Origin of the sequence: Acinetobacter sp. YH12108, from assembly GCF_013419055.1 — a bacterium.
In the GTDB taxonomy this organism is placed as follows: Bacteria; Pseudomonadota; Gammaproteobacteria; order Pseudomonadales; family Moraxellaceae; genus Acinetobacter.
Genome location: NZ_VPAW01000005.1, coordinates 55,820 through 171,162, shown reverse-complemented (window position 1 = coordinate 171,162; position 115,343 = coordinate 55,820). Strand labels below are relative to the sequence as shown.

Annotated in this window: 99 protein-coding genes and 2 tRNA genes (1 of these 101 cut by a window edge); 52 read left to right on the top strand and 49 right to left on the bottom strand. The window is 42.8% G+C overall.

Annotated features, from left to right (window positions below; genetic code table 11):
• Positions 1-130 precede the first annotated feature (130 nt).
• The 5 genes from dapD to FTU46_RS04600 all read left to right on the top strand — a co-directional run bounded on the left by dapD (position 131) and on the right by FTU46_RS04600 (position 3,524).
• Positions 131-952: a 2,3,4,5-tetrahydropyridine-2,6-dicarboxylate N-succinyltransferase gene (dapD, locus tag FTU46_RS04620; RefSeq protein WP_004784553.1), complete on the top strand. Its 822-nt coding sequence runs from the start codon at positions 131-133 to the stop codon at positions 950-952.
• Between the two features lie 131 nt (positions 953-1,083).
• Positions 1,084-1,794: a 7-carboxy-7-deazaguanine synthase QueE gene (gene queE, locus FTU46_RS04615; RefSeq protein ID WP_180104438.1), complete on the top strand. Its 711-nt coding sequence runs from the start codon at positions 1,084-1,086 to the stop codon at positions 1,792-1,794.
• Positions 1,795-1,827: 33 nt separating this feature from the next.
• Positions 1,828-2,496: a 7-cyano-7-deazaguanine synthase QueC gene (gene queC / locus FTU46_RS04610; protein ID WP_034704975.1), complete on the top strand. Its 669-nt coding sequence runs from the start codon at positions 1,828-1,830 to the stop codon at positions 2,494-2,496.
• Between the two features lie 27 nt (positions 2,497-2,523).
• Positions 2,524-2,985, top strand: a complete 462-nt coding sequence (locus FTU46_RS04605; protein WP_034171206.1) for a hypothetical protein — start codon at positions 2,524-2,526, stop codon at positions 2,983-2,985.
• Between the two features lie 80 nt (positions 2,986-3,065).
• Entirely contained in the window at positions 3,066-3,524 is a 459-nt protein-coding gene (locus FTU46_RS04600; RefSeq protein WP_180104437.1) for a peroxiredoxin, read from the top strand.
• Positions 3,525-3,598: 74 nt separating this feature from the next.
• On the opposite strand, the gene FTU46_RS04595 is transcribed toward FTU46_RS04600, so the two are convergent.
• Positions 3,599-4,198: a LysE/ArgO family amino acid transporter gene (locus FTU46_RS04595; protein WP_180104436.1), complete on the bottom strand. Its 600-nt coding sequence runs from the start codon at positions 4,196-4,198 to the stop codon at positions 3,599-3,601.
• Positions 4,199-4,305: 107 nt separating this feature from the next.
• Between FTU46_RS04595 and FTU46_RS04590 the strand changes: the two genes are divergently transcribed.
• A complete protein-coding gene (locus FTU46_RS04590) occupies positions 4,306-5,208 on the top strand; it encodes a LysR family transcriptional regulator ArgP (protein WP_180104435.1) in 903 nt (300 codons plus the stop codon).
• A 46-nt stretch (positions 5,209-5,254) separates the two neighbouring features.
• On the opposite strand, the gene FTU46_RS04585 is transcribed toward FTU46_RS04590, so the two are convergent.
• Together FTU46_RS04585 and FTU46_RS04580 are read right to left on the bottom strand one after the other, a co-directional pair.
• Positions 5,255-5,818, bottom strand: coding sequence for a YceI family protein (locus tag FTU46_RS04585; protein WP_180104457.1), 564 nt, complete (start codon positions 5,816-5,818; stop codon positions 5,255-5,257).
• 47 nt (positions 5,819-5,865) lie between these two features.
• Entirely contained in the window at positions 5,866-6,435 is a 570-nt protein-coding gene (locus FTU46_RS04580) for a nicotinate-nicotinamide nucleotide adenylyltransferase (RefSeq protein ID WP_004784571.1), read from the bottom strand.
• A 101-nt stretch (positions 6,436-6,536) separates the two neighbouring features.
• On the opposite strand from FTU46_RS04580, the gene FTU46_RS04575 reads away from it, so the two are divergent.
• Positions 6,537-7,337: an enoyl-CoA hydratase gene (locus FTU46_RS04575; RefSeq protein ID WP_180104434.1), complete on the top strand. Its 801-nt coding sequence runs from the start codon at positions 6,537-6,539 to the stop codon at positions 7,335-7,337.
• A 73-nt stretch (positions 7,338-7,410) separates the two neighbouring features.
• The gene (locus FTU46_RS04570) at positions 7,411-8,205 is read left to right on the top strand and encodes a nitroreductase family protein (protein ID WP_166138362.1); all 795 of its coding nucleotides are present in this window, start codon (positions 7,411-7,413) and stop codon (positions 8,203-8,205) included.
• Positions 8,206-8,316: 111 nt separating this feature from the next.
• Here FTU46_RS04570 and FTU46_RS04565 read toward each other — a convergent pair whose 3' ends face one another.
• Complete coding sequence (locus tag FTU46_RS04565) at positions 8,317-9,186, bottom strand: IS982 family transposase (RefSeq protein ID WP_180104456.1); 870 nt, start codon at positions 9,184-9,186, stop codon at positions 8,317-8,319.
• 271 nt (positions 9,187-9,457) lie between these two features.
• On the opposite strand from FTU46_RS04565, the gene FTU46_RS04560 reads away from it, so the two are divergent.
• Positions 9,458-10,060 carry a hypothetical protein gene (locus tag FTU46_RS04560; protein WP_180068915.1) on the top strand — a complete coding sequence of 201 codons (603 nt, stop codon included), beginning with the start codon at positions 9,458-9,460 and terminating at the stop codon, positions 10,058-10,060.
• Positions 10,061-10,139: 79 nt separating this feature from the next.
• Here the strand turns inward: FTU46_RS04560 and FTU46_RS04555 are convergent, their stop codons facing one another.
• The 5 genes from FTU46_RS04555 to purL form a co-directional block, all read right to left on the bottom strand.
• Positions 10,140-11,606, bottom strand: coding sequence for a carotenoid oxygenase family protein (locus tag FTU46_RS04555; protein WP_180104433.1), 1,467 nt, complete (start codon positions 11,604-11,606; stop codon positions 10,140-10,142).
• A 139-nt stretch (positions 11,607-11,745) separates the two neighbouring features.
• Positions 11,746-12,063, bottom strand: coding sequence for an NGG1p interacting factor NIF3 (locus FTU46_RS04550; protein ID WP_180104432.1), 318 nt, complete (start codon positions 12,061-12,063; stop codon positions 11,746-11,748).
• Positions 12,064-12,080: 17 nt separating this feature from the next.
• Positions 12,081-12,962, bottom strand: coding sequence for a LysR substrate-binding domain-containing protein (locus FTU46_RS04545; protein WP_180104431.1), 882 nt, complete (start codon positions 12,960-12,962; stop codon positions 12,081-12,083).
• A 480-nt stretch (positions 12,963-13,442) separates the two neighbouring features.
• Complete coding sequence (locus FTU46_RS16675; protein WP_253144109.1) at positions 13,443-13,568, bottom strand: KGW motif small protein; 126 nt, start codon at positions 13,566-13,568, stop codon at positions 13,443-13,445.
• A 314-nt stretch (positions 13,569-13,882) separates the two neighbouring features.
• Entirely contained in the window at positions 13,883-17,716 is a 3,834-nt protein-coding gene (purL, locus tag FTU46_RS04540; RefSeq protein WP_180104455.1) for a phosphoribosylformylglycinamidine synthase, read from the bottom strand.
• A 1,300-nt stretch (positions 17,717-19,016) separates the two neighbouring features.
• Between purL and FTU46_RS04535 the strand changes: the two genes are divergently transcribed.
• The 12 genes from FTU46_RS04535 (at position 19,017) to pal (ending at position 31,435) form a co-directional block, all read left to right on the top strand.
• Positions 19,017-20,654: a sodium:proline symporter gene (locus FTU46_RS04535; protein ID WP_180104430.1), complete on the top strand. Its 1,638-nt coding sequence runs from the start codon at positions 19,017-19,019 to the stop codon at positions 20,652-20,654.
• Between the two features lie 11 nt (positions 20,655-20,665).
• A complete protein-coding gene (locus tag FTU46_RS16635) occupies positions 20,666-20,797 on the top strand; it encodes a putative transporter small subunit (RefSeq protein WP_004645659.1) in 132 nt (43 codons plus the stop codon).
• Positions 20,798-20,993: 196 nt separating this feature from the next.
• Positions 20,994-22,334 carry a deoxyguanosinetriphosphate triphosphohydrolase gene (locus FTU46_RS04530; RefSeq protein WP_166138742.1) on the top strand — a complete coding sequence of 447 codons (1,341 nt, stop codon included), beginning with the start codon at positions 20,994-20,996 and terminating at the stop codon, positions 22,332-22,334.
• A gap of 120 nt (positions 22,335-22,454) precedes the next feature.
• Entirely contained in the window at positions 22,455-23,057 is a 603-nt protein-coding gene (ruvA, locus tag FTU46_RS04525) for a Holliday junction branch migration protein RuvA (protein ID WP_159124027.1), read from the top strand.
• Between the two features lie 235 nt (positions 23,058-23,292).
• Positions 23,293-24,294: a Holliday junction branch migration DNA helicase RuvB gene (gene ruvB, locus FTU46_RS04520; RefSeq protein WP_034170977.1), complete on the top strand. Its 1,002-nt coding sequence runs from the start codon at positions 23,293-23,295 to the stop codon at positions 24,292-24,294.
• Between the two features lie 523 nt (positions 24,295-24,817).
• Positions 24,818-26,167 carry an amidohydrolase gene (locus tag FTU46_RS04515; RefSeq protein WP_180104429.1) on the top strand — a complete coding sequence of 450 codons (1,350 nt, stop codon included), beginning with the start codon at positions 24,818-24,820 and terminating at the stop codon, positions 26,165-26,167.
• Between the two features lie 260 nt (positions 26,168-26,427).
• On the top strand, positions 26,428-26,835 hold the full coding sequence (ybgC, locus tag FTU46_RS04510; protein WP_034170923.1) for a tol-pal system-associated acyl-CoA thioesterase: 408 nt from the start codon (positions 26,428-26,430) through the stop codon (positions 26,833-26,835).
• Between the two features lie 27 nt (positions 26,836-26,862).
• A complete protein-coding gene (gene tolQ / locus FTU46_RS04505; protein ID WP_179992679.1) occupies positions 26,863-27,561 on the top strand; it encodes a protein TolQ in 699 nt (232 codons plus the stop codon).
• Positions 27,561-28,010, top strand: a complete 450-nt coding sequence (gene tolR, locus FTU46_RS04500; protein WP_159124030.1) for a protein TolR — start codon at positions 27,561-27,563, stop codon at positions 28,008-28,010. The genes tolQ and tolR overlap by 1 nt, the downstream gene beginning before the upstream one ends.
• 3 nt (positions 28,011-28,013) lie before the next feature.
• The gene (tolA, locus tag FTU46_RS04495; protein ID WP_180104428.1) at positions 28,014-29,321 is read left to right on the top strand and encodes a cell envelope integrity protein TolA; all 1,308 of its coding nucleotides are present in this window, start codon (positions 28,014-28,016) and stop codon (positions 29,319-29,321) included.
• A gap of 202 nt (positions 29,322-29,523) precedes the next feature.
• Positions 29,524-30,807, top strand: coding sequence for a Tol-Pal system beta propeller repeat protein TolB (gene tolB / locus FTU46_RS04490; protein WP_175968221.1), 1,284 nt, complete (start codon positions 29,524-29,526; stop codon positions 30,805-30,807).
• A gap of 55 nt (positions 30,808-30,862) precedes the next feature.
• Complete coding sequence (pal, locus tag FTU46_RS04485) at positions 30,863-31,435, top strand: peptidoglycan-associated lipoprotein Pal (RefSeq protein WP_180104427.1); 573 nt, start codon at positions 30,863-30,865, stop codon at positions 31,433-31,435.
• 90 nt (positions 31,436-31,525) lie between these two features.
• Here pal and FTU46_RS04480 read toward each other — a convergent pair whose 3' ends face one another.
• Positions 31,526-31,711, bottom strand: coding sequence for an NF038105 family protein (locus tag FTU46_RS04480; RefSeq protein WP_159124034.1), 186 nt, complete (start codon positions 31,709-31,711; stop codon positions 31,526-31,528).
• Between the two features lie 183 nt (positions 31,712-31,894).
• Between FTU46_RS04480 and FTU46_RS04475 the strand changes: the two genes are divergently transcribed.
• The 5 genes from FTU46_RS04475 to FTU46_RS04455 all read left to right on the top strand — a co-directional run bounded on the left by FTU46_RS04475 (position 31,895) and on the right by FTU46_RS04455 (position 35,188).
• Complete coding sequence (locus FTU46_RS04475) at positions 31,895-32,869, top strand: class 1 fructose-bisphosphatase (RefSeq protein WP_159124035.1); 975 nt, start codon at positions 31,895-31,897, stop codon at positions 32,867-32,869.
• Between the two features lie 49 nt (positions 32,870-32,918).
• Positions 32,919-33,695: an RNA methyltransferase gene (locus FTU46_RS04470; RefSeq protein WP_159124036.1), complete on the top strand. Its 777-nt coding sequence runs from the start codon at positions 32,919-32,921 to the stop codon at positions 33,693-33,695.
• A gap of 167 nt (positions 33,696-33,862) precedes the next feature.
• On the top strand, positions 33,863-34,477 hold the full coding sequence (locus FTU46_RS04465; RefSeq protein ID WP_159124054.1) for an RNA polymerase sigma factor: 615 nt from the start codon (positions 33,863-33,865) through the stop codon (positions 34,475-34,477).
• Positions 34,474-34,791 carry a hypothetical protein gene (locus tag FTU46_RS04460; RefSeq protein ID WP_004784617.1) on the top strand — a complete coding sequence of 106 codons (318 nt, stop codon included), beginning with the start codon at positions 34,474-34,476 and terminating at the stop codon, positions 34,789-34,791. The genes FTU46_RS04465 and FTU46_RS04460 overlap by 4 nt, the downstream gene beginning before the upstream one ends.
• Positions 34,781-35,188, top strand: a complete 408-nt coding sequence (locus tag FTU46_RS04455) for a DUF3106 domain-containing protein (RefSeq protein ID WP_180104426.1) — start codon at positions 34,781-34,783, stop codon at positions 35,186-35,188. The genes FTU46_RS04460 and FTU46_RS04455 overlap by 11 nt, the downstream gene beginning before the upstream one ends.
• Before the next feature lie 50 nt (positions 35,189-35,238).
• Here FTU46_RS04455 and FTU46_RS04450 read toward each other — a convergent pair whose 3' ends face one another.
• The 4 genes from FTU46_RS04450 to cxpE form a co-directional block, all read right to left on the bottom strand.
• Positions 35,239-37,650 (bottom strand): CSLREA domain-containing protein, encoded by a 2,412-nt coding sequence (locus tag FTU46_RS04450; protein ID WP_159124040.1) that lies wholly within the window; start codon positions 37,648-37,650, stop codon positions 35,239-35,241.
• A gap of 9 nt (positions 37,651-37,659) precedes the next feature.
• Positions 37,660-39,459: a rhombotarget A gene (gene rbtA / locus FTU46_RS04445; protein ID WP_159124041.1), complete on the bottom strand. Its 1,800-nt coding sequence runs from the start codon at positions 39,457-39,459 to the stop codon at positions 37,660-37,662.
• Between the two features lie 121 nt (positions 39,460-39,580).
• Positions 39,581-40,285, bottom strand: coding sequence for a DnaA regulatory inactivator Hda (gene hda, locus FTU46_RS04440; RefSeq protein ID WP_159124042.1), 705 nt, complete (start codon positions 40,283-40,285; stop codon positions 39,581-39,583).
• A 15-nt stretch (positions 40,286-40,300) separates the two neighbouring features.
• Positions 40,301-41,521 (bottom strand): chloramphenicol efflux transporter CxpE, encoded by a 1,221-nt coding sequence (cxpE, locus tag FTU46_RS04435; RefSeq protein ID WP_180104425.1) that lies wholly within the window; start codon positions 41,519-41,521, stop codon positions 40,301-40,303.
• 135 nt (positions 41,522-41,656) lie between these two features.
• Between cxpE and purM the strand changes: the two genes are divergently transcribed.
• Positions 41,657-42,727: a phosphoribosylformylglycinamidine cyclo-ligase gene (gene purM, locus FTU46_RS04430; protein ID WP_034170936.1), complete on the top strand. Its 1,071-nt coding sequence runs from the start codon at positions 41,657-41,659 to the stop codon at positions 42,725-42,727.
• Between the two features lie 5 nt (positions 42,728-42,732).
• On the top strand, positions 42,733-43,362 hold the full coding sequence (purN, locus tag FTU46_RS04425; RefSeq protein WP_180104424.1) for a phosphoribosylglycinamide formyltransferase: 630 nt from the start codon (positions 42,733-42,735) through the stop codon (positions 43,360-43,362).
• A gap of 64 nt (positions 43,363-43,426) precedes the next feature.
• On the opposite strand, the gene FTU46_RS04420 is transcribed toward purN, so the two are convergent.
• Both FTU46_RS04420 and sppA read right to left on the bottom strand, forming a co-directional pair.
• Positions 43,427-44,230 carry an alpha/beta fold hydrolase gene (locus FTU46_RS04420; RefSeq protein WP_180033447.1) on the bottom strand — a complete coding sequence of 268 codons (804 nt, stop codon included), beginning with the start codon at positions 44,228-44,230 and terminating at the stop codon, positions 43,427-43,429.
• Complete coding sequence (sppA, locus tag FTU46_RS04415; RefSeq protein WP_004784634.1) at positions 44,227-45,249, bottom strand: signal peptide peptidase SppA; 1,023 nt, start codon at positions 45,247-45,249, stop codon at positions 44,227-44,229. Before sppA ends, FTU46_RS04420 begins: the two co-directional genes overlap by 4 nt.
• A gap of 127 nt (positions 45,250-45,376) precedes the next feature.
• Here sppA and FTU46_RS04410 point away from each other — a divergent pair, with 127 nt between their 5' ends.
• Positions 45,377-46,351, top strand: coding sequence for a lysophospholipid acyltransferase family protein (locus FTU46_RS04410; protein ID WP_180104423.1), 975 nt, complete (start codon positions 45,377-45,379; stop codon positions 46,349-46,351).
• Here the strand turns inward: FTU46_RS04410 and FTU46_RS04405 are convergent.
• The 3 genes from FTU46_RS04405 to FTU46_RS04395 all read right to left on the bottom strand — a co-directional run bounded on the left by FTU46_RS04405 (position 46,340) and on the right by FTU46_RS04395 (position 50,798).
• Positions 46,340-48,802 carry a DNA internalization-related competence protein ComEC/Rec2 gene (locus tag FTU46_RS04405; protein ID WP_180104422.1) on the bottom strand — a complete coding sequence of 821 codons (2,463 nt, stop codon included), beginning with the start codon at positions 48,800-48,802 and terminating at the stop codon, positions 46,340-46,342. The genes FTU46_RS04410 and FTU46_RS04405 overlap by 12 nt on opposite strands.
• An 84-nt stretch (positions 48,803-48,886) precedes the next feature.
• Positions 48,887-49,570: a lipoprotein-releasing ABC transporter ATP-binding protein LolD gene (gene lolD / locus FTU46_RS04400; protein ID WP_159124049.1), complete on the bottom strand. Its 684-nt coding sequence runs from the start codon at positions 49,568-49,570 to the stop codon at positions 48,887-48,889.
• Entirely contained in the window at positions 49,563-50,798 is a 1,236-nt protein-coding gene (locus FTU46_RS04395; protein WP_034170943.1) for a lipoprotein-releasing ABC transporter permease subunit, read from the bottom strand. Before FTU46_RS04395 ends, lolD begins: the two co-directional genes overlap by 8 nt.
• Before the next feature lie 26 nt (positions 50,799-50,824).
• Here FTU46_RS04395 and FTU46_RS04390 point away from each other — a divergent pair, with 26 nt between their 5' ends.
• Positions 50,825-51,388: a PilZ domain-containing protein gene (locus tag FTU46_RS04390; RefSeq protein ID WP_180004111.1), complete on the top strand. Its 564-nt coding sequence runs from the start codon at positions 50,825-50,827 to the stop codon at positions 51,386-51,388.
• A 20-nt stretch (positions 51,389-51,408) separates the two neighbouring features.
• Here FTU46_RS04390 and FTU46_RS04385 read toward each other — a convergent pair whose 3' ends face one another.
• The gene (locus FTU46_RS04385) at positions 51,409-52,302 is read right to left on the bottom strand and encodes a DMT family transporter (RefSeq protein WP_180104421.1); all 894 of its coding nucleotides are present in this window, start codon (positions 52,300-52,302) and stop codon (positions 51,409-51,411) included.
• A 15-nt stretch (positions 52,303-52,317) separates the two neighbouring features.
• On the bottom strand, positions 52,318-52,803 hold the full coding sequence (locus FTU46_RS04380) for a YaiI/YqxD family protein (protein WP_159124052.1): 486 nt from the start codon (positions 52,801-52,803) through the stop codon (positions 52,318-52,320).
• Between the two features lie 249 nt (positions 52,804-53,052).
• Between FTU46_RS04380 and FTU46_RS04375 the strand changes: the two genes are divergently transcribed.
• Complete coding sequence (locus FTU46_RS04375) at positions 53,053-53,985, top strand: hypothetical protein (protein ID WP_159124053.1); 933 nt, start codon at positions 53,053-53,055, stop codon at positions 53,983-53,985.
• A gap of 599 nt (positions 53,986-54,584) precedes the next feature.
• Here the strand turns inward: FTU46_RS04375 and serC are convergent.
• Positions 54,585-55,667 carry a 3-phosphoserine/phosphohydroxythreonine transaminase gene (gene serC / locus FTU46_RS04370; protein ID WP_166137710.1) on the bottom strand — a complete coding sequence of 361 codons (1,083 nt, stop codon included), beginning with the start codon at positions 55,665-55,667 and terminating at the stop codon, positions 54,585-54,587.
• A 436-nt stretch (positions 55,668-56,103) separates the two neighbouring features.
• On the opposite strand from serC, the gene FTU46_RS04365 reads away from it, so the two are divergent.
• The 4 genes from FTU46_RS04365 to FTU46_RS04350 are packed head-to-tail and all read left to right on the top strand — an operon-like array spanning position 56,104 to position 60,907.
• The gene (locus FTU46_RS04365) at positions 56,104-57,585 is read left to right on the top strand and encodes a TolC family protein (protein ID WP_166137713.1); all 1,482 of its coding nucleotides are present in this window, start codon (positions 56,104-56,106) and stop codon (positions 57,583-57,585) included.
• An 11-nt stretch (positions 57,586-57,596) separates the two neighbouring features.
• Positions 57,597-58,676, top strand: a complete 1,080-nt coding sequence (locus tag FTU46_RS04360; protein ID WP_166137716.1) for an HlyD family secretion protein — start codon at positions 57,597-57,599, stop codon at positions 58,674-58,676.
• Positions 58,677-59,819: an ABC transporter permease gene (locus FTU46_RS04355; protein WP_125278445.1), complete on the top strand. Its 1,143-nt coding sequence runs from the start codon at positions 58,677-58,679 to the stop codon at positions 59,817-59,819.
• Positions 59,816-60,907, top strand: a complete 1,092-nt coding sequence (locus FTU46_RS04350) for an ABC transporter permease (RefSeq protein WP_180104420.1) — start codon at positions 59,816-59,818, stop codon at positions 60,905-60,907. The genes FTU46_RS04355 and FTU46_RS04350 overlap by 4 nt, the downstream gene beginning before the upstream one ends.
• 33 nt (positions 60,908-60,940) lie before the next feature.
• Here FTU46_RS04350 and FTU46_RS04345 read toward each other — a convergent pair whose 3' ends face one another.
• From FTU46_RS04345 to FTU46_RS04320, 6 genes are all read right to left on the bottom strand, one after another.
• Positions 60,941-61,360: a DUF3887 domain-containing protein gene (locus tag FTU46_RS04345; protein WP_125278447.1), complete on the bottom strand. Its 420-nt coding sequence runs from the start codon at positions 61,358-61,360 to the stop codon at positions 60,941-60,943.
• A gap of 69 nt (positions 61,361-61,429) precedes the next feature.
• Positions 61,430-64,402, bottom strand: coding sequence for a DNA gyrase subunit A (gyrA, locus tag FTU46_RS04340; protein ID WP_180104419.1), 2,973 nt, complete (start codon positions 64,400-64,402; stop codon positions 61,430-61,432).
• 295 nt (positions 64,403-64,697) lie between these two features.
• On the bottom strand, positions 64,698-65,315 hold the full coding sequence (locus FTU46_RS04335) for a hypothetical protein (RefSeq protein WP_257224596.1): 618 nt from the start codon (positions 65,313-65,315) through the stop codon (positions 64,698-64,700).
• 838 nt (positions 65,316-66,153) lie between these two features.
• Entirely contained in the window at positions 66,154-67,086 is a 933-nt protein-coding gene (locus tag FTU46_RS04330; RefSeq protein WP_125278450.1) for an electron transfer flavoprotein subunit alpha/FixB family protein, read from the bottom strand.
• Positions 67,087-67,104: 18 nt separating this feature from the next.
• Positions 67,105-67,857 (bottom strand): electron transfer flavoprotein subunit beta/FixA family protein, encoded by a 753-nt coding sequence (locus tag FTU46_RS04325; RefSeq protein WP_159124425.1) that lies wholly within the window; start codon positions 67,855-67,857, stop codon positions 67,105-67,107.
• 513 nt (positions 67,858-68,370) lie between these two features.
• Positions 68,371-68,976, bottom strand: coding sequence for a LysE family translocator (locus FTU46_RS04320; RefSeq protein WP_180104417.1), 606 nt, complete (start codon positions 68,974-68,976; stop codon positions 68,371-68,373).
• A gap of 113 nt (positions 68,977-69,089) precedes the next feature.
• Here FTU46_RS04320 and FTU46_RS04315 point away from each other — a divergent pair, with 113 nt between their 5' ends.
• The gene (locus FTU46_RS04315; protein ID WP_005236726.1) at positions 69,090-69,584 is read left to right on the top strand and encodes an Lrp/AsnC family transcriptional regulator; all 495 of its coding nucleotides are present in this window, start codon (positions 69,090-69,092) and stop codon (positions 69,582-69,584) included.
• Between the two features lie 48 nt (positions 69,585-69,632).
• Here FTU46_RS04315 and FTU46_RS04310 read toward each other — a convergent pair whose 3' ends face one another.
• The 7 genes from FTU46_RS04310 to FTU46_RS04280 all read right to left on the bottom strand — a co-directional run bounded on the left by FTU46_RS04310 (position 69,633) and on the right by FTU46_RS04280 (position 75,740).
• Positions 69,633-70,007: a hypothetical protein gene (locus FTU46_RS04310; RefSeq protein ID WP_180002083.1), complete on the bottom strand. Its 375-nt coding sequence runs from the start codon at positions 70,005-70,007 to the stop codon at positions 69,633-69,635.
• Between the two features lie 207 nt (positions 70,008-70,214).
• Positions 70,215-71,105 carry a site-specific tyrosine recombinase/integron integrase gene (gene xerA, locus FTU46_RS04305; protein ID WP_171069894.1) on the bottom strand — a complete coding sequence of 297 codons (891 nt, stop codon included), beginning with the start codon at positions 71,103-71,105 and terminating at the stop codon, positions 70,215-70,217.
• Positions 71,106-71,131: 26 nt separating this feature from the next.
• Positions 71,132-71,749, bottom strand: a complete 618-nt coding sequence (locus FTU46_RS04300) for an alpha/beta fold hydrolase (RefSeq protein WP_180002084.1) — start codon at positions 71,747-71,749, stop codon at positions 71,132-71,134.
• Positions 71,750-71,844: 95 nt separating this feature from the next.
• On the bottom strand, positions 71,845-72,690 hold the full coding sequence (gene dapF / locus FTU46_RS04295) for a diaminopimelate epimerase (protein WP_004784684.1): 846 nt from the start codon (positions 72,688-72,690) through the stop codon (positions 71,845-71,847).
• A 12-nt stretch (positions 72,691-72,702) separates the two neighbouring features.
• Entirely contained in the window at positions 72,703-73,947 is a 1,245-nt protein-coding gene (gene lysA, locus FTU46_RS04290; RefSeq protein WP_180104416.1) for a diaminopimelate decarboxylase, read from the bottom strand.
• A gap of 24 nt (positions 73,948-73,971) precedes the next feature.
• Positions 73,972-74,205, bottom strand: a complete 234-nt coding sequence (locus FTU46_RS04285; RefSeq protein ID WP_005236736.1) for a lipoprotein — start codon at positions 74,203-74,205, stop codon at positions 73,972-73,974.
• Positions 74,206-74,336: 131 nt separating this feature from the next.
• On the bottom strand, positions 74,337-75,740 hold the full coding sequence (locus FTU46_RS04280) for an amino acid permease (RefSeq protein ID WP_159124419.1): 1,404 nt from the start codon (positions 75,738-75,740) through the stop codon (positions 74,337-74,339).
• Positions 75,741-76,061: 321 nt separating this feature from the next.
• On the opposite strand from FTU46_RS04280, the gene FTU46_RS04275 reads away from it, so the two are divergent.
• Positions 76,062-77,408 (top strand): sodium:alanine symporter family protein, encoded by a 1,347-nt coding sequence (locus FTU46_RS04275; RefSeq protein WP_180104415.1) that lies wholly within the window; start codon positions 76,062-76,064, stop codon positions 77,406-77,408.
• Positions 77,409-77,480: 72 nt separating this feature from the next.
• On the opposite strand, the gene FTU46_RS04270 is transcribed toward FTU46_RS04275, so the two are convergent.
• A complete protein-coding gene (locus FTU46_RS04270; RefSeq protein WP_179992791.1) occupies positions 77,481-77,912 on the bottom strand; it encodes a hypothetical protein in 432 nt (143 codons plus the stop codon).
• 188 nt (positions 77,913-78,100) lie between these two features.
• Between FTU46_RS04270 and radA the strand changes: the two genes are divergently transcribed.
• The 10 genes from radA (at position 78,101) to FTU46_RS04220 (ending at position 92,231) form a co-directional block, all read left to right on the top strand.
• Complete coding sequence (gene radA, locus FTU46_RS04265; RefSeq protein WP_180053137.1) at positions 78,101-79,489, top strand: DNA repair protein RadA; 1,389 nt, start codon at positions 78,101-78,103, stop codon at positions 79,487-79,489.
• 117 nt (positions 79,490-79,606) lie between these two features.
• Positions 79,607-80,611 (top strand): Tim44 domain-containing protein, encoded by a 1,005-nt coding sequence (locus FTU46_RS04260; RefSeq protein ID WP_180104414.1) that lies wholly within the window; start codon positions 79,607-79,609, stop codon positions 80,609-80,611.
• 249 nt (positions 80,612-80,860) lie between these two features.
• Entirely contained in the window at positions 80,861-81,385 is a 525-nt protein-coding gene (locus tag FTU46_RS04255) for a tetratricopeptide repeat protein (RefSeq protein WP_179992793.1), read from the top strand.
• Positions 81,386-81,691: 306 nt separating this feature from the next.
• Complete coding sequence (gene ahcY, locus FTU46_RS04250) at positions 81,692-83,074, top strand: adenosylhomocysteinase (protein WP_180002089.1); 1,383 nt, start codon at positions 81,692-81,694, stop codon at positions 83,072-83,074.
• A gap of 184 nt (positions 83,075-83,258) precedes the next feature.
• Entirely contained in the window at positions 83,259-84,095 is an 837-nt protein-coding gene (metF, locus tag FTU46_RS04245) for a methylenetetrahydrofolate reductase [NAD(P)H] (protein WP_005236747.1), read from the top strand.
• Positions 84,096-84,126: 31 nt separating this feature from the next.
• Positions 84,127-84,837, top strand: coding sequence for a 16S rRNA (uracil(1498)-N(3))-methyltransferase (locus FTU46_RS04240; RefSeq protein WP_180010634.1), 711 nt, complete (start codon positions 84,127-84,129; stop codon positions 84,835-84,837).
• 177 nt (positions 84,838-85,014) lie between these two features.
• Positions 85,015-87,891 carry a bifunctional diguanylate cyclase/phosphodiesterase gene (locus FTU46_RS04235; protein WP_180104413.1) on the top strand — a complete coding sequence of 959 codons (2,877 nt, stop codon included), beginning with the start codon at positions 85,015-85,017 and terminating at the stop codon, positions 87,889-87,891.
• A gap of 141 nt (positions 87,892-88,032) precedes the next feature.
• Positions 88,033-90,312 (top strand): NADP-dependent malic enzyme, encoded by a 2,280-nt coding sequence (locus FTU46_RS04230; RefSeq protein WP_005236761.1) that lies wholly within the window; start codon positions 88,033-88,035, stop codon positions 90,310-90,312.
• An 83-nt stretch (positions 90,313-90,395) separates the two neighbouring features.
• A complete protein-coding gene (locus FTU46_RS04225) occupies positions 90,396-91,628 on the top strand; it encodes a multifunctional CCA addition/repair protein (RefSeq protein WP_180104412.1) in 1,233 nt (410 codons plus the stop codon).
• Positions 91,629-91,790: 162 nt separating this feature from the next.
• A complete protein-coding gene (locus tag FTU46_RS04220) occupies positions 91,791-92,231 on the top strand; it encodes a GNAT family N-acetyltransferase (RefSeq protein WP_180104411.1) in 441 nt (146 codons plus the stop codon).
• 39 nt (positions 92,232-92,270) lie between these two features.
• Here FTU46_RS04220 and epmA read toward each other — a convergent pair whose 3' ends face one another.
• The 3 genes from epmA to FTU46_RS04205 form a co-directional block, all read right to left on the bottom strand.
• Positions 92,271-93,251: an EF-P lysine aminoacylase EpmA gene (gene epmA, locus FTU46_RS04215; protein WP_180104410.1), complete on the bottom strand. Its 981-nt coding sequence runs from the start codon at positions 93,249-93,251 to the stop codon at positions 92,271-92,273.
• A complete protein-coding gene (locus FTU46_RS04210; RefSeq protein ID WP_180104409.1) occupies positions 93,248-94,315 on the bottom strand; it encodes a 4-phosphoerythronate dehydrogenase in 1,068 nt (355 codons plus the stop codon). The genes epmA and FTU46_RS04210 overlap by 4 nt, the downstream gene beginning before the upstream one ends.
• Positions 94,316-94,526: 211 nt before the next feature.
• Positions 94,527-95,750, bottom strand: coding sequence for an acyl-CoA dehydrogenase (locus FTU46_RS04205; RefSeq protein ID WP_180104408.1), 1,224 nt, complete (start codon positions 95,748-95,750; stop codon positions 94,527-94,529).
• 261 nt (positions 95,751-96,011) lie between these two features.
• Here FTU46_RS04205 and FTU46_RS04200 point away from each other — a divergent pair, with 261 nt between their 5' ends.
• Positions 96,012-96,965 carry a LysR substrate-binding domain-containing protein gene (locus tag FTU46_RS04200; protein WP_179992801.1) on the top strand — a complete coding sequence of 318 codons (954 nt, stop codon included), beginning with the start codon at positions 96,012-96,014 and terminating at the stop codon, positions 96,963-96,965.
• 55 nt (positions 96,966-97,020) lie between these two features.
• On the opposite strand, the gene FTU46_RS04195 is transcribed toward FTU46_RS04200, so the two are convergent.
• The 3 genes from FTU46_RS04195 to greB all read right to left on the bottom strand — a co-directional run bounded on the left by FTU46_RS04195 (position 97,021) and on the right by greB (position 98,045).
• A tRNA-Ser gene (locus FTU46_RS04195) sits at positions 97,021-97,111 on the bottom strand.
• 260 nt (positions 97,112-97,371) lie between these two features.
• Positions 97,372-97,462: transfer RNA gene (locus tag FTU46_RS04190), tRNA-Ser, on the bottom strand.
• An 88-nt stretch (positions 97,463-97,550) separates the two neighbouring features.
• Positions 97,551-98,045 carry a transcription elongation factor GreB gene (gene greB / locus FTU46_RS04185; protein WP_159123487.1) on the bottom strand — a complete coding sequence of 165 codons (495 nt, stop codon included), beginning with the start codon at positions 98,043-98,045 and terminating at the stop codon, positions 97,551-97,553.
• A gap of 364 nt (positions 98,046-98,409) precedes the next feature.
• Here greB and FTU46_RS04180 point away from each other — a divergent pair, with 364 nt between their 5' ends.
• The gene (locus FTU46_RS04180; protein ID WP_179992802.1) at positions 98,410-99,525 is read left to right on the top strand and encodes a transglycosylase SLT domain-containing protein; all 1,116 of its coding nucleotides are present in this window, start codon (positions 98,410-98,412) and stop codon (positions 99,523-99,525) included.
• Between the two features lie 93 nt (positions 99,526-99,618).
• Here FTU46_RS04180 and FTU46_RS04175 read toward each other — a convergent pair whose 3' ends face one another.
• Both FTU46_RS04175 and ttcA read right to left on the bottom strand, forming a co-directional pair.
• Positions 99,619-100,005 (bottom strand): SCP2 sterol-binding domain-containing protein, encoded by a 387-nt coding sequence (locus FTU46_RS04175; RefSeq protein WP_004784757.1) that lies wholly within the window; start codon positions 100,003-100,005, stop codon positions 99,619-99,621.
• Between the two features lie 218 nt (positions 100,006-100,223).
• Complete coding sequence (gene ttcA, locus FTU46_RS04170) at positions 100,224-101,150, bottom strand: tRNA 2-thiocytidine(32) synthetase TtcA (protein ID WP_005236792.1); 927 nt, start codon at positions 101,148-101,150, stop codon at positions 100,224-100,226.
• A 501-nt stretch (positions 101,151-101,651) separates the two neighbouring features.
• Between ttcA and FTU46_RS04165 the strand changes: the two genes are divergently transcribed.
• Both FTU46_RS04165 and htpX read left to right on the top strand, forming a co-directional pair.
• Entirely contained in the window at positions 101,652-102,524 is an 873-nt protein-coding gene (locus FTU46_RS04165; protein ID WP_218945528.1) for a lytic transglycosylase domain-containing protein, read from the top strand.
• Positions 102,525-102,702: 178 nt separating this feature from the next.
• A complete protein-coding gene (htpX, locus tag FTU46_RS04160) occupies positions 102,703-103,608 on the top strand; it encodes a protease HtpX (RefSeq protein ID WP_005236795.1) in 906 nt (301 codons plus the stop codon).
• 74 nt (positions 103,609-103,682) lie between these two features.
• Here the strand turns inward: htpX and FTU46_RS04155 are convergent, their stop codons facing one another.
• From FTU46_RS04155 to FTU46_RS04135, 5 genes are all read right to left on the bottom strand, one after another.
• Positions 103,683-104,264, bottom strand: a complete 582-nt coding sequence (locus tag FTU46_RS04155; protein WP_180104407.1) for a DUF4112 domain-containing protein — start codon at positions 104,262-104,264, stop codon at positions 103,683-103,685.
• Between the two features lie 75 nt (positions 104,265-104,339).
• Positions 104,340-105,674, bottom strand: coding sequence for a magnesium transporter (gene mgtE / locus FTU46_RS04150; protein ID WP_180104406.1), 1,335 nt, complete (start codon positions 105,672-105,674; stop codon positions 104,340-104,342).
• Positions 105,675-105,715: 41 nt separating this feature from the next.
• Positions 105,716-108,841, bottom strand: a complete 3,126-nt coding sequence (locus FTU46_RS04145) for an efflux RND transporter permease subunit (RefSeq protein WP_180104405.1) — start codon at positions 108,839-108,841, stop codon at positions 105,716-105,718.
• Positions 108,842-109,013: 172 nt separating this feature from the next.
• Positions 109,014-112,109: a multidrug efflux RND transporter permease subunit gene (locus FTU46_RS04140; RefSeq protein ID WP_180104404.1), complete on the bottom strand. Its 3,096-nt coding sequence runs from the start codon at positions 112,107-112,109 to the stop codon at positions 109,014-109,016.
• Positions 112,110-112,365: 256 nt separating this feature from the next.
• Complete coding sequence (locus tag FTU46_RS04135) at positions 112,366-113,967, bottom strand: isocitrate lyase (RefSeq protein ID WP_180104403.1); 1,602 nt, start codon at positions 113,965-113,967, stop codon at positions 112,366-112,368.
• A gap of 680 nt (positions 113,968-114,647) precedes the next feature.
• On the opposite strand from FTU46_RS04135, the gene FTU46_RS04130 reads away from it, so the two are divergent.
• On the top strand, positions 114,648-115,343 hold the 5' portion of the coding sequence (locus FTU46_RS04130; RefSeq protein ID WP_004784775.1) for a LysR family transcriptional regulator. 294 nt of this gene lie beyond the right edge of the window; only the first 696 of its 990 coding nucleotides appear in the window; its start codon is at positions 114,648-114,650; its stop codon lies off the right edge, out of view.

Genomic DNA, 115,343 nt, shown 5'->3' with positions numbered 1-115,343 from the left:
ACATATCTAAAATACGAAAAGGATACTAATCACTTTACTTGCGAATTTAATTCAGCACCCTTCCTAGTTTTCCATCTTTTTAGAGCAATATAGTGTAAAATATCGGAAATTTTTTTCTGGAAGGAAGATCATGTCTCAGCTTTCAACAATCATTGAACAAGCGTTTGAAGACCGTGCGAATTTCACAGCAGCAGACTGTCCTGCTGAAATCCGTCAAGCAGTTGAGGAAGTAATTGCTGGCCTGGACAATGGTACTTTACGTGTTGCTGAAAAAATCGAAGGTGAATGGGTTGTTCATCAATGGATTAAGAAAGCGGTATTGTTATCATTTAAATTAAACGATAACAAACCAATGGAAGCTTGTGATCTTCGCTTCTACGACAAAGTAGATACTAAATTCTCTGACTGGACTGACGAGCAGTTTAAAGCTGCTGGCGTACGTGTTGTTCCTCCGGCGGTAGCACGTAAAGGTTCTTTCCAGGCGAAAAACGTGGTACTGATGCCTTCTTATGTGAACATCGGTGCTTATGTAGATGAAGGTACGATGGTTGATACTTGGGCAACTGTAGGTTCATGTGCTCAAATTGGTAAAAATGTTCACTTGTCTGGTGGTGTAGGGATCGGTGGTGTTCTTGAACCGCTTCAAGCTAATCCAACTATTATTGAAGACAACTGTTTCATCGGTGCACGTTCTGAAATCGTTGAAGGCGTAATCGTTGAAGAAGGCTCTGTCATTTCTATGGGCGTATTCATTGGTCAATCTACCAAGATTTATGACCGTGAGACTGGCGAAATTCATTATGGCCGCGTACCTGCTGGTTCTGTTGTGGTATCAGGCAGCCTGCCATCTAAATGCGGTAAATACAGCTTATATGCAGCTGTAATCGTGAAAAAAGTAGATGCGAAAACTCGTGCTAAAACTAGCCTGAACGATTTGCTACGCGAAGACTAAGATGTCTTAACTTAGAGGACACATTTGTGTTCCTCGGAGCTTCAACCGCTCCTCGTCTCTACGGTCAGCAATGATCGTAGGGATTTTTATTTTTATACATTGTTATTTATTTTTCAGTGGTTAATGTTGTTATGAATACGCTTCGATCTTCCGCAATTCCAGTTTCTGATCCGTCTGCGGGCTTACGCATTACGGAGATCTTCTATTCATTACAAGGTGAAGCCAATACTGCAGGTTTACCGACCGTATTTATCCGCTTAACCGGATGTCCACTGCGCTGTACGTATTGTGATACTACCTATTCTTTTGAAGGTGGCGAGCGTAAATCTTTAGATGACATCATCCAGACCACGCTTGATTTTAAAACGCCTTATGTCTGTGTGACCGGTGGTGAACCATTAGCGCAACCGAACACCCTACCTCTGATACAGCGACTTGCAGATTTAGGCTGTGAAGTCTCTTTAGAAACCAGTGGTGCATTAGATGTTTCTAAAGTGGATGCACGGGTATCCAAAGTTCTGGATTTAAAAACGCCAACTTCAGGTGAAGTTGCACGAAATTTGCTTACAAATCTGGATCATTTGACTCAGCATGACCAGATTAAGTTTGTGATCTGTAATCGTGAAGATTATGAATGGTCAAAACAGCAGGTAGAACAGTACCAGTTGAATGAAAAAGTCAGTACAGTCTGGTTCTCCCCTGCATTTGCAGTTGAAAAAGGAGCTGCACGCTTGCCACAATTGGCACGTGATCTGGCTCAATGGATTTTAGAAGACCATCTCCCTGTTCGTTTCCAGCTGCAGCTGCACAAGTTGTTATGGAATGATGAAACTGGTCGTTAATTTTTGTAAATTTACTATATTGGAGTATTTGTTATGCGCCCTCGTGCCATTGTATTGTTATCTGGCGGATTAGATTCAACAACCTGTCTGGCTTGGGCGCAGGCACGCTATGAATGTATTGCACTGAGTTTTATGTATGGCCAACGCTCTACTACAGAACTTGATGCAGCTCGTGCACTGGCTCAACGCTCGGGTGTAGAACATCGTGTCATCAATATTGATTTAGGTAACCTAGGCGGCTCAGCCCTTACTGATCATAGCATTGAGGTACCAGACCAATTGCAGGAAGGTATTCCGGTAACCTATGTACCTGCACGAAATACCATCTTCTTATCTTATGCTTTGGCTGCTGCAGAAGTGTTCGGTGCTGAGGCAATTGTGATCGGGATTAATGCGGTGGATTATTCAGGTTATCCAGACTGCCGCCCGGAATTTATTGAAGCTTTTGCCAACATGGCACGCCTTGCAACCAAGGTCGGTGTTGAAGGTCAAGCCCTGAAATTTGAAACACCTTTGTTACATTTATCCAAAGCAAATATCATTCGCTTAGGCCTAGAACATGGCGTAGACTACAGTCAAACGGTATCTTGCTACCAAGCAGATGACCAAGGACGTGCGTGTGGAACATGTGACAGTTGTCGTTTACGCAAGCAAGGTTTTGCTGATGCAGGTGTTGAAGACCCGACACGTTATTACCTTTAAAATCGATCAAGGTTATAAATCCATATTATGAATATTAAAGCCAAATTACTTGCGACTAGCCTACTCTCTTTGTCTGCCCTATTTTCAACTGCATCTTTTGCAAATAATGATCAAGCTAAGGCAAAAGCAGAATTTGAGGCAATGAAAAAAGAATACACAACTGCCATGAAAAATGCTGGAAGCAGTTCAAATGTACGTGACGGTTTAATTAAAGCCTGTGCTATTCCATACAAACAGGCAGTGAAGTACAAAAAACTGACTCAGTCTGATGTGAATAAGCTTTGTACATGTGAAGTAGATGCAGAAGGTAAATTGACTCAAGCTCAGAAATGGCAGATTCAAAGCACCATTAACCAGAAGAAAAACCCTGCAACTTTAGACTTTGTTAAAAAACAAAGCCAGAATGTGCAGTCTTGTGTAGGCCCACAGCTCGCAGGTAAATTAAATTCACTTGCTGCAGAAGCCAATAAAGCCGCTCAAAAGAAATAATCCTGACGGATGTTTTTCTAGAATAAGCCACTATAATGTGGCTTATTTTTTTGAAAAAATTTAGAAAAATTGGAGAGACCATGTCTGAGATCAGCTTACCTGAGCACACTTTTTCAACCACTACAGGTGAAATTAATCTGGCCCAATTAAATGCAGAATGGTTAATTATCTATTTTTATCCTAAAGATTCTACACCGGGCTGTACCACTCAGGCAGTCGGTTTCTCTTGTTTAAAAGATCAGTTCGATGCACTCAATACGACTATTCTGGGCGTATCACGTGATTCGGTTAAAGCGCACCAGAACTTTACTGAAAAACAGAATCTGACTATCAATCTGATCAGTGATAAAGAGGAAGTGTTATGCAAACACTTTGATGTCATTAAAGAAAAGAATATGTATGGCAAGAAAGTCATGGGCATTGAACGCTCTACCTTCATTTTCCATAATGGCAAGCTGGTCAAAGAATACCGTAAAGTAAAAGCTGCTGGCCATGCTGAACAGGTTTTAGAAGATTTGAAAGCATTACAAGCAGCTTAAGATCTTTCATAAAATGAAAAAGGCATGAATAGAAATATCATGCCTTTTTCTTTAGAGTTACTGCAAAGAATAATTCAGTTCACTAAAGAAACTGCAATTGACCACATTACACAGCCAATGAGTACATCCAGTATTTTCCAGGCTTCTGGACGCTGAAAAATAGGTTGCAAATAACGTGCTGCATAGCCCAGTCCAAAAAAGAATACAAAGGATGCACTAATCGCTCCTAAGGCAAATTGTATCTGTGCATTGGAATATTGGGTGGAGATAGAACCAATCAAGACCAAAGCATCCAGATAGACATGCGGATTGAGCCAGGTCAGCATCAAACAAATCAGCAAAACCTTATATAAAGAAGGCACATCTTTTTGATCTGTGTCCAGACGCTGCTCATTCTTCCAGGCCTGATAAAAATGCTGAGCGCCATAGATCGCCAGAAAAGTCGCGCCCAGATATTTCGCCATATTGATCCAGTGTGGATTGACCAGCATCAATTGTGAAAATCCCAGAACACCGGCAAAAATCAATATCGCATCAGATAAGGCACAACACATACAGATCGCAAAGACATACTGCTGTTTCAAGCCCTGTTTCAATACAAAAGCATTTTGTGCACCAATGGCAATAATCAGGCTAAAGCCTACCGCCAGACCTTGTATATATGCATTTAACATTGGAATATCATGGAATTATAAAGATGGAGATCATTATCTATGTTATTCTTTTCAATTAAATATAATTAAGAAAATATCATTCAGACTAAATTTTATTTAGGTAAGCTATGCCACTTAATTCTAAAAACTGTGATGCTTTTCTGGCTGTTGCAGAAACCCAAAGCTTTGATGCTGCCGCAAAAGTATTAAATATAACGGCTTCGGCAGTCACTTTAAGAGTGCAAAATCTGGAAAGAGATTTGGGGCAAGTTCTGGTGCTACGTGAGCGTCCTTGTAAAGTGACCAATGCCGGTCAAACCTTACTGAATTATTTGCAGCATCAACGCCTGTTACAGCAGCAATTGATCCAGCAATTAAATGGTCAAAATAAAGCAGAATTTAGCTCGATTCATATTGCGGTAAATGCGGATTCACTCGCGACCTGGTTATTTCCCTGTCTGAATACTACCCTGCTTGCAGAGAAAATCACTTTGAATCTTCAGGTCGCTGTTCAAAGTGAAACTCATAAGCTTCTAGAGCAGGGTCAAGTCAATGCCTGTATTAGCAGTGAGAGTAAAGCCATGCCAGGCTGTAAGGCTCATTTTATCGGGCAGATGCATTATAGAATGGTTGCAACACCTGCCTTTGTGCATTCATGGTTTAGACAAGGCATTCACCGGGAATCACTGCGTAAGGCACCCGCTGTAATTTATAATGATCAGGATCATCTACATAGCCATCTACTGTTAACTCAATTTGGCTTAAACCAGCAATGTTTTCCTTTTCACTATATCCCTTCCTCGACCGCCTTTGCGGATGCCATTTTTTCAGGATTGGGATACGGTTTGGTGCCAGACTATCAAATTGCGGACCGGATTCAAAATGGGACACTGATCGAAATACTGCCTGAATGCTGTTGTGATGTACCTTTATATTGGCATCACTGGAAACAGCAGTCTCCCGCTCTAAAACAGTTAACCAAAGTCATTCTGGAACAGGCAGAACAATGTATGAATAATCCAATTCAATAAGCAGTTCTATGATGTCCTGCCGAATTCACAGAAATTGAATATCAGATTATTGGGTTTTCCACTGTCCCATTAGGTGAATATTAACTTTTTCACCCACGCCTGCAGTGGCTTTCTTCATCCCAAAATCTGAGCGATTAATTACCGTAGTGGATTTCACATCGAGTAAATTAGGATTAGCCTTGTTCGATGTCAGAGTGGTATCGAATACCACTGGTCGAGTAACACCTCTTAGAGTGAGTTGCCCCATAACCTGATAACGATTCGTACCATTTGGCTTAAACTGGGTACTTTTGAAATTGACTGTTTTATAGCGCGATGCATGAAACAGGTCCTCACCCATAATCATATTTTTAAGGCTGGGCTTGGAAACCTCCAGGCTATCCACCTGCATAGTGAACTCAGTAGATGACTGTTGTGGCCGATCGGGATCAAAATGCATGGTTGCCTTGAACTCTTGAAAATTTCCCTTTACCACATTCAAACCCAAGGAGTTAATGCTAAAGCCGACACTACTTTGAGGCGTCAATGTCCAGCTTTTAGCATACGCAGCCGATATACACATAGCAGATAGAGCACCCGCATAAGCTATATTTTTCAGGAATAGATTCATTGTGTTCATCCTTAACAATCAAATGAACTCACTACCTTAAAACGGTTTTAGCCCAGATTTGTTTTATCATTTAGTTCAAACTTGTTGACCAATTGTTGATAAATCTCATTATTTTTAAATTTATGTAAAAACTCACTGGTGCCTAAAGGAAAAGCCGATTCCACCACTTCACCGCGATAATACGCTTCACGTAAAGGAGTGGCGGATATAGCGCCGACCAAGCTATCGAGTTCCACCATTTCCCATTCCGGGAACAAACTTAAATAATAAGAAGATTCATCTTTAAAGTGTCCAATTAGACCAACTTTTGCTTCTGCTTCAACTACTTCAGACACCAACGATTTCACCAGTTTTTGCCATTTTTCATCATTATAGACATCAATGACATGGACAAATTTAATGCGCTTCTGATCTGCTTCAGAAAAATTCGACAGGATCATTTCTTCACGTTCAGTGGCCAGAAATGGATTTTTAATATTGCGTTCTTGCTGTGCTGAGCCTAATGCCAGAATCACCTGCTGGCTCTGCTGCAAGGCAATTTTAATCGTTTGCATATGGGCCAGATGGAAAGGTTGAAAACGACCAATAAACACCAGGTAATCAAATTTATACTTCATAGCACATCTTACTTTTATGAACGCATCAGTTATGCCGCAGGGAATTTTTTGCGACATAATAAGCGCCAATAAATTCATATTAATAAAGCAAGGATAGTACGATGACACTGAGCTGTATTCAACAACCGCATCAGCATTTAAATGCGAATTTAGACCATGGCGTATTGACCTTAGCCATTCACCGTCCTGAAGCAAAAAATGCGCTTTACGGCGAACTATATCTATGGATCGCACAGGCCTTGGATGAGGCAGATCAGAATAGTAGCGTGCGTGTCGTGATTCTACGTGGTCAGGATGCAGACTTTAGTGCCGGCAATGACATGCAGGACTTCATGAAGTTTATTCAGACACCTCTGCAAGGTAAGGCTGGCGATACCCCTCCTTTTGTGCTGTTGAAGTCCGCTGCAAAATTTTCCAAGCCTTTAATTGCTGCCGTTCGTGGTGTGGCGATTGGGATCGGGGTAACGATTCTGCTGCATGCTGATCTGGTTTATAGTGACAATACTGCCCTGTTCCAGATTCCATTTGTTAGCCTTGGCCTGTCGCCTGAAGGCGCTTCAAGTAAGCTGTTAGTACAACAAGCTGGCTATCATAAAGCGGCTGAGTTACTGCTTACTGCACAGCGATTTAATAGTGAAAAAGCATTGGGTGCAGGTCTGGTAAATAGCATTGAGGAAGATGTCTATGCCGCTGCTGAAAAACAGGCAAAAACTCTTGCCGCTTTACCCCTGGCTTCTATTAAACAAACCAAAGCACTGATGAAGCATAATCTGGCTGAAATTATCGAGTGTATTGATGATGAAGCGGAGATCTTTATGAAACGTGTGGGTTCACCTGAAATGACGGAAGCCGTTCAGGCGTTTATGCAAAAACGGAAACCTGATTTCACACAATTCAACTAATTCTGAAACTTATCTTTTAATTGAGGCAGTTTAGACTGCCTCAATCTTTTATTTTTTTGAAAGAATCTAGCTTATGACTAATGAAAACTCCCAAACGACTTCTCAAACAACCGATAGTTCAAATCCTGAAAAGAAACGTTACTACGAACCTGCACCTCAGGATATTGATGTAGACAATTTCCGAAAGGTCATCGAAAGCCGACGTTCTGTACGTAAATTCACTAAAAAGCCAATTCCTGCCGAGGTCCTCGATGCCTGTCTGGACCTGGCCTTGCTGGCACCGAACTCCTCAAACCTGCAGCCATGGACATTTTATGTGGTGCAGAACCCATCCAAGAAAAAACGTCTGGTTAAAGCATGTATGAGCCAGCTTGCTGCTAAAACAGCTTCAGAACTGATTGTCTGTGTGGCACGTACTGACCGTGTAGATGAAATGGCAAAACTGAATATCAGCGAGTTTCCATTTCCTGAGGCTCCACCAGCCATTAAAAAGTACTATAAGTACATTCCATACAACTACAAAACCGGTTATTTAAATGCCTTTGGTAACTTTAAGAAAGTTGCTTTCAAAGTAGCACGTACACTCGATAAACAAATGCCAGTGTCTGCATTTAGCCCTGCTGATGCGAAACTTTGGGCAAGTAAAACCACAGCATTAGCCTGTGAAAACCTGGTACTGGCTTTACGTGCTTATGGTTTTGATAGCTGTATGATGGAAGGTTTCGATGAACCAATGGTTCGTGAAATTCTGGACCTGAATGATCAGCAATATCCGGTGATGGTGATTGGTGCTGGTGAACGTGCCAAAGATGGCGTGTTCTTCCCGCAGTATCGTTTTGATCGAGAGCTGTTTATTCAGAAGGTTTGAGTTTAAAAATAGTATTTAAAGGATTTAATAATATTAATTTACTTAATATTTGATGACATGGATGTCGCTTAATTAAGTATATTAGAAAAATCTAAATAACCCGAATCCTGCTTAAGCCGATGACTTCATAATTTGAATTGTTGGCTTATTTTTATGGATCAGTTGATATGCACACAAGGACGCGTAAATCCCTCCTAGAAATCCATGAACACTATGTGCTTTGCTTGTCACTAAATTGTACTGACCTTTCAATAAACTGAATAAAGTCTCTATCTTATTGCGCTGTTTTAAGTGATATTTATCTGACTCAGAAAGTTGTATAGCCTGCATATTTTTTCGATGATAGGTAATTAAATCAATACCTTGCTCTTTCAACCTACTCTTCAGTTCTTGACTAATATAGCCACGATCTCCATACAACTTTGCTTCCATCTCTTTAACGAGTCTCTCAACCATTTTGATATCAGCCAAATGTCCATTGGATAAAGCAGAACAAGCAATTTCACCAAATTGATTCATCACAATATGTAATTTACATCCATAGAACCACCCCATTGAGCTTTTAGCTCGTGTGGCAATCTTTTTTAAAGATTTATGACGTTGGATACGCTGATTCTTACATACGGGTAAAGTTGTAGAATCAACCCAGGCACAAGCTGTTTGAGCGCTAGAAGTTAGAGAAATATGCAATGCTTGAAGTGCGAGTTGATGTTGATTGATTAAATGAACCATCCGCTGATAGGATGGGAGGACCTTGAAAAGCTTATAATAAAAGCGCTGTATCATGCCATAAAAGGCTTTGAAATGATGAAGTTGAGAGTTCTTATACCAGACCGCGATAAAAATGATTTCTGAGATACTCAAGTGAGCGGTTCGGACTCTGGAGAAACGACGACTTTGTTTAAGGAAATTCCAGTAGGTTGCTTCAAATTTAAGAAAGAAATCATCAATTACGCAAAATAATTCGGTACTATTAAACATCGGGACTAGAGTTTTAAGTTTTGTGTGGTAACTCAACTGATGGCTCTAGTCCTCTTATTTTTCAAGTCAATTTTTTATCCGCGATTCGGGTATATTAGAAAAATCTAAATAATAATTTTATAGTTTCCTCATACAAGTATTTCATAATGATTTTATTCTTATAAAGAAGCATTTAAAACAAAAAATTTTAAATCATAAATTATCTTAACTGGATCAAAGCCAATTACGGGACAACACTTACTTTTAATGCAGGAAGTGGAGTTAAAGCAAAATGAAAATAAAATTTTTAACAATTAGTAGTTTATTTCTTTTAAATGGTTGCCAAGCAACAGCACCAACTATGAAAAATAGAATTAGTTTTGAAATGGATAATAAATATTGGCCGATCCATAGCATAGTATACAAAAACAATTGGCCTGAATGTGGCAACTTATCAGGAACACCAGATGCGATAAAAAAGCAAAGATATATTACAACCTATAGTAGCTGTAAAGTATCTCCTGAAGGTTATGTCCCTCAACAAATTATTATTGAATACGTGCCTTGGTTGACTTATGAAGAGCAGATAAAAAAAGGATATGGTGTTCCTGAAGAATTACGTTACGCTCAAGGAGAAGCAGCAGCAAAAAAAAGACTAGCTATAATGGCAGCACAACAGGAGAGTATATCAAAACTCCCAATCACAGCATGGAAAAAAATTGTACTTACTCCCCCTAAAGAGGTAGAAAAATACAAATATCAAATTCCCGAAGGAAAAGGCAATCGAAGTCGAGGTAAAAATATCCACTACATCATTTCCCTTAATCCCGATGGTAGCTATGATATAGAAACCAAATTGTACTGGGTCTCAAAATATCAAGAAAAGTGGAATTGAAGATTTATTTAAGCATCTAGTAAAGTCCGTTTGATTTCACACGGACTTAAATAAACTAAAATTTTTCCTAAATATAATTTTATATTACTTTCAACTTTCGATAATCAATCCAATTACAATGAAACCCAACCGCCACTCGGACGGGTAAATAAATTGTGGCAATTGGCCCATCCTTAATATGCTGTGCATCCAAAATCACAACTTTCGAAGGGCTACAATCTAAAGCATGCACATAAGACATGAGCCAACCATCATTTTCAGCTTGTGCACCCTCTCTTTCGACGAAAATAGCCTCACCTGTGACCCAATTTTCTCCGAATGAATAACTTTCTATGGTCGTAGTTTCTAAATCATGACCCAATAAGCTATTACTGCTGACATGGTAAGGATCATCAAATTCGCCAAAGGAAATGCTATAAGCATAACGATATGGCCGCCCGGTATAAGCTTCATTAATGCGTGGGAATTCCTGTTTAACATCCGATAAGATTGTCCGCTTCACTTTCCCTGTTTTTTTTTCGAAGACAAATCGTTCTAATCGAAGATTCTGATCTTCAATTGGGCCCTGAATCGAATGCACCATCGCTTTGGAATGTACCACTGCATCCATGACGACATCCCCTGTATCCAGATCATAAGCATTCATGGTATGGAAAATAAAACAGGGATCAATGTTGTACCAGCGTATATCCTGAGCACTTCCACCAAAAGGTAATAAACCAATACGTGCCTGATGTTCCGGGTTCCATTGATATGGCAGCAATGAACCTTTTAAGGCACTCTGCATCGAGAAATTTACATTTAAGTCCAGAATTAAAACCTGAGATTCAGTAATAGCACAGTCATGTACCATCGGACCATGTTTTACCGGAATTTCCACATGATTTTTCAGTTTGCCCTTGGCATCGATATGCAGATAAAAGACTTTATTATGGGTTAGCCCATCATAACAAACCGCATGAATATCGCCGGTATCCGGATCAATATGTGGATGTGCAGTAAATGGTAAATCTGGATCATCATTCTCAAACAGATGATGGCGTTTAGATTCTAATTCACTATTTACTTCGATTGGATAAGCACCCGCTTCGACCAATGCCCAGATTTTCCCAGCAAAATTGATGATATTGGTATTTACTGGATCAGCTACACCACGACTTTTCCCCGGAATCACTGAGCGATGTAATTTCTTCTGTACACTATCCGCACCGACATATTGGCTTTTGTACCAGTGTGCTTCACCTTCTTTAAGCCGTAACGCATGAATCATCCCATCACCAGTAAACCATTGATAAATTTTTGGATTTTTCACTGTAATGGGGTTCGGGCCAATTCGCATCAAGGCGCCATCTAATTCTTTCGGGATTTGCCCTTCTACCTTCAATTGAGTTGAAAAATGCTCCTGCCGCTGCGGTGCAAAAATACCATCCAGATAAGGATTATCATGGGAATATGGAATACGGTTATGTAGGATTTCTGCGCCGTATTGAATAGATTTATTCAGCGTATTTTTGAACATGCTGCTCAGCGGTTTTGGCAACTGCATTGTTATATTCCTTGTTTTATTCTTTTATTTGAGTTGTTCTGACGAATTTTATAATAATAAAAGCAGATTGGGTGTTTTTATATATAGATAGACGGCACATTAACACTAATGCACCGTCGGTTTATATCACTTCTAAAATTTAAACTTTTATATCTAAAAGCTGGATAAATTCAAATGCCGGTTCTTCATAAGGATGACTTTCTTTTAGAGCCTTAGCCACTTCAACCGCCTTTTCATCAGGCACAAGAATTTCGACCCGCCATTCTTCCACTTTTTCTAGCTGGCCAATTTCCCCAATATGAGGATCTGCGCCTTGCTGTGGCTTAAATTGTCCAGTTCCCAGAATTTGCCAGGCACAATCGGTATACTCCCCAATACCACCCGCACCTGCTGCAAAGACGGCTTTCTTGGTTTCCTCTAGGTTTTCATCTGGTACGTAATAAATCAGTTTAAGCATATATCCCTACAAGTTTTTCAATCATTTACCGTATTGTTAAGGGCTTCGGTAATAATATTCAATGCTGGATTTTGAGAGTTCTTGTTAAATGTTGCATATAGTTCGACTTGAGGTAAAGGTCGATCTGTCTGGATCACTTTCACTTCATCATTCAGGAAACGTAATAAATAATCGGGAGCAAAACTAAAACCCATACCCATATTGATCAGGTTAATATGCTGTAGCACATTGGTCGCCCACAGCACTTGATCGTGCTTTAGCTGATCAAAGGACATCAAGGTATTGAGTCTTTCATAAAATATGGGTGATGCATTATGATCACACATAATAATTGTATGATTTTTCAGTTCCTGTAATTTCAGTATCCGATCGGTTGGGTGCAAATGCTTGGCTGCAACCAAATGAATTTGCTCCGTCAATAAATGGATATTGTCAAAATCCGGATGATCCAGCTGAAAACGGGTAATACTTAGATCCAGTTCGGCATTTTTTAGACGTTGAAGCTGTTCCAGACAGAATAGACTATGCAGATGAATTTTCAGATCTGGCATGGTCTTTTTCAGCTTGGCCAAAATATGTGGCATGACTTTTAGTTCGGCAACATTCAGAAAACCAATATGAATCTGGTTATTTTTCTGCTGGGCCACCTGTCGTGCTGATGCAACAGCCAATTTGGCATTTTCCAGAGCTTTTTCTGCATAGATTAAAAAGGCTTGGCCTTCATCGGTTAACTGTATTTTCCCTGAAGAACGCTCAAACAGGTTAACGCCAACTTCCTGCTCCAAATCTTTAATCTGCTGGCTTAAAGAAGGTTGAGCCGTAAACAGCTTTTCAGCAGCCCTAGTGAAACTCTGCTCCTGCGCCACGGTAATAAAATAGCGTAAATGTCGAAGTTCCATAGATTGCTCACTTCAAAAAATAGGTGCTTATCTTACGATTTAGGCCAACGTATTGAAAATATTAATAGATCAATAGCTTATACGAATACTCATATAACTACCTTCTATGCATGGCTCGACTTTGCCCCCTCATACATTTATGCCTGTATCAGATTTACACATGGTGTCTTGCATGATGCAGTATTCGACATTGAGGTTCGGGTGAAGGCTGGAAATAGGCAGCTAAATCTTTGAACTTACCATATCTGGATGTGATTCAGATTGCTTCTCATGATGTTATAAACCCTAGAATGGCAAGTCTGAAATTCATGAATCTGTGTAATTCTGTTTAGGCCGGTTGGTTATATCGCTTGGCGTTATCAGGACAGTATTAATAATGCTTTTGATTTTGTGAATACGTAGAAGGTAACACTAAAGCAGATTCAGCTCACTGTTTGGCGATAAAAAGCCACCTCTCGGTGGCTTTTTTAAATCTGTTGATCAAGAACCCTGTAGCAAATAACTACCTACCAAGAACAACACCTGTAGGCCAACAACAAAACCAAATAACCACCAACCTTTCTGACGTAATTCTGTTCTATCCATTATTCTGAGCGTCTTAGCCATGTCATCACCTCATTCTTGAGTGTTGATACTGAACTGATCTATACCATCTTTCCTTTAAAGTGCATAAATATTGTGCATTATTTACACAATATCACTTCTATACAGATATAAAAGCAAAATCTAAACCAGTTCAGCGGGAGAAAATTAAATAAATGTTTCAAACTGCTTAAAAAGCAAAAAGCCACCCACTGGTGGCAATTGATGAAGCTAGTCTAAACAAAAGTAAATGATTTTTCTAGTTTTACTAATTTCCCATAAGTTCAAATTATAAAAAAGGGTCGCTACTGCGACCCATTTTTTGAAGCTAAATCAGATTAGCCAATGAACTTACGCGCATTACGGAACATGCGTAACCATGCACCGTCCTGATCCCAGTCTTCAGGTTTCCAAGAGTGCTGGATCGCACGGAAGTTACGCTCAGGGTGTGGCATCAAGATAGTCGCACGACCATCTTTCGAAGTGACACCAGAGATCCCTTCAGGCGAACCATTCGGGTTCAATGGATATTGCTCAGTCGCATTACCTTGGCTATCGACATAACGCATGATCACCTGGTTATTGGCATTCAATGCAGCAATGCTTTCAGCTGATGCAACCACACGACCTTCACCATGTGCCACAGCGATTGGAAGAATTGAACCTTCCATACCTTCTAGCAATACAGAATGAGATTTCTCTACACGAACATTGACGCTACGTGCTTCAAATACTTCTGATTTGTTGCGATGGAAACGTGGCCAAGCATCTGCACCTGGAATCAGTGGAGCCAATTGAGACAACATTTGACAACCGTTACAGATACCTAAAGAGAAGGTTTCTTGACGGTTAAAGAATTTCTCGAACTGGTCACGGAGTTGCTGGTTAAACAATACTGATTTTGCCCAGCCACCGCCTGCGCCTAATACGTCACCGTAAGAGAAACCACCACATGTCACCAGACCTTCGAAGTCATCCAAGCTGATACGACCAGCAAGCAAGTCACTCATGTGTACGTCAACTGTATTGAAGCCGACTTTGTCGAATGCTGCTGCCATTTCTACATGACCATTCACACCCTGTTCACGCAAAATCGCCATATTTGGACGACGTGAATTGATGTACGGCGCTTCGATTTGCTCGTTCAGATCAAATGTCGGTTGAGCAATCAAACCTTTGTGTGATTTATCAGTAACCAACGCAAATTCTTGATCTGCAGTTTCTACGTTGTCACGCAGACGCTGGATTTGATGAGAAACTTCTGTCCAAGCTACTTGCAGGTCAGCACGTTCCAGTACCAGACCATTTACAAATAACTGATCAGAGTTATTCACTGTACCCACTACAGAGATCGCATCTTTCAGAGTAGAAGCAGCGATTTCTGCTTGCAATGCTTCCCAATCCGCTTTCGCGATTTGCAGAACTGCACCAATTTCTTCAGCGAATAATGCTTCGACTGATTGGTCTTCTAGAGCTACGCCTAGACGTGCAGCAAACATCATTTCTGCAACAGTTGCCAGTAAACCACCATCACCGATGTCATGGTAAGCCTTGATCAGACCACGGTTGTTCCAGTCTTGAATCAGTGCAAAGAATGCTTTGAAATCTTCGAAGCTATCGACATCTGGAGTTACAGTACCGATGGCTTTGTATACCTGAGCCAGGATTGAACCACCGAGACGGAACTGGCCTTTAGACAGATCAATACGAACCAGTACAGATTCAATATTTTTCAGCTCAGGGGTTAATGTCTTACGAACATCAGTTACAGGTGCAAATGCAGTGATCACGCCTGACATCGGAGAAGTTACGGACTTGTCTTCACCTTCGTCATTCCAGGTGGTACGCATTGACAATGAGTCTTTACCAACTGGAATTGCAATGCCCAGTGCTGGACACATTTCCATACCAATGGCTTTTACGCCTTCAAACAAGGCTTGGTCTTCGCCCGGTTGACCAGCCGCCGCCATCCAGTTTGCAGACAGTTTGATGTCGCTGATCTGATCAATCTTCGCAGACATGATGTTCGAGATCGATTCAGCAACTGATAAACGTGCAGAAGCCGCTGGGTTTAACAATGCAACTGGTGGACGTTCCCCCATTGCCATTGCTTCGCCCGTGTAACCGACAAGGCTGGTAGTCGTTACCGCAGCATCTGCTACAGGAACCTGCCATGGGCCGACCATTTGATCACGTGCCACCATACCGGTGATCGAACGGTCACCAATGGTGATCAGGAATGATTTAGAAGCCACAGTCGGGTTCTTGATCACGCGATAAATCGCATCTTTCAGATCAGTCACTTTAGACGCATCAAAGTCATCGCCTTTACGCGGAGCAGTTTCATATGAACGGCTCATACGTGGTGTACCACCAAGCATCACTTGCATTGGCATATCCACTGGCTTGTTGCCGAACAATGGATCTTCAACGGTTAAGTGACGCGCTTCAGTCGCTTCACCGAGTACTGCAAACGGACAACGTTCACGCGCACAGATCGATTCGAATAACGGTAGAGATTCTGGACGGATCGCAAGCACATAACGCTCTTGCGCTTCGTTTGACCAGATTTCCATTGGTGACATGCCTGGCTCAAGCGATGGGATCTTACGCAGATCAAGCACCGCACCAAGCTCGTGGTCATTAACTAGTTCAGGCATAGCATTCGAGATACCGCCCGCACCGACGTCATGTACAGAAACGATCGGGTTCTCATCTTCCATGCGCCAGCAAGTATCAATCACTTCCTGACAACGACGTTCCATTTCCGGGTTTTCACGTTGTACAGAAGCGAAGTCCAGGTTTTCACCCAGTTTACCGCTGTCTACAGAAGATGCTGCACCGCCACCAAGACCGATCAGCATGGCTGGACCACCAAGCACGATCAGTAAGTCACCTGGTTGAATCGCATCTTTTTCAACGTGGTCCGGACGAATGTTACCGTAACCACCCGCGATCATGATTGGCTTATGGAAGCCTTTCACTTCGCCATTGACGTTTTGTTCGAAGGTACGGAAATAACCCGTCAGCGCTGGACGACCAAATTCGTTGTTAAACGCTGCGCCGCCTAATGGACCTTCAATCATGATTTGAAGTGGAGATGCCATACGTGAAGGTTTGCCATAGTTTTCTTCCCAAGGCTGTTCGAAGCCAGGAATATTCAGGTTAGATACGGTGAAACCCGTTAAACCAGCTTTCGGTTTACCACCACGACCAGTCGCGCCTTCGTCACGAATCTCACCGCCTGAACCTGTCGCAGCACCGGCAAATGGTGCAATCGCTGTTGGGTGGTTGTGAGTTTCCACTTTCATCAAGATGTGAGCGGCCTGGCTTTTGTATTTATAAACGTGTTGACCGTTATCTTCTTGAGTTGGATAGAAACGTTGCGTATCAAAACCAACAATCACCGATGCGTTGTCTTTATAAGCCGACAATACGTCTGTTGGTGATTCTTTATAGGTATTTTTGATCATCTGGAACAATGACAATGGTTGAACTTCACCATCAATCGTCCATTCAGAACCGAAGATTTTATGACGGCAGTGCTCTGAGTTTGCCTGAGCAAACATCATCAGTTCGATGTCGTTCGGGTTACGACCCAGTTTGGTAAATGCTTCTGTCAGGTAATCAATTTCCTGTTCAGACAGCGCAAAACCGAATTCATTATTGGCTTTTACCAGTGCTTCTTTACCTTGACCCAGGATATCAATCGAGTTCAAAGGTTTTGGTGCAGTTTCAGTAAACAACACTGCAGCATCTTCAATCGCATTGAAAACACTTTCAGTCATGCGGTCATGCAAGATCTGTAATGCTTCTTTAGAAAGTTCTTTTTCGCCCTTCAAAGTAAACAAAACACCGCGTTCTAAACGATGAACCGGTGTATTACAGTTGGCAAAAATATCAGTTGCCTTTGATGACCACGGTGAAATCGTGCCGACACGCGGTGTCACCAGAATCTGGATTTCATCACTTGCAGCCTGGTGCAGTTCAAATGATTGACCATCGTTGAGAAGCTGTAAAGCGGATTGCTGTTGTTGCTCGTTGAGCGCTTGGTCAAAAAGATAAACAAATTGACTTTCTAGTGATTGAACAGAACTAATTGACGATAAACGTGTGAGTAGTTGAGCTTTCTTAAAAGAAGAATGTGCAGGTGCACCGGCAACGATAAACATGCTGATTTTGGCTCCACGGGATGATCGAGCGACCATGCCACAATGTGACTTGAGAGAGCGCATATTCTACTGTGAAATAAGGAAATCGGCTAGATGCCAAATCAGAAAACTACGCCTGAAATATCCTGGACTTTTAAAATATTCCGTTCATTTTCAGTTAGGAAAATTGAATGTAGTCGCACAGGTTAACACATTTTTTTCAAGAAAAATCAAAACCGCTTCAGAATAATTTTCTGCATAAAAATTGTATTATTTTTCAACAACAATCGGGACAAAATCAAATTCAGGTTTTATTGTCATGACCTGCCAAAACTCCTATTTAGGCCAAAATGAAATACTTGATTACAAGATTTAATGAAGTCGTATTTTTTGCAGACTGTTTTTGATTCTTTTGATTGACTCTTAACTTTGACTTCTAAGATTAGAAAACTGGTTAAAGGTCTTCTGCCGTTTTCTGTACTACAAGGAACAGTTCTCCGCTGATCTCCGCCATTACAGTAACAGAGGCAAATTACTCCCCTCTATGAAAGAATAATTAATACTGAGTGGTATTTTAATCTGACATCATCTGCGGGGGAAAAACTGGACATCTATTCTCACCTTCTAAAAGAATAAAAATAAAGTTTCTTATTTGGGCCTTTTATTTTTTTATATTTGATTTTTATCTTCTCAGATCATAATTAAGCGAAATTTACTCATCTAAAAGACCAAAAAATATATCGACAAAATCCCCACCATATCCAATATTTTGAAATTTCATCATTTATTCATGAGCTCTATTATGTGTAAAAAACACAATATAAATAGCAAAATACCACTCATATTTATGAGGAAATTTACCAGGAATTATGAGGTTTATATAAAAAAATAATGAAGAAATGATTAATAATAAAATTTTGTTACCTTTTTTATTTAAGCCGTATTCTCAGGTTTTATTTAACTCGAAAAGTTTAAAATAAATATTTGTAATTGCTGAAAAATATAGAAAATTTCTTTTTTATTCAACTAATAGAATAACAGGCCCACACGTCTATATCAGCTAAGAATCTTACCAAATAGACACTTCATCAGTAAATTTGATGATTTTATGTTAAGCTCTAGCCGAATTGCTGAGAAATTGTCTAAATTCTGGGCCTGGCAATGGTTTTTCCTTTCTGCTGTAGAGATGAATATAAATTCTATATTCGGACACTAATTTTTGATGTTCTATAGCTTCACTGCTCTGTCTATTTTAGAGCCTTAATCTGTCACCAATGATTTAATTTTCAAAAACAAAAGGTGACCCGCTTAAGGAGTATGTATGTTTCAATTCACTAGTACAGCAACTGTACTATTGATGGTGCTTTTCTATGGCATCACTTTTTTACTATCGTTACGTATTAAACAGAAAAATGAAAATGTTGATGGCTACATGGTCTCGAATGGCTCCATCGGATTTGGAATGTCTGCGGCCAGTATGACCGCCACCTGGATTTGGGCCGCATCATTTTATGCAGCAGCTTCATCCGGATATACATACGGCGTTTCCGGTGCCCTCCACTATGGTTTATGGGGTGCGCTGATGATTTTATTTATCTATCCCTTTGGCAAGCGCTTTCGTGAACTGGCGCCTAATGCACATACTCTGGCAGAAATCATGCATGCCCGGCATGGCAATCAAAGCCAGATGATTCTGGCAGGTTCCAATATTGTGGGTAGCGTAATCAGCCTGATGGTGAACTTTACCGCCGCTGGGGCACTGGTTGAGATTTTATCTCCTTTAAGCTTTATCCATGGCGTGCTGATTACCGGCATCGGTGTGCTGTCCTATACCCTTTGGTCGGGGTTCCGTTCCTCGGTCTTTACCGATTTCGGTCAGCTGGTGGCAATGATTGTCGCGGCTGTGATCATTATTCCAACCTTGTTCTTTACCTTAGGCGGATCCTCCCTGTTTCAAAGCGGGATTCATAACCTGCAACCAGAACAGCTGGATTTTTTCTCTAAAACAGCCTTTCTGGAACAAGGTGCACCGTTTTTTGTTGCCGTATTGGCCTACGCGATTGGTAATCAGACCATTGCCCAGCGCCTGTTTGCAGTCCGTGAAGACCTGATCAAACCAAGTTTTATCACTGCAACCATTGGTTATGCTGCAATTGTCATTGGTCTAGGCATGCTGGGGTTATTGGCACTATTTGCAGGTATTCAACCTATTGATGACAACCTGAATAACCTGATTCCGCAAATGGCAGCGACTTATCTTTCTCCATTTATGGTCGCGCTGTTATTCATCATGGTGATTGGAGCCCTGTCTTCTACCGCTGACTCGGATCTGTCTGCCCTGTCTGCGATTGTCATGACAGACATTTATGGCAAACAGATTGCGAAAAACCGTCCTGATCCAAAGAAAATGCTATTTATTGGCCGTATGACCATGATCGTTGCCACCATGCTGGGAATTGTGATTGCCACCTTGAAGTTTGACATTTTGTCGATGCTGATTTTTGTGGGTGCGCTTTGGGGTTCTATTGTATTCCCGGTGATTGTCAGCCTGTATTGGGACAAGGTGAATGCCCGGGCCTTTAACTGGTCAGTGGGCCTCGCATTTTTAAGCTTTCTGATTGTACGTTTTGAATGGCTTCCGATTCAGGGATTGATCGCACTTGGCTTTGAACTCGTTGCGACCTTGGGTATTGGTGTGGTGCTGGGTCTGATGACCTTTGGTTTCTTCGGTAAAAAAGTGGGCTTGGTCGTTGGCATATTGGCTAGTATTGGTTTCATGCCATGGACCATCGGCTTCCTGCGTGAATACGGCACCTTGTTAAGCTCACTGACAGCTTATGGCAGTAGTGCGTTGGTATGTACTGTGTTGACGCTACTCTACAGCAAAGAAAAATTTGATTTTAAGCAAATCAACAAGATGGTGATTGAATTTCACCAGCTATCTGAGAAAAGTAAATAAGGAGATTTCAGATGACAAGTCAATTATTGACCCTATATGTACTTTTTTGGCCATTGGTGGCAAGCCTGGTCTTGTTCACGATTTGCCTGAATGTCTATAAAGACACACAACAGGCCAAGAAAAATGGCGAAGAGCTAATCTGATTCTTCGCTTTAAACAAAAAGCAGGCCATTGAGCCTGCTTTTTTATCGTTCATTTAATGATTTTGATTTTTAATTTTCAGTCTTTTCCAGCTGACTGAAATAACAATATGCAGCATGACAATTCATGTCGCACTGCCCTAGTGCATGAGCTAGTTTTTTGGCATGATGCAGAAAGTAGAGAACTGAATAATGATAAATGACTCAAATGCGTTGGTTGGAACTGCTTTCGACAGTTCGGATTGGTAGTAAAAAGCAGAGTACAGAACTGGCCCGTAGCCCGTTCCACAAAGATTATGACCGTATTATTTTTTCCCAGAGCTTCCGGCAGCTCAACCGTAAAACCCAGGTGCATCCTTTAACCCAGCACGATGGTATTCATACGCGCCTGACGCATTCACTGGAAGTCTCCTGTATTGGCCGCTCGCTAGGGATGTTGGCCGCAGAGAAAATTAAAGACCAGCTTCCACCCTGGGTGTCTCCAGCGGATGTGGGCGCCATCATTCAAGCCGCTTGTCTGGCCCATGATATTGGCAACCCGCCTTTTGGCCATGCCGGTGAATATGCGATCCGCGAATGGTTTGATGATGTATCACATACTGACTTCTTAAAAGATTTAAGTCCTGAACAGGAAGCAGATGTACGTCAGTTTGAAGGCAATGCCCAAGGCCTGCGGCTTCTAACCAAGATTGACTATCATCCAAATGATGGCGGCATGCGCCTGACCTATGCCACTTTGGGTGCTTATTTAAAATATCCGTGGCTGTCAAAAACCATGGCATCACAAGTAGATTTACCTGCCAGTAGCCGTGCCAAATTTGGCTGCTATCAGGCAGAAAAAGAGATTTTAAAGCAAATTGCGGAAGAGCTTGGACTAATCCAGCTCGGCGAGTATCGATATTGTCGTCATCCACTGACTTACTTACTCGAAGCAGCCGATGATATTTGTTATGCCCTGATTGACCTAGAAGATGGCATCAGCTTGAACATGCTCAGCTATGCTGAAGTGGAACCGGTATTTTTAAATCTGCTCGGAGATTATGGAACGCCTTCTGAAATCGGCATGCCTGATACGACCTGGCAACAGAAAATTGCTGCACTGCGTGGCCGTGTGATGAAACGTCTGGTGAATGAAGTCACCACTGCTTTTGCACGCCACCATGACCAGATTCTATCTGGTCAGTTACAAGGCACTTTATTGCAATATTGTTCGTCAGATATTGAAAGTGGTATTAACCGCGCCAAAGAACTGGCACGTGACAAGATTTTTGAACATCCACAGAAAGCGGGCCTAGAGATCATTGCCCATCAAAGTCTGCAAAATATTCTGGATGCCTTTATTCCGCTGACCACACCACATAAAAACCTGAGCTTTAAGGAACAGCGGTTAATGTCGATTCTGCAACGTTCAGGTGCAAACTTTAAAGACAGCCATTATGACAATATTATGCAGGTATTAGATATTATCTCGAAATTTTCGGATCATCAGGCTTATAACCTGTCACAGGAATTGCAGGGTAATAAGGCCGGATTGTTATAAAACATCTGACTGGATTAGATGCCTATTGTAGCAAAATTACCTGTTTTGCAGAAGGAGATTTTGCCTTTCTTGAAAATGCTGACTACTATGCTGCAAAACTGAATTGAGTAATGATAAAAGATGATTGGATGTCTGATTGGTGAAGTGCTGGCGCTGGAAGCACCGACTGTATTATTAAATGTGAATGGTGTGGGTTATGAAATTGATACACCACTCACCACTTTTTGCCAGTTGCAAAAAGGCCAGAAAATTACCCTATGGACACATCTGGCTGTACGTGAAGATGCACAATTACTGTATGGTTTTTTAAATGCTCAGGAAAAAACCATTTTCCGCACTTTATTAAAAGTGAACGGCGTTGGCCCGAAAATGGCACTTGGCATTCTTTCAACTTTAAGTGTGGAGATGCTGATCCATACTGTTGAAAATGAAGATATAAATACCTTGGTTAAAGTCCCAGGTGTCGGCAAGAAAACGGCTGAACGTTTGATGATTGAACTGCGCGACCGCTTTAAAGCCATGTCTGCGGGCACTGCTCCAAGCAATTCGACAGCTCCACAAATTCAGTTTATGGGCAATTCAGCCGTGGCTGAAGCGGAAGCTGCATTACAGTCCTTAGGTTACAAACCGGCTGAGGCACAAAAACTGGTGAATGCAGCCAAAGGTGAATTTACCGAAGCCAGCGACATCATCCGTGCTGCATTAAAGTCGATGAATAAATAAGCAATTTACCTATGAGCAAATTTTCAATCCAAAATTTGCTTGAGCTTTGGCGACATGGATGTCGCCGGGTGAGTTGAGGTACAGGAAGTACCTTCAACTCAACAAAAGATTTTTGTTACTTTTGATCTTTCAAAAGTAAGACAACGCCTACACAATGGCAGCTAAACACAAATCATTATTTGAGGCTGTTTCCGCAGCATCAAACAGCTTCGATAAAGAGATTAAGTTAATAGATATGCAAGACCGTCTCATCAGTGGTTCTGAAAAACCCGAAGATCATTTTGATCGTGCCATCCGCCCGACTTCCCTCGATGACTATATCGGTCAGCCCGTGGTGCGTGAGCAAATGGAAATCTTTATTGGTGCAGCCCGTGGCCGTGCTGAAGCTCTCGATCATACTTTGATCTTTGGACCTCCAGGTCTGGGTAAAACGACGTTAGCGAATATTATTGCCCGTGAAATGGGTGGCAATCTCAAATCGACTTCTGGCCCAGTACTAGAACGTGCGGGCGATCTGGCAGCAATGCTGACCAATCTTGAGGAAGGTGATGTTCTGTTTATTGACGAGATTCACCGCCTGTCACCCGTGATTGAAGAAATCCTTTATCCAGCCATGGAAGACTACCAGCTGGATATCATGATTGGTGAAGGCCCTGCTGCCCGTTCGATTAAATTGGACTTACCACCATTTACTTTGGTCGCTGCAACCACACGTGCTGGTCTACTCACCTCTCCACTACGCGACCGTTTCGGGATTGTGCAGCGTCTGGAATTCTATTCGGTTGATGATCTGACCCATATCGTGAAACGTTCTGCGAGTCTGATGGATGTGCCAATGACCGAAGATGGCGCAAAAGAAATTGCACGTCGTTCACGTGGTACGCCGCGTATTGCCAATCGTTTATTACGTCGTGTACGTGACTATGCTCAAGTCAAAGGCACAGGTGAAGTCACTCAGGAAATGGCTCAACGTGCATTAGATATGTTGAACGTGGATAAAGATGGCCTGGATACTCTCGACCGCCGTTACCTGTCGATGTTGCTAGAACGCTTTGATGGTGGCCCGGCGGGTGTAGAAGCTTTGGCAGCAGCAATGGCAGAAGATTCAGGTACTCTGGAAGATGTGATTGAGCCTTATCTGATTCAGCAAGGTTATGTGATGCGTACTGCGCGCGGTCGTATTGCGACCAATATGGCTTATTTACAATTTGGCATGACGCCGCCTGAGCCAAAGTAAAGATAAAATTCTTTTGGCTTAGCCATTTTTTATCGCAAAGAAAAAGAGCTAATTGACTACTGCAATCAATTAGCTCCAAAAGCACAAACTCAAATCTTTATTATTAAGTAGTTTATTTAGCTATTATAGTTATTGCTCTTTAAGCAAATACTTAGGCTATTTCTTTTAAATTTTATCAATAATAATTATGAAATAATCAAAGCAACTTTAATGCCAAAATAGTATTTAACTTAGAGAAATAGTTGAAACTTAATAATGAAAGATTTTTAAATCAGATACAAATTCCTTTTAATAATTCCCTATTAGTTTGAATTTTTTAAATAAAATAGACCGTTAAATTTTTATAATTACATAATTTTACAATATCTACCTCTGTAAAATTCCCTTTATCAGCAAGTACTAAAAATGAATATACCGAAAAGGTATGAAATCCATATTCAGAGGGTTTTGGTCAAATGTAGTGCATTATGTAATGCTCAGGCATCTCTTTAACTCTATTCAGATTTTTAAGGTTCTCCCTGATATGAACATGCATAAGACGCTTTCATTTTGTCTCCCTCTTTTATTTTGCAGTCAACTGGCTTTAGCAGATTGGGTAGATGATTCTGTTAAAGCAGCCGAAGCGCATACCATCAAACTACGCCAGCATATTCACCAATATCCTGAACTGGGCAATATGGAATTCAAAACCTCGGAATTAGTACAAAAAGAATTAAAGTCCTATGGTATTGAAGTACGTAAAGGCTATGCCAAAACAGGTGTGATCGGCGTTCTAAAAGGTTCAAAACCTGGCCCCGTCATGGCATTACGTGCAGATATGGATGCCTTGCCGATTCAGGAAACGGCAGCTGTACCTTTTGCCAGCAAGCAGAAAGGTATTTATCAAGGCAAGGAAACTTATGTGATGCATGCCTGCGGTCATGATGCGCATACTGCAATGCTATTAGGTGCAGCCAAAGTGCTCGCTACCAATAAAGATAAGATTGCCGGAACCGTAGTTTTTGTATTCCAGCCAGCAGAAGAAGGCGGTGCAGATATTGATAACTTTAGTCAAGGTGATCAGATCGGCTCACGTAAAATGCTGGCTGATGGCGCACTCAAGAATCCTCAGCCTGAAGTGATTTTTGGAATGCATGTGATGGCGGGTATGCCAAGCGGCAATATTTTCTATAAAGATGGTGCAATTCTCAATAGCGCGGATCATTTACGTATACAGGTAGATGGCCATCAGGTACATGGTTCAATGCCTTGGGCAGGTCGCGATCCAATTTATGCTTCTGCACAGATGATTAATAATTTACAAAGTCTGGTGAGCCGCAAAGCAGATCTGATCAAAGGCATGGGCGTGGTCAGTATTGGAAGTATTCAGGGTGGTACCACAGGAAACGTAATTCCTAATCAGGTGAATATGGTCGGTACGATTCGTTCTAATAGTGAAGATGTGCGTCAAGGCATTTTAAAAGACTTGCCGAAAATGCTGGAACACAATGCCGCAGCCAATGATGTCAAAGTCAAAGTAGAAATTACGCCCTATGCACCTGTTACTACCAATGATAAAACCTTGACCGAGTTGATGCGTCCGTCTCTGGCTAAGGTGAACGGTGAAGATAAACTGCATCTGCTCGATAACAATGCCAGCGCCAGTGAAGACTTTGCTTATTATGGCAAGCTGATGCCCTCATTGTTTGTCTTCGTCGGTGCAACGCCAGCAGATCAGGACCCAGCCAAAGCAGCACCGAACCATAACCCGAATTTTATAGTCGATGATGCGACTTTAAGAACCGGCGTAGAAAGTCATGTCCGTTTTATACTGGATTATCCGAAAGTAGCCAATCAGGTACAAATGAGCTGGAAGCAAAATAACAAAAGCTGATTCTTAGTTCCTCCAGCATGAATGACTGGTCTCATTCATGCTTTTACTTCGCCGTATTAATAAGCAATTGGTCGTTCCGTACTGGCTTAGCCCCTACTCCATCCAGATTTGACATCTTGTGCCATTGGTCTCAAAGCTCACAGTGCTAAACTTTGACGCGCTAAATTGCTTGACTTTTGGAATGAAAAAGGCAAATTCTAAGCCTGCTCCAGCCTCCAAAAACAAGCAATAATTTCGTAAAATCTGCATGGAACAAAACTATGGCGAATCACTTTGAATTCAATATCCGCGTCTATATTGAAGATACTGATGCGGGTGGCATTGTCTACCACGCTAACCATATTCGCTATATGGAACGTACCCGTACTGAATGGTTACGTGCTTCCGGAGTGAGTCACTACTGGCATCAATCCGACTATAACTTTGTTGTGCACAAAATTAACGTCAAATATATGCGCCCAATCCTCATGGATGACCTGATTACCGTGACTGCACGTGTCATTTCATGTAAAGCTTCATCATTTGTATTGCAACAAAATATTTATCGTGGTGAAATCATGCTTGCATCTGGTGAGGTCGAGTTGGCATGTATTAGTGCAGACATGAAACCACGTCGACTTCCTGATGAAATCCGCGAACTGATTCATAAAGAATTGGAACAAGACTAAAAAAATTATTTGGCACACGTAACAGCTATGGCAACTCAGTTAGAATCATCTCTTCAAGTCTCAGATCTTATTTTACAAGCAAGCCCTGTCGTACAACTGGTGATGCTTTCTCTCCTGTTAGCCTCGTTGTACAGCTGGTATCTGATTGCCAAGTTAACCATGAGCTATAAAAAGGCTCAGGCTGATGACAATCATTTCCAGAAAATTTTCTGGTCAGGTGCCGAACTCAAGACGCTTTATAACAATGCCCAGCTCAATTCCAAACGTACTGGTCTGGAAGATATCTTCTATCAGGGTCTGGGCGAGTTCCTTAAACTTAAAAAACGCCATGCTCCAACTGCCCAGTCAATTGAAGGTACTGAGCGTATTCTGCGTGTAGGTTTAAGTCGTGATCAGGGGCATCTGGAACAAGGCTTGGGTGCGCTGGCCAGTATTGGTTCAGTCGCTCCTTATGTCGGTCTGTTTGGTACCGTCTGGGGCATCATGAATGCCTTTATTGGTCTGGCAGATGTCGATCAGGTTACTTTGGCCACTGTCGCACCTGGTATTGCAGAGGCCCTGATTGCAACGGCGATTGGTTTATTTGCTGCAATTCCTGCGGTTTTAGCCTTTAACCATTTCACATCTAAAGGTGAAGCACTGTACTCTGACCGCGCCCTGTTTGCTGAAGAAATGGTAGCTCTGCTGCAACGTCAATCTGTGGGCGCTACACAGGACAATGACTAATGGCCATTCAACGTTCAGGACGCTTCGAGCGCATTAAAAAACCACTGAAAAGTGACATGAATGTGGTGCCTTACATCGATGTGATGCTGGTACTTCTGGTCATCTTCATGGTAACTGCTCCAATGATTACCAGTGGCATCAAGGTCGATTTGCCGCAGGCCAATGGCTTGCCAATCGAATCCAAAGATGCGCCTACGATCGTCACTTTAAAAGAAGATGGTACTTATTTTCTGGAATATAAAAATCAGACCACAGGTCCTGTCACCCTAGAGGCTTTGACGCAGACTTTGATAGAAGCACAAAGCACTGCTGAAAGTGAAAACAAGGTCCTCAATGTCGTGATCAATGGTCATACCACCCGCCCTTATGGCGATGTGATGGCCTTGATGTCAAGCCTGCAGGATGCCGGTTTGTCCCAAGTGGGTTTACTGACCAAGCCATTAGAATAAAGTATGAAAAATTATCAGAAACCACCGTTTCAGAAGAAAGCAATTGCGATTGGGTTTACGCTAGGAATCCATGCAGTTGCTTTGGTGGGCCTGCTTTTTCTGGGCATGAGTAAGCCACCTGAACCGCCAAAACAGATTAAAACGGTCTTAATTAAACCTGAAGACCTCAAGCCGGTGACTCGTGAAGAAACTGAGTTTGAAGAAACTGCACATGAAAATATTGCAGAAGAAATTACCCAAACTGCTGAACCGAGTGTAGAGCCTGCACCTGTAGTGCCAACGGCAGCTGCACCGACACCTCCGGCACCGCAGCCTGCACCAGCACCCCCACAGATCGATATTCAAAAAGCTCAGCAAGAAGCCAAAGCGGCAGAGCTTGCTCAAGCCAAAGCCGCTCAGCAAGCAGCCGAAGCAGCAAAACGTGCTGAAGCCGCCGAACAGGCAAAACAGGCTGCTGCCAAAGCCAAAGCAGAGGCTGCACAAAAATCTAAAGCCGAAGCTGAAGCAGCGCGTAAGGCGGAAGTAGAAGCACAGCGTAAAGCCGATGCTGCGCAAAAAGCCAAACTTGAAGCGCAGAAAAAGGCTGATTTAGCCGCCAAGCAAAAAGCAGAGGCTCAAGCCAAGGCAAAAGCGGATGCTGCGGCAAAAGCCAAGGCAGATGCCGAAGCTAAACGTAAAGCCGATGCGGCTGCAAAAGCTAAAGCAGAGGCGGATGCTAAACATAAAGCTGACGCTGCGGCAAAAGCCAAAGCAGAGGCTGAAGCTAAACGTAAAGCTGACGCGGCTGCGAAGGCTAAAGCGGAAGCAGATGCCAAGCACAAAGCTGACGCTGCGGCGAAAGCTAAAGCAGAGGCCGAAGCTAAACGTAAAGCTGATGCCGCTGCAAAAGCTAAAGCAGAGGCGGATGCTAAACATAAAGCTGAGGCTGCGGCAAAGGCTAAAGCAGATGCAGATGCGAAAGCCAAAGCAGAAGCTGATGCCAAAGCCTCTGCAGCCAAACAGGCTGCTGAAGAAGCTGCACAGAAAAAAGCGGAATCTAAGCGAATTGCCTCTACTGCAAAACGTGATTTCGAAAATAAAATCAGACGTGCATGGGATACCCCAGTGGGCTCCTCAGGCCAGAAAGCGACTGCTCGGGTCACTTTGAGCGATAGTGGTTCTGTGGTTTCTGTGGTGGTGAGTGCCAGTGATCCAGATATGAAAGCCAGTGTAGAAGCGGCAGTACGTGCTGCTGCACCTTATCCAATGCCTTCAGATCCGGATGCACGCCGTGAAGCACGAAGTTTTACTTCAACCTTTACAGCTCATTAATGAAAAACAGCCATAATAAAGAAAAAGTGTTATGGCTGTTTTTTTGAGTTAAACTTCAATTGAAACAGATTAAATAATAATCACTCCCCATAGTGATATAACAGTTTGATGATAAATTCGTGGTCTATTTCGCATAAATCCATGCGATGATGTAGCCCAATCACTTATAAATAACTCCGTTGATTTGAGTAAATAACGAATGATGGAAAAGACACGCAAACACCTACTCTGCCTTGCAATCATGACCACTTTGGGTGCGGTCACTGCGACCCAGTCTCAGGCCCAACTGCATCTGGAAATTACCAAAGCTCCTGAAGCTGCTCCTAAAATTGCCATTGTGCCTTTTAGCCAGGATCAGAGTATTTATCCGGTGGTGGAAAATGACCTGAATCGTTCTGGTAAATTTGCCAGTGCCTCGAAGAATTTACCTGCTACAGCACAATTAAATTCGCCAAATGCTGAAGCATGGGCAGCTGCAGGCGTACCCTATGTGGTGACCGGTTCATCCAAGACCAATCCGGATGGTTCTTATAGCATTCAGTATCAATTGTATGATGTCGAAAAACGTCAATACTTACTGAATGAGTTGCTGACTGTTCCTGCTTCACGTACCCGTCAGGCAGCCCATATGATCAGCGATGCCATCTATCAGGCATTAACCGGTATTCCAGGAGATTTCACTGGCCGTATTGCTTATGTCTTACGTAACCCGGCAACGCCTGATCAGCGTTATACCTTACAGATTGCCGATACGGATGGTGAACAGCCAAAGACCATTTTGACTTCGCGTGATCCAATCCTGTCACCTGCCTGGACACCGGACGCGAAAAAAATTGCATATGTATCTTTTGAAACCAAACGTCCGGCCATTTATGTACAGGATCTGGCGACTGGTCAACGTGAAAAGCTGGCCAGCTTCCGTGGATTAAACGGTGCACCAAGCTTCTCTCCAGATGGCAAGAGCATGCTGTTCACTGCATCTATGCACGGCAACCCGGAAATCTATCAGATGAATCTGGAAACACGCCAGTTAAAACGCATGACTAACGATAGCGCAATTGATACAGAAGCACGTTATGCACCAGATGGAAAATCATTTATCTTTACTTCAGATCGTGGTGGTTCTCCGCAGATTTACCGCTATGATTTCAATAATGAAAGTACTAAACGTCTGACTTTCCGTGGCGCATTTAATGCCCGCGCGACCTTAAGTGCAGATGGTAAGAAACTTGCATTGGTTCATCGTCCAAGTGGCAGTAACTATAAAGTGGCTGTACAAGATATTAGCTCAGGTGTGACCAATATCCTGACGCCAACCAGCCTGGATGAATCACCTAGCTTCTCGCCAAATGGTCAGATGGTGGTCTATGCCACTCGCGAAGGTAACCGTGGATTGTTATCCATTATGTCTCTCGATGGCCGGTTCCGCATGAATTTGCCAAGTGAAACAGGTGAAGTCCGCGAACCTGCTTGGGCACCAAAATAATAGTTCAATATTTATAAATGCTTTACCCCATAATCAACCTTCATGGAGATGAAGAATGAACAAAGTAAAATTATTTGCACTTCCTTTACTTGCAGCTGCAGTCGTAATGACTGGTTGTGCCAGCCGTAAACCAGCAGCTGAAGTCCAAACTGGCAACCTGGATACCAGTGGCACCACCACTGTAAACACTGAAGGTCTAAGTGAAGATGCAGCTTTAAGTACTCAAAATATGGCCGGTGCATCTGCTAAAGGTGTAACTGCGGAAAATAAGGCTTATTTAGCTAAACGTGTAGTTCACTTTGACTATGACAGCAGTGAACTGAGCAATGACGATATCCGTACTCTGCAAGCACATGCCCAGTTCCTGATGGCAAATGCCAATTCTCGTGTAGCTCTGACAGGCCATACAGATGAACGCGGTACACGTGAATACAACATGGCGCTTGGTGAACGTCGTGCCAAAGCAGTAGAAAGTTTCCTGATCACTTCTGGTGTAAATGCAGGCCAACTTGAAGCAGTGAGCTATGGTAAAGAAATGCCAGTTAATCCTGGCCATGATGAAAGTGCGTGGAAAGAAAACCGCCGTGTAGAAATCAACTACGAAGCTGTTCCACCACTACTAAAATAAGTGATCATTTAAATAATACATCATTCATAAAAAAGCACTCAATCGAGTGCTTTTTAATTAGAGGGATATTTGAAAGATCAAAGAATAAAATTACTCTTTGCCTTCACCTTCTTCTGCAGTTTGCATGGATTCAATCATGTCGTGTTTATTGAATTTTTTATATTCAGGTTTTGCTTCGTAATCCTTCCACGCTTCTTTCATCTTGTCTTCAGAAATTTCATCGAGATTAATCGCTTCGCTCGGCGTTGGAGTCGCATCAAACTTTAATGTTGTCATCTCTGTGCTCCTATGATCATTTTTTCCTTTGATTCAACATAGCACTTTCCACAGGAGTTGCAAGGGCAAAATCACAACAAATAATTCAGTTTAATTGTCCTTTTCGGACGTTCTCCTCTAAAATATAGCCGTATATCGTTTTGATCTTTTTTCCCCGATTATAAGTCTTGGAGTTTTTCCCTTATGTCATACCGCACCTTATCCCAATTCCTACAACAACAAAGCGGGAACCTCACACCTGAACTTGCACAAGTAATTGAAACAATTGGAAATACCTGCAAGCGTATTGACCAACTCCTGCAAAAAGGTGCTCTAGCGGGTGTATTAGGTAGTGCTCAGCATGAAAATGTTCAAGGCGAAGAGCAAAAGAAACTGGACGTGATTTCTAATGATTATCTGATTGATGCATTAAAAGTACATCCACATGTAGGCGGTTTAGCATCTGAAGAACTGGATGAATTCACTTCAGCACAGGAAAATGGTCAATATCTAGTATTGTTCGATCCACTTGATGGCTCAAGCAATATTGATATCAACATGTGTGTGGGTACCATCTTTTCAATTCTTCCTGCAAAAAATAGTGTAACTCAGGCAGAAGACTTCATGCAGGCTGGTGTCAATCAGGTTGCTGCTGGTTATGTGCTGTATGGCCCATCAACCATGATGGCACTGACTGTGGGTGCCGGTGTGGTATTCTTCACTTTCGATCCTGAAACTCAAGAGTTCCTGTTGACTTCTGAAGCGATTCAGGTAGCTGCTGATACTAAAGAATATGCAATCAATGCATCAAACCAACGTCACTGGGAAGCGCCTGTACAGCGTTATATCGATGAATTGCTGGCAGGTAAAACAGGTCCTCGCGCCAAAGATTTCAATATGCGCTGGGTTGCTTGTATGGTCGGCGATATTCACCGTATTCTGTGCCGTAGCGGAATCTTCATGTACCCATACGACTTAAAAGACCCAACGAAAGCAGGTCGTTTACGTTTAATGTATGAAGCCAATCCAATGAGTATGCTGATGGAACAGGCTGGCGGTGCATCAACGACTGGTCGTGTCCGCATTCTTGAAATCGAACCTACAAATCTGCATCAACGTGTTCCTGTCATCATTGGCTCAAAAAATGAAGTTGAGCTTGTGACCAGCTACCACCACTAATTTTTAAACGGCAGTTGATCTCTGATTGACTGCCGTGGACTTTCTTCTTATGCCAACCATCTTCCTTGAATCCAAAGACAATCCTAAAATTAAACACTTACGCGGTTTAATTGAACAGAATTCTTATCGAAAAAAACAAGGACAGACTGTGCTTGAAGGCACGCACCTGTGTCTTGCATGGTTACATGAAAACAAGAAAATCAATTCGATCTTCACGACTGAACATGCTTTAGCGCATCCTGATTTCGACATTATTTTAAACAAATATACCGGTGTGGTCTTTGTCATTGGTGAATCGCTTTATAAGGACCTGAGTACCTTAGGCACTTCGATTGCATGTATGGCGATTGTCGATATTCCAAGCTCAAGCCAGGCACTTGATTTTACGGCTGACACTCTAATCCTTGAAAATGTGCAGGATCCCGGTAATGTTGGCACCCTGCTACGTTCAGCAGCAGCTGCCGGTATTGATCAGGTCATTTGTACTAAGGGTTCAGCATCTCTTTGGTCACCACGGGTATTACGTGCAGGTATGGGCGCGCATTTTTCTTTGCAAACTTTTGAAAATATCGCACTGGAAGACCTTTTACCGCAATTCAAGATTCCGGTATATGTCACCAGCTCACATCGTTCTAGCAGCCTGTACAGTAAAGACTTGCGTAAAGCCTGCGTCTGGATTCTGGGCAATGAAGGTCAAGGCGTATCTGACTATGCCCTGCAACATGCCGAAGCGGTGACTATTCCACAGCCAGGTGGACAGGAATCCCTGAATGTTGCCATTGCAGGCTCTATCTGTTTCTTTGAGATGGTGCGTCAACGTATCTAATACGGTATTTAGGTTACATTGTTTTAATTCCAGTCAGTGTATTTATAAAATAGATTACACTACAAAAATAATAAGTTTTATTGTCAACCAAATCGTTATTCCCAACGTTATATGCACATGAACTTGGGAATAATGGTGGGTATCCAATGACAGGATTTTCCATCTCTATGGATTTAGCACCGAAACCGTTGCAGTCACAAGATGCGAGTATTCTAAAGAGTACGGCAGAGTCTCGCCTGAAAAATTTCATGCAGGACGTGACTGGGCGTGCTTTGGTGATGATGGAAAGTGCGACTCAGGGACAACATGGGATCGCAATGGATCTGGTTCAGGAAGCTTTTATTGCTTTGCATAAATCTTATGCAGAGAAAAGCACTGAAGAGTGGTATCCCCTGTTCTATACGATTCTGAATAACAAATTACAGGATTGGCGTCGTAAAGAAGCACGTCGCAACCAGCCCTTTTCCTTTTTCAAAAAAGTCAGCCTTGATGACGACGAAGTCGAATTTGACAATCTGGTAGATGAATCTACGCCCTCACCTTTAGAATTTCTGGATCAGGCAGTAACTGCTGAAGAAATTCAGGAGGCGATTGCCAAATTACCTGTGCGTCAGCAGCAAGCATTTATGCTCAGAGCCTGGGAAGGCTTTGATACTCAAACTACAGCGCAAATTATGAACTGTACAGAAGGCAGTGTGAAAACCCATTATCACCGTGCTATTCAAGGTCTACGTGCCTCTCTAGCACACTTAAATCCATATCTGGGAGGATCATCCGAATGAAGCAAGATGATTTCTTAAAGCAAGTAACTTCCAAACTTGATGGACTGGCACAGCACCACAAGGATAAACCGGTGGTGATGAATCATGTGCTGGAGCATATTCAGGACGCACAACATTCACGCTTTGCATTTCTAAAAATGTCTGGCTTTGCTCTGGCTGCTGCGATTGCTGGCGTGGTAGTGCTACCGAATATTGTCAGCCATAACGAACCTCAGACTCAGGCAGTATCTACCCCCAAACTCTCTCCACAGATGCTTGAAGATCTGGAAATGTTAATGGTTTTAGGTGAGGACAAAGTTCCACATGGCAGCTAAAAGATTAGCAATTGCATTTTGTGCATTCAGCTTCCTGCAAACCAGCTTTGCGGGATTTGAACGTTTTTGGATTTTTTCCAAAGATGCCAATACGCAGGTCAACGAAACCTGGGAGACACTTTCTGATTCCGAGCAACTGGCATTAATTAAACGTTATCAGTCCTTAAAAGAAATGCCTGAACAGCAACGTATTAATTTACAGCAACGCATGGATTGGTTCACCCAGCTTCCTGAAGCTGAAAAGCAGCGTATGCGTGAAACCTGGCAAATGATGAGCAGCCAGGAACGTAAGGAGTTAGGGGCACGGATGCAAAAAGCAACACCAGAAGAACGACTGGCGATCCGTGAAGAATATATCCAGAAATACCAGCAACTCACTCAACCTAAAACTCATTAATTTAAGTTAAATAAAAAAGCCTCCATCTGGAGGCTTTTTTCATGCTGCAATTATTTTCTAACTCGGCGATATCCTGCCAGACCTAATAATCCGAACAATCCCCAAATTCCAAATGGACCACCACCACTTGATGATGTATTGGTATTTTTAGCCGTATTTTTTAAGTTAATTCTAGCTGTATCTGACATCAACTCATCTGCATCAAAAACATGATACTGCATATCATAATCTGACTGACTAAAAGTATTTTTCACACTAAAGGTTAATTTTCCACCATAGCAGGTTTCACCTGCAAAATTTCCTGGGCATGGTCCTTCTCGCTCTGCGGAAAGGTTTACTCCGGCAGGAAGCTTGACAATGCGAATTGGAATCTCACGACCATCTTTATCACGATAGAAAGCAGCCTTGCCATTCATCCGTGGACCATCACCATCATCGCTGTCATTCTCTAATGGATTCACAGTTACGGTCAGATTGTTCTCTGCGCTAATTCTATATTCATCATTTTTTACAATCGGTTTAATATTTACAAATGCGCCCTGCAAAATACCTGTACTGCTGGCACCTGTCTGCTTGTCTTTAATTGTATAACGGCAATACTCCGTATCCGAGAGACTGGTTACTTTGCCATCAGTACGATACATCATGATACGGTTTAAGTCAGGCTTCCATTCACATTTTAAATTTGGGTCATTCGGCGCACCTTGAACAATTAATGAACTGCCTGATCCAGATAAAGACCCTACACCTAAAGATTGCACTGTAATTTCATAATTTTGTGAATTTAATGCTTTAGCTTGTACTTGAGTATTATTTAAAGTTTCTTGAGGCATGACCAAACTAAATGGATTAACGTATATGGCACGATATTTCTGGTATTGCTTGGTATATTTTAAAAGATCCTCATATTCTTTTAGCTCTTCCTTTAAGCCCTGTATTTCCTCAGGTTTTGTATTCTTATCGGCCAGAATAGAATTAATATCATCAATATTTTCCTGATAATAATCCAGCAACTCTGTTAAAGAACTATTTTTTAGGCCAGAAATATCTGCTGCAGTTAAGCGCCGGATTTCTACTGACCCAATTTCACAGGAATTTTTTGCGTCCGGATTAAATAATAAGGTTGCCTTAGTCAACCGCTCAATTCCACGCTGATCAGTTTCTTCACAACTTTCTGTACCGATATTGACCAGATCCGTATTCGATTGTCGATCAATAGGATAATACATCCCTAAATAACGGTTATTTACAGAAGGTTCGATATAAGCAGTTAATAGATCTGTGATCTGATTACTGGATACATCAATATTCGTTGAAACACTGTTTTCTGCCAGTTCAGGTAATATACAGCGTGAGGAACCACTTGTATGAATCGCATTATAAGCAGTAAATAAATCTACACCTTGTTCTTTACTTGGATTCCCACCATTCAAGGCATATTCACAAGACAAGCCCTGGTTAAAGGCCAACACGTTATAAGCCAGACTCGAATTACCAGTATTGTCATAAAAGATGGTAGAGCGAGCAGTATTTTCGACAATCGTGTTATTAATGGCACTAAAAGTGAAGAAAGAACTTAATGGACGGCTGATTTCATTAGCCATTCGGAAAATATGACCTGTAGTACTGGTCGTATTTTTTGCAATCGTAGAGTTACTAATATCAGCTTTGGCATAACCACAGAAGTCCAGAATACTGGCCGTATCAGTAGAACCATTTTTGACAATGCTGCTTGCGCTAATTTCTAGCTTGGTCTCTGTACTGCCCAAATTCCCCACACAATCCATAGCCAAGACACTGCCATATGTAGCTGCTTTATTCTGATGAATTAAGGAATCCTGAATCCTGATAACTTTTTCATTATTCATCGCCACTGCATAAATTGCTCCCCCTTCTGCAGCCGCTCGTGAATTTACAATTTCACTATTCACGAGGCTTAGAGGACCGGCGACATAAAATGTTCCACCATTACCTTTATCCAGACTGGTTTTTGCAGCATAACCATCTTTCAGGATGACACCATTTACCACCATGCTGGCTTGGCTAGCGACCGTATTAAATAAGCGGGTTTTCCCTTGGCCTGAAATGGTGGTTGTTAAAGCCTCACGTGTTGGATATAAAAAGGTAATAGGACTTCTTTGAGTATAATTGAAGGGTGATTTTCCAAAAATATTGACATGGGATTCAACAATAATTTCACTATTGAGTTTGTATTCCCCAGCTTCGAGTTGGATGACATCTGGAGCGGAACCATCATTACGCAATGTACGGCCAACATTGCATCCTCCATAGGATTTATCCAGCTTGGCTGTCTTAATGGCTTCACGCAAGGAACAGGCACTGGTATTTTCCCCGTCCTCGTCAGCAAATGTAGTGACATATATGGTTTTATCTTCGGCTGCCATTAAACTCATGGCAGATAAAATCATGGCTGCAAGCAGTCCTTTTTTATAATTTTTCATGATTTTTCCTTAATCTTTTAATCTGCGACGTAGGCCGATCAACCCTATCAAGCCCATTAAGCCAGCAATCCCCCATGCCCCACCCGAGGTCTTCACAGACTTGTCTTTCATTTCATTTTTAGGTTCCTGTACAATCTGGGTACTTAAAACCAGATAAGGTTTGGACTTATTAAATCGTGTAGAGGAAGTAACTACCTGAATTTCAAAAATGTCAGCACCATGCCATTGTGAATCTGGGGTATAAACAACATTCCCATCAATATCAATGACTGTTTTGCCCTTGGAAACAGTTTTGGTTTGGATAACCTGTAAGCAGCCATCTTGCCAAGGCTCACCCTTTGGATTCTCTCCAATAATGTTATTGCATTGCTCTTTAGGAATTAAATCACTATCTCCTAAAGCAGATTCAATTGAAAACTTTGCAGTCTCTCCTTTTAGAAGATCCTGTCCAACCAGACTGGTAGATGTTGGAACTGTAATTTCAATCGCACCACGGTCACAAAATAAGTTATCTAGTAAACGGTCTACACCGCGTTGGTCTGACGCCTCACAGCTGACTGAAGGATTGCTGCTATTGTAGCTAGTCCCTCTATTTACAATCGGTGAATCACTAACCTGATTATAATTCAACAGGATACGAGGACGTAGATAGCCCAAGAACTGATCTTTAGGAACGCTATAAGGACATAGAATAGCATCGCTATTTTGTTTTAAATTTAGACAAACACCTTCACTTTGATCTGAAGCCTCTGCAAACAAGCGAGTACCTGTCCAGATCTGGTTTGGATACGCAGCATCACCTGTACCACAAGATGCTGTTACCAGGTTATTGTGAATCGTACTTTTATCCGTAGTTTCAATCTGACAATCCTGCGTACCATTTCTTAAAATAATACTGTTCGCCACATAGGCTTTACCATTCGGGGCACTAATACGTAGTGCTGTACCTGTATTGTCCACTATTGTCAGGTTATTGATTCCCACTCCATCAATCACATTGATCAGTGCTCCCTTATTTTTTAACAGGGTACTGCTTAGGACTTCAGCATTAATGGATTGAATATCGGCAGGATTATCGACTTGGCCCGCTGTATAAATATTGGTAGCATTATTATTCAGCGTCTGGTTATTCTTTAAAACGCTTTGATAAACCAGAAAGTATGGAAGCTGGCTATAGAGTATGCCACCCTGTTGCGCCTGATTATTTTCAATCAGGCTGGTTTTTATTTCGGCAAAAGCAATCAGATTCTGGCCAAATTTCCCCACATTATAAATGGCACCACCTTGACTCGCAGCTCCCTTGTATAAGCGGCTGTAATCAATCACCAATTTACCTTTATTATGAATTAGGCCACCTTGTTCGGCACAGCTGCTTTTACCGCAACCTTCAAGGTCGAGTTCTTTTAAATTGACTTGAATCAGCTCTTCATCATTGCTAATACGGAAGAGATTATCTGTCCCTTTCATTTGAATATGAGCGTTATATAACCCCATTACCTTATCGGTACTACTAAATTCACCATCTACTTCTGCGATAGATTTAATCGTTACTGATTTCTTGATCGGGATATGCTTATTCAGTACATAGGTCGTTTTTTCTTTTAAGATAATGGTGCCAATAGCATTTTCGCCACCACAGCCCATATAACCTTCTTTAGCCAGGCCACGATTCACATATTCAACAGCTTCTCGAAGTGAACATTCCTTGTCATCTTTTTCAATATCTTCTGTGGTAGTTACAATAATTTCTGCACTATATGCCTGCCCCGCCATACATAGCAAAGCCATGCCTATGCTCTTCTTGAGCATACCCTTCTCCTTAATTTTTTATTTCTTTCTTTTTCTTCTAAAGTTGCATCTTCCTTGCAACAGCGAATTATTTTGCCTTACTTTCGCATAGACTGAGTAATTACTCAAGATGTTTTATAATTTAACGATATTCATCAATTAATGCATAAATCTGCCGCAGGTTAGCATTGCTGACCTTCAGCTTTTCGCCTTTAAGTAATTGAATAATCTGTTCTAATGTTTGTAGAAGCACGGAAGTTTGATGTGGTCCGTGATTTAGCAAATAATCAAAAATCTGTGGATCAAGATGAATACCGCGTCGGTCCAATACCGAGGATACCAAGGCAAATCGGTCCGCATAAAGACTGCCATTTGGGACACGGACACTGACTGCCTGCGTGAGTCGGGACTGCAAATCGGGCAATTCAAGCTTTAACTCAATGGGTGCAAAACGGGAAGAAAATACCAGCTGACCACCGCCTTCATCATTATAATTAATCAAGTGAAAAACGGCGCGTTGCCAGTGTGGAACCCCACTAATGGCTTCAATATCATCCAGTGCGATCAGGTCAAACCGGTCCAGCGAAGTAATGGCTTCAGTAGGCGCATCCAGAAGCTCCAGCAAAGACACCTGTATAGCAGTCTTACCGATTTCCAGATAAGAATCACAAATGGCAGAGAGTAAGTGACTTTTCCCTGTTCCAGCTCCGCCATACACATAAAAGCGGCTGATTAGGCCTGCATGCAGCTGTCGGACTGCGTCAATTACATGACCCCATCCCGGGCCCGAAAAATCACTAATTCGAGCATCGAGTTGAGGTTCTATATCTAGCTGCAATTGACGCATATGATTCTGATGGCCTTATGAGTCTTTATGAAGAGGTACATCCATCTTACTTGATTTCTTTCCCTCATGCAGTGGTTTTGCTTCTGACTTTTTCATTTCAATATCAACATCTAAGTCTGAAGTTTCTACGCTTATGGAACCTGTAGCCGGATCATTCATAATGACAGCCTGATTTCCATAAAAGTGTGTATGTTCGTAATATTCACGTGCATGTCGCAATAGAACCACAATGACGGCTGCAACCGGCAATGCAATTAGCATCCCCATGAAACCCGCCAGTTGAGCACCCGCCAGTACCGCAAATACAACTGCTACTGGTGATAAGCCAATTTTATCGCCAAGCAGGAATGGTTGCAGTACATAACCTTCTACAGCCTGACCGACCATAAAGACCACACCAACCAGAACCAGTTGCCACCAGTCAATCCCAAACTGCAGGAAAGTTGCAATCACAGCCGCAATAATACCGACAGCAAAGCCCAGATAAGGAATAATACTGGCCAGGCCTGCCACCATGCCAATAATCAAACCGACTTCAAGACCAATCAGTTGTAAGCCCACTGCATAAACAATTCCCAGCAGAATCATCACCAGAAACTGTCCTTTGACAAAGGCGCCCAGCACACTGTGGCATTCACCTACAATTCTTAAGGTGCTTTCTTCATAAGGGCGTGGAATCAGGCGACGCAAGCTTTCCAGCATACGATCCCAATCCAGCAGGAAATAGAATGCAATAATTGGAATCAGGACAATCGTACCGCCAATCTGCAAGAAGTTAATTCCAGATTGTGCAAGGCGTAGCAGGAAGGCCTGAATACTGTCAGCACTATAATTGGTTTGCACATAGTCCATGACCACATCAGAAATCTGTGTGGTATCAATTTCCATTTCAACGACATTGAAGGTATTCGACAACCATGGCAAAAAGGTTGAATTAATCCAGCCAATGACCGCAGGTATATTGTCACGCGCATAAATCAGCTGCTGCCAGATCAACGGCACCAGATACCAGATCGCCAGGATCATAACAATCCCGATTCCAGTAAAAACGATACTAATAGAGAGCCAACGTGGCAGACCGATATCGTGCAGTTTATCTACCAGCGGACTAAACAGATAAGCCATCAAAAACGCTGCAACAAATGGAATTACAACGGGTTTTAGTAAATATAGAATCCACAACAACAAAGCTATCCCAGCTAGGATAAACACGCGACGCAATGTGCGATCTACCATAAAGTTTCGCCTTCTCTCTATTAATCGTTATAAAAAGTAAAATATTTTAATAAAGATAGCATTTTAGGGCATAAATACCATAAGAGTTTTGCATATTCAGGTTATAATCCCCCGCGCGAATGCGGAGACTTCATTATGAGCAACTCAACTTCTACCCCAAACACTGGTTTAAGCTATAAAGATGCAGGTGTCGATATTGAAGCGGGAGACGCGTTAGTCGACCGAATCAAGTCCGTCGCTAAGCGTACTAAACGTCCTGAAGTAATGGGCGGATTAGGCGGTTTCGGCGCCCTTTGTAAAATCCCTAAAGGTTATGAAGAACCTGTTCTCGTATCAGGCACAGATGGTGTTGGTACAAAATTACGTCTGGCACTGAATTTGAACCGTCATGACACCATTGGTCAAGATCTGGTTGCAATGTGTGTGAACGACCTTCTCGTTTGTGGTGCTGAACCACTGTTCTTCCTGGACTATTATGCGACTGGTCACCTAAATGTGGACGTGGCTGCAAATGTCGTAACAGGAATCGGTGCTGGCTGTGAACTTGCAGGCTGTGCACTGGTTGGTGGTGAAACTGCTGAAATGCCAGGCATGTATGAAGGTGAAGATTACGATCTTGCAGGCTTCTGTGTCGGTGTAGTTGAGCAAAGCAAAATTATTGATGGCTCTAAAGTAAAAGCGGGTGATGTACTCATTGGTGTTGCATCTTCTGGTGCACATTCAAACGGTTATTCGTTGCTTCGTAAAATTCTTGAAGTTAAAAATGTTGACCTGAATCAAATCGTTGATGGTCGTCCACTTGCTGATGTTGCAATGGAACCAACACGTATTTATGTGAAATCGATTCTTGAACTGCTAAAACAGGTTGATGTACATGCAATGGCACACATCACGGGTGGCGGTTTACCAGGCAACCTGCCTCGCGTATTACCAAACGGTGCTCAAGCAGTCGTAAATGAATCTTCTTGGGAATGGCCTGAGCTGTTCAAACTCCTTCAACGCGAAGGTGGTGTAGAACAGTTTGAAATGTATCGTACCTTTAACTGTGGCGTAGGTATGGTTCTTGTTGTTGATGCAGCCGAAGCAGACAAAACTGTAGAGTTACTCAACGGTTTGGGCGAGAAAGCATGGGCAATGGGTCACATTGCAGATAATGCTGAATCTGTTGAAGGTGCAGACGAAAAAATTCGTGTGATCTTCGCGTAATTCGCATGATTAAAATTGCTGTACTTGTTTCAGGCAGTGGATCGAACCTGCAAGCCCTGATAGATGCCCATCTGTCAGGGGAAATTGTCGGAGTGCTTTCCAACAAGCCTGAAGCATTTGCTTTAGAGCGCGCTCATAAAGCAGGAATTCCGACCGCAGTCATTGAACATAAGCAGTATCCAAGCCGGGAAGCTTTTGATGATGTCATGCATCAGCAGCTTCTGGAGTGGGATGTCGATCTGGTCGTACTTGCGGGCTTTATGCGAATTTTAAGTGAAAAATTTGTGAAAGCTTGGGAAGGGAAAATGCTGAATATTCACCCTTCTCTTTTGCCACATTACAAAGGCATGCATACCCATCAGCGCGTCCTGAATACTGGTGATGTTTTGCATGGTTGTACAGTGCATTATGTCACCCCCGAACTGGATGCCGGCCAAGCCTTAGCACAGGGTGTATTAAAAGTATCGCATCAAGATACGACTCACACTTTAGCGCAGCGGGTACATGTACTGGAACATCTGATTTACCCACAAGTGGTAGAATGGATTTGTAATGGGACAATTCAGCATACTGAACAAGGTGTGTTGTACCGTAATGCAAAAATGCAAGAACCTGTTCAATTCTGCAAATTCTAAAAGTCCAAATATAAAAAAACGCATCTTCGGACGCGTTTTTTTATTTCTTTAGATGAGATGAGCTTTAAGCAGACTGTTGCTGAATCAGTTGTTTGACCAGACTCGCTACTTGCTCAGGCTGCTCCAATGGGAACATATGCCCACCATCTACCACTGTAAATGGAATGCCAAATTTCTTTTGCACTCGCTGCGGAAATTTGCGCGCCAAAAATGGACCTTTCTTGGCAACCACCAGATGCACTGGTACTTTTGGTTTAGCCTGAGGTAACCACCATAGCGATGGATTGGTTCTAAAGATATTCACTTCATCCATTTTAGGAATGGTGAGTTCAACTCCACCTCGAACCGGATCATCCTTTAAGGCATAGTCAATGTAAGCCTGGAAGCAATCTGCATCAAAATCCTGATAAAAGCCTTTCGGTCGTAGCAGTTCAGCTGCCTGTTCCCGAGACTCCCAATGATCACGACGGCGTTTCGACAAACCTGCAGGTGACATCTGGTCCAGTGCTTTTAAGCGAAAAGTTTTTGCAATATGCAACGCAAAGGCTTCTTTGCCCATGATCATCGGCGGATCAAGCATAATCATTTGCGAAAAAAGTTCCGGACGCTGTAAGGAGGCCTGAAAACTCAGGACTGAACCTAATGAATGCCCCAAACCAATTACCGGACGTCCATGAGATTGGCGCACAATACTGTCAATCACCTGCTGAGTCAGACTTTTCCAGTGATTATCAATCGGATAACGCTTATCAGGCCCTAATAACGGCACATAGATAATATCGTAATCATCTTGTAGTCCTTCAAACAGCTTTTGATAGACTTTAGATGGCACGCCATTGGCGTGCGCAAAATGAATCAATGGTTTCATTGTAAGGTCGTTTTATTTTCTGACTGAAGTTTCTGTGCCACTGAAGTTGCAATTCCTTCACCAATCGATGAACCCATACGACCCAGTACTGACTCAAATGGACTATATTCAATAGTGTAGTTCAGTGCTTTTTCAGTTTTTAGTTCACGCTTCAAAGTATTTAAACTGCCAATACGGTCTGCAATACCCAATTTCACCGCCTGTTCACCGGTCCAGAACAGACCTGAGAAAATAGCAGGATCAGTCGATTTTAATTTAGCTCCACGTCCCTGCTTTACAGCATTAATAAAGTGACCATGCACATTATCCAGCACACCTTGTACATGCGCTTTTTGCGCAGGATCAACCGGCTGTGTCATGGACAGCAAAGCTTTATTTTCACCTGAAGTCATGGTGCGGTCTTCAACTCCAAGTTTTTGCAGCAGGTTATTCACACCATAGTTCGGCATGATCACACCAATTGAACCGACCAGACTCGATGGATTGACAATGATTTCATCTGCAGCGGATGCAATATAGTAAGCACCAGAAGCTCCGGTATCACCAATCACGGCATAGAGTTTTTTCTCAGGATACTGTTTTTTCAGATACTGGATTTCCTGCCAGATTTCATCTGACTGGACTGGTGAACCACCCGGTGAATTAATATTTAAAACGACAGCCTTACTTTGCTTGTTTTCAAAGGCTTTTTTGAGTGATTTGATGGTATTGCTACTGTTTACGCTTTGCTTGTCTGCGGCAATCGTGCCAATAATATCAACCACAGCAATGTGTGCACCTGCGCCTGCACTTGGATCAGAAGCACTCATGCTACAGCCTTTACCCAGCGCAAGAATGACAACCAGCAGATAAGCGAAGGTCAGAAATTTAAAGAAGATCCCCCAGCGACGTGCCCGTCGTTGCTCTTCTACTGAAGCTAAAACTGCTTTTTCCAGCAGTTTCCATTCTGGGCCAGTCGGTTGAACTGGTTGTTGCGTATTTTGTATTTGATTTTCAGGTTTTGGTGGCCAATCGGACATAAATAATCCAATAAATTAATTTATATTGAACCCATTATATACACCGAAAAGGGTAATTCTGTCTAAAGAAACCGTTTTCGCCTATAATAAGTGCTATTCTTTTTTATTTTATCAATATTACAACTCAATGACTGAACGCAGCTCAAAGAATTCAGCTTACGGTTTACTCAAATATATTAGCCGCCAACCGCTTTCAGTTTCCCGATGGATTGCGCGTATTCTTGCCTTAATCGTTAATATTTTTAAAGTTTCTAAAACTTCTGATGTAATTCGCCTGAACCTTGAGATCAGTTTGTCTGAACTGTCGACACAGGAAAGAGAACGGATTACCCGTGCCGCGATTCGCAATGAACTGATGTCTTATTTTGAATTTTTTAGTATTTGGGGTTCGAGTAATCAGAAAAATATTGAGAGAGTGCATAAAGTTATAGGCGAAGATTTACTGCATGATGCCTTGGCACAAAATAAAGGTCTGGTACTGATTGTGCCGCACTTTGGCACTTGGGAAATCATGAATGCCTATGTTGCGCAATTCACTTCAATGACCATCATGTATAAGCCTGTAAAAAATCAGGCAGCGGATCAATTTGTTCGTGCAGCACGCAGCCGCGAACAGGCCAATCTGGTGCCGACAGATGAGTCTGGTGTACGACAGATTTTCAAAGCCTTGAAGCAAGGTGGCACCACTGTCATTCTGCCGGATCATACACCCAACGTTGGCGGTGAATATATTCCTTACTTTGGCGTTCCTTTGGCCACCAGCAACCTGAGTGCCAAGCTGATCCAGAAAACCAAAGCCCGTGCGCTGTTCCTTTATGCCATGCGTAATGAGAATGCTGGCTTTGATATTCATATCGAGGCCATAGATGAAAAAATTTATCAGGGAGATGCTAATCAAGGTACAGGCATCATCATCAACACGATTGAAAACCTGATTCAGCGTCATCCTGAACATTATCACTGGAGCTATAAACGCTTTAGAGCTCACGAAGATCTGGGAAATATTTATAAGCTTGATCATAACCAAGCTTTGTCCAAAGTGAACCAGTTAAGAACTTCTAATCTGGCTGCTGTTGAACCATCTCTAGAATCAGTCAGTTAGATTTTGTTTTTGTAACCATTTCCAGCGACTTCTTTCAGTTTCTAGAATGATTTGAGTTCCTTGCTGATGAAAATGCAGGCTGCCATGCTCTGCTGTAGTCAATAGAGGAATATCCAATTCTTTGAGACGCTGTTGAGTCAACTGACTTGGATGCCCGTAACGATTAAATTTTCCAGCAGACGCAATCGCCAGTTTAGGACGATAGTGCTGCAAGAATTGATAAGCTGAACTGTGCTGACTGCCATGATGGCCTAAGACCAAGACATCCACTTTTAAATCGGGGTAGTCTTTGAGTAACTGATATTCAGTCTGCCAACCTGCATCTCCCATCAGCAGAAAATTCTGATAAGGCCAGACATCTTTGAGCTGCAAATACACTACACAAGACAGGTCATTTTTATTGAAATTAGCAGTATTTAATTGTTCTAGTTTGGGTGCAATGACCTTAATCTGCACATCATTCTGCCATTGCCACCGCTGTCCCTGATAACATAATTGAAAGTTTGAAGAGGCTGCAGTTTCGGTCACTTCATTGGCATAGATATTCTTAATCTTGAGCTGGTCTTTAATGCTGTGATAAGCACCACTATGGTCCTGATCCAGATGCGTTAAAATCAGTTGATCCAGTTGAGAAACACCTTGTACCGACAGAAATGGTATGATCACCTGCTTCCCAATACTAAATTTTTCCTCATCATAATAACCGCCCATATCGATCATCATGTTATGGATTCCATGACGAAGGAATATCGCCTGTCCTTGACCGACGTCCAGCACTGAAAGCTGAAATGGTGGATGATAGAATTGAGGAATACAAATTGGTACCGCCGCGACAGCTATCCAGGATTTTGGTAATACTCCACGTGGTAAGAATAAAATCAGCAAAGACAGGATGCATAGGCCAATCATCCAGAGATTCATCGCAACTGGTATTAACTGCGGTTTAAACCAGTGATTCAGCAGATTTAAGAATCCCAATAGGATATTCAGCAACAGATCATTCAGCTGAAATAGCATGCTTGAGACCGGTTCAGCGATAAAAAAGAGAATTGCTGCTAGAATATCGATCGGTACAATCAAAAGACCGATCCAGGGAATTGCGACCAGATTGCTGAATGGCGTGATCCAGGCAATTTGCTTAAAAAACAGCATCATTAAGGGAAATAAAGCGAGAAAGATTTTCCACTGTGATTCCACTAGCACTTTAGCTGCAAAATACAGTTTTTGTATTGCTGTCTGATTTTGCTCGGATGGTTGCTGTTGAATGGTCTGATAAATTCTGAGCAATACAAAACAGGCCCCATAGGACAGCCAGAAAGCCGCGGACAAGATACTAAAGGGATCAATGAATAACAGTAAGGCGGCACTCAGAATCAGAAGTTTTAAAGCCTGCAGATTTTGTCGAAGCAGCATGAGGAAGACACCAATCATACAGATCAGCAGAGTGCGGATTGCCGGGATTTCAAAACCCACAAAGGCACAGTACAGCACCACACAAAACAGAAAAGGCAAAGCTAAAAAATACTGGCGTGGCCATCTTAGATAAAGCTGAGGCATACTTCGTGCGACAAGTAGCCGAAGCATAGTACAGACCATCAGGGCAAAGATCAGCACATGTGGTCCGGAAATCGCCAGTAAGTGACTCATACCCATACGTCGAAATTGCTGTTCAGTTGCAGGATTTAAAAGGCTTTCATCTCCGGTGAGCAAAGCCAGAAGCAAACCTTTATTTTGTACAGGTTGCCTTGCTATGAACTCTCTTAATTGCAGCCGCTTCTTCTCTACCCAAAGTAGAAATTGCTGAGTTAAAGCTCTTTGCTCTCGAATAAACTGACTATACCCCAGTGTAGAAACAGTAGCTGAATCAAGTTGCTCTATCTGTTTGATCCGGAAACCTGCCATCACATTCTGTTGCAGTGCCCATTTTTCCGCATCAAAAGCACCGGGCGTTGTATAACTGTGATTAGGACGTACCTGCCCTTGCAGCCGGTAATAATGCCCCAGTTCAAGCGTATTTAAATTTTCATGATTCGCTGATAGTTGTGAAGTACTGGGAGGATTTACAGATAGAAAACTCATCCAGGTCACGGTACGTCCATCGAGATTTAATACTTCCAAAGGCTGCTGGATAGATTGATCACTCAGTTTATTTAAGTGTTTGACATAAACAATAATGTCTTTCTGCTGTACTTCATGTTCGACATTTAATAGCCGTTGGCTGAGCTGTTGATTGGCATAACCATGTCCCAGAAATATCCCGATTAGAATGCAGGTGCCTACCAGCAATCCTTTATATAAGGAATTTTTTAGAATCGCATTGAGCTTAGAACTACAGAAATAACAGAGCACAGCAAGAAATATCACTGAGATTGAATTCAACTCAATATTCAGAAAAGATTTTCCCATACAGGCTAGGCCTAAAATCCAGCCCAAACACAGCCATTGCAACATGAAGATTTTCTTTTTTATTATTATGTGCAGGCAATAATAAAGCCCACCGAGGTGAGCTTCAATTAAAGAGGATTATTCCTGCAATTAGTCATTCATCCACAAGCCATCACGCATATGTAGAATTCGGTCTGCCGAATGCGCTAATTGCTCATCATGGGTCACAATTAACATAGCCATATTGAATTCGCTACGTAATTCAGTTAGTAACTCAAAGATTTTATCGGCTGTTTTACGGTCCAAGTTACCTGTTGGCTCATCTGCCATCATTAACTTCGGCTTGGTCACCACGGCACGAGCCAGTGCTACACGCTGACGCTCGCCCCCTGAAAGTTCGCCCGGTTGATGGGTTAAACGATGGGTTAATCCAACACGCTCCAGTAAGTATTCTGCCTGCTGTTTAGCCTCTTTAAACTTGACGTTTTTACGAAGCATTAAAGGCATCGCGACATTTTCTAGTGCAGTAAACTCTGGCAATAAATGGTGGAATTGATATACAAAGCCCAAATTTTCATTACGGACATAGCCGCGTTCTGCTTCAGATAAATTGTCAAAACGGCGGCCATTGACCATCACTTGTCCGGCAGAAGGACGATCCAATCCTCCCAGAATATGCAACAAGGTACTTTTACCGGAACCACTTGAACCGACAATAGAAACAAATTCCCCGGCCTTTACCTGCAATGAAATCCCTTTGATCACATCAACCGTAGATTTTCCATCTGTAAAAGATTTCTCGATATTTTGGGCATCCAGAACCAGATTACTCATAACGCAATGCCTCCGCCGGTTGAATTTTAGCAGCACGGAATGCTGGATAAATAGTGGCCAGGAAACTTAAAGCAAGTGACAGACCTACAATCACGACCACATCCTGCCAGCGCAGATAAGAAGGTAAATAGTTGATGAAGTAAGCATCAAACATATTCAGACCAAGTGAATTGTTTAACCAGCCAATAAAACTACTAATACTGGTGGCGGCAATAATCCCGAGAATGGCACCCGCACAAGTTCCGATTACGCCGATCACAGTACCTTGAACCATAAAGATTCGGGTAATCGTGGCAGGTGAAGCACCCAAAGTACGTAAAATTGCGATGTCGGATTTTTTATCTGTGACCACCATTACCAGTGAAGACACGATATTAAATGCTGCGACCAGGACAATCAGGAATAATAATAAGCTGACCATTGCTTTTTCCATCTGAATTGCGCTGAACAGATTACCGTGGGTATAAGTCCAGTCAGAGGCATAGAAGTTACCCGGTAAATCACGCACAATTTCCTGAGAAACCTGAGGCGCTGCGAAAATGTCATCCAGCTTCATACGTACGCCTTGTGCACCATCTGGCAGACGTAACAAGGTTGAAGCATCGTTCAAGGCAATATAACCCATCATCGAATCAACTTCTGCACCAATGCTGAAGATCCCAACCACTTTAAAGCGTTTAAAACGTGGCACAACACCCGCTGGTGAAGGCGTCGCTTCAGGTAGAACCAAGGTAATATTATCGTTCAAGCCTACGCCCATGGCATCTGCCATCTGTTTGCCTAAAACAATCCCAAATTCACCTTTTTTCAGGTTATCAATACTACCCTCGACCATATGGTTCTGGATGATCGAAACTTTCTTCTCATACTTTGGTTCAATTCCGCTGACCATAATTCCGGCAACTTGCCCTTGAGCCGTGAGCATCCCCTGTAACTGGGTAAAAGGAGCCACACCTTGAACGTGTTCATGCCGCTCAATCTGCTTTGCAAGTTCAGGCCAATTTGTTAGAATTTGCGTCGAAGAAACAGTGGCTTGAGGAACCATCCCCAAGACGCGATTTTTCAACTCTCGGTCAAAACCATTCATGACAGACAAAACTGTAATGAGGACTGCTACACCGAGCGTGAGACCGATCATTGAGACCAATGCGATAAAAGAAATGAAGTGGTTACTACGCCGTGCGCGAGTATATTTCAACCCTATATACAGCGAGATTGGTTTGAACATAACCATCTAGTCCGAGGTAATAAATTATGGAAAATGTACAGCATCCAAACGGATTCACTGAAAGACGAGTCATGTCTCGAATCGATGCTGCTTTACGAATCAATTATCAGATTATTTCCGATGATGTTGCCTTGAATGATCCTTACGATGCTAATTTCGTATTGCCCCGCTATTTTCTACTACTTGCAGAGCTAGATCAATTTGATCATGCTGTTAACTACGAATTAGAACAATTATCTGAAAAAGATCAACAAATTGCTCGAATCTTATCCTTATTCAACCAAAAATTAAACCTTATTACCGGTTCTTTGTATGACGCAATTGTACAAAGCATGTTACCTGTACCGGAACATGTGAACTTTTCAGAGACCGGTTTTAGCTTCTTTAGTGATCAGCCGATTAGCGAAGGCACCTATCTACATGTGACTTTAAGTCACCCGGAAAACTTCTTCCACATCGCGGCAACCGCTCAGGTGGCCTACAGTCGTGCAGAAGAAAACGGGAAATATCGTACGGGTGCTTATTTCATTACCCTGCATCCTCAGGATCGCGTCAAACTGGGCGAATGTGTGAAAGCCAGCTTTGCTTAAGACTGGCATTTATCTTTTTATTAAAGGCGGGCTTTATAGCTCGCCTTAATTTCTTTAGCGAAATAAACCACTAAGCCGAACAATAAAATTACTACACCCACCAAAGCAATGAGTGGCAATTTTTCATTATTCAATAATACACCTACCAGCAAGGCCAGCATTGGTGTCAGGACTGTGGTTAAAGACAAAGTCGTCGGTTTAATTTTCTGTACCAGCTTGAAATAACAGAACATCGCAATCAGCGAAGCCATAATTACCGCATATACCAGACCAAATAAGGACTTGGCATGTGGCATAGCAGTGGGTGCGTATTGCCAGATAAATGGCAACATACCCAGAGAAAAAACGACTGACAAGCCAATCGAACCGGCCGCCTGTGCCATAGGATCAATTGGTGCATTAATTTTCTTCACCCAGAACATAGATACGCAATAAACTAATACACCAACCAGAGCGATCACGATTCCAATTGGCTGTATATGCTGATCTGCATCACCTAGACAGATCACCGAAAGTCCAGTTAAAGCGATTCCCATCCCCAGCCATTGATTCAGGGAAAGCTGCATCTGAAAGACAAAACGCCCAATCAGACCTGAAATGAGGGGTGCCAAGCCGAACATTAAGGCAATGATACCGGAACTTAAATAATCCGTAGACCAGTAAGTAAAAATTTGCGAGCCGATAAAACTGCAAGCACCTGCCAAGTAACTATGCAGGGAAACACGATCAAGCGGTAATCTGGTTTTAAATAACCACAATAATCCTAAGGCCAGAGGCAAAGCCAAAAAGAAGCGGATCGCCAATGCCCACATTGGATGCAAATCTTCCACACTCCAGACAATCGCCAGTGGTGTGGTGGACCAGATGAAAACCAGCAAGGCATAGGTCAACATCAGGTTACTTTTTGGGGGCATACTTAATCTCGTTTTTTATTTAATCGCAGTTTTACGTTTCTGTTTTTGAATGGTTTGATCTAGAGAGCTGGAAAACTCACGCTTATCACGTTCAGAAATCGGCGGTGGGCCACCAGTTTGCACACCGGCACCACGCAAGGTATCCATAAAATCACGTAAATGCAGACGTGCTTTGACGTTAGCCACTGTATAGATTTCACCACGCGGGTGAATCGCGATACCACCCTTCTCGATGACTTGAGCAGCCAAGGGTATATCCTGCGTCACCACAATGTCATGCTCTTTCATACGGTCAACAATTTCCTGATCCGCCGCATCTGCCCCGCTCATGACCTGAATAGAATTGATACGAATCGACGGTGTAATCCCTACCGGCTGATTAGCCACAAAAGTGACTTCAAGCTGATAACGATCGGAGGCACGGATAATCACATCTTTCAGAATACGAGGTAATGCATCTGCATCGACCCAAAGTTTGAATGGCAACACACAGCTTTCCATAAGGGAGAAATTTGGACTAGTGTAGCAAATCAGAGAATGCAGGTTGATGCTTAAAAACGCTCTTTCTCTGAATATCCTGGTATTTAAATACTCAACTCAACCGTATTAAATGAGTCAGCCACTCACAACTAGAAAAATATTTGACTTCACATGATTTGCATTTTAATTTTTAAATTCATTCGAGTGACTTGAAAAATCGCAATGACCCTCGATTAACTATAAATAAGTCATCCAAGATCAATTGTGCATATGAAAAAACAGAATAGCCCAGAGATCATCACTATTGATGATCAGAATTTCGGTAGTCATGTCGAACATTGGACCTTGCTTACTGAAAACCCAGGCACAGATGTTCCTCAATGGTTAGGCAAAGCCCTTGATGCACCTGTAATGCCGATGGGCTTGTGTACACAAGAATGCGATATGGATGAAACCACCTGGCTGATTCAGGGACCGAGCAAAGCTGCGGTACAGTTAAGCCAAGTGATTGCCGTAGAAAATAACAAGCCACAGGCTGTGAAAACCGCATTTCCGGGTTTTGACAGTCCCTACCAGGTGAAAGCCACGATTGACCGGATTATTTCTTGTAAATCCGACACCCAAGCTGTGTTGCGTCTCAATCTGGGTGCCAACAATATCATCTATGCCTTTGATACGCTGTACAGCGTCAACCGGTCGCATTATGAAAAAGACCAGTCTTATATCGTCAACTTAAATGCCTGGGCTTATGAACTGGAAGTGGTGACTGATCATGAACATTTAGTCGTGGATGATCCTGCCTCTATCAAACATCACCGTGCCCTGAATGCAATTCTTGCGGAAAATAATGGTGTTGCACCGGATAATTTACAGGAACAGATCGATGCTTGGGAGCCGAAATCTGAAGAAGACAAAGAACCGGTAACGGTTGATTTCTCCAAAATGGTCGCTTATCTCTATGGTGAGACCATGGGTCAGGAAGATGAAGCCTGGTTCCAGGGCAATATTGTCGGTAAAACTTCAATGCAATTTATGGATCAGGACTACATGCTCTATGATGTTACCCTGATTCATGATGAAGGCCAGCCGGCTACCTTAATCCGTGTAGCCACCCGCAATGACAAGCATAAAGATTTCCAGATTGGTCAATATATTCGGGGCAATCTGTGGATTCAGGCCAATATCTATCGAAAAGCAGCTTAAGCTGAATATCCAGATCGGAGGCTCATATTTTTATATGAGTCTCCTGTTTTTTATTTATTTTAGTGCGATATTCTCTCAATTCTGATTATTTTTTATCCACAATTGAAATCAGAATTAATGGATTTTGAATTTATTAAAAATAGATTTATCCACAGATTTAAATTCAAATAAATTCATTTTCAATGTTATCTTAAACTGAATAATCATATTAAAAACATTATAAAAATAATGACTTAATATAATAGTTCTATTTTTATGAATATATTGAGGCCAGTTATTTAAATAAAATTAATACTTTATGAAGTTTAGTTAAGAATGTACTTTATTTAATCAATTTTTTATGGTAAAAATACGATCAACAAATAATCATTTACGATAAATAGATCGGATAATAAATATCTATGAAAATCGTTCAAGAAGAAAATTTACAGCAGGTTGAGCATCATCTTGGCTCGCGTTATCAGCTTGATATGATGTCATGCCTATTTTTCGTATTGGGTATGCTCATTTGCGGCTATATCTTACATAACTTTGTTTTTTAACCCGAATTAAATGATAAAAAAACCCGGCCAATTGCCGGGTTTTTTAATTCTCAGGAATTAAGCATTGCGTTTAGCAAAGTCATCCATGAAGTTTACCAATGCCTGTACACCTTCTAACGGTACGGCATTGTAAATGCTGGCACGCATACCGCCTACTGAACGGTGGCCGGCAAGGTTAAGCAAATGGTTTTCTTTTGCTTCTTGCAGGAACTGTTTTTCAAGTTCAGGATTTGCTAAGGTAAATGGAACGTTCATGATTGAACGGTTTTCTTTGGCAATCGGATTTGCATAGAAGTCGCTAGAATCGATATAGCCATAAAGCAATTCAGCTTTTTGCAGGTTCACTTTATGAATCGCGTCTACACCGCCCTGTTCCAGTAACCATTCAAATACCAGACCAGATAGATACCATGCATAAGTTGATGGTGTGTTGACCATCGAACCGTTTTTCGCTTGATCTGCATATTTCAGGATGCTTGGAATTTCAGGTTTTGCCTGATCAAGCAGATCTTCACGGATAATAACCAGTGTTAAACCTGCAGGGCCAATATTCTTTTGCGCACCGGCATAGATCAGACCGAATTTAGAAACATCAATCGGTGCAGACAGAATGCTTGAAGAGAAATCACATACGAGTGGCTTATCAGTTTCTGGCACATGGGCAAATTGCAGACCGCCAATAGTTTCGTTATCTGCATAATGCACATAAGCGGCATCATCAGAAAGATTCCATGTGCTTTGATCAGCAATCGCTAATTTACCATCTTCAGTTTTAATGCCTGCTTCAACCACATTGATATCGCCATAGCGTTTAGCTTCTTTCAATGCTTTTTCAGACCAGATACCGGTACGGATATAGTCAGCTTTGTTGTTTTTACCCAGCAAGTTCAATGGAATTGCCGAGAATTGCAAAGATGCACCACCCTGCAAGAACAGTACTTTATAGTTCTCAGGAATATTCATGAGTTTGCGAAGGTCTGCTTCTGCCTTTTCCGCAACTGCAACATAGTCTGCACTACGGTGGCTCATTTCCATGATCGAAAGACCTTTGCCCTGCCAGTCAAGCATTTCAGCTTGAGCCTTTTCAAGTACGGCAGTAGGTAATGCAGCAGGACCAGCACAGAAGTTGTACGCGCGCATGATTTTTCCTTTCAGAGTGAAACACAATAAAATGATGGCATTTAACCATATCTGGACGCCGCTTGCACAAAATTATTTCTATCCAAGAATGAAGATAGAGTCAAAAAACCAATCTAGATTCGAGGGATAATTTGAATATCTTTGATTTTTTTGTTCTAACTCGGTGATTTCATTTATGAGAAATTGTACAGCTAAAAATATTCAATCTCATCCAATGCTTAGAAGATGTTGAATCGGCCGCTAATATAAAATAATTGAAAAATGAATTTAAACTCGGCTCAAGTTTTAGAGTGACATAGAACTATCAGCTTGAAACTTGAGAAGTGAATTGTTTCAAATTACAACAATACTACAACTTAACCCATTCCTGCACTGCAAACACTTGATTTATAATGCAGCTTAGACTGAATTAATGTGACTTTTACATTACCACTTTATGAATATGAAGAAAAATAAACAATGTGTCTGCTGGGGTCTGACTGTGCTTGCATCTATGATGTATGGCAGTTTTGCTTATGCACAAAGCATCAGCTTTAAGGATGCAGAACAACAATTGTTGCAACGTTCCTATAGTAGCCAGGCTTTTCAAAGTCTGGAGCAAGCGTCAAAACTTGAAGCAGAAGCTGTCAAAGGTATTGGCCTACCTCGTGTTGACCTGAATGTTCGTGCCTATGCCTTTCATAGTGAAGTCGATATTCCATTAAAGCAGTTTAAAAATAATCTGGAAAATTCACTCTCTCAAGGCGTGAATGGCCGGCTTAATGAGTGGGAAGCCAGTAATGGTGTGGATCTACCTGCAGGTATTACTGATCCACTGCGTGAAGGACTTAACAATACTATTCATAGCGGAGTTGGTCTGATTCCGGATACGTCTAATGTAGTCCTTGAAGATCAGGTGATTCGTCCCACTGTTTCCGTGATGATGCCACTATATACCGGAGGCCTCACCCGTAGCGCCAAAGAAATTGCCAATATTCAGTCAGGACGTAGCGAACTTAGCAATCAGCAGCAACAGGACACGCAGCGTTTTGAACTGATTCAGTCTTACTTTAATGTTCAACTACAAAAACAGTTACTGGATGCAGCACTCTTTAATTCAAATGCCATGCAACAACATTATCGTAATGCTCTGAAGCTGGAACAGCAGGGTTTTATCAGTAAAGGTCAACGCATGCAGTTCGAAGTGGCACGCAATAATGCTGAACGCGCACAACAAAATGCCCAAGCCAATCTGAATGCTGCCCTATTTCAGCTAAATAATCTGTTGCTGGATAGCAATATCACCGAGCTAAGCACACCTTTATTTGTGAATCGTGCTGAACCCCAAAATGTGAATATTCTGCTCAGCAGTTTTAGTCAGAACTCTCCTCTGATCAAAAAAATGCAGATGGATACCGAGCTGGCCAAAGCCAATGTCAAAGCCCAGCAGGCCGCTAAAAAGCCAAATGTTTTTGCGTTTGGTGAATATAGCCTGGATCAACATCAAAACTGGATTGTGGGTGTAGCTGCACGCTATAACCTGTTCTCAGGCATTGATAAAAATAAAAATATTCAGGCTGCTGAGCTGAAACGCTATGCCGCTGAACTCATGACGGCGCGTACCCAACAGGAGATTGAAAACCTGATTTATAAATCATTTAGTGAAGCAGTCAGCGCCCAGCAAAGTGATGCTCTACTTCAGCAGAATCTGAAAGCAGCTCAGGAAAATCTGCGTATTCAGGAGTTATCCTTTAAGGAAGATGTCGGGACAGCCACTCAGGTCATCGATGCCCAAAACATGCTCAGCAGTTTAAAAGCAGAAATGGCATTAAATGCTTTTAAATATGTGATGTCTCTTGCGACCTTATTACAGAGCCATGGCTCAATTGTTGAATTTCCAAATTACATGCAACATGCCAATACCCACTATATTCGTTAATGGAGCCAGACATGACAGATGAGCAAAAGCCAGAACATCCTGTTGATGAACCGGCTTCAGAAATCAATTACAGTGAATCAGAGCCAGATAATCCTGAAAGCACAGAAAAAAAATCGCGCAAAAAATATCTGCTTTTAGCTTTAATTCCAGTGATTCTTGCTTTGATTGGGTTTGGCCTATGGAAAACCTATCAACCCAAAGAAATCGAGCTACAAGGCCGGGTTGAGGCAGAAACCGTTCAAGTGGCCACCAAAGTTCCAAGCCGGATTGAAAAGATTTATGTACAGGAAGGCGATAACGTCAAGAAAGGCCAGGCGCTGGTAAAATTGCATAGTCCTGAAATTGAGGCGAAAAAGCAGCAGGCCTTAGCTACTTTACAGTCTGCATTAGCACTTCAGTCCACCGCAGAACGTGGTTCTCAGGAAGAAAATATCGCTTCTCTGTATGCCAACTGGCAGTCACTAAAAGCACAGGAGCAACTCGCTAAAACTTCCTATCAACGTGGAGCTAACCTGTTTAAGGAGGGTGTCATTTCCCGCCAGCGCCGAGATGAACTGTTTGCAGCTTCACAATCTGCATCCCAAATGACCGAAGCTGCTTATCAGCAATATGCCCGGGCTAAACGCGGCAGTACACCAGAACAGAAAAGTTCTGCAGATGCTCAGGTCGATATAGCCCGTGCAGCAGTCGCCGAAGCCAATGCACTAGAAGCAGAAACTGAATTATTGGCACCGATTGATGGTACCGTCTCCAAAACCTATGGAAATGCCACTGAGCTGGTGGCAACCGCAGTGCCAGTGGTCAGCCTGATCTCGGCAGAACGCTGGATTAGCCTGAATATTCGTGAAGACCAATATGCCGCTTTAGGTAAACAGCAACAGCTTGAAGGGTTTATTCCGGCACTGAATCAATCAGCTACTTTTAAAGTAAAAAATATTAGTGCTGAAGGTGAATTTGCCACCATTAAAACCACGCGCCAAACCGGTGGTTATGATGTCCGCAGTTTTAAAGTTCATCTTGTGCCAGTCACTGAAATGCCTGAGTTAAAAGTCGGCATGAGCGTGCTGTTTAAATTGAAAGAGCCAAAATAAATGGCTTCTGGATTCTGGGCGGGTATTCAGCGTGAAATACGCTATTTATGCAGAGAGAAATGTGATCTGACTCTGGTTCTGCTCGCCCCAGCCTGTATTCTGATTTTACTTGGCAGCATGTTTGCCAAAGGCAAACCGGATCATCTACCAGTCGCCATTATTGATCAGGATCAAAGTAGCCTGAGCAGCAAGATTTATGATCATTTATCTTTGAATCATACCCTACAAGTGCATACCATTTCTGATCAAACGGTCGAAATCGAAAAGCTATTAAACGAAAATAAAATCTGGGGCTATATTCATATTCCTGCCGGAGCCGAGCAACGACTGGTCAAAGCTCAGGATGCTGAAATTAGTATTGCTTTTAATCAGAGTTATTTTAGTATCGGGAATACCATTTCTTCGGCTATGCTACTTAGCACCTTGCAGGCTCTGGCTGAATTTACTGGCAAGCAGTATCTAGGTAACACGCTCCCCTATCTGGAAGCACCTACACCGAATATTAAAATTTCCCCACTGTATAATCCGCAGCTGAATTATGAATTTTATCTGGAACCTTACATGGTGCCGGCAATTTTGCACTTGCTGTTATGTTGCTGTGTGGCTTTTGCTGTGGGTCAGGAAATTAAACGACATACTGTTAGTCATTGGATTGCCCAACAAAACTTGTGGTCGGCACTGCTGTCTAAAAATCTGGTTTATGTAGCAATATTTTGTTGCTGGACCTGGGCTTGGATGTTTTGGCTGGTCGAAATTCGCGGCTGGTTTATTGCCGGGTCATTATGGCCAATTCTTCTGGCGCAAATACTGTTCTATAGTGCCTATGCCTTTATCAGTAGTGCGGTGGTTCTGGCCACTCAAGACCTGACCAAATCTTTTGGTCTACTAGCAGTTTATGGTGGTTCATCACTCAGTTTTGCTGGGGTAACTTTACCCCTTAATAATGCTCCACTATTCACCCAGTTCTGGGCCAATATTATTCCCTATACACCCTATGCCAAATTACAGACGGAGCAATGGGTGATTGGCAGTCCGCTCTCTCTTTCACTGCAACCGATGTTCGTGCTCGTCATTTATGTCGTGCTTTATGCTGTGCTGGCCTATGTCTTTCTCAAAAAAACAGCCAAAGGAGTGTCACCATGAAATCACTCTGGAAAGCTTATTGCCAAACTTTTAAAGACATTATTAGCAATACCAGTATTTTTACCACGCTGATTTTATCGGTTCTGTTTTACAGTTTTTTTTATCCGACCGCATATAAGGCAGAACAGGCAGAAGCCTTGCCGATTATTATTGTCGACGAAGAGCAAAGTGCTTTAACCAATACCATTATCAGTCATGTCAGCCAAAGCCCCAATGTACAAATCAAGGCGGTGACTGGAAATTTTGCTGAAGCCAAATACTGGGTGGAAACTCAAAAAGCTGACGGGATTTTATTATTACCAGATAATCTTTCTCAATCTATCCTGCATGGTGAAAATGGCGGGATTGGACTGTACTTAAGTGCTGCTAACTTTTTAATTACCAAACAGATTGGTTTAGGCTTGGTCTCTTCAGTAGAAAATACCTTAAGTGAATATGCTGAACGCTTTAGCGAGATTTCACACTTCTCTCCTGCCCTATCCATTCACCAGATTCCATTATTTAATACGCTTTCTGGCTATGGCAGCTATGTGTTTCCGGCTGTTGCGCCATTGATTATTCATCAGACTATTTTTCTAGGCCTGAGTATGTTAATTGCGTTGTATCGAGAAAGTAGACAGGTGATTAATCTGACCACCTTAAGTGGCATCAGTTTGGCGATTCTGACCATTGGCTGTCTGGGCTGTTATTACCTGTTTGGTTTTACTTTCTGGTATTTTGATTATCCCCGTGGTGGAAATTTCTGGGGCATGCTGCTTGCTGTACCTGTCTTTGTATTCTGCATGATCGGTATCACAGTGCTGTTCGCCAGTTTTCTGGACATGCCAGAACGCGCCGGCCATATCATTGTTTTTACTTCGATTCCGCTCTTTATGCTTTCAGGAGTCGCCTGGCCGCATGCTGCCATGCCAGTCTGGGTCCAACTTATTGGGCAAGCCTTACCTTCGACCCAAATCGTGCAGATGTTTATTCAACTCAATCAGATGGGTGTGCCCACTTATATGATTCTAGGAAAGCTTGCTTATCTATTGGTGATCGGCATCATCTGTATGGTCTTAGGCTATTATCGGCTACGCCCACGTTCTTAAATCTGGATTTACTCAGGCTATTCGCATTGAAAATTATTCACCAAATACCTGAATATTAAAGTTGCGGATTTTAGTACTGCCATTCGGCTGGTCAAAACTCACATCATACTGAACCAGATTTTTTGGATAGACAATTTCATAGCTGACCTTGTATTCACTCGGTTTACCGTTATTTTCCTCGAAGTTCTTTCTCATGATAGTCTTGGACTTATATTCACCTTGCGGAATTGAACGTGAAAAACGCTTCATGATTTTTTCATTATTTTGAAACTCTGCCTGTAACTTCGGTTCAAGCTGAGCTAAAAACTCGTCATATTTTCCATCACGCAGATCTTCATAAGCTACTTGCGCAGCCTTTTCCTGTTCAGGGCTTGGATCAGGCATACTATCCATTGCATTATTACAGCCACTAAGTGCAATAGCTGCGGTCAAAAGCATCAATCTGGTTTTCATTATCTATCTCTCATTTAGCCGATGTGTAAAAAAGGACGCCGAAGCGCCCTTTTTCATCAGTAGCAGAACTTATTCCTCTACTGTATTGTCATCATCTTTTTCAGCTTCTTGTGTATCAGTTACATCATCAGCTGCAGATTCAGTATTTTCAATATCTTCCAATATTTCCAACTCATCTTCAACTGCTTCAATCGCTTCTACACCCACCAGTTTTTCGTCTTCAGCCAGACGGATCAGACGAACACCTTGTGCATTACGACCAGTCTGTGCCACTTCAGAAGCACGGGTACGAACCAGTGTACCGCCATCAGAAATCAGCATCAGTTCTTTAGATGCGTCAATCGCAACTGCACCGACCAGCTCACCGTTACGTTCTGAGGTCTTGATTGCAATCACACCCTTACCGCCACGTTTCTTGGTTGGGAAGTCATCTACCGGGGTACGTTTACCATAACCATTTGCAGAAGCACACAGCACTTCACCGGTTTCAGGCACAACAACCAGAGATACGATACGACTAATGAAGTTAGCTTCAGTTGCATCTTCATCATCAGATTCAATATCTGCATCTTCTGCATCTTCAACCTGAGAAGCACCGATGGTCACGCGCATACCGCGTACACCTTTGGCTGAACGACCCATTGAACGTACGTCAGTCTCTGCGAAACGAATTGCTTTACCTTCGTTCGAGAACAACATAATTTGCTGTTCACCGTCAGTAATCGCAACACCAATTAAGGTGTCATCGCCATTCAGTTCAATCGCACGTAAACCGTTTGAACGAACATTTGAGAACTGTTCCAGTTCTACACGTTTAATCGTACCGTACTCAGTCGCCATAAACACATAGAAGTTCTTACGAACAGCTTCGGCTTGCTGTGCAAAGTCATTGATGATGTCAGCATCAAGATCAGTGGTTGAAAGTGCTAAACCAAGCTCTTTCAATTGAACACGCAGTGCATCAGAAATATCATCTGCACCATCTTCAGATTCAGCAAGAGCAGCTTCTAGTGCCGCAAAGTGACTATTGATCACTTCATTGGTTTGCAGCTGGGCAGCATTGGTCTTCACAAATGCCTTGAAGTCAGCCAGACGTTCTTTGAATTTCTTCGGTGCATCAATCACTGGCAAGATAGCAGTAATGGTTTCGTTGTCATCCAGCGGCAACAAGTTCACCATTGGGCGACCTTTGGCACCACGCGAAGCTTGTGGCACCTCATAAACTTTCAGGCGATAAACCTTACCGACATTGGTGAAGCAAAGTACCGTAGCATGGTTCGATGTTACAACCATGTGCTGGATGTAATCGTCTTCTTTCATGCTGGTTGCAGACTTACCACGACCGCCACGACGTTGCGCAGCATAGTCAGATAATGGTTGAGTTTTCGCATAACCAGTTTTTGAAACCGTAAGAACCATTTGTTCTTCAGGAATCAGGTCTTCACGAGAGAAGTCGATACGAGACTCAACGATATCTGTTTTACGCGCATCGCCATATTGCTGAAGAATTAGCGCTAGCTCTTCTTTAATCACGTTCATCAATAAGTTGAAGTCATTTAAGATGGCTGTGTATTCAGCAATTTGACCTAAGATTTCAGAATATTCAGCTTGAAGTTTATCCTGCTCAAGACCGGTCAAACGGTGTAAACGCAATTCCATAATCGCGTTGACTTGAGTCGGAGATAAACGATACACATCGCCATCAATACCAAATGGACGGTTTGGATCTTCACCTTCAATTTCATCAGGACGTACAGAAACAGCACCCGCTTTTTCTAACAACGCTGCCACACCGCCTGCTGCCCACTCACCTGCCTGTAAACGCTCACGCGCTTCAGCCGGGTTGGCAGAAGTTTTAATGGTTTCGATGATAGCATCAATATTTGCCAGAGCAACGGTTAAACCTTCTAAAATATGACCACGTTCACGTGCTTTGCGCAGTTCGTACATAGTACGACGTGTCACGACTTCTTGACGGTGACGAATAAACGCAGCGATGATGTCTTTCAGATTCATCAATTTCGGCTGGCCATTGTCCAAGCAAACCATGTTAATGCTGAAAGAATTTTCTAACTGTGTATTCTGGAACAGGTTATTGACGATGACTTCAGCATTTTCACCACGCTTCAGGTCAATCGCAATACGCATCCCTTCCTTGTCCGATTCATCACGAAGTTCAGAAATGCCTTCAAGTTTTTTCTCTTTGACCAGCTCGGCGATACGTTCAATCGTTTTCGCTTTGTTGACCTGATAAGGAATTTCTGTGAAGACAATCGTAGTACGGCCAGATTTGGCATCTTCTTCAAAGTGATATTTACCACGAATATGCAAACGGCCTTTACCGGTACGATAGGCATCCACGATACCTGATTTACCGTAAATAATACCGCCCGTTGGGAAATCTGGACCGGAAATATATTCCATCAGACCTTCGATGCTGATATTTGGATTATCTGCATAAGCCAGACACGCATTCACCACTTCAGTCATGTTGTGTGGCGCCATATTGGTCGCCATACCGACTGCAATACCAGCCGCACCATTCACCAACAGGTTCGGAATACGAGTTGGCATGACTTGCGGAATACGCTCAGAACCGTCGTAGTTATCTTCCCAGTCAACTGTATCTTTTTCCAGATCAGCCAGTAATTCATGAGTCAGCTTACGCATACGAACTTCGGTATAACGCATTGCCGCAGCGCTATCGCCATCGATCGAACCAAAGTTCCCTTGACCATCAACCAGTTGGTAGCGCAGACTAAAGTCCTGAGCCATACGGACAATGGTTTCATAAACAGCAGAATCACCATGTGGATGATATTTACCGATGACATCACCTACAACACGGGCAGACTTTTTGTAAGCTTTGTTGTAGTCATTGCCCAATTCGTGCATTGCGAAAAGCACACGACGATGAACAGGTTTTAGACCATCTCGTACATCCGGCAAGGCACGTGAAACAATCACGCTCATTGCATAGTCTAAATACGAGTGCTTGAGTTCATCCTCAATGGCAATCGGTCTAATTTCCGATACGCTCATGCATACTCCTTATTCTACAAGCCAGATTTGGCTTGCATTTATATGTCGTAAAACTTGCAAAATAATTAACTCAAACGACAGAGTTAAAAACTAAAATACAGCCCTAAATTATAGCATAAACACTTGTATTTTTGTGTCGAAATATTGAGCTTAACCTTGTTAATTATCTTCATTTTAGTGATCATTTTCCTGTTATTTTTAACGACGAAAAAATTATAAAATCAACAGGCGTAAAAAAAAGATGCTGCAAAAATTTAAGCATCTTTTTTGGGCTTAGAATTGGCTAAAAGTGATCTTAATTAGATACTTTTTTGTAATTCAATACTGCCACAATCAGCAAGATCGGCAGCAGCATCTCTACCCCTTCTTCAATAGTCATAATCATGACTTGTGTTTGGGGCAGCAGTTTTATACTAAACTCTTCACTAAGTGTTGATGTCGTACGGTCTAGTACTTTACTAATCCCACCACAGGCAATCGTCAAAAAGACAAAAAAGTATGCTGTGTTCCAGGTGTTTTTAGCCGTACGCATAGTAGTGATTAACTTTTTCAACAGTATAATGAAAACAAAAGCGATGCCTGACAACAAGATAAATCCAAGCACTTTATCCATCATGGGAATTTCAGCACTGCGATAAAAATTGGTTTTAATAAAACTGACTTCAAACACACGCTTATGAAAATCCATTTCCCGCATTCCCAGCAGAATTGCAGCTACTGCCATAAAAATTCGGGTATTTAACTTGATTTCAATATTGAGCAGACACAAAAGTGCAAGCAAATACCATAACCACGGACTAAGCACCTCAAAAGCGCCTGATTCACTAAATAAGTACCGCGTCACTTCAAGTGGTGCATTCCAGGCAGTATGAATACAGATACTCAGATAAAGAGCAATAAGCAGAAAGCTCATTGACAGGAGACGGCTAGTTTTGGAAAAGAACATGATTCAAAGCAGGAGGAAAAGCAAAGTCGAATTTTATCACTTTTCACCCAAATGAAATAGTCATGATCTGACTGCAAAGTATTTTCCAGCCAGAAAACTGATTTTGTATTTTTCTGAGCAGTATTAAAAATACTTATTCAATAACTCGACCCGTCATCATCGACTCAGCGAATGGATGTTTCCTAATCTTTGTTGATGAATCAGTCCTAGTGCATATCTATGTATGATCCTAAAAAAACTCAGGTTTTCATAGGTAAATTTTTAACCCCAACTGCTTTAATACTTCTGATACGGCAGCACCAATCTAATCAAAAACGTTAAAATCAGCGCAATGACGCCAATGACAAATCCAATAGTAATTATAAATAAGATATATATCACCAGCCCAATGGGATCAGCTGAAGGTCCCTCAAATAGCTAACCTGCCCTGCGATTGAGTATTTCAGTATCAGCGAATGCTGCCAACATAAATAGCATCCCGACATAAGCAAAACAGCCACATATTAAAAAGAAAGCGACTAAACCAAAAGATAGACTTGACTGGATGCAATAGACCAAGCTTCCCAAACTTAGGAGAAAGATGATCAAACCAATAATCAGAATAAAAATACGCTGAAATAAAGGATCATTAAAAATCATATTTTTTCAGGTTGCTGTAAGATTGACATTTATTATCTTATTTAATTTTTTATCATTTTAATTTGTCTCATATGCCTATGAAAATAAATATATTTTAGAAAATATAGACAATAAAAAACGCCTCTTAGCCAAAGACAAGAGGCGTTTTTCGAACCTGATTCAGAAATTAGATTTTAGAAACCAATTCAGGAATTACAGTGTTCAGGTCACCTACTAACCAGTAGTCTGCTACTGCATTAATTGGAGCTTCTTCATCTTTGTTGATCGCAACGATCACTTTAGATTCTTTCATACCTGCCAAGTGCTGGATCGCACCAGAGATACCTACAGCGATGTACAGGTCAGGTGCAACGATCTTACCAGTTTGACCAACCTGCATATCGTTAGGAACGAAACCAGCATCAACTGCAGCACGTGAAGCACCTTGAGCAGCGCCAAGTTTGTCAGCTAGTGGATCAAGGATTTTGTGGTAGTTCTCACCAGAACCTACACCACGACCACCAGAAACGACGATACGAGCAGCTGTCAATTCAGGACGTTCAGATTTAACGATTTCTTCATTAATGAACTTAGAAATACCAGCATCACCAGTAGAAGCAGCAGCTTCAACCGCAGCAGAACCACCTTCAGCAGCAACCGCATCAAATGCAGTACCACGAACAGTTGCAACGATTACTGATTCAGAAGACTCAACAGTTGCAATCGCGTTACCTGCATAGATCGGACGCTTGAATGTATTTGCAGAATCAACAGCGATGATGTCTGTGATCATGCTGACATCAAGAAGTGCAGCAGCGCGTGGCAGAATGTTTTTGCCAGTTGTAGTAGAAGCAGCAAGGATATGGCTATAGCCTTTACCTAATTCTGCAACCAGTTTTGCTACGTTTTCAGCCAGTTGGTTTGCATAAGCAGCGTCATCAGCAAGTAAAACTTTGCTTACACCCGCAACTTTAGCTGCCTGATCAGCAACTGCTTGAGCACCAGAACCAGCAACCAATACAGTGATATCACCACCGATTTTTTGCGCCGCAGCAACAACGTTTAAAGTAGCAGCGTTAAGTGCTTTGTTGTCGTGCTCAGCGATTACTAAAATACTCATGATTTTTATCCTTCTGTATTAGATCACTTTCGCTTCGTTTTTCAATTTTTCTACAAGCTCGTCTACAGACTTCACTTGTACGCCAGCTTTACGCTCTGCAGGAGATTCAACTTTTACTGTTTTCAGTTTAGTTGTAGTAGTTACACCGAAATCTGCAGGTGACTTAGTATCAAGCGGTTTTTTACGCGCTTTCATGATGTTTGGAAGAGCTGCATAACGTGGCTCGTTCAAACGTAAGTCAGTAGTTACGATCGCTGGAAGTGATAATTCAACAGTTTGTAGACCACCGTCGATTTCACGAGTCACTTGTACTTTGTCGCCTTCAACTTTAACTTCTGAAGCGAATGTACCTTGACCTGCACCTAGAAGTGCACCAAGCATCTGACCAACCTGGTTAGAGTCGTCATCAATTGCTTGTTTACCAAGAAGGATCAATTGTGGTTGTTCAGCTTCAACAACACCTTTTAGAATTTTAGCAACTTCTAGCGCACCTAGCTGGCTGTCATCAGCTTCAACCAGAATACCGCGGTCAGCACCAAGCGCCATTGCAGAACGGATTTGTTCTTGCGCTTCTTTAGGACCAATAGAAACAACAACGATTTCTGAAACAGTTCCTTTTTCTTTTAAACGAACCGCTTCTTCCACCGCGATTTCACAGAATGGGTTAATTGACATTTTAACGTTTGTTAAGTCAACACCACTGTTGTCCGGCTTAACGCGAACCTTAACGTTGGCATCAACCACACGTTTTACAGCAACAAGAGCCTTCATGTAATCCTCGGCTGTTTTAGCAAATGTAAATGTTGAGAAAAGTTATAATAACTCTTCACTTAAATTTTTTTAGGTGCCCTATCTTGCAATGTGCACGGCATTTCGGTCAAGTCACAATTCAGCAAAGAGCTGTAAAAATGCGTAATTTTCCTTGAACGATGCGTTCACAATTAATGCGTATCGATTTATTACAATGAATTTTATCAATATTTAATAAAATTTAACCTTTGATTTTTATTATTTTTTTATTTGATGAAACACATCAGAACTTTTGATTTTTGCTTATTAAATGCACAAATCCGTCCTGAGATTTGTGGAAAATGACTTATATTTAAAAATGACCGCTTTGGTCAGTTTGGACATAATAGAGAATTGTTCATCATTTATTCTGCATATCTGCTCAATTTACTCCGCTTTATTTTGTTGGCAGGTCTAAAAATCGGGTTGTCATCAATCTATAAATATAAAAAAAGCATACCGGGAGCAGTATGCTTTTTTAAAATACGCCATTGCTTAATTAATAATTAACCAGCTTGCAGCAAGGGCAAGTAAACCACCTGAGGTGCCATCAACCCATTTCTGTTTACGCTCATCAATTTGTGTATTGCGGATAATTCTGCTGAACAGAATGCTGAGAGCACAATAAACAATGAAAATCATGCCGATAAAAATAAAAGAGAGAATTAAGCCTTGGCTTACAGTATTTCCGCTTTTATCGATAAACTGCGGCAAGATCGCAAAATAGATCAGCATGCCTTTAGGATTGAGTAAGGCCGTAAAGAAGCCTTTTTTCACTGGATTAGCAGTGGTCTTTTTCTCAATTTTCATTGAATTTTTACTAAATACTGATTTCAACAGACTACAAGCCAGATAAAGCAAATAAGCAATACCCAACCAGCGAATCGCCTCAAACAATACCGGAAAAGAGACGATAATCGCTGCGATTCCTAATGCTACCAAAATGGAATGTACCAGATAGCCTGAACAGATCCCGATGGTTGCCATCATGCCTGCTTTTGCATCTTTACCCATCACTTGAGACAGGATAAACAGCATATCTGGTCCAGGTGTAAAAATCAGGGGGAGCACGGTCAGTGCAAAAAGTGCAAATACAGACATTTCCTTTTTCCTTTGAATCTTCGGAAAGTGAAATTAGTATCTGCGAATTTTTACAAAATAGGCTTTCAATTTATTTTATAATAAGTATTATTTTTCGAATTATATTCTAATTTATGAAAATATCTTCCAAGTCTGTGCGAGTAAAACTTGATCGAATTGATAAAAATATCATTCATCACTTGCAAGCCAATGGTCGTATTCAGAACAACGATCTGGCACGTGAAATTGGACTATCCCCTTCTTCCTGTCTGCGTCGAGTGAAATTGCTTGAAGATGCGGGCGTGATCCAGAATTACACCACCATCGTTGATTCACAGAAAATTGGTTTTCAACTGATTCTATTTTCACGGATCTGGCTGGTCGGTCAGGATGCAGAAACCATTGATACTTTTATCGAGGCGATGAAAGAACTGCCTCAAGTGATGGAGTGCTATATCATTCTGGGTGAATGTGATGCGATGTTAAAAGTTGTGGTGCCTGATCTGGAAAGTTACCGCAAATTCCAGTCCACACATTTGACCAAGAAAAATGGCATTACCAGTGTCAAAACAGATTTACCCAGCCAGATTATCAAGCAAAGTTTTCAGTTACCCTTGGATGACTTATAAAATATTTTAGCAATAAAAAAGGATGACCTTAGTCATCCTTCATGTTCATTAAACTTGCAGAAAGTCACGATGCACATGACTCAGTTCAATCAGTTCATAAGACTTCAGATCAAAAATATTCCAGATTTCGAGCGCATCTTCTTTTAGGTCAACAGCTTTACTGGCTCGCTGCGTGGTCTGCCATTGCAGATCAGAAATCCATAGATAATACTGGTCTGTCTCAGGATTATAAGCCTGTATTTTCCCTTCCGCATTAATCCCTTGCACAATTGCCCCTTCAGGGAGAACGGCTTCAATAGTGGGCAAGCTAATCTCAACAAAATGTTTGATCTGGCGTAAACCATAACCCGCGAACATGTCTTTTTGAGCTGGGCTTAACTGCGCATACTTTTGTTGTATATCCGGGATAATTGCTGTGTCCATAAAAATTCCAGTATCGAGATCGCTGATTTTCTTTTAAAAATTGATTACTATTTATACTTATATCCGAAAACAGCCATTTGAAAAATAAGACAATAGTGAAATATCTTTCTAACAGTCTGTTCAGGTCATATTTTGAGCATGATACATGAAAGTTTTGTGCCATGAATCCTAATCATCCGACAAGCGGAAGAAAACTTTATATTTTTCCTATTCTTTATGCTGTGCCCGCGGATGCGCCTGATCATAAATCTGCGCAAGTCGATCAAAATCAATATGAGTATAAATTTGTGTAGTACTCAAATTGCTATGCCCCAACATTTCCTGAACGGCACGAAGATCACCGCTATTCGACAGCATATGACTGGCAAAACAATGCCGCAATAAATGCGGATGCAGGTCAACATTAACCCCTGCACGCTGCGCCTGAAACTTGACCCGGTTTTCAATTTGCCGTGCACCGAGCGGATTGCCTTTTTGGGTGATAAATACATTCGCGTCAGGTACAAAATCACCATTCCAGAGCGGATAAATTTTTAGCCATTCCATCAGACTGTCTTTGGCTTTTGAACCAAAAGGCACTACCCGGGTTTTATTGCCTTTACCAGTAATACGCAAGAGCTGACGATTAAAATCAACATCCTTGATTCTTAAGCTCTGAATTTCTGCCAAACGTAAACCACTGGAATAGAGTAATTCCAGAATCGCCTTGTCTCTCAACCACATTTGCTGCTGCGCTTCGGTTTCTGGAGCCGGCTGGTCCAGAATCTGGTTCACAGTTTCAATATCGACCATACCCGGCAAAGGACGTGACTGACGTTTCAACTGAAAATCATCAGCCGGATTAAATGCCAGATACTGCGCCTGCTCTGCCCATTTCATGAACTGGCGAATCGAAGAGAGCATCCGCTGCAAGCTACTCGAACTTAATCCGTGCTGCTCGACTTTTTCAGCCAGAAATTGACGTAAATCCGTGGCTTCCACATCATTGAGCGCCAGTTGCTGTACTGCGCAGAACTCCAGAAAATCAGCCACATCACGTTCATAGGCCTGCAAGGTATGTTTAGACTGGTTCTGGATCTCACGTTCTTTGAGCCAGATTCCGAGCAAGTCTTTTGCAGAAAGCTTTACTTGCTCCATTCAATTGACTCCAGCCAGGCTTCAATCAGTTCTGCGGTCTGTACCGGATGAGTCGCCGCAAAGAAATGATCCCCGTTTTGAATTATATGCAGGTTTGCATGTTTCAAATTTTGCATTAAGCATTGCCCCACCTGAACGGTACTTAAAGAGTCTTGATCACCCCAGATCAATAGAACAGGAATCTCAAGATTGCTTAATTGCTCCAGACTAAACACGGTTTGATCTTGTAAAAACCAGTCAGGAACAGCCTTAAACTGCTCGCGATAATCTATCCGCCAGTCAGCACAACCGAACTGTGATAGATCCACACCACCAGAAGTTGCCAGTAACACCAGTCCTTTGACTTTCTGTGGATGATGTAGTGCAATTCCAACTGCAAGAACTCCCCCCATGGACTGGGCAACCAGAATCGAATCATCCTCAATCTGCTCTGTGATGAGTTCCTGCAGATCATGAAGATTTTGAATAGTTGAATTTGGTTCTACCCCATCGAAGCCCGGATATGTCAATATTTTTGTAGATTGATCTGTTTTTAAATGAGCTAACAACGGCTGCCAAAAGCCTTGGCTGCCTGATGCACCCGGTAAAAACACAAGCTGATTCATAGAGCTGTTGTGATATCAATTAAATATGGAATTCATCCTATCATAAAAAAAGCACCGTACTATGTGCGGTGCTTTTTAGAGAAATAAATGTGGGATTAACCCTGGAAGTAGCGCAAGTCCAGTCGACCTTCATAAACATTGGCGGTTGGACCTGTCATCCAGACTACATCACCTTCTTTCCATTCAATCTGCAATTTACCACCCGCAAGTTCAATTTCAACCTTGCTAGATAACAAACCGCGGCGCATACCAGACACTGCTGCAGCACAAGCCCCTGTACCACAAGCCAGTGTTTCACCGACACCACGCTCATAAACACGTAAACGAGCATGCTTTTCATCAATGATCTGCATAAATCCAGCATTAACGCGTGCCGGGAAACGCACATGAGATTCCACCTGTGGACCAATTTTAGCCACATCAGCAGTCAACACATCCGGAACAATCGTCACTGCATGTGGATTACCCATATTCACCACATCAATCGTCAGTTTCTCACCACCCGCCAGATCGATGTCATACAGATTTTCCGGTTCTTCAGCCACGAATGGAATTTCCTGAGGTAGGAATTTTGGATAACCCATATTCACTCGTACCCAGCCATTGGCACCAAGTTCAGGTTCCACGATTCCAGCTTTGGTCTGTACCTTGATTTTGGTTTTAGTCGTTAATTGACGTTCATGCACGAAACGGGCAAAACAGCGCACACCATTACCGCACTGCTCAACTTCAGAACCATCCGCATTAAAAATACGGTATTTAAAATCTGCACTTGGAATATCAGGCGGTTCAACAATCAAGAGCTGGTCAAAACCCACACCAAAGTTACGATTTGCCAAGCGCTGAATAGTGAGAGTATCCAGATAAGCACGCTGGCTAATCAGGTCTACCACCATAAAATCATTGCCCAGGCCATGCATCTTGGTAAATTCAAGCAACATTATTCAGTCTCCTTAAGGCAATAAACGCTCACGTTCCCAAAGTGATTCAACCGTTTCACGCTCACGAATCAGATGCGCCTGATCACCATCCACCATCACTTCAGCAGCACGGCCACGACTGTTATAGTTTGAACTCATTACGAAACCATATGCACCAGCCCCAAGAACTGCTAGTACATCATTTTCTTTAATGGCAAGCTCGCGTTCTTTGCCCAGGAAATCGCCTGTTTCACAGATCGCGCCCACCACATCCCATTCTTTTGTTTCCACATCTGTACGCGGTGTCACAGACTGAATATCCATCCATGCTTCATATAAAGCTGGACGAATCAGGTCATTCATCGCGGCATCAATGATGGCAAAGTTACGGTGATTGGTTGGTTTCAGCAGATCCACTTTGGTCAGTAAAACACCTGCATTGGCAGAGATACTACGACCCGGCTCCATATAAACTTTCAGGCCCAGTTTTTCTAAAGCCGGACGCATGGCATTGGCATATTCTTCAACCGATGGGGGTGTTTCATCTTTATATGTCACACCCAGACCACCACCAATATCGATGTGTTTCAGGTTGATGCCCATGTCTTTCAGCTTGTCGATCATCACAATGACACGATCCAGCGCATCAACAAACGGCTGAGTTTCAGTCAACTGCGAACCGATATGACAGTCAATCCCGACCACTTCAAGATTTGGCAATGATGCTGCATAAGCATAGGTATCAAATACGCTATCTGATGGAATACCAAATTTGTTTTCTTTTAAACCAGTGGAAATATATGGATGAGTCTTGGCATCAACATCCGGATTAACACGCAGTGAAATAGGTGCTTTTTTACCAAGTTCCGCAGCTACTTTCTGAATACGATCCAGCTCGGCATAAGATTCCACATTAAAGCAGGCAATGCCGACTTCCAGCGCTTTCTTGATATCTGCTTCAGATTTACCCAGGCCTGAGAATACGATTTTTGAAGGCTCACCACCGGCTTTCAAGACACGAGCCAGTTCACCACCAGTCACGATATCGAAACCAGCACCCTGCTTGGCCAATACATTCAATACCGCAAGATTAGAGTTTGACTTTACCGCAAAACAGATTTGATGATCGATAAAGCTAAAAGCACGGTCCATATCCAGATAATGCTTTTCAAAAGTTGCTTTTGAATAAACATAAAGTGGTGTGCCAAATTGCTCTGCGAGCTGTTGCAGTGAACATTGCTCAGCATGCAATACCCCATTAATGCGGGTGAAACTCATGAATGTATCCTTTCTCTGAAAGTCTTAAGGAGATGGTGTTGAATCGGATTCAGCGGGCGCTTCAAATTGCTGCTTGACCGGCGCATCCTGTTGTTCATCTGATACTTGCGGTGCAGATTCAGTATTTTTATAGAGTAAATACTTGGCACGTTTATCGTAGTTTGGATCATTTGGAAGATGTAAAGCTCCCGACTGACCACAACCGACCAAGGCAAAACCGACTGTAATTAAACTGATGTAGCAAATGACCTGACGCATCTGACCACCTATATGAGTATTTTCGATGAAGTATAACGCGATCATCCGTATGACCAAAGCGCTAAACGCTAGAGAGTATATTCAGACATAAAAAAACGCCAGCAGATCGCTGACGTTTTTATTGATATGGATTATTTATGTTTCTGTTTATATAAGCCTAAATATCCAATAATCAGCAAAATGAACCACACCGGGCTGACCATCAAGGCACGACGGGTATCATCTTCCAGCGACAACACACCAATCATGCCGACAAAGAAAATAATCACGATCCAGCAAGTCACCAACCCACCAGGCAACTTGAATATGGATTTAGCATGCAATTCCGGACGGGTACGGTAATAGATCATGTAGCTCCAGATAATGATCAGCCATACACAGATAAACAGAATAGTCGACAAAGTTGTTGCTAAGGTAAATGCTTCAACCGTATTCGGCACGAAGTATTGTAATGCTGCACCGAGCAATAAACAGATCGCTGAGAAATACAAAGCATTCGCTGGAACGGCGCGCGAATTCAAACGACCAAATGCTTTCGGTGCCTGTTCTTCACGAGACAAACCAAACAGCATACGGCTGGTTGAGAACACCCCACTGTTCATCGATGACATTACTGATGACAACACCACCAGGTTCATGATGATCGCGGCCGCCGCAATACCTGCTTGACTGAACAGATTCACAAACGGAGAAACATTTGGATTGATCTGATCCCATGGTGTTACTGACATCACAATGATCAGAGCCAGCACATAGAAAATAATAATACGGATCGGAATCGAGTTCACCGCTTTCGGCAAGTTACGCTCTGGATCTTTGGTTTCAGCAGCCGTAGTACCAACCAGCTCTACACCTACAAAGGCGAAAATCGCAATCTGGAAACCAGCCAGGAAACCCATAGTTCCTGTCGGGAATAAACCGCCATGATCCCAGATATGGGCAAATGAAGCGACCGTACCTGCATCATTAGTAAAGCCAGTAAAGATCATCCACAAACCCACACCAATCAAAACAATAATGGCGATAATCTTGATCAAAGCAAACCAGAATTCCATTTCACCAAACAGTTTCACGGTTGCCAGGTTCAAGCCCATAATAAAGACAATAGAGGCAATACTGATCAACACGCCTTCACCCGGAGTAAATGGCAGACCGTTATTAAAGAATTGCAGGTAATAGATAATGGCTGACAGATCCGCGATACCAATCGTGATCCAGCATAACCAGTAGGTCCAGCCGACAAAATAACCTGCCCATGGCCCGATCAGATCGGTGGCAAAATCGATGAAAGATTTATATTGCAGATTGGATAACAGTAATTCACCCAACGCGCGCATGACTAGAAACACCATAAAACCGATGATCATATAGATCACCAGAATGGATGGTCCTGCCAGGCTAATGGTTTTACCTGAACCCATAAACAGGCCGGTGCCAATCGCACCCCCAATGGCAATTAACTGCAGGTGCCGATTGGATAAACTACGCTGTAGCTCACCATCTTCCGATGATGAGTGACTATATTTTTCTGACATTATTTCATTTCAACTTTGAGTTTTAATCGCGACAAATTAACGTAAAAAACCCGGAATACAAAAAGAAAATTCGCATCATTTGTATTTTCCAACTAATCTTGCAAGTTAATTTATTTTTCTTATATCAATATTCATTTATCTTTAGTCTTAGTTTTAAGGCGCAATGAATACAGGATTTTTCTTGTCAAAGCGCTGAAACTATGTAAAAAATAGAATACAAATCCGCCAATATTCGCGTTTAGGATGAGCGCGCATGGCATAGCAATTGCTTTTCAATCAACATCTCAAATAAAGCTGACACGGATAAATAAGAAGAAATTTATGCAAAATTTACAAAGCATCATGGAAACCGTCAGTGGCTGGGTCTGGGGCCCATATATGCTGGTCCTCATTGTCGGTACCGGTATATTCCTGACCTTCCGCCTGCTGTTCTGGCAGTTCCGCATGTTGCCACTGGCCTTTAAACAGGTTTTTGGCAAACACCCTTCGCATGAAGGCGATATTTCCCAGTTTGGCTCACTCATGACCGCACTGTCAGCTACCATCGGTACCGGTAATATTGCCGGTGTCGCAACTGCCTGTGTACTGGGTGGTCCTGGGGCCGTATTCTGGATGTGGATGACTGCCCTGTTCGGAATGGCAACCAAATATGGCGAAGGTGTACTGGCCGTCAAATACCGGGTTAAAAATGAACGCGGTGAAATGTCTGGCGGTCCAATGTATTACATTGAGCGTGGCCTGAAATGGAAATGGCTGGCGCTGATTTTTGCGTTCTTTGGTGCTGTCGCATCTTTCGGAATTGGTAGTTCAGTTCAGTCCAACACTGTTGCACTCGCGGTAGAAAATGGTTTCGGTCTGGAAACCTGGGTTACAGGGATCGTGATCACTGCGTTTTCTGCACTGGTAATTCTAGGCGGGATTAAGTGGATTTCTAGAGCTGCTTCCTTCATCGTTCCAATTATGGCGATTGGTTATGTGGCGGGCGGTCTGATCATTATTTTCACCCATCTCGATTTAGTGGGTCCTGCACTAAAAATGATTTTCACCTATGCTTTTACTGGTGAAGCTGCCGTAGGTGGTGCGATTGGTGCGGCGATTCGTTATGGTGTCGCGCGTGGTGTATTCTCAAATGAAGCTGGTATGGGTTCAGCACCGATTGCCGCAGCTGCTGCAAAAACCGATCACCCTGCACGTCAAGGCTTGGTTTCCATGACCGGAACCTTTATTGACACGATTATTGTCTGTTCGATTACCGGTATTGTCCTAGTGATGGGCTTCATCATGGCCGGCAGTGATTTTGGTGGACAAACCGGTGCTGTTCTGACCGTTTCTACATTTAACAAACTGCTGCCAGGTGTTGGTGGCTGGATTGTGACCTTCGGCATTATCTTCTTCGCCTATTCCACCATTTTAGGCTGGAGCTACTACGGGGAAAAATGTGCCACTTATCTGCTCGGTGAGAAATTTGTATTCCCTTATCGCATCATCTATATCCTGTCAGTATTTATTGGCTGTGTCGCGACACTAGATCTGGTCTGGCTGTTTGCAGATACCTTCAACGGTTTGATGGCGATTCCAAACTTGATCGGCCTGTTACTACTGTCTGGAGTGATCGCGAAAGAATCCAAAGATTTTATTGCTCGCCGTAAATCAGGTGAACTGTATTAATCAAATTTAAAACCCTTAATAAAAAGGCCACGTTCATCGTGGCTTTTTTATTATTTAAGTTTGCTAAAAATATCAGTTCACACGGCCAGAAAATTCATCGTCATCATCATGAGCTTGATTTAGATTTAAGAACTCTTCACGGTCTGCTTCAATTTCCAGCGCAGTTTCTAGAGATAATACAAAGAACAGCACTCCCGGAATCTTCATCTCCCCTTCGGCATCTTCCAGATGTTCACTGACCATTTGGTAAACCGGATGGGCTTCATCAAATGGCACATCGATATAAAGATCACCTGAATAACTTTCAATTACGCCAGGCTGTTCTATCCCCATACAGGGTGCAAAGTTAATTTGGCGTTGCTCCAGCCATTCCACTAGGTTCTGCCGCAAATGATAGGACTCAGCATCTGCATTTTCATGTTCGTAATTTTCAAAATGTACAAATAATACATCACGGTCTTTTTCACGTGCGATCGCATCGATATGTTTTAAAAGTTGTGGCATGTCAGGATTCCTGTACCCGTGATGAATTTTCTCATTATAGAAGGTATTTCACTTTCATGTAGAAAGGTAAATTCATATGCGTCATATGCTGACGTAAATCACTGACTTTTTCAGCCAAAGGTCTTGGTTTTCAGTCTCATTCACCGCTATGCTGTAGCCCCCATTCCCAATATTTATTTTCGGAAATTATGGCTAAAGCAAAAAGTGTGTATCGTTGTGAACAATGTGGAGCAGACCATCCTAAATGGGCGGGTCAGTGTTCTGAATGTGGGGAATGGAACAGTCTGGTAGAAGTCAGTATTGCGCCTGCAACGACACATCGTGCTCAGCCAAAAATTGGAGGTTATGCCGGTCAGGCAGCAGCGATTACCACCTTAAACAAAGTCTCCGTTTCACATGAAACCCGGTTGCAAACCGGGATTGGTGAGTTTGACCGAGTCTTAGGCGGTGGTCTCGTTACAGGTTCTGTGGTGCTGATTGGTGGTGACCCGGGGATTGGTAAGTCAACTATCCTATTGCAAACCGCAACCCATATGGCAGCAGGCAATAGCTCTGCCCTGTATGTGACAGGTGAAGAATCTTTATCTCAGGTGGCATTACGCGCCCAGCGTCTGGACTTACCAACTAACCAACTGAAAGTCATGGCAGAAACCTGTGTGGAGCGCATTTGCGAGGTGCTTGCACAGGAACGTCCTGCTGTTGCGATTTTGGACTCGATTCAGACTTTATATACCGAAACCTTGCAGTCTGCACCAGGTGGTGTGTCACAGATTCGTGAATCTGCAGCCCTACTGACCCGTTTCGCCAAAAATAGCGGCACTGCCCTGTTTATTGTCGGTCATGTGACTAAAGAAGGTGCCTTAGCAGGTCCGCGTGTACTGGAACATATGGTGGACTGTGTGCTGTATTTTGAAGGCCAGTCGGATTCTCGTTACCGTATGATCCGCGCAGTCAAAAACCGTTTCGGTGCAGTCAATGAACTTGGCGTCTTTGGCATGACCGATAAAGGTCTGCGTGAAGTCGCCAATCCATCTGCCATTTTCCTCAGTCGTTATGATGAAGCGATTCCAGGTTCCATCGTTATGATCAGCCGTGAAGGGACTCGCCCACTTTTGGTTGAAGTTCAGGCTTTGGTCGATGATGCCCATGGTCAGCCACGCCGTGTAGCCTTAGGTCTAGAACAAAACCGTCTGAATATGCTACTGGCTGTAATGCATCGTCATGGTGGCGTACAAACATCCGGTCAGGATGTCTATGTCAATATCGTCGGTGGTTTAAAGATTACCGAAACTGGTTCTGACCTGGCTGTACTTTTAGCCTGTGCATCCAGTATTCGGACTAAAGCCTTGCCTCAGCAACTCGCTGTTTTTGGTGAGGTTGGTCTTTCTGGTGAAATTCGTCCGGTGCCGAATGGTCAGGAGCGTCTGAAGGAAGCCGTTAAACACGGTTTTAAATATATTATTTTGCCGCGTGCCAATGCACCGCAAAAACCGATTCCCGGCGTGCAGGTCATTGCTGTAGCCCGATTGCATGAAGCCCTGAGTGAAGCAATGAGCCTAAGTGACGAACTCAATTAGTTTTAATTGATAAATCTTGCGAAAAGCCTAAAAAAATACACATTTTTGATTGAAATCCCCTATAAAGCCTATATAAATAGAGTATTCAAATAAGTTTTTTTCACATAGGAAAATTGAATGGAAGTTCGACAGCGTGGTTTGGTTGCAGGTCTTTTAACAGCAGCATTACTGGTTGCTCCTTTAACTGCTGAAGCAAAACGTGCCGGTGGCGGTAAAAGCCATGGTATGCAACGTTCTGCTGCGCCTACTCAATCTTATCAACAACCTCGTCAAGCTGCGCCAGCACAACAGGCTCCAGCCGCTGGTGCTGCAACTCAGCAAAGATCTGGTCCAGGTGTAGGTAGTATGGTTGCTGCCGGTGTAGCAGGTGCTGCAGTGGGTGCAGTTGCTGCCAATGCGCTGGCTGATGACAAAGAAGTACAAGCAGCTTCTGAAGCTCAAGCAGCTCAACAGCAACAAGAGGAAAAAGGTGGTATTCCTGGCTGGATCTGGATCTTGCTTGCTGCCGCTGTTGCCTTCTTCATTTTCCGTAAGATGGGCGCAAAAAAAAAAGTAGCTTCTAATCCATACGCTCCAAATAGTGGTGCTGGTCATTCAGCACCATTTGGTCAGACACCTCCTCGCGGTGGTGACAACACCAATATTTTTGGTCAGAACGTGGGTGGTAGCACACCAAGTACAAATGCTCCGTTTGGTTCAGCTCCGGTAAATAACGCGCCATTTGGTGCAGCCTATACTAATAGCGGCAACCAGCTTCCAGATGGAACAGAACCTGCGACTTTCTTACGTGTTGCACGTCAGCGCTTCAACCACATTCAGTCAATGAATACGGCGAGCAACATTTCAGAAATTAAACGTTACCTGACCCCTGATCTTTACCAGTCGATGTATAACGATATTATGGCAAATCAGGATCAGGACGTAGCTGAGTTCTCTAACCTGAATGCAATGGTTGTGGATTCATCGAATGAGAATGGTCAATACGTAGTAAGCGTACGCTTCACTGGTACTGTAAGTGAAGACTTGAATAGCCAACCTCAACCGTTTGCTGAAATCTGGCACTTTGTCAAACCTGCCGGTTCTCAACAAGATTGGGTGGTTGCAGGAATCCAGCAAGACTAAATTCTTATCTCATTAATCGTATATCAACAGCGGCTTTCGGGCCGCTGTTTTGCTTTCTGAATCATTGAAAACTATTTAAATTTATTCTTGCTCTCTTTCTATTCATTTTATTGTTATTCTCCTAAACAAATAGCTTAGTTTGCGTGTTTTAAGCGCTTTCAGTCGACTTTTATACAAAAGCCAGTTTTCGGATTGGCTTTTTTATTTTGAACCTTTTAATCTAAATACAAATATATTTGAGATACTGACATGACTGAGCGTGTTTCTCCCCCTGCCACGCTGGCAAACCGCGCACTGGCAGGCAATGCCGAAGCCCAATTTGAGCTTGCCGAGCTCTATATGCAAAGCGAGCATGACGAAGACATCATGCTGGCCGAAGAGTGGGCATTGAAAGCAGCCAATGGTGGCTGGGTTGAAGCCATGTACTGGCTCGGTGAGGGTTATACGGTTTATGCCAAAGAAATCGCTGAGGAAGACCCAGAAGATTCTAAAGCTCACTTTGAGTTAGCCTATTACTGGTTGAGTAAAGCCAATTTCGAAAAACACCCTGCAGCGACTTTAGAACTGGCTGGTTTTTACCGTCGTGGTGATGTGGTCGAAAAAGATGTTGAAAAATCTATCGCTCTTGTAAAGCAAGCAGCTGAATGGGGTGAAGTTCAAGCCATGCGTGATCTTGCCTTTATTTATGCCAATGGTCTTGGTGTGGCCGCTGATGACATACAGGCAGATTACTGGACTAAGAAAGCAGATGAAATTGAGCAGGACATAGAATAAATAACAAGCCCGTCAGATGATGGGCTTTTTTACGAGAATAAAACTTTATTTCAGTTTTCAAATATCAGGATATTTCTCAAAATATTTTCAAAATTTTATTATTAGTCAGATAATAAACAATTTCGGATTGGAACCAAATTAATTTCCAAGTACAATACCTCGCTAGTCGAGGGATGCTGCGACGTTTTACAGGTACGAAATGTAAAAGCGCCAGGCTCGACGATCGGTCCAACTTTTTCTAGACAGACCAACAACGGCATCCGCGAACTGAATGATCAATTATTGTTTTTTTATAAGGAGATCGTGATGAACGCGGTTAATGCTTCATTTACAGATTATAAAGTTGCTGATATTTCCCTAGCTGACTACGGCCGTAAAGAAATCAAACTTGCAGAAGCTGAAATGCCAGCCCTAATGGGTCTGCGTAAACGCTACTCAGCTGCTAAACCGCTAGCTGGTGCCAAAATTCTTGGCTGTATCCACATGACTATTCAAACTGCGGTTTTAATTGAAACTCTGGTTGAATTAGGCGCTGAAGTTCGTTGGACTTCTTGTAACATCTTTTCTACTCAAGACCATGCTGCTGCTGCAATCGCTGCACGTGGTATTCCTGTATTTGCATGGAAAGGCGAAACAGAAGAAGAATACATGTGGTGTCTTGAGCAACAGATCAATGTGAACGGCAAACCTTGGGATGCCAACATGATTCTGGATGATGGTGGTGACTTGACAGCTGTTGTTCACGAAAAATATCCTGAACTGATTGCAAAAATCCACGGTATTACTGAAGAAACCACTACAGGTGTAGCGCGTCTTCTGGAAATGTGGAAAGATGGCTCTCTGAAAGTTCCAGCGATTAACGTCAACGATTCAGTAACCAAGTCTAAAAACGATAACAAATACGGTTGCCGTCACTCTCTAAATGATGCGATCAAACGTGCAACTGACATGCTGCTTTCTGGCCGTCGTGCGTTAGTGATCGGCTATGGTGACGTAGGTAAAGGTTCTGCTCAGTCTCTTCGTCAAGAAGGCATGATCGTACGTGTATCTGAAATCGATCCAATCTGTGCGATGCAAGCATGCATGGACGGTTATGAAGTGGTTTCTCCATACAAAAACGGCGTTCAAACTGGCAAAAAAGAAGATGTGAACGTTGATCTTCTTCAAAATACCGACCTGATCGTGACTACCACTGGTAACTACCACGTATGTGACGCTGCAATGTTGGATACACTGAAAGCTGGTGCAGTAGTTTGTAACATCGGTCACTTCGACACTGAAATCGATACCAACTACCTACGTAGTTATAAATGGGTTGAAGTGAAACCTCAAGTACACCAAGTATATCGTTCAGAAAATGAAAATGATTACCTGATCCTGCTTTCTGAAGGTCGTCTGGTAAACCTGGGTAATGCAACTGGTCACCCATCACGTGTGATGGACGGTTCTTTTGCAAACCAGGTTCTAGGTCAAATGCACTTGTTCGCTGAGAAATTTGCGGATCTTCCAGAAGATCAAAAACAAGCAGCGATTCGTGTAGAACTGCTTCCTAAGAAATTAGACGAAGAAGTTGCTGCTGCAATGGTTGCCGGTTTCGGTGGTGTTCTGACTCAATTGACTCCAGAACAGGCAGACTACCTAGGTGTACCTGTTGAAGGTCCATTCAAGTCTGATGCTTATAAATACTAATTTTTGATTTCCACCTCACCCCGGCCCTCTCCTGAGCGTGCTTCAAGCACTGCTTTGAAGCTCAGCGCAAGAGAGGGAACATTCATTACCAAATGTATGTCATCGAGGGTAAGTCCTCTCCTTCCAGGAGAGGATTTAGGAGAGGTCAAACTAATTAAAAAGTATTTATAAAAAGGATTTGAACATGTCTAAACAGATTCCAATTTCTTTTGAGTTTTTCCCGACCAAAACCGATGCGGGTGCAGAAAAACTTAAAACCGTACATCAAGAACTACAACTGCTGAACCCAGAATTCTTTTCTGTGACGTATGGCGCGGGTGGTTCAACACGCGAACGTACTTTATCTACGATCAATGACTTTAATGGTAAAGGTACCCCCGTTGCCCCTCACCTGTCTTGTATCGGTGATGACAAAGCGCGTATCGCTGAACTGCTTGATTTGTATAAGGCACAAGGAATTAACCGTATTGTCGCGCTGCGTGGTGACTTGCCATCTGGTCAGGTGGGCCTGGGTGAATTGCCTTATGCACAGGATCTGGTTCGCTTTATCCGTGAACATTCAGGTGACCACTTCCATATTGAAGTTGCCGCTTATCCTGAAATGCATCCACAAGCAGACAGCTTTGATAAAGATATTCAGCACTTTGTGGATAAGGTAAATGCAGGTGCCAATGCGGCATTAACGCAATTCTTCTTTAATCCGGATGCTTATTTCTACTTTGTAGAACGTATCCAGAAAGCTGGCATTGATATTCCAGTAGCGCCAGGTATCATGCCAATTACCAATGCCAGCAACCTGATTCGCTTCGCAGATGGTACAGGTGCTGAAATTCCACGCTGGATTCGCAAGCAACTAGCAACTTATGGTGATGACACTGCAAGTATCAAAGCCTTTGGTCATGAAGTTGTGGTGAAATTCTGCGAACGCCTGATTGCTGGCGGTGCACCAAGCCTGCATTTCTACACCATGAATACCACTGATCCAACCCGTCAACTTGTTAAAGACCTCGGTCTTGCATAAGTAAAATACCTGATTTGAGAGTAAAACTTTAATGCCACGTTTTTTTATTGAAGCTGATTTAGCAGTAGATACCACTGTAGAACTGACTGAAACAGTGTTTCATCATTGGGTTAAAGTTTTACGTGCTCAAGTCGGCGAAAAAGCCACCCTGTTCAATGGACAAGGTGGCGAATATGAAGTTGAACTGGTTGAAGTTTCCAAAAAGTCGGCTGCTGTACAGGTCAATAGTTATAACCCTACTGATCGCACACCAAAATTTAAAGCCTTGCTTGGCCAAGTCATGAGTAAAGGTGACCGCATGGATTATGCGATCCAGAAAGCGGTCGAACTGGGTGTATCTGAAATTCAGCTTTTAACCTCTGAACGCTGTGAGATGCGCCTGAAATACGACCGCGACCAGAAAAAACTGGATCATTGGCAAGGTGTGGCGATTGCCGCTTGCGAACAGTGTGGAATGAATATTGTTCCTAAAATTTTAGCGCCAATGTCACTTGAAAAATGGCTGGAAACTGATCTTCCTACTACCAAACTGGTGCTAGCGCCAAATAAAGAAGAAATTGATGTTCTGGTGAATGCCACGCCGGATATTGCCTTGCTGATTGGCCCTGAAGGCGGCTTGAGTGAAGCAGAAATCCTAGCGGCGAATGCGCAAGGCTTTGTCAATTGGTGTATTGGTGAACGTGTCCTGCGTACCGAAACTGCTCCTGTCGTTGCTCTCTCAATTTTGAATTACACTATTTAAGCGGTCAAAATTGTAAAATTTAGTTATTAATTTTATTGATTTTTATTTATAAGCACTCTACTCTTGAGTCAATAATAATGAAACACATATTGATTGATTTAAGAATCATTCAGGCTTGAATAAAAATTAAAATCTAGGATAAAAACCGTTCAGGACGAATACAAGGCACTTAATTATATGATTGATAATCAAGAGGCTTATATCAAAGAGCACTTGCATCGTGCTCAGATTGCGAACACGCTTCGACATAGCCGATATTTTCTGTTAAGTATCATGATTATTTGCCTCTATATTTTCTGTGTTTATCACATTCAATATAGCTTATCGAATAGTTATTTTAATCTCTGGTTTATCCTGACTGAAATTACCGTCAGCATGTGCTGGCTCATCAATACCCTGTATTTTAAGCCTGAACAATATCAACTAAAAAATGCGCATTACTGGTTACAAATTCAGAGCCTTGCGGTAGGTTGCTGTATCGCTTCCGGTATTTCCCTGATTTATTATTACTTGCCGCAGGCCAATATTAAGTTTGATGAAATAGAAGCACTGACTCTATCAGCCTTGCTATTAATCGTGACTCAAGCTTTCGGTCTGACTTATTTAACCCAGAAGCTCAGTTATTTTTCACTGGTATTTTTGCCTTCATTGGTACCCTTTTTACTCTTTCAATTTTTTCATATCTCAGGTGCCAATCCAGTCTTTGGTCTAGCCTTAAATTTTGCAGTCATTGTGATCCTGCTCTGTGCCAATAGTACCTATCGTATTCATACCCGTACTTCCCGCCTTTATGCAGAAAATGAATTGCTGGTGAATAATGCCGAACAGCAGGTCGCCTGGACGGATGAACTGTGCAAACAGTTACAGACTGAAGTCAATAAATCAAAAGATATCGAACTGGAGCTACAGCTCAGCAATCAGTTACTGGAACAGAAAGTTCGTGAACGTACTTATGATATCGGACAGATTAATATTGATCTGAAAAACCAGCAGCAAAACCTTGAGCTGACCCATGAAATCGCCGGCATCCGTCCATGGGACTGGAATATCAAAGACCGCAGTATTTTGCTGACCAATCATAAAGATGAGAAGGTACAACGGAAATCCAGTGAGCATCATTTGCAGTTACAACATATGATTCATCCCGATGATCTGGCTGCATTCAAAAGCAATATGAAACAGCATCTGCGTGGGAAAACTGAGCGCTATGAAGTAACTTACCGGATTCAGCAAGCGCCGGGAGTCTGGAGTTGGGTACATGATGTAGGTCGGGTGATCAGTCGCGATCCCGAAACTCACCGTCCTTTACGCATGGTGGGAATTTTGCGTGATATTCAACAGGAACGTAGTTCTCAAGAACGCCTGAAACTGGCAGCCAGTGTAATTGAGCAAGCAGCTGAAGGGATCTTCATCCTAAATGATGAATTACGTTATATCGAAGTGAACCCTTATTTCGAAAATTTGTCCGGTTTTGAACGTAATGACATCTTGGGTAAATATCTATTTGATATTACTGCGAGTCATAAGTCACAGCAGCGCAGCATTCATTCCAATATCATCAAACAAGTTGTGAAAATCGGTTCTTTTGATGGCGAACTGAGTGAGAAATTCCTGTCTGGCAAAGAGATGCCACTCTGGTTACATATCAATGCAATTACCGATGATGAAGGCCGTATCACTCACTATATCGGCATTGTTTCTGATCTGACTGAGCGTAAATTACAGGAACAGCGCCTGTCTTATCTGGAAAACTATGACACGCTGACTGATTTGCCAAACCGTTTTTACTATAACTACCAGCTGCATCAGTATCTGATGACACAAAAAGATTCCATCAAGAAAATGGCGGTGATCCGACTCAATATCGACCGTTTCCGTCCATTGAATGAATATCTGTCTAATAATGGCGGTGATGAGCTGTTGCGTCAGGTGGCACAACGCTTACGTCTGACCAATGCTGAAGCTCTATTTGTTGCTCATCTAAATGGCGATGACTTTGCGATTTTGTATGAAATCTCGCATATTCGCCCTTCTGTACAAGAACATTGTCAACGTATTGCTGAAGCTTTCCAGGCTCCTTTCCATATTTTCGGCCAAGATTATGTGATTACCCTGTCGATGGGTGTAGCCTTCTATCCAGATCATGGTCGTCAGTTAGACTATTTAAATAACTGTGCAGAACAGGCGCTGAGTGAAGCCAAAAATCTAGGCGGGAATACTATCCATTTTTACTCCAATGAAAATACAGCTTTGCTAGAGCAAGGAATTTTCATTGAACGCGATCTGCGTAAAGCCATCCAAAATGGCGAACTCGTAGTTTATTATCAGCCGAAAATTAATTTCAATGACCAGCATATTTATGGCTTTGAAGCTTTAGTGCGCTGGAAACATCCAGAAAAAGGCATCATCCCACCTAGCTTGTTTATTCCTTTAGCCGAACAGACCAGCCTGATTTCCGAGATCGGCCGTCTGGTGATTCAGCAAACTGCCAAACAGATTCGTGAATGGAATGATCTTGGCTTTCATAATATCTGTGTCTCTGTGAATATCGTGGCACAGCAACTGCGTCGTGGTCAGTTACTCGATGATCTGGATCAGGCCATTAGCGAAAACCAGATTTCTGGCACCAGTCTGGAACTGGAAATTACTGAATCTTCACTGATTGAAAACTCTGAATCTGTCAAAAATCTGCTGAACCAGATCAAGCAGCGCCAGATTAATATCTCGCTGGATGACTTCGGAACCGGTTATTCTTCTTTGTCCTATCTTGCCGATTTTCCTATTGACATTCTCAAAATTGACCGCAGTTTTGTCTCTAAAATTGGCGAACATAAACAGGAAGCGATTGTCAGCGCCATGGTTGCGATGGGTAAAGCCATGGGCATGACTGTCGTCGCTGAAGGTATTGAAACTGAAGAACAGCTGCAATATCTGCGTGATTTAGATTGTGATATTGCCCAAGGCTACTTCTTCTCCAAGCCATTGCCGGAACTGGAAGCAACTGCATATTTAGAACAGAATCGCGTCGCTGAAACTTATATATATCAAGTCTAAGTCTATATCTACCTCGAATAAGATTGTCGCAAAAATGGTCGACTTTGACTGGGCTAAGTGCTTAACAAATGTTATATTCAGAGCCATAAATGCAATTTTTTACCCGCTTTCTGGGTAATCTTTACAACGATAGAGATACAGATGGACGAACAATCTTTAAAGCAGCAGGCTCTTTACTATCACGAATTCCCTACTCCAGGAAAAATCAGCGTTACACCAAGCAAACAATTGGTCAACCAACGTGACTTAGCCCTTGCTTACTCGCCTGGCGTTGCCGCACCATGTCTTGAGATTGAACGCGATCCTTCAACAGCTGCACTTTATACCGCACGCGGTAACCTGGTTGCAGTGGTCAGTAACGGTACAGCAGTTCTTGGTTTGGGTAATATTGGCCCACTGGCGTCTAAACCGGTCATGGAAGGTAAAGGCGTACTGTTCAAAAAATTTGCGGGTGTTGATGTATTCGATATCGAAATTGCTGAAAATGATCCAGACAAGATTGTTGATATTGTCGCTTCTCTAGAGCCCACTTTTGGCGGGATCAACCTGGAAGACATTAAGGCTCCAGAATGTTTCTATATTGAACAGAAACTTCGTGAACGCATGAAAATCCCTGTGTTCCACGATGACCAGCATGGTACTTCAATCATTGTAGGTTCTGCTCTTCTGAATGCTTTGCAATTAAACGGCAAAAAAATTGATGAAATCAAGATCATTGCTTCAGGTGCCGGCGCTGCTGCCCTGTCTTGCTTGAACTTGCTTTGTGCCCTTGGCGCGAAAAAAGAAAATATCATCGTTGCTGACTCACGTGGTCTATTAACAACTAAACGTGAAGGTCTGGACGAATCTAAAAAAGCATATGTACAAGACATTGATGCCTCTCAGATCGGTGACGTGATTGCAGGTGCAGACATGTTCCTGGGTCTTTCTGCAGCCGGTATTCTCACCAAAGAAATGGTGAAACTGATGGCCAAAGATCCAATTATCTTTGCCTTGGCGAACCCGGATCCAGAAATTCTGCCTGAACATGCACACGAAATTCGTGATGACGTCATCATGGCGACTGGCCGTTCTGACTATCCGAACCAGGTAAACAATGCACTGTGCTTCCCTTACATCTTCCGCGGTGCATTAGACGTTGGTGCCACCACCATTAATGAAGAAATGAAAATTGCCTGCGTACACGCGATTGCACGTATGGCACACGTAGAAGCAGATGCTGCATCTTATGGCGAAAAATCAGCTTCTTTCGGCCGTGATTACCTGATTCCTGGTCCACTGGATCAACGCCTGATTCTGGAAATTGCGCCTGCAGTTGCACAAGCTGCAATGGATTCTGGCGTGGCGACTCGTCCGATTCAGGATTTCTCGGCATATCGTCAACGTCTGTCTGAGTTTGTTTACAACTCAGCCTTCATGATGAAACCAATCTTTGCACAAGCTAAAACAGATCCTAAACGTATCGCTTATGCAGAAGGTGAAGACCTGCGTGTACTTCGTGCTGCACAAATTGCAGTGGATGAAGGCTTGGCAAAACCGATTCTGGTAGGTCGTCCAGCAGTCATCGAAGCCAATATCAAGAAATTAGGCTTACGTCTTGAAGATGGTGTGAATATCACTATCGTGGATCAGGAAAAGAACCCAGATTACGAAAAATTTGCAGACGACTATTACAACCTGATGCAACGCAAAGGTGTAACGCCTGAATATGCACACCGTGAAGCGCGTCGCCGTTCTACCCTGATCGCTGCGATGCTGGTTCGTCATGGCATGGCGGACGGTATGTTATGTGGTACTTACTCAAGCTATGACATCCATCTGGACTTTGTCAGCAATGTCATCGGCAAACAGGATGGCCATAATACCTTCTTCACCTTAAACGCATTAATGCTTGAAGAGCGCAACCTGTTTATCGCGGATACCTACATCAACCGTAATCCAACGGCTGAACAGCTTGCTGAGATGACGATTCTGGCTGCTGAAGAAGTACGTCGTTTCGGTATTACTCCACGTGTTGCCCTACTTTCTCACTCTAGCTTCGGTTCAGACCAGCACGATGCCAGCGCACAAAAAATGCGCCGTGTATATGAAATCCTTTCTGAAACTGCACCTGAGCTTGAAGTTGAAGGTGAAATGCATGGTGATGCAGCACTGGACGAAAATATCCGTCAGTTTGCATTCCCGAACTCTCGTTTCAAAGGTTCTGCAAACTTGCTGATCATGCCAAATCTGGATGCAGCCAATATTTCGTTTAACCTGTTAAAAGCAACTTCAGGTAATAACGTGACCATTGGTCCTATCCTGCTTGGTGCTGCGAAACCTGTTCATATCCTGACACCAACTGCAACGACTCGTCGCGTAGTGAATATGACTGCGTTAACTGTCGCTGAAATTCAGGAAGCAGAAAAAAACGCGCTTTAAAGAATGTACGCATCAGCGTAACTTCTTGACTTGAGAAAACCTCTATTCTGTAGCATGATGCTTGTAAGAATAGAGGTTTTTTCATGCAAGTTTATTTAGTAGGCGGTGCAGTTCGGGATCATTTACTTGGACACCCCTATCACGAAAAAGATTATGTGGTTGTCGGCGCGACGCCGGAACAATTGCTTGCTAAAGGTTTTCAACCTGTTGGCAAGGACTTCCCTGTTTTTCTTCATCCTGAAACCAAAGACGAATATGCTCTGGCACGTACCGAACGCAAGTCTGGCTATGGTTATCATGGTTTCGAATTTTATACCGATATTAGTGTTACCTTGGAAGAGGATCTGATCCGCCGTGACCTGACCATCAACGCCATGGCCATGGATGATTCAGGTAAGATTTATGATCCTTATGGCGGTCAAAAAGATCTGGCTGATCGTGTACTGCGTCATGTATCAGAAGCTTTTGTCGAAGATCCTTTACGTGTTTTAAGGATTGCCCGCTTTGCTGCGCGTTATCAACATCAGGGTTTTAGCATTGCAGAAGAAACGTTGGTGCTGATGAAGCAGCTGGCGGAATCGGGCGAGCTTAATGCATTGACACCTGAGCGGGTCTGGAAAGAAACCACACGCGCACTGATGGAACAGGATGCAGATGTGTATTTTGAAGTATTACGTAGTTGTGGTGCTTTAAAAGTGCTGTTCCCGGAACTGGATGCCTTATATGGCATTCCGCAACGTCCTGAATATCATCCGGAAATTGACTGTGGTATTCATACCATGATGTCTTTACAGCAAGCCTGCCGCCAAAATTATAGTCTGGATGTTCGTTTTGCAGTTCTGGTTCATGACCTGGGTAAGGCATTAACCCCTGTTGAAGAATTGCCACGCCATATCATGCATGAAGAACGTGGGATCAAACCGGTAAATGAGCTATGTGAACGTTTAAGAGTTCCAACTCATACCAAACAGCTGGCATTGGCAGTTTGTAAAGAACACTTAAAATGTCACCAGGCTTTTAACTTAAAACCTGGCACTTTATGGCGTTTATTACAGCGTCTGGATGTATTGCGTCGTCCTGAACGTGTTGAAGCGTTTGTACAGGCCTGTGAATGTGACTCTCGCGGTCGCTTGGGTCTGGAAAATCGTGCTTATCCTCAGGCTCAATATGTGCTGGATGCCATGCAGGTCGTACGTAGCATTAAAGCACAAGACTTGCCTCCAGAGATTCAAGGTCCGGATATTGGTGAAATGCTGATTGAAAGACGGATTGCGGCTTTGGCAGAACTGAAAGAACAGCATAGTGCCATACTTTAAACATCAGGCTCCTTCGGGAGCCTTTTTAATATCTCAAATCTCACTCATCTCGATTTTCTATATAAATAGCAGTAATTCTTTGAAGCTACCGTGTACTTGCAACACTTAAGCACAGTAAATATTGATTATGATTGATATTATTTTTAGCTAAGAACATGTCTAATGACTTATCTCATCCGTCAACTGGATCTTGAAAAAGACCTGCATGACGTTCATCAACTCACGATTCAGCTTGGCTATCCCTCTACGCTGGAAAAGATCAAACAGCGTTGGGAGCATCTCCATCAAAACAGTCATTATCAGACACTGATTATAGAACAGGATTCACATGTGATCGGCTATGCCGGTTTTATTCAGGAATACACCTGGGAATTTGACGGTGGATATTTAAGGATTCAGGTTTTTGTAATTGATCAGGCCTATCGTGGAAAAGGTATAGGCAAGCAATTAATGGCTGCTATTGAACAGATTGCAAAAGAGCAAGGCTTCAAGATGATTCAGCTCAACAGCGGAAATCGCGAAGAACGCTATCCTGCGCATGCCTTTTATCAAGGACTGGGATTTGACAGTTACAGTATTGGATTTCGCAAGCATCTGGAATGATCAGCCAGTCATAACCAGCTGATCAATCGTGGATTTAATTTATGAAATTTCAGCAGGGAAAGTAATCACTTTTTCCAATTTCATCTGATTGGTTGCAATCATCAGCAAGCGATCAAGACCCAGGGCAATACCTGAACATTCCGGCATTTGTGGCAATGCCGCCAGCAAATACTCATCAATCGGCATGACATGCAAGCCAAGCACTGCCCGTTCTGCATTATCTGCTTCAAAGCGGGAACGCAAAACTTCAGCATCAATCAGCTCATCATAAGCATTGGCCAGTTCCAGCCCTTCGATATACAACTCGAAACGGGCCGCAACCAGTTCCCCATCTTCATCGATTCTGGTTTTAGCCAATGATGCCAGTTCCGGTGGGAAATCTGTCAGAAATACAGCCGTATCGAAACCCAGGCTTGGCTCGACCATATGCGAGAATAAAAGGTCGATATACCCTAAACGGTCATCCCCCAAGTCCAGATTGAGACCTACCCGGCGACAGCAATCTTTGAGTTGCTGCAAAGTGGCCTGTAAAGGATTGAGATCCAGGCGATCCATAAAGGCATGTTTATAGCTGAGTACAGTGGGACGGATTTCCCCAAAACGGGCCTTAAGCGTCACATTTAACAGATCCGTCACTTCAAACATCAGATCTTTCAGACTAAAGGCCGGACGATACCATTCCAGCATGCTGAATTCACTATTGTGCTTGCGGCCGTGTTCATCATCCCGAAACACTTTACAGATCTGGTAAATTGGCCCACTACCGCTGGCCAATAAACGTTTCATGGCAAATTCAGGTGACGTCTGTAAATAATGTGTGCTCAATTTACCCATGACATGACGCTGGGCCTGAATCGAAGCCAGATGCACATCGGTCACACCAGCCTGAGATAAAATCGGTGTTTCTACTTCCAGTACTTCACGTTCAGCAAAAAACTGACGGAGCTGGGCATACATGTTGGCACGCGCTTTAATGGCTTTTAAGTCGCAGGTCGGTTGATAAGATACAGTTTGACTCATGCCTTTGGCCCTCCATGAGCGGCCCATTCACGGCGTAAAGGATAAGTCTTGCGTAAATGATCAAATGCTTTCTGATCGACTTTGCCATCTTTTAAACAGGCACGCAGATTGGCATCATCACGGGCAATATCATAGATCTGGGATAAATGCTGTTGCAGCGCCAGTTTTAAATCCTGGTTCTGGAAAAACTGTTCACAAACAGGCAGCTGACTTTCAAACTGCTTTTTAATTTCAAAGCCGAAAGTCTGGCAAAATGCCTCGTAAATCATTTGAGTACCGCGTGCCTTACCTTCCAGACTATAACCTGCAATATGCGGTGTCACCAAAGTAATCAGATTCAGTAGCTGTTCAGAAATTTCCGGTTCATGCTCAAAGACATCCAGTACAACCTGACGTTGAGTTGCCTGAATATCAGCAATTAGCGCCGCTTCTTCAACAATTGGCCCACGCGCCGAATTAATTAAAATGGCTTCAGGCTTCATTTGTCTAAGTGCAGCAGCATTAATCAAATGATAAGTCGGATGCTGACCTGTTTTGGTTAAAGGTACATGAATGGAAATAGCATCTGCGTTCTTTAGCAGTTCTTCAAATTCAACCTGATGAACCTGATCGCGCTGTACAAACGGATCGTAGGCAATCACATTCCAGCCCAGCAGTTTGACCATTGTTGCTAAACGTGAACCGACATTTCCTAGACCGACAATGCCCAAGGTGAATTCTTTATTTGCATTGATCAATTGGGGTTGTAAATATAATAGAGCCGTAATCACATATTCAGCCACCGCCTGTGCATTACAGCCAGGTGCATTGCTCCAGCGGATGTTCTGTTGTTCTAGTGCAGCAATGTCCAAATGATCTGTACCAATAGTAGCACTGCCGACAAATTTAATCTGACTGTCCTGTACAAGTGCTGCATTGACTTTGGTCACGGAACGGACCAATAAAGCCTCTGCATCTTTTACATCTTCCGCAGTGAGAGTTCTTCCTGCACGATGCTGAATATCGCCAAATTCTGCAAAGAAATAATCGGTAAATGCCAGATTTTCATCTGCGACAATTTTCATAATCTGTTCCAATGACTGAATCTGTCTATCATACCGCGTCAACCGGGATGTGACTATTTTCACTCAAGCTTTAGATGAATTCTTGCAAACATAGAGATATAAAAAATGCCGAAGTCAAACATCGCTTCGGCAAAGGAGTGTAATTGGAGTAAGAAAATGACGCAGGATTAGGCTATTGAAAACTATACCCTGCACGAAAAAGTTTTCTCTTTTAATTGGAGAAAGCAGCAATACCTGTTTGCGCACGACCAAGAATCAAGGCGTGTACATCATGGGTACCTTCATAAGTGTTGACCACTTCCAGGTTTACCAGATGACGTGCCACACCAAATTCATCAGAGATCCCGTTACCGCCCATCATGTCACGTGCTAAGCGGGCAATATCCAGTGCTTTACCACAGTTATTACGCTTGATCAGTGAAGTACCTTCAACTGAAGCAATTCCTTCATCTTTCATGCGACCAAAACGTAATGCCACTTGCAGACCTAACGCAATTTCAGTTTGCATGTCTGCCAGTTTTTTCTGGATCAGCTGATTCGCAGCCAATGGACGACCGAACTGTTTACGGTCCATGGTGTATTGATGTGCTGTATGCCAGCAGAATTCAGCTGCACCCATCGCACCCCAAGCAATACCATAACGGGCACTATTCAGACAGGTAAATGGACCTTTTAAACCACGAATTTCCGGGAATGCGTTTTCTTCTGGAACAAAAACATTGTCCATCACGATTTCACCAGTAATCGATGCACGCAGACCGACCTTACCGTGAATCGCTGGTGCAGAAAGCCCTTCCCAGCCTTTTTCCAGAATAAAGCCACGAATGTCACCGACATTGCCTTCAGGAGACACTTCTTTTGCCCAAACTACAAAAACATCTGCAATCGGACTGTTGGTAATCCACATTTTGGCGCCAGTCAGACGGTAACCACCTTCGACTTTCTTGGCACGAGTAATCATGCTACCCGGATCAGAACCATGATCAGGCTCAGTCAGACCGAAACAGCCGATATATTCACCGGTCGCCAGTTTTGGCAAATATTTCTGTTTCTGTTCTTCAGAACCAAATTCATTGATGGGTACCATCACCAGCGAGCTTTGTACGCTGGCCATTGAACGGTAACCTGAATCCACACGTTCTACTTCGCGGGCAATCAGACCATAGCTGACATAATTTAAACCAGCGCCACCGTATTGTTCTGGAATGGTTGGACCCAGCAGACCGAGTTCACCCATTTCACGGAAAATGGTTGGATCTGTTTTCTCATGACGGAACTGCTCTAATACACGCGGCTGTAACTGCCCCTGACAATAGGCACGCGCAGATTCCATGACCATGCGTTCTTCTTCAGTCAGCTGCTGCTCCAGTAAGAACGGATCCTGCCAGTTAAAATAGACTTTGCTGGTTTTCTTAGTATCGACCATTTGATTCATAGTATTCCCTTCCAATCCTTCATCTATCTATTAGATGATGTTGTTTTATCCTTCAGATTGACTCTAGGCATGAATCATGACTTGTTCAAACAATAAATTTGCATGCAGCTATGCACTTTATGCATACCTTATATAAGTCGCTATTTCTAGAAATTATTTTCATAGCTAATTTGCCTATTTTTTATACCAAAGTCGTATAGTAGTATTAGATTGATATACCATTTATTGATATCTGACCATTTTAAGTTCAAGGATGAACAAGTGCGTAGAAAAATACCTTCCCTGCAAGCGCTGATCTGTTTCGAAACTGCTGCACGTCATGCCAGTTATACCTATGCTGCACAGGAACTGTTTTTAACCCAAAGTGCAGTTTCACGCCAGATCCAGCAACTGGAGGAGTATTTAGGCACGGCTTTATTTACCCGTACGCGGCATGGTGTAGAACTCAATCATGCTGGACAGCAATATTTAAAAAGTATCACTCCGCATCTCAAAGGACTGGAACAGTCAACCCTAGACGTCATTACGCATCAAGGGCGCGGCGGTACTTTAAAACTGGGCGTAGTGCCTACGTTTGCGACTCGCTGGCTATTACCTAAACTCCAGAGCTTTAATCGGCTGTATCCTGAAATTACGATACATCTGGAAACCAGCACCCGCCCTTTTCTGTTTCAGGAACAGATTTTCGATGCTGCTATTTATGCAGGAACACCTCAACAGGTCGAACAATGGCCTGGTACGCATAGCCATTTTCTAATGCATGAAGATGTAGTTGCTGTCTGTGCACCTGACCTAATTCAACAGTATTTTCCCGATGCACAGAAGATTAATGACTACAGCTATGACTTAAGTGCTGAACAACTGGTTCAACTCCCTTTATTACAGCAAACCACCCGGCCGAATATCTGGGAAGACTGGTTCAAGCTACATCAGATCCAACACCCAAATCCTTTGCAGGGGCAACGACATGAACTGTTTTCTATGCTCGCTGTAGTGGCTAGCCATGGCATGGGAATGGCCTTGATCCCGCAAATGCTAATTGAAAAAGAATTAAAGCGACAGGAATTGGTGCTGGTATCCAGTAAGACCTTAGAAAAGAAACGAGGCTATTATCTGGTCCATTCCAGTCAGGAAAGCTCACCGCTGATTGAAAAATTTGTTGCATGGATACAACAGGAAATTCAGGGCAGCCTTCCATCTGAGTCTGACCTATAAACCCCAATGATCAGACAATAAAAAACCCCAATCAATGATCGGGGTTTTTCGTATCTGGCGGAAGCGGTGAGATTCGAACTCACGGAGGGGTATAAGCCCTCGTCGGTTTTCAAGACCGGTGCATTAAACCGCTCTGCCACGCTTCCATGGCCGCCATCATATAAATATTTCTGTTTTTTGGCAATAAATTTTCGCAAAACTTCTGTAAAAATCAGTTCATTCAGTTAAAAATCAGACGAAAATTTTAGAGTAGATAAAATTTTATACATAAGATTTAGGGGCTGATATTTTTATTTTCAGAATGAATTTAGCCTTAATGTTCACATCATTTTGAACAATGAAAATTTAAAATCATTTTAATGAGTTAAAAATAAAAACCCCGATCAATGATCGGGGTTTTCGTATCTGGCGGAAGCGGTGAGATTCGAACTCACGGAGGGGTATAAGCCCTCGTCGGTTTTCAAGACCGGTGCATTAAACCGCTCTGCCACGCTTCCATGGCCGCCATCATATAAATAAAAATTGCGCTTGGCAAATATTTTTCCAATTTCTCTGCATCAACTGCACAAAATAAAATCAATTTCATTAATCTTCTGAATTTTCTGGCTTTTCATAGCGAATTGAATTGATAAACCAGAGTTTCTTGCCGGATGGTGTCATCACCTCAGCTTCATCATCCACTGACTTGCCTAACAGGGCACGTGCCATGGGTGAATCAATCGAAATATGCTGCGGATGATGATCATAAATTTCATCGACGCCCACAATCCGAAGGCTCTTTTGCTCACCCTGTTCATTTTCAATTTCGACCCAGGCACCAAAATAAACTTTGCCTTCCTGTTCAGGAGAAAAATCGACAATTCGCAGCTCTTCCAAACGCTTGCCCAGATAACGAACCCGACGATCAATTTTACGTAAAAGCTGTTTGTTATACTGGTAATCTGCGTTTTCCGAACGGTCGCCGAGACTGGCTGCCCAGTTCACTTTTTTGGTAATTTCAGGACGTTCCTCATGCCAGAGATTTTTAAGTTCTGCCACCAATTTGTCGTGTCCACCACGGGTAATCAGGTTAGATTTCATGTGTTTTAATTGCCAATTTTGAACCAGTTTTTAGACATTAAGAGCTTATTTTATTTGGAGTTTTAGGACAAGCCAGAATATGCAATTTTTTTCTTCAATAAATTTAATAACTTAAATTACATTTAAAAAATAAATTATGTACAAAATTTGACAATTCATTTTTTGATCTTTAATATGCACCCTACTTTTGGAATCGCTTATTTTTTAATCTATGTAGTTTTTCTACATATTTCCCGATCAATTTAGTCATTTTTGAATGACGTCATGACTGCCCAACCCTTATTGAATTTATCAAACTTTTAAAAGTTTCTGGCTAGTATTGGCTGTGATTTTTAGGGCATAAATTACTTGTAGCGGAGACAACATGCACAGTAGTTCAACCACTGGGTCGAGGCTTTGCCTTAGCTCTTTTATCTCTTCTCTCCCTGTAAAAGCACTGGTACTGAGTACGGCACTTATCCCCTTTCATAGTATCAATGCCACTAAAACCACATTTCAATATGATCATGTGGTCAATAGCAACAAACTCACCGTCGTCACAGTTCAAAGTCCAACGACTGTGTTTCAGGATGGACAACATCAGCATGGCTTTGGTTATGACCTGGTTCGTAACTATGCCAACAGCCTGAATGTTAAGCTGGATTTTAAAACTGTTCCGGATAATGCCACGGCCCTGAAATGGGTAGCGCAGGGCAAAGCCAATCTGGCCATGACCACCACTGATCTGGGTACGATTGAACAACAGCGTTTAACAGCTTTTTCTGCCACTTGTGGTGATGAGTCTGCACTGGCCAGTAATGGACTGAATTCCAATCTGAATCTGGTATTTAAATCAGCCAGTGATCCCTTGAGTCAAACCGCCAGTGCTTTTGTCTGTCAAGGCAAACAAAGCGGTGCGATCAAGCAGCTTGCATCCTTCTACAATCAGAATGTGGTAGAAGAACATTCTTGGGATGAAATTCAACAGGACCTGAACCAGCGCCTCCCCACATACAAGGCAAGCTTCCAGAAATCTGCTCAGCAGTACGATCTGGACTGGCACCTGCTCGCCGCGATCGGTTACCAGGAATCCTATCTAAAGCCAAACTCCGTATCTCCCACCGGTGTCCGCGGTCTGATGATGCTCACAAGCTCTACCGCAAAAGCGATGGGGGTTAGTAACCGGACAGATCCAGGCGAAAGTATTGATGGGGGTGCCAAATACTATGACCAGATGCTGAGCCGTTATGAACATATCCCTTATCCGGATCGTAACTGGTTTGCTTTAGTTGCCTATAACATGGGCCCAGGTGCTGTGAATCAGCTGCAAAAACGTATTCAGGCCCAAGGCAAGAATCCGAATAACTGGGTAAACCTGTATGCTTATCTGGAACAGAATAAAGCCAGTAATGGTCGTTACCGTCAGGCCCTGCAATACGTGACCCGTATTCGTGCCTATCTGGAACACATCAAGACCACTCCACAGCTGGTGAATATTTAAGCCTGATCATTTCGAATCCAGATATTCAGCTATAAAAAAAAGCTTACCTCAGGGTAAGCTTTTTTGTTACTACAGCTTTTTAGATCAAAACTATTAAGCTGTGGTATTTTCAAGAACTTTCTTGAACAGGTCTTTTTGAGCTTGGCTTGGCTTCGCTGTTTGTAATGCCATCAATTGAGACATATCGCCTTGCACTTTGATTTTACCTGTCATGAAGGCTTGCATTGCAGCCGCCATATCAAACTCAAGGAAAACTTTACGTAAGGTTTCGCCATCCATGTTCAATGTTGTTTTTGCATTTGGAGACAAACCTTTTTTAATCGCGCCACCTTCCAAAGATAATTCTGTATTACCTGTAGTGTCTGCAACGACCAAATTAATTGCCAGATTCGCCAAAGCAGGTGGCAAATCCAAATCACCAGCTTGTGCAGTGAGCGTGTCTACAGTCGAAAACCAATCATCAGTTAAAAAAGCAGGCATGATCTTTCCTCAATTTATTTATTCATTTGTGTCGACTATCCAGACGACATCAGGTTGAAGCTATTATGCTTGTGACTTGTTATAACATGATCATTATGGCAAAGGCTAACGAATTTTGTACGCACCGTTCAATTTTTGTAGTTCTTATCTTGTGTTATTTTTGATTCAGGCATAGGCCGTAGCCCATGCCTGTATCGGCTTAACTTTATATAGGTCGATTAGTCCGCTGCAAAGCCCAAATTGACCATATTGATGCGGCGGTTCTCACCTTCTACCGCCTCTTCAGTTGAACAGCTGCCTTTGAAATCGAATTCGCGCTGGCTATCCAGAATTTCAAAATCAAATAATTCGCGGTCAACTAACTGAGATGGTGAAACATTTTGCAAGGCACCAAAGATGCTGTGCAGACGTTTTGGATGTGCATTATCCCATTCACGTAACATGTCATTGATAATGGCACGTTGAAGATTTTCCTGAGAGCCACATAAATTACATGGAATAATTGGAAATTGACGCATCTGTGCATATTTGATGATGTCTTTTTCTTCCACATAGGCCAATGGACGAATCAGGATATTCTTTTTGTCAGAAGACAGCAGTTTTGGCGGCATGGCTTTCAGGCTGCCCCCATGGAACAGGTTCAGGAAGAATGTTGCCAAAATATCATCACGGTGATGACCCAGCGCCACTTTAGTCGCCCCAATTTCCTGAGCAAAACCGTACAAAGAACCACGGCGCAGACGTGAACATACTGCACAGTAAGTCTTACCTTCCGGTGTCAGTTTTTTGGTAATGCTGTAGGTATCTTTTTCCAAGATGTAATACGGAATGTTATTTTCTTCTAAATAACGCGGTAATACATCTTCCGGGAAACCGGGCTGTTTCTGGTCCAGGTTAACCGCCACCACATCAAAGTTGATTGGTGCAATGCGTTTAAACTGAAGGAGGATATCAAGCAAGGTATAACTGTCTTTACCACCAGAAATACACACCATGACCTTGTCGCCGTCTTCAATCATCTTGAAGTCGCGAATGGCATGTCCGACCTGGCGGCGAAGCTTCTTCAACAAACGGTAGTAGGCAGAGCTTGTTGGCAGTTCAGGTTTGAAATTAAATCCTTGCTCGGATTCAACTGGCGAGTACATAGACGAGAATAACCCATAAATAGAAATACCGCGCAATTTTAGCTGATTCGGTTCCGTATCGCATCAAAAGAATTTATTTTCATACAAATGCCATATTAGTTTCATTTTCATGTTTTATTTAGATTGATATATTGAACGATTTAGTTCAATTTTTAAGCGAGATGCTTATCTTTTGGACTTTTCCACAGTTGTCCACAAAAGCTGTGGATAACTTTGTGGATTGAAATGGACTTGACAACTTGTTCACCTCAAAATTTAAGGCTTTTCTTTAAATTGATCATTTTTTGATCAATTTATTTTATTATTAAAATCAATAACTTAAAGCTGTCAACCCTAAGGTTTTAAATTAAATAAAAAAAATATTTTAATGTTCAAAATATTGACAGCTGTTCCCGTTTACATACTCGTTTATAAATGCAGCGTATAAGGCTGTGCATTACGTAATTTTTTGTTAAACTCATCCATGAATTTTTCTAGCTTATTATTTATCAAATATAAACAATGAAAATAAAGACGTATTTCTTGGGGTGTCAACTGATCGGTAGCTTGCTTATGCTGGGCTGCAGTCATTTGGTGTATGCCGGTGAAACCATCTATCAGTTGCGTGATAAAAACGGCAGTACCTTATTGACCAATAAGAAGAGCCGTTATAATCATCTTCAGGTCGAAAAGAAGACTTATTATCCGGATAGCAATATTCATAGCTATAGTAACTGGGGCAGCAGCGAGTCGTCAGTTTTGCCTAGCTATAGCAAGAATAAGAACGCTTTTGATTCGATCATTCGTCAGGCCGCCCAGACTTATGGTGTGTCTGAAGGTTTAATTAAAGCAGTCATGCATACTGAATCCGGCTTTAATACCCATGCCCGCTCCCCTGTGGGTGCACAAGGTTTGATGCAGCTGATGCCAGCCACTGCACGTCGCTTTAATGTCAGTAATGCCTATGATCCTCATCAGAACATTATGGCGGGTGCTAAATATCTGGCTTGGTTATTAAAGCGTTTTAATGGCAATACCAGCCTGGCACTGGCGGGCTATAATGCCGGTGAAGGCAATGTCAGCAAATATGGTGGAATCCCGCCTTTCCGGGAGACTCAGGATTATGTACGCCGTGTGACCAGCCGTTATCAAAATCTGTATACTCATGGCCTGAGTGCAAGCACAACCACGTCTAGCACTTCATCCAGTGAAGGCCGCATCATTGCCAGTTCAGCGAATTACTCCAATGATAGCAGCAGCACTTCGCACATCCAGGCAGCCAAGTATCAGCGTCAGATTATTATGAATGCTGATGGCAGTTATACCGATGCACCGATGGGTTCTTATGCAACGGCAAATGCAACAGCAGCAGCTAAAATTTATTTAAGTGAATAAACAAATCAAAATTATTTGATTCTAAATGGCCTTAGCGAAAATGCAGCAAAAAATAAAGCTGTGTTTTGTGATCCAGGGCCATTTTTTTTCTTGAATTTTTAGTCATTTCACCCCATATTGATTTCAATGATTTTCATTTGCTAATCAGATTATTTTTTTATAATAAGAGGATTTCTCAATGATGCGGATTGGTTTGTTCTTGCTAACCAACCTCGCGGTACTGGTTGTAGCTGGCATTATCCTGTCACTCTTCGGTGTCGGTAGTTACCATGGCGCGGGTGGCTTGAATCTAGGCAACCTGTTGGTGATCTGTTTTGTGTTCGGTATGGTGGGATCACTGATTTCCCTGTTCATGTCTAAATGGATGGCGAAAAAAACAACCGGTACTGAACTGATTGACCCAAATGCCCCTCGTAACCAGGCAGAAGCATGGTTATTACAAGAAGTTGCGCAACTTTCTCAGCGCGCTGGCATTAAAATGCCGGAAGTGGGTATTTTCCCATCTTATCAGTCAAATGCCTTTGCAACAGGCTGGAACAAGAACGATGCGCTCGTGTCTGTGTCCACGGGTCTGCTTGAACGCATGAATAAAGACGAACTTCGTGCGGTACTGGCACACGAGATTGGTCACGTTGCCAATGGCGATATGGTGACACTGGCCTTGATCCAAGGTGTAGTCAACACATTTGTCATGTTCTTTGCCCGTGTAGTTGGCGACTTTGTAGACCGTACGATCTTCGGTCGTGAAGAAGGTGAGGCACCGGGTATTGGCTATTTTGTGATTACCATTGTGCTGGATATCGTATTTGGTATTATGGCTTCAGCGATCGTGCTGTGGTTCTCACGCTACCGTGAGTATCGTGCTGATGAAGCAGGTGCACGTTTGGCAGGCAAACAGGCGATGATTTCAGCGTTATTACGTTTACAGGCGGAATCAGAAATGCCGGATACTATGCCGAAAGAAATGAAAGCCTTTGCAATTTCTGCTGGTCAGGAACAAGGTTTTAGTCTGGCGGCACTGTTCCAGACTCACCCAACGATTGAACAACGTGTTGCTGCTTTGCAACAACTCGATTGCCCTTAAGCAACGCATTGATTGCTTGATAGAAAAAAGCCTGCATTTGCAGGCTTTTTTATTAAGTTTAGGTTTATAAACCTTCAGGCTTTAAACCATTGAAAGAACTGCATTGTGCCCCAGCCAATGGCCATAATTAACAGAATCAAAAAGAAAGTTCCTAAGATATCTGGTAGATGAATCCAGATCCAGGCCACCACAGGATTACGCCAGAAAGCAGATTGCTGTTGTCTGCGTTCCAAACTTTCATGCAGAAATGGATGTACCACATGATGATCGGTACGGATCTGGTATTCGTCCCGGATATGCTGATGCACAATATCCAGTGCCTTACGGCTAGGACGAATAAAAATATCAAATATTGTTCCTGCTACAGGAATAAAGCCGACCACAGCATCCATGACGGCCATTTTCAGGACTGGCTTTAATTTTTCACTTGGCACCCCGATCTGACGGGCTTTATAAATCGCATAACTGGTCAATACAAAACCTGCGATATCTCCAGCTACCGGAATGGTACTCAAAGCAGCATCTGCCCCGACGCCCTGCTTGGTAAATGGAATCCGTACCACCGAATCCATCATATTGGCAAACTTGGCCAGATCCCGCTCCAGAAGAATGACATCCTGTTGGCTCAATTTATTTTTTTGTCCGGGATCAGGCATAGGTTCTTCCAGAAATGAAGCTGATGTAATTGAGCATAAAGTATTTTTTCTATTTAAGCTGTAATTGCTAGGTATTTAAAACAATAATTGAGAGGCAATAAACAAGTAAATAATCACCCCAGTGGCATCACAAATCGACGTTACCAGCGGTGCTGATGCACTGGCTGGGTCCATTTTCAGCTTGTTGAGAATAAAGGGTAAACTCATGCCAATCAGACAGCCCATCAGCACAATACCTAACATACTTAAAGCAAGTACGATGGCGACCATCCAGTCACCTCGAATATAACCCAAGATTGATACAGCAATGGCCATCGTTCCACCCAGACATAACGCAACCAGGGATTCACGACCCAGCAGGCTAAACCAGTCCTTAAACTGCACATTGCCTGTTGCCAAGGCACGCACCATCAAGGTAGCAGATTGCGAGCCAGCATTCCCGCCACTTCCCACCAACAATGGCAAGAAAAATACCAGCACAATATGGGTGGAAATAATATCTTCAAAATGGGCAATCCCGATTCCAGAGAGCAAACTGCCAAACACCAGAATGACCAGCCAGAATACCCGTTTCTGATACAGTCTGAGAATCGGTGCGGTTTTCAGACTCAGTTCATTCAAAGGCGTCACTGCACCAGATTTTAAAATATCCTCGGTGCTTTCTGCCTCAGCAATATCCATGGCATCATCATAAGTAATAATCCCGACCAGCTTCTGGGTCGCGTCGACCACTGGCAAGGCAATAAAATCATAATAGGCCAAGGTACGGGCGACCTGCTCCTGATCCTCATCCACCGTGGCATAGACTACATCTGTGGTCATGACCTCATTAATGGTAGCATCCGGCCGTGCCTGAATAATTTGCCTTAAGGAAATTACGCCGAGCAGATGCTGTTTCTCATCCACGATATAGATCAGATATAAAGTGTCATGATTCCCCGCAATATCACGTAGCGTTTCAATCGCCTCCGTCATGCTCAGTTCGGGAGCAAGCGTGACGAAGTCTGAACTCATTAATGCGCCGGCTGTTTCTTCCGGATAAGCATGCAGCTCTCGCAGGGTTTGTAGCGACTGGGTAGATAATTTGCCAAGTAACTGCTGCTGCACTTCACAGGGCATCTGCTTGTATAAATCAATGAAGTCATCGGAATGCATGGCATCCATCAGACTGGCCAGTTGCTCCAGAGGAAATTGATAGGCCAGCTGGATTTGCATGGCCAGCGGCAAGAACTCCAGTACTTCTGCCTGACGTTCCAGCTGCTTGAAATGGTGACAGCGTTCTGCTGGTCCAAGCTCAGACAAAATTCTGGCCTGATCGGCAATATTCAGCTTTTGCAGAAGCTGATGAATATTATTTTCCCCTGTTAGCAGAGTCTCATGTAGTTGCTGTATTTTTTCTTGGTGCTGCATTCCCATACCATCATTCCATGCAGGTATGAAACATACCCGCCCTAGAGTGAGTATTCCTCATTTTCCTGATTGATTTGTATAACTTTATTTGTTGCTTTGACACGAAACAGGTTTCGGATTAACACATACATAAACGGGATAAAGAATAATACCAAAATAGTTGCAAAAATGACCCCGCCCAAAACGCTGGCACCAATTTCCTGACGGCTGATCGCACTGACCCCAGAAGCAAAAATCAAAGGAATCACTCCCGCAGCAAAAGCAATAGAAGTCATGAGAATAGGCCGTAAGCGCAAACTTGCTCCTTCTAAGGCTGCAGCTATAGCTGTTTTTCCTGCTTTCTCTGCCTGTGCAGCAAACTCCACAATCAGAATGGCATTTTTACAGGACAGACCAATTGTCGTCAGCAAGGCAATATGAAAAAAGATGTCATTGGCGAAACCAAAGACCCAGCAAAATAAGATACTGCCGCCTACGCCCAATGGAATGGCACTGATCACGGCCGCAGGAATGGTCCAACTTTCATATAAAGCGGTTAAACACAGGAAAATAAAGGCAATCGAAATCACATAAAGAAAAATCGCCTGACCGCTGCTACGCTTTTCTTCCAATGCGGCTCCGCTCCAGGCCAGATTCACGCCTTCCTGAGTATCTACCAATGTTTCAACATCCTGCATGGTCTGACTGGAAAACTTGTCCTTTGGAATCCCGGCATAGACTGGAACAGCGTTATAGCCCATATAGCGGTTAATACTGTTCGGCCCGCCCTGCCAATTCAGACTGCTAAACTGGTTAAATGACAGCATTTCACCTTTTTGATTGCGTACATGCCAGAAGGCCAGATCTTCAGGTTTGGAACGGTATTCTGCTTCACCCTGCATAATCACACGTTTAATCTGCCCGCGATCAATAAAGTCATTGATGTAAGTTCCACCCCACGCTGCGGCCAAAGTACTGTTTACATTTTGCTGAGGAATGGAATGCTTTAACACGCGTTCTGCATCAAGTTTGATATTCAGCTCAGCACTTTCTTTGGGTTGGTCCAGCTGTAAAAATTCAATCGATGATTTGCCTTGGGCACGCGCTTCAATCTGGCCAAATGCCTCCTGTAAAAATTCAGCTCCTTTATAATCCAGGTCTTGCAACCAGAAATCGACTACACGACCATTACTCGACATGGAAGGCGCCATAAAGAAAATTTGGGCATTGGCATGATTGGCAAAGTGTTTCTGTGCTCGATCGACAATGGCAAAGACCGAATCTTCAGGATTTTTACGTTCAGCCCAGTCTTTTAATACCACAAAGAGCTGCCCACGATACGGGCCTACACCAACGTTGTTGCCGCTATACCAGACGCCTACACTCTGAATGCGTTCTGATTCATGTTTCATTAAATAGTCTTGTACTTCACGCCCGACTTTTTCGACTTCTGAACGCGGTGCGTTGCCCGGCATGACAATCTGCCCCATAACAAAGCCCATGTCTTCCGTGGGCATCAAGCCTTCCGGCAAATGCTTATATACCCAGCCGAAGCTCATTATGCACACACCAAACAGTGCCAACATCGTGAATTTCAATCGCATGCTCCGAGCTGAAACTTTTTGATAACCGGCATTGAGCTGATCCATGCCATGGTTAAAGCGCTGTGCCCAGCGAGCCTGATGATGTTTGCGTTTCAATAACTGTGCCGCAAATGTCGGGGTAATCACCAAGGCCACGAATAAAGACAGCAACATCGCCACTACCAAAGTGAGGGAAAATTGACGATAAATCACCCCAGTAATACTGCCAAAGAAAGCCATCGGGATAAATACTGCAGTAAGTACCAGCGTAATACCGACCAGTGCTCCACTCATTTCCTGCATGGATTTTAAGGCAGCCGCTTTGGCATCCAGATGTTCGTCCTGCATCAGGCGTTCAATATTTTCCACCACTACAATGGCATCATCGACTAGCAGACCAATGGCTAAAATCAGGGCAAATAAGGTAAAACTATTCAGAGTCATATCCAAGACATACAGCACTGCAAAGGTCGCCAAAACCACAATCGGAATCGTAACGGCCGGAATAATCGTGGCACGCCAGTTTTGCAGGAAGATAAACATCACCACAATGACCAGAATAATGGCTTCAACCAGAGTTTTAGCTACCTGTTCAATTGAGCTGGTAATAAATGGAGTTTTGTCCATGGTCATTTGCAACTGGTAGTGCGGTGGCAAATTGGCCTGAGTGTTTTTTAATACGTCTTGAATCTGTTTGGACACGGCAATAGCATTACTCCGCGGCGCCAAAGTAATCGATAAAGCTGAAGAGAGCTGTCCGTTGGTATAGTTAATGTGGTTATAACTTTCTGCACCTAGTTCTACCCGTGCCACATCTTTTAAATACAGCAATGAACCGGAATCTGTGGTTTTAACGATGATATTTTCAAATTCTTTCACACTGCTTAAATGTGAACCGGCACTGACCTTGGCATTGAGATATTGATCCTGCATCGTCGGCAAACCACCAATTGCGCCTGAAGCCAGTGGCGCGTTTTGAGTTTCAATGGCATTACGGATATCGCTTGGCATCAGGTTAAACTGGTGCAACTTATGCGGATTTAGCCAAATCCGCATGGCATAACCTGCACCGTACAGGTCAATTTCCCCTACACCTTCAATACGTGACAAACGCGGTTCGACGTGGACCATCAAATAATCTGAAAGTTCGGTAACGCTACTCTGCCCACTCTCATCATATAAACTTAATAGTGCAAACTGGTCATACCCTGATTTATAAACATTGACTCCGCCCTGCTGCGTCTCTTCAGGTAAGCGGCTCAATACACCATTCACGGCGTTTTGAACCTGTAACTGGGCTTGATCAAGATCGACTCCTGGCTCAAATTGCAGCGTAAGTTGGGCCCGTCCCACCGAACTGCTGGAGTGAAAAGTTTCCAGACCTTCAATGCCTTTTACCGCCTGTTCCAGAATCTGGGTCACCGATTGCTCAACTGTTTCAGCCGATGCACCACGATAACCTGCGGAAACGCCTAAAGCTGGCGTATCCATATTTGGCATATGTTCAATGGGAATTTTTTGAAGTGCAAATACCCCAAGGGCCATCATTAAAATTGCAATGACCGCTGCAAACTTGGGACGATAAATAAAAAAGCGCGACAACATAAATCAGAAATCCCCATCAAATGCATCTTTAGGATGCACACGCCATGAATAGATGATTTCTATAGCAATTTTCACACCATGCTTAAACTTAAGCCAATCTTTACCTTTTTATTTCCGATAAAAAAATCCCCGTTATAACGGGGATTTTAGAATGCTATATTCTCAATTGATATTATGTATGTGATTTCTTCATCGTCATTTGGCGAATTAAAACGTACATAAATGGAATAAAAATTAGCACCAGTATCGTTCCAAAGATCACTCCACCAAAAACACTGATTCCAATCTCACGACGACTGGCTGCACCAGCACCAAAAGCAAAGACCAGTGGCAGAATCCCAGCACCAAAGGCCAGAGATGTCATCAGGATTGGGCGCAAGCGCAGTGAAGCACCTTCAAGTGCAGCTTCAACTACCGATTTACCTTTTTCCTGAGCCAATGCCGCAAACTCTACGATTAAAATTGCATTCTTACAGGACAGACCAATCGTGGTGAGCAAAGCAATCTGGAAGTAAATATCATTCGGAAAATCTGCCAGAAAACTGAAAATAATATTCCCACCAATCCCTAGAGGAATTGCGGACATCACCGCAGTCGGAATCGTCCAGCTTTCATATAAAGCGGCCAGGCACAGGAAAATGAAACCAATCGACACCAGATATAACCAGATTGCCTGATTACTAGATTGTTTTTCCTCAAAGGATAAACCGCTCCAGACCACATCAATGCCATCCTGCTCTGCCACCAGATTTTCGACATCCTTCATCGCTTCACCAGAACTGGAACCTTTGACCATATCTGCTTGCATTTGCAGCGAGGTATAGCCCATAAAACGGTTGACCACCTCAGGACCCCCACTCCAGTCCACCTGAGCGAAATTACTGAAAGGCACCATCTCGTTCAGGTCATTACGTACATGCCATTGCGCCAGATCTTCAGGTTTGGAACGGAATTCTGCATCGCCCTGCATAATCACCCGTTTAATCCGGCCACGATCAATAAAGTCATTAATATAATTACCCCCCCAGGCCGCTGAAAGCGTACTGTTGATTGCGGATTGACTCAGACCATTGGCCATCGCCTGTTTCTGGTCAATATTGACTTTCAGTTCGGCTTTTTCCGGATTGGAACGCTTATCCAGATTTTCAAAGCTACTATATTGAGCTGCTCCAGCCTGCATATTCTGGAACTGCTCTTCCAGATACTGACGGCCATTACCGTTAATATCACGAATCCAGAAATCCAGGCCGTCGGTTTGCCCTAAACCATTCACTGAAGCCGGCATGCTGATATTGACTTGAGCATCGCGGTTACTGCGAAAATGCTTCATAGCACGTTCACGAATCGCCTGCGCGGTATTTTCTTCTCCAGCACGGTCATCCCAATGCTTCAAGGCAACAAAACCGGTCGCCAGGTTCTGACCGGTACCTGAGAAGTTACGGCCATAACGTAGCATGACCAAGTCGATATTGTCCTTTTCTTCTTCCAGAAAATACTGACGAATCTGCTCACCGACCTGAATGGTGTTTTTCATTGGCGCGCCTTCCTGCAGCCGGATTTGCAGATTCAGAATACCCTGGTCTTCACTCGGCAAAAAGCTGGTGGGTAAGGCGCGATAAAATAAAGCAAATACGCAGAGCAATCCGGCAAACAGCACCAGACTAATGGCCTTATGTTGTAGAGTGACATTAGAAACTTTCAGATAATGATGCTTCAAACCATCCAGTTTCTGGTTAAACCAACTCGCCCACTTGGCAGGTTTTGGATTTGGTTTTAGAATCAGCGCACAAAGTGCAGGTGTCAGAATCAGTGCGACCATCAGCGACAGAGACATCGCTGCCACGAGCGTAATCGAGAACTGACGATAGATCACCCCGGTTGAGCCACCAAAAAATGCCATGGGAATAAAGACCGCGGTTAAAACCAGGGTAATCCCGATCAGTGCGCCGCTGATTTCCTGCATGGATTCCAGCGCTGCTTCTTTGGCTGTAAGCTGCTGCTCATGCATCAGACGTTCAACATTCTCTACCACCACAATGGCATCATCGACCAGCAAGCCAATGGCCAGTACTAAGGCAAACAAAGTCAGCGTATTAATACTCAGTCCCAAAACATAAAGTACTGCCATGGTTCCGAGTAAAACTACAGGCACAGTTACAGTCGGAATTAAGGTGGCACGCCAGTTTTGCAGGAAGATAAACATCACGATGACGACCAGAATGACCGCCTCGAATAAAGTTTTAACGACTTCTTTAATCGATTCTTTAACAAACGGTGTATTGTCACGCGGATAGGCAATTTTATAGCCTTCCGGCAACTGCTGGGAAAGTCGCTCGATTTCAGCCTTGATCAGACTCGACGTCGCAATTGCATTGGCACCGGAGGCCAGTGAAATGCCCAGACCGGCAGAAGGATAGCCGTTGGTGGTGCTATATGACTGATAATTTTCCGCACCCAATTCAACCCGTGCAACATCTTTTAAGTAGATAAAGCTACCATCCCGGGCAGACTTCACAATAATATTTTCAAATTCTTCGACTGTTTTTAAACGGCTGCCTGATGTGACTTTGGCATTCAGATACTGATCATCGACTGTTGGCAAGTCACCAATTGCGCCGGCTGCCACTTGAGTATTTTGTGATTCAATCGCTGCCCGCACATCACTTGGCATCAGGTTATATTGTTTCAATTTTGCTGGATTCAGCCAGATGCGCATCGCGAACTGTGAACCAAAAACATCCACTTCCCCAATGCCATCAATTCGGGAAATATCCTGTTCCAGATGCGTGGTCAAATAATCAGACAGTTCAATATTGCTGCTACGCCGTGACTCATCATACAAACCGATGACCATATGGGTATCGCCAAGAGATTTGAAGACATTCACGCCCTGTCGCTGGACATCATCTGGCAAACGATTGAGAACCCCGTTAATCGCATTTTGAACCTGTACTTGTGCTGTATCTGGATCGGTACCATTTTCAAAACTGATGCTGATCCGGCTTCGACCTGAGGAATCACTGCTTGAGCTGAAATACAGCAAGCGGTCGATACCTTTAATTTGCTGTTCCAGCACCTGGGTCACGCTTTCTTCTACTGTTTCTGCAGATGCACCGGTATAGGTTGTTGCCACAGTAATACGAGGCGGTGCAATATCCGGATAACGTTCAACAGGTAAATTCATCACCGCAAAAAGTCCAATGGCCATGACTACAATGGCCAGCACACCTGCAAAAATAGGACGATGAATGAAAAACTTAGACAGCATAAGTCTGAATCACTTTGAATTTAATGAATTATGGAAAGCGTTGCATTATTGAGTCAGCTTAAGGATATTCAGGCAGTGGCCTAGAGAATGCAAGGCTTGATCACAGAAAAATATGTATAAAATTGAATCATGAAGAAAATATGAAGATTTTGCCTTTCATCTAGCTATTTCAACAATTTATAAGGTTATTATTTTTATTTTAGGCATAAAAAAACCCTGCTTGCGCAGGGTTTTTTTAGAATCGATTCAGAGCTGATTAAGCAGAGAATTGGTTCATTGTGTTTTTCGCATCGTCACCCGCTTTAAGCGCGTTGTCACCAGCGAAGATTTCTTTGTGGTCGTCACCGATGTCAGAACCAGCCATTGCTTGGTGTTTCACACAAGCGATACCACCGCGGATTTCTTTACGTTGTACGCCAGCAACATACGCCAACATACCTTCAGAACCGAAGTAACCTTGAGCAAGCTCGTGAGTAGAAAGAGCAGCTGTGTGGTAAGTAGGCAGAGTGATCAAGTGGTGGAACACACCTGCTTCACGAGAAGCGTCTGCTTGGAATGTACGAACTTTTTCGTCAGCTTCAGCAGCCAATTCAGAATCGTCGTACTCAGCGCTCATTAATTTAGCGCGGTCGTATGCAGATACGTCTTTACCTTCAGCAACCCAACGGTCATACGCTTGTTGACGGAAGTTCAGTGTCCAGTTGAATGATGGAGAGTTGTTGTAAACAAGTTTCGCATTTGGCACAACTTCACGTACACGGTTAACCATGTGAGCGATTTCAGCTACGTTTGGAGTCGCAGTTTCGATCCAAAGAAGGTCAGCACCGTTTTGCAAGCTAGTGATACAGTCAAGTACAACGCGGTCGATCTGAGTGCCTTCACGGAACTGGTACAAGCCAGAAGCAAGACGTTTAGGACGGTGAAGTTTACCATCACGTTTGATCAGGATTTCGTCTTCAGTTGCTTCAGAGATATCAATTTCTTGAGTGTCTAAGTAGCTGATGTATTGAGAAGCGATGTCGCCTGGCTCTTTAACCACTGGGATTTTTTGAGTCAAGTCAGCGCCTTCAGAGTCAGTACGTGCAACGATGATACCGTCGTCAAGACCCATTTCAAGGAATGCATAGCGAAGAGCGTGGATTTTCGCGATGAAGTCTTCGTGTGGAACTGTAACTTTACCAGCTTGGTGACCACATTGTTTCGCGTCAGAAACCTGGTTTTCGATTTGAAGTGCACAAGCACCCGCTTCGATCATTTTCTTAGCTAGTAAGTAAGTCGCTTCTTCGTTACCAAAACCAGCGTCGATGTCCGCAATGATTGGCACAACGTGAGTTTGGAAGTTGTCGATTTGTGAAGTGATTTCAGCAGCTTTAGCTGTATCACCAGCGTCTTGAGCTTTTTTAAGTGCGCGGAACAGGTCGTTCAGTTCTTTCGCATCAGCTTGACGTAAGAATGTGTAGATTTCTTCGATCAATGCAGGAACAGAAGTTTTTTCGTGCATAGATTGGTCAGGAAGAGGACCGAATTCTGAACGAAGTGCAGCAACCATCCAGCCAGAAAGGTAGATATAGCGACGTTCAGTTGTACCGAAGTATTTTTTGTTCGCAATCATTTTTTGCTGAGCGATGAAACCGTGCCAGCAACCTAGTGATTGAGTGTATTTGCTAGAGTCTGCATCATAAGCAGCCATATCACGACGCATAATCGCCGCTGTATATTTAGCAATGTCTAAACCAGTTTTGAAACGGTTTTGAAGTTGCATACGCGCAGCATCTTCAGGACTGATGTCTGCCCAAGTGTTACCGAATTTCGCTTTTAATTCGCGGATTGCATCAATCGCTGTTTGGTATGTAGTCATGATATATTCCTGTATTAATATTAGGATTTTTCTGCAACGAACCGCTCAAATCACACCCTCAATGACTTGTTCAGATTTTCGACGATCCGTTGGGATAGCTAAAGATTAGTGGGCTTCGAAAAATTAATCCAATATTCTGCAAGAATTATCATTATTTATTTAAAAAATATGTAGATGAAAGTCTAATTATATATTGATCAATTTTTTATAAGTTATTGTATTTTATATTTTATTTTTGAATTTTTGAAATTGGATTTTGTCTAAAACATCAGCAATAAGAGCAAAAAATATTCATTAGACTTAAGTCTTGCAAGACTTTAGCAGCGCCTAATTTCAGCAATTTTTGTTTATTTTATGAGCCTTAAAACCTAGAATACTTATTTCAAAGGAATTATTTTTCATTTATTTGTTGAAATATTTTTTATCAAACCTGGCACATTATTTGCTAATTCCCTCTGTTTTTCAGAAATACCTTTCTTTCGTTTTAGAGGCAGCCAGATTTCCTTTCTGCTTTTAAAAATAGAGAAGGATTCAGGCTGGCAAAATCTGCGGTGAAAGAGACTCCAAAAAGGCATTTCAGTACAATCAGCTGGGCTTTTTTTCATCAGTTGCGTACACAAGCTATAGTAGTTATGGCATAATCCATATAATTTCATAATTTTATTTTCGGTATTTTTTTTATGAATCTGGAGCGGGTCGATCTTAATCTCCTCATTTATCTTGACGTACTTTTACGTGAAAAAAATGTCACGCGTGCAGCAGAACAACTTGGGGTAACCCAGCCTGCGATGAGTAACATTTTACGTCGCTTACGAAATTTATTTAATGATCCTCTCCTGATTCGCTCTTCTGAAGGTATGACCCCAACAGAACGTGCGCTAGAACTCCAACCTCGTATCCGTGACGCCTTAGCGGATCTTTCCATGATTCTGGAACCGCGTACCGAGTTCCGCCCTTATACTTCAAACCGTGTTTTCCGCATCATGACTTCAGATTATGCTGAAGCTACACTGGTACCACGCCTGGTGAAAGCATTACGTTCAGAAGCACCGAATGTGGTTCTCGACTTCTTAACCCCAAGTGATGTGTCCTATCGTGACATGGAACAAGGTAAAGTTGATCTGGCGATTAACCGTTTTAATGAAATTCCGCAAAGCTTCCATCAGGTACTGGTTTGGCGTGACAGCTTTTCTTGCCTGTTAAATAACAAGCATCCGGCTGCGGGCAACCTGAATCTGAAAAGCTATCTGGATGCACAGCATATCTGGGTATCGAAAACCGGTATGGGCGTTGGCTTTGGGGTAAACCCTGAGAAACAGGCGGGTCTCGGCTGGATTGATCAGGCTCTTGAACGTATTGGCCAAAAACGTAAGATT

Bases quoted from the DNA above. Each gene is read 5' to 3' on its own strand.
- FTU46_RS04300 (WP_180002084.1), bottom strand. From the start codon at position 71,749: ATGAATCAGCTTGTGTTTTTACCGGGTGCATCAGGCAGCCAAGGCTTT.
- FTU46_RS04475 (WP_159124035.1), top strand. From the start codon at position 31,895: ATGTCATACCGCACCTTATCCCAATTCCTACAACAACAAAGCGGGAAC.
- tolQ (WP_179992679.1), top strand. From the start codon at position 26,863: ATGGCAACTCAGTTAGAATCATCTCTTCAAGTCTCAGATCTTATTTTA.
- FTU46_RS04355 (WP_125278445.1), top strand. From the start codon at position 58,677: ATGGCTTCTGGATTCTGGGCGGGTATTCAGCGTGAAATACGCTATTTA.
- FTU46_RS04230 (WP_005236761.1), top strand. From the start codon at position 88,033: ATGGACGAACAATCTTTAAAGCAGCAGGCTCTTTACTATCACGAATTC.
- FTU46_RS04260 (WP_180104414.1), top strand. From the start codon at position 79,607: ATGGAAGTTCGACAGCGTGGTTTGGTTGCAGGTCTTTTAACAGCAGCA.
- FTU46_RS04395 (WP_034170943.1), bottom strand. From the start codon at position 50,798: ATGTTCAAACCAATCTCGCTGTATATAGGGTTGAAATATACTCGCGCA.
- ybgC (WP_034170923.1), top strand. From the start codon at position 26,428: ATGGCGAATCACTTTGAATTCAATATCCGCGTCTATATTGAAGATACT.
- FTU46_RS04570 (WP_166138362.1), top strand. From the start codon at position 7,411: ATGACTAATGAAAACTCCCAAACGACTTCTCAAACAACCGATAGTTCA.
- mgtE (WP_180104406.1), bottom strand. From the start codon at position 105,674: ATGCAGCACCAAGAAAAAATACAGCAACTACATGAGACTCTGCTAACA.
- greB (WP_159123487.1), bottom strand. From the start codon at position 98,045: ATGAAATCTAACCTGATTACCCGTGGTGGACACGACAAATTGGTGGCA.
- FTU46_RS04285 (WP_005236736.1), bottom strand. From the start codon at position 74,205: ATGCGTCAGGTCATTTGCTACATCAGTTTAATTACAGTCGGTTTTGCC.
- lolD (WP_159124049.1), bottom strand. From the start codon at position 49,570: ATGAGTAATCTGGTTCTGGATGCCCAAAATATCGAGAAATCTTTTACA.
- FTU46_RS04560 (WP_180068915.1), top strand. From the start codon at position 9,458: ATGAAAATAAAATTTTTAACAATTAGTAGTTTATTTCTTTTAAATGGT.
- FTU46_RS16675 (WP_253144109.1), bottom strand. From the start codon at position 13,568: ATGGCTAAGACGCTCAGAATAATGGATAGAACAGAATTACGTCAGAAA.
- FTU46_RS04140 (WP_180104404.1), bottom strand. From the start codon at position 112,109: ATGCTGTCTAAGTTTTTCATTCATCGTCCTATTTTTGCAGGTGTGCTG.
- FTU46_RS04310 (WP_180002083.1), bottom strand. From the start codon at position 70,007: ATGGACACAGCAATTATCCCGGATATACAACAAAAGTATGCGCAGTTA.
- FTU46_RS04255 (WP_179992793.1), top strand. From the start codon at position 80,861: ATGACTGAGCGTGTTTCTCCCCCTGCCACGCTGGCAAACCGCGCACTG.
- FTU46_RS04460 (WP_004784617.1), top strand. From the start codon at position 34,474: ATGAAGCAAGATGATTTCTTAAAGCAAGTAACTTCCAAACTTGATGGA.
- FTU46_RS04210 (WP_180104409.1), bottom strand. From the start codon at position 94,315: ATGAAAATTGTCGCAGATGAAAATCTGGCATTTACCGATTATTTCTTT.
- FTU46_RS04410 (WP_180104423.1), top strand. From the start codon at position 45,377: ATGACTGAACGCAGCTCAAAGAATTCAGCTTACGGTTTACTCAAATAT.
- FTU46_RS04470 (WP_159124036.1), top strand. From the start codon at position 32,919: ATGCCAACCATCTTCCTTGAATCCAAAGACAATCCTAAAATTAAACAC.
- FTU46_RS04575 (WP_180104434.1), top strand. From the start codon at position 6,537: ATGACACTGAGCTGTATTCAACAACCGCATCAGCATTTAAATGCGAAT.
- FTU46_RS04330 (WP_125278450.1), bottom strand. From the start codon at position 67,086: ATGAGTATTTTAGTAATCGCTGAGCACGACAACAAAGCACTTAACGCT.
- FTU46_RS04535 (WP_180104430.1), top strand. From the start codon at position 19,017: ATGTTTCAATTCACTAGTACAGCAACTGTACTATTGATGGTGCTTTTC.
- FTU46_RS04385 (WP_180104421.1), bottom strand. From the start codon at position 52,302: ATGCCCCCAAAAAGTAACCTGATGTTGACCTATGCCTTGCTGGTTTTC.
- FTU46_RS04455 (WP_180104426.1), top strand. From the start codon at position 34,781: ATGGCAGCTAAAAGATTAGCAATTGCATTTTGTGCATTCAGCTTCCTG.
- FTU46_RS04600 (WP_180104437.1), top strand. From the start codon at position 3,066: ATGTCTGAGATCAGCTTACCTGAGCACACTTTTTCAACCACTACAGGT.
- FTU46_RS04450 (WP_159124040.1), bottom strand. From the start codon at position 37,650: ATGAAAAATTATAAAAAAGGACTGCTTGCAGCCATGATTTTATCTGCC.
- FTU46_RS04555 (WP_180104433.1), bottom strand. From the start codon at position 11,606: ATGCAGTTGCCAAAACCGCTGAGCAGCATGTTCAAAAATACGCTGAAT.
- FTU46_RS04225 (WP_180104412.1), top strand. From the start codon at position 90,396: ATGCAAGTTTATTTAGTAGGCGGTGCAGTTCGGGATCATTTACTTGGA.
- FTU46_RS04135 (WP_180104403.1), bottom strand. From the start codon at position 113,967: ATGACTACATACCAAACAGCGATTGATGCAATCCGCGAATTAAAAGCG.
- lysA (WP_180104416.1), bottom strand. From the start codon at position 73,947: ATGAGTTTCACCCGCATTAATGGGGTATTGCATGCTGAGCAATGTTCA.
- ttcA (WP_005236792.1), bottom strand. From the start codon at position 101,150: ATGTACTCGCCAGTTGAATCCGAGCAAGGATTTAATTTCAAACCTGAA.
- dapD (WP_004784553.1), top strand. From the start codon at position 131: ATGTCTCAGCTTTCAACAATCATTGAACAAGCGTTTGAAGACCGTGCG.
- FTU46_RS04155 (WP_180104407.1), bottom strand. From the start codon at position 104,264: ATGCCTGATCCCGGACAAAAAAATAAATTGAGCCAACAGGATGTCATT.
- FTU46_RS04275 (WP_180104415.1), top strand. From the start codon at position 76,062: ATGCAAAATTTACAAAGCATCATGGAAACCGTCAGTGGCTGGGTCTGG.
- FTU46_RS04515 (WP_180104429.1), top strand. From the start codon at position 24,818: ATGAACATGCATAAGACGCTTTCATTTTGTCTCCCTCTTTTATTTTGC.
- sppA (WP_004784634.1), bottom strand. From the start codon at position 45,249: ATGTCCGATTGGCCACCAAAACCTGAAAATCAAATACAAAATACGCAA.
- pal (WP_180104427.1), top strand. From the start codon at position 30,863: ATGAACAAAGTAAAATTATTTGCACTTCCTTTACTTGCAGCTGCAGTC.
- radA (WP_180053137.1), top strand. From the start codon at position 78,101: ATGGCTAAAGCAAAAAGTGTGTATCGTTGTGAACAATGTGGAGCAGAC.
- cxpE (WP_180104425.1), bottom strand. From the start codon at position 41,521: ATGGTAGATCGCACATTGCGTCGCGTGTTTATCCTAGCTGGGATAGCT.
- FTU46_RS04240 (WP_180010634.1), top strand. From the start codon at position 84,127: ATGCCACGTTTTTTTATTGAAGCTGATTTAGCAGTAGATACCACTGTA.
- epmA (WP_180104410.1), bottom strand. From the start codon at position 93,251: ATGAGTCAAACTGTATCTTATCAACCGACCTGCGACTTAAAAGCCATT.
- hda (WP_159124042.1), bottom strand. From the start codon at position 40,285: ATGCGTCAATTGCAGCTAGATATAGAACCTCAACTCGATGCTCGAATT.
- FTU46_RS04585 (WP_180104457.1), bottom strand. From the start codon at position 5,818: ATGAATCTATTCCTGAAAAATATAGCTTATGCGGGTGCTCTATCTGCT.
- FTU46_RS04175 (WP_004784757.1), bottom strand. From the start codon at position 100,005: ATGCCTGCTTTTTTAACTGATGATTGGTTTTCGACTGTAGACACGCTC.
- tolA (WP_180104428.1), top strand. From the start codon at position 28,014: ATGAAAAATTATCAGAAACCACCGTTTCAGAAGAAAGCAATTGCGATT.
- FTU46_RS04360 (WP_166137716.1), top strand. From the start codon at position 57,597: ATGACAGATGAGCAAAAGCCAGAACATCCTGTTGATGAACCGGCTTCA.
- FTU46_RS04325 (WP_159124425.1), bottom strand. From the start codon at position 67,857: ATGAAGGCTCTTGTTGCTGTAAAACGTGTGGTTGATGCCAACGTTAAG.
- FTU46_RS04380 (WP_159124052.1), bottom strand. From the start codon at position 52,803: ATGGAAAGCTGTGTGTTGCCATTCAAACTTTGGGTCGATGCAGATGCA.
- ahcY (WP_180002089.1), top strand. From the start codon at position 81,692: ATGAACGCGGTTAATGCTTCATTTACAGATTATAAAGTTGCTGATATT.
- tolB (WP_175968221.1), top strand. From the start codon at position 29,524: ATGGAAAAGACACGCAAACACCTACTCTGCCTTGCAATCATGACCACT.
- FTU46_RS04530 (WP_166138742.1), top strand. From the start codon at position 20,994: ATGACTCAAATGCGTTGGTTGGAACTGCTTTCGACAGTTCGGATTGGT.
- metF (WP_005236747.1), top strand. From the start codon at position 83,259: ATGTCTAAACAGATTCCAATTTCTTTTGAGTTTTTCCCGACCAAAACC.
- FTU46_RS04345 (WP_125278447.1), bottom strand. From the start codon at position 61,360: ATGAAAACCAGATTGATGCTTTTGACCGCAGCTATTGCACTTAGTGGC.
- FTU46_RS04390 (WP_180004111.1), top strand. From the start codon at position 50,825: ATGGAAAATGTACAGCATCCAAACGGATTCACTGAAAGACGAGTCATG.
- FTU46_RS04145 (WP_180104405.1), bottom strand. From the start codon at position 108,841: ATGTTGTCGCGCTTTTTTATTTATCGTCCCAAGTTTGCAGCGGTCATT.
- htpX (WP_005236795.1), top strand. From the start codon at position 102,703: ATGATGCGGATTGGTTTGTTCTTGCTAACCAACCTCGCGGTACTGGTT.
- FTU46_RS04580 (WP_004784571.1), bottom strand. From the start codon at position 6,435: ATGAAGTATAAATTTGATTACCTGGTGTTTATTGGTCGTTTTCAACCT.
- FTU46_RS04270 (WP_179992791.1), bottom strand. From the start codon at position 77,912: ATGCCACAACTTTTAAAACATATCGATGCGATCGCACGTGAAAAAGAC.
- rbtA (WP_159124041.1), bottom strand. From the start codon at position 39,459: ATGCTCAAGAAGAGCATAGGCATGGCTTTGCTATGTATGGCGGGGCAG.
- FTU46_RS04590 (WP_180104435.1), top strand. From the start codon at position 4,306: ATGCCACTTAATTCTAAAAACTGTGATGCTTTTCTGGCTGTTGCAGAA.
- FTU46_RS04550 (WP_180104432.1), bottom strand. From the start codon at position 12,063: ATGCTTAAACTGATTTATTACGTACCAGATGAAAACCTAGAGGAAACC.
- FTU46_RS04365 (WP_166137713.1), top strand. From the start codon at position 56,104: ATGAATATGAAGAAAAATAAACAATGTGTCTGCTGGGGTCTGACTGTG.
- FTU46_RS04165 (WP_218945528.1), top strand. From the start codon at position 101,652: ATGAAAATAAAGACGTATTTCTTGGGGTGTCAACTGATCGGTAGCTTG.
- serC (WP_166137710.1), bottom strand. From the start codon at position 55,667: ATGCGCGCGTACAACTTCTGTGCTGGTCCTGCTGCATTACCTACTGCC.
- dapF (WP_004784684.1), bottom strand. From the start codon at position 72,690: ATGTTGCTTGAATTTACCAAGATGCATGGCCTGGGCAATGATTTTATG.
- FTU46_RS04320 (WP_180104417.1), bottom strand. From the start codon at position 68,976: ATGTCTGTATTTGCACTTTTTGCACTGACCGTGCTCCCCCTGATTTTT.
- queC (WP_034704975.1), top strand. From the start codon at position 1,828: ATGCGCCCTCGTGCCATTGTATTGTTATCTGGCGGATTAGATTCAACA.
- FTU46_RS04565 (WP_180104456.1), bottom strand. From the start codon at position 9,186: ATGTTTAATAGTACCGAATTATTTTGCGTAATTGATGATTTCTTTCTT.
- FTU46_RS04605 (WP_034171206.1), top strand. From the start codon at position 2,524: ATGAATATTAAAGCCAAATTACTTGCGACTAGCCTACTCTCTTTGTCT.
- FTU46_RS04375 (WP_159124053.1), top strand. From the start codon at position 53,053: ATGAAAAAACAGAATAGCCCAGAGATCATCACTATTGATGATCAGAAT.
- FTU46_RS04205 (WP_180104408.1), bottom strand. From the start codon at position 95,750: ATGAATCAAATGGTCGATACTAAGAAAACCAGCAAAGTCTATTTTAAC.
- FTU46_RS04315 (WP_005236726.1), top strand. From the start codon at position 69,090: ATGAAAATATCTTCCAAGTCTGTGCGAGTAAAACTTGATCGAATTGAT.
- queE (WP_180104438.1), top strand. From the start codon at position 1,084: ATGAATACGCTTCGATCTTCCGCAATTCCAGTTTCTGATCCGTCTGCG.
- FTU46_RS04235 (WP_180104413.1), top strand. From the start codon at position 85,015: ATGATTGATAATCAAGAGGCTTATATCAAAGAGCACTTGCATCGTGCT.
- ruvA (WP_159124027.1), top strand. From the start codon at position 22,455: ATGATTGGATGTCTGATTGGTGAAGTGCTGGCGCTGGAAGCACCGACT.
- FTU46_RS16635 (WP_004645659.1), top strand. From the start codon at position 20,666: ATGACAAGTCAATTATTGACCCTATATGTACTTTTTTGGCCATTGGTG.
- purM (WP_034170936.1), top strand. From the start codon at position 41,657: ATGAGCAACTCAACTTCTACCCCAAACACTGGTTTAAGCTATAAAGAT.
- FTU46_RS04280 (WP_159124419.1), bottom strand. From the start codon at position 75,740: ATGTCAGAAAAATATAGTCACTCATCATCGGAAGATGGTGAGCTACAG.
- ruvB (WP_034170977.1), top strand. From the start codon at position 23,293: ATGCAAGACCGTCTCATCAGTGGTTCTGAAAAACCCGAAGATCATTTT.
- purN (WP_180104424.1), top strand. From the start codon at position 42,733: ATGATTAAAATTGCTGTACTTGTTTCAGGCAGTGGATCGAACCTGCAA.
- FTU46_RS04220 (WP_180104411.1), top strand. From the start codon at position 91,791: ATGACTTATCTCATCCGTCAACTGGATCTTGAAAAAGACCTGCATGAC.
- FTU46_RS04420 (WP_180033447.1), bottom strand. From the start codon at position 44,230: ATGAAACCATTGATTCATTTTGCGCACGCCAATGGCGTGCCATCTAAA.
- FTU46_RS04335 (WP_257224596.1), bottom strand. From the start codon at position 65,315: ATGAGCTTTCTGCTTATTGCTCTTTATCTGAGTATCTGTATTCATACT.
- FTU46_RS04350 (WP_180104420.1), top strand. From the start codon at position 59,816: ATGAAATCACTCTGGAAAGCTTATTGCCAAACTTTTAAAGACATTATT.
- purL (WP_180104455.1), bottom strand. From the start codon at position 17,716: ATGTTTATCGTTGCCGGTGCACCTGCACATTCTTCTTTTAAGAAAGCT.
- FTU46_RS04405 (WP_180104422.1), bottom strand. From the start codon at position 48,802: ATGTTGCAATGGCTGTGTTTGGGCTGGATTTTAGGCCTAGCCTGTATG.
- FTU46_RS04180 (WP_179992802.1), top strand. From the start codon at position 98,410: ATGCACAGTAGTTCAACCACTGGGTCGAGGCTTTGCCTTAGCTCTTTT.
- gyrA (WP_180104419.1), bottom strand. From the start codon at position 64,402: ATGAGCGTATCGGAAATTAGACCGATTGCCATTGAGGATGAACTCAAG.
- tolR (WP_159124030.1), top strand. From the start codon at position 27,561: ATGGCCATTCAACGTTCAGGACGCTTCGAGCGCATTAAAAAACCACTG.
- FTU46_RS04465 (WP_159124054.1), top strand. From the start codon at position 33,863: ATGGATTTAGCACCGAAACCGTTGCAGTCACAAGATGCGAGTATTCTA.
- FTU46_RS04595 (WP_180104436.1), bottom strand. From the start codon at position 4,198: ATGTTAAATGCATATATACAAGGTCTGGCGGTAGGCTTTAGCCTGATT.
- FTU46_RS04480 (WP_159124034.1), bottom strand. From the start codon at position 31,711: ATGACAACATTAAAGTTTGATGCGACTCCAACGCCGAGCGAAGCGATT.
- FTU46_RS04545 (WP_180104431.1), bottom strand. From the start codon at position 12,962: ATGGAACTTCGACATTTACGCTATTTTATTACCGTGGCGCAGGAGCAG.